This is a genomic window from Pseudoduganella albidiflava, from assembly GCF_004322755.1.
Classification (GTDB): Bacteria; Pseudomonadota; Gammaproteobacteria; order Burkholderiales; family Burkholderiaceae_D; genus Rugamonas; species Rugamonas albidiflava.
In genome coordinates this window covers 5680827-5795214 of sequence record NZ_CP036401.1, presented here as the reverse complement: position 1 = coordinate 5795214, position 114388 = coordinate 5680827, and the positions used below count along the sequence as shown (strand labels likewise).

At 65.7% G+C, this 114388-nt stretch carries 101 protein-coding genes, 1 other RNA gene and 1 pseudogene (2 of these 103 only partly in view); 64 read left to right on the top strand and 39 right to left on the bottom strand.

Annotated features, from left to right (window positions below):
* From ctaD to EYF70_RS24015, 5 genes are all read left to right on the top strand, one after another.
* Nucleotides 1–1367, top strand: the 3' portion of a protein-coding gene (gene ctaD / locus EYF70_RS24030) for a cytochrome c oxidase subunit I (RefSeq protein ID WP_131147646.1). 259 nt of this gene lie to the left of the window's left edge; only the last 1367 of its 1626 coding nucleotides appear in the window; its start codon lies off the left edge, out of view; it ends in the stop codon at nucleotides 1365–1367.
* 14 nt (nucleotides 1368–1381) lie between these two features.
* Complete coding sequence (locus EYF70_RS31415) at nucleotides 1382–1483, top strand: cytochrome oxidase small assembly protein (RefSeq protein ID WP_218943719.1); 102 nt, start codon at nucleotides 1382–1384, stop codon at nucleotides 1481–1483.
* A gap of 4 nt (nucleotides 1484–1487) precedes the next feature.
* A complete protein-coding gene (locus tag EYF70_RS24025; RefSeq protein ID WP_131147645.1) occupies nucleotides 1488–2063 on the top strand; it encodes a cytochrome c oxidase assembly protein in 576 nt (191 codons plus the stop codon).
* On the top strand, nucleotides 2060–2260 hold the full coding sequence (locus tag EYF70_RS24020; RefSeq protein ID WP_131147644.1) for a DUF2970 domain-containing protein: 201 nt from the start codon (nucleotides 2060–2062) through the stop codon (nucleotides 2258–2260). Before EYF70_RS24025 ends, EYF70_RS24020 begins: the two co-directional genes overlap by 4 nt.
* Nucleotides 2261–2413: 153 nt before the next feature.
* Nucleotides 2414–3274, top strand: a complete 861-nt coding sequence (locus EYF70_RS24015) for a cytochrome c oxidase subunit 3 (RefSeq protein WP_131147643.1) — start codon at nucleotides 2414–2416, stop codon at nucleotides 3272–3274.
* Nucleotides 3275–3376: 102 nt separating this feature from the next.
* On the opposite strand, the gene EYF70_RS24010 is transcribed toward EYF70_RS24015, so the two are convergent.
* Complete coding sequence (locus EYF70_RS24010; protein ID WP_131147642.1) at nucleotides 3377–3577, bottom strand: twin transmembrane helix small protein; 201 nt, start codon at nucleotides 3575–3577, stop codon at nucleotides 3377–3379.
* A 36-nt stretch (nucleotides 3578–3613) separates the two neighbouring features.
* On the opposite strand from EYF70_RS24010, the gene EYF70_RS24005 reads away from it, so the two are divergent.
* From EYF70_RS24005 to EYF70_RS23980, 6 genes are all read left to right on the top strand, one after another.
* Nucleotides 3614–4405, top strand: a complete 792-nt coding sequence (locus EYF70_RS24005) for an SURF1 family protein (RefSeq protein WP_131147641.1) — start codon at nucleotides 3614–3616, stop codon at nucleotides 4403–4405.
* Complete coding sequence (locus EYF70_RS24000; RefSeq protein ID WP_131147640.1) at nucleotides 4353–4976, top strand: SCO family protein; 624 nt, start codon at nucleotides 4353–4355, stop codon at nucleotides 4974–4976. Before EYF70_RS24005 ends, EYF70_RS24000 begins: the two co-directional genes overlap by 53 nt.
* A gap of 25 nt (nucleotides 4977–5001) precedes the next feature.
* Complete coding sequence (locus EYF70_RS23995) at nucleotides 5002–6111, top strand: COX15/CtaA family protein (RefSeq protein WP_229420536.1); 1110 nt, start codon at nucleotides 5002–5004, stop codon at nucleotides 6109–6111.
* Nucleotides 6108–7004, top strand: coding sequence for a heme o synthase (gene cyoE, locus EYF70_RS23990; protein ID WP_131147639.1), 897 nt, complete (start codon nucleotides 6108–6110; stop codon nucleotides 7002–7004). Before EYF70_RS23995 ends, cyoE begins: the two co-directional genes overlap by 4 nt.
* Before the next feature lies 1 nt (nucleotide 7005).
* Nucleotides 7006–7581: an SCO family protein gene (locus EYF70_RS23985; RefSeq protein ID WP_131147638.1), complete on the top strand. Its 576-nt coding sequence runs from the start codon at nucleotides 7006–7008 to the stop codon at nucleotides 7579–7581.
* Between the two features lie 232 nt (nucleotides 7582–7813).
* Nucleotides 7814–8896, top strand: a complete 1083-nt coding sequence (locus EYF70_RS23980; RefSeq protein WP_131147637.1) for an AI-2E family transporter — start codon at nucleotides 7814–7816, stop codon at nucleotides 8894–8896.
* Between the two features lie 424 nt (nucleotides 8897–9320).
* On the opposite strand, the gene EYF70_RS23975 is transcribed toward EYF70_RS23980, so the two are convergent.
* The 7 genes from EYF70_RS23975 to EYF70_RS23945 all read right to left on the bottom strand — a co-directional run bounded on the left by EYF70_RS23975 (nucleotide 9321) and on the right by EYF70_RS23945 (nucleotide 18285).
* A complete protein-coding gene (locus EYF70_RS23975) occupies nucleotides 9321–10070 on the bottom strand; it encodes a DUF3108 domain-containing protein (protein ID WP_131147636.1) in 750 nt (249 codons plus the stop codon).
* A 133-nt stretch (nucleotides 10071–10203) separates the two neighbouring features.
* Nucleotides 10204–11538 carry a hemolysin family protein gene (locus EYF70_RS23970; RefSeq protein WP_131147635.1) on the bottom strand — a complete coding sequence of 445 codons (1335 nt, stop codon included), beginning with the start codon at nucleotides 11536–11538 and terminating at the stop codon, nucleotides 10204–10206.
* 189 nt (nucleotides 11539–11727) lie between these two features.
* On the bottom strand, nucleotides 11728–13188 hold the full coding sequence (locus tag EYF70_RS23965) for an efflux transporter outer membrane subunit (RefSeq protein ID WP_131147634.1): 1461 nt from the start codon (nucleotides 13186–13188) through the stop codon (nucleotides 11728–11730).
* 7 nt (nucleotides 13189–13195) lie between these two features.
* Entirely contained in the window at nucleotides 13196–14326 is a 1131-nt protein-coding gene (locus EYF70_RS23960; protein ID WP_131147633.1) for an ABC transporter permease, read from the bottom strand.
* Between the two features lie 4 nt (nucleotides 14327–14330).
* Nucleotides 14331–15500 (bottom strand): ABC transporter permease, encoded by a 1170-nt coding sequence (locus tag EYF70_RS23955; RefSeq protein WP_229420535.1) that lies wholly within the window; start codon nucleotides 15498–15500, stop codon nucleotides 14331–14333.
* Entirely contained in the window at nucleotides 15488–17236 is a 1749-nt protein-coding gene (locus EYF70_RS23950; protein ID WP_131147632.1) for an ATP-binding cassette domain-containing protein, read from the bottom strand. The genes EYF70_RS23955 and EYF70_RS23950 overlap by 13 nt, the downstream gene beginning before the upstream one ends.
* A 2-nt stretch (nucleotides 17237–17238) precedes the next feature.
* Complete coding sequence (locus EYF70_RS23945; protein WP_131149315.1) at nucleotides 17239–18285, bottom strand: HlyD family secretion protein; 1047 nt, start codon at nucleotides 18283–18285, stop codon at nucleotides 17239–17241.
* A gap of 87 nt (nucleotides 18286–18372) precedes the next feature.
* Here EYF70_RS23945 and EYF70_RS23940 point away from each other — a divergent pair, with 87 nt between their 5' ends.
* The gene (locus tag EYF70_RS23940) at nucleotides 18373–19143 is read left to right on the top strand and encodes a TetR/AcrR family transcriptional regulator (RefSeq protein WP_131147631.1); all 771 of its coding nucleotides are present in this window, start codon (nucleotides 18373–18375) and stop codon (nucleotides 19141–19143) included.
* Here EYF70_RS23940 and EYF70_RS23935 read toward each other — a convergent pair.
* Nucleotides 19133–20035 carry a LysR family transcriptional regulator gene (locus EYF70_RS23935; protein WP_131147630.1) on the bottom strand — a complete coding sequence of 301 codons (903 nt, stop codon included), beginning with the start codon at nucleotides 20033–20035 and terminating at the stop codon, nucleotides 19133–19135. The genes EYF70_RS23940 and EYF70_RS23935 overlap by 11 nt on opposite strands.
* A gap of 208 nt (nucleotides 20036–20243) precedes the next feature.
* On the opposite strand from EYF70_RS23935, the gene EYF70_RS23930 reads away from it, so the two are divergent.
* The 12 genes and pseudogenes from EYF70_RS23930 (at nucleotide 20244) to EYF70_RS23875 (ending at nucleotide 30775) form a co-directional block, all read left to right on the top strand.
* Nucleotides 20244–20819: a TerD family protein gene (locus tag EYF70_RS23930; RefSeq protein ID WP_131147629.1), complete on the top strand. Its 576-nt coding sequence runs from the start codon at nucleotides 20244–20246 to the stop codon at nucleotides 20817–20819.
* 98 nt (nucleotides 20820–20917) lie between these two features.
* Nucleotides 20918–21499: a TerD family protein gene (locus EYF70_RS23925; protein WP_131147628.1), complete on the top strand. Its 582-nt coding sequence runs from the start codon at nucleotides 20918–20920 to the stop codon at nucleotides 21497–21499.
* Between the two features lie 278 nt (nucleotides 21500–21777).
* The gene (locus EYF70_RS23920) at nucleotides 21778–22800 is read left to right on the top strand and encodes an ATP-grasp domain-containing protein (RefSeq protein WP_131147627.1); all 1023 of its coding nucleotides are present in this window, start codon (nucleotides 21778–21780) and stop codon (nucleotides 22798–22800) included.
* 10 nt (nucleotides 22801–22810) lie between these two features.
* Nucleotides 22811–24001: a phosphoribosyltransferase domain-containing protein gene (locus EYF70_RS23915; RefSeq protein WP_229420533.1), complete on the top strand. Its 1191-nt coding sequence runs from the start codon at nucleotides 22811–22813 to the stop codon at nucleotides 23999–24001.
* A complete protein-coding gene (locus tag EYF70_RS23910) occupies nucleotides 23998–24750 on the top strand; it encodes an HAD family hydrolase (protein ID WP_131147626.1) in 753 nt (250 codons plus the stop codon). Before EYF70_RS23915 ends, EYF70_RS23910 begins: the two co-directional genes overlap by 4 nt.
* The gene (locus tag EYF70_RS23905) at nucleotides 24747–25883 is read left to right on the top strand and encodes a cysteine protease StiP family protein (RefSeq protein WP_229420532.1); all 1137 of its coding nucleotides are present in this window, start codon (nucleotides 24747–24749) and stop codon (nucleotides 25881–25883) included. Before EYF70_RS23910 ends, EYF70_RS23905 begins: the two co-directional genes overlap by 4 nt.
* Nucleotides 25876–26871 (top strand): HpcH/HpaI aldolase/citrate lyase family protein, encoded by a 996-nt coding sequence (locus tag EYF70_RS23900; protein ID WP_131147625.1) that lies wholly within the window; start codon nucleotides 25876–25878, stop codon nucleotides 26869–26871. The genes EYF70_RS23905 and EYF70_RS23900 overlap by 8 nt, the downstream gene beginning before the upstream one ends.
* A gap of 92 nt (nucleotides 26872–26963) precedes the next feature.
* Nucleotides 26964–27935 (top strand): annotated as a pseudogene (locus EYF70_RS23895) (DUF475 domain-containing protein); the annotation flags it as partial.
* Between the two features lie 249 nt (nucleotides 27936–28184).
* Nucleotides 28185–28760, top strand: a complete 576-nt coding sequence (locus EYF70_RS23890; RefSeq protein WP_131147623.1) for a TerD family protein — start codon at nucleotides 28185–28187, stop codon at nucleotides 28758–28760.
* A gap of 3 nt (nucleotides 28761–28763) precedes the next feature.
* A complete protein-coding gene (locus tag EYF70_RS23885) occupies nucleotides 28764–29462 on the top strand; it encodes a TIGR00266 family protein (protein ID WP_131147622.1) in 699 nt (232 codons plus the stop codon).
* 65 nt (nucleotides 29463–29527) lie between these two features.
* Entirely contained in the window at nucleotides 29528–30109 is a 582-nt protein-coding gene (locus EYF70_RS23880) for a TerD family protein (protein ID WP_131147621.1), read from the top strand.
* Between the two features lie 372 nt (nucleotides 30110–30481).
* Nucleotides 30482–30775 carry a hypothetical protein gene (locus EYF70_RS23875; protein WP_131147620.1) on the top strand — a complete coding sequence of 98 codons (294 nt, stop codon included), beginning with the start codon at nucleotides 30482–30484 and terminating at the stop codon, nucleotides 30773–30775.
* 18 nt (nucleotides 30776–30793) lie between these two features.
* On the opposite strand, the gene EYF70_RS23870 is transcribed toward EYF70_RS23875, so the two are convergent.
* From EYF70_RS23870 to EYF70_RS23850, 6 genes are all read right to left on the bottom strand, one after another.
* Entirely contained in the window at nucleotides 30794–31726 is a 933-nt protein-coding gene (locus EYF70_RS23870) for an alpha/beta hydrolase (protein WP_229420531.1), read from the bottom strand.
* Between the two features lie 36 nt (nucleotides 31727–31762).
* Nucleotides 31763–31882: a hypothetical protein gene (locus EYF70_RS31185; RefSeq protein ID WP_371861745.1), complete on the bottom strand. Its 120-nt coding sequence runs from the start codon at nucleotides 31880–31882 to the stop codon at nucleotides 31763–31765.
* A 28-nt stretch (nucleotides 31883–31910) separates the two neighbouring features.
* The gene (locus tag EYF70_RS23865; protein ID WP_229420530.1) at nucleotides 31911–34238 is read right to left on the bottom strand and encodes a CPBP family intramembrane glutamic endopeptidase; all 2328 of its coding nucleotides are present in this window, start codon (nucleotides 34236–34238) and stop codon (nucleotides 31911–31913) included.
* The gene (locus EYF70_RS23860) at nucleotides 34235–34966 is read right to left on the bottom strand and encodes an ABC transporter ATP-binding protein (RefSeq protein ID WP_131147619.1); all 732 of its coding nucleotides are present in this window, start codon (nucleotides 34964–34966) and stop codon (nucleotides 34235–34237) included. The genes EYF70_RS23865 and EYF70_RS23860 overlap by 4 nt, the downstream gene beginning before the upstream one ends.
* Before the next feature lie 43 nt (nucleotides 34967–35009).
* Nucleotides 35010–35684: a signal peptidase I gene (lepB, locus tag EYF70_RS23855; RefSeq protein ID WP_131147618.1), complete on the bottom strand. Its 675-nt coding sequence runs from the start codon at nucleotides 35682–35684 to the stop codon at nucleotides 35010–35012.
* A gap of 74 nt (nucleotides 35685–35758) precedes the next feature.
* Nucleotides 35759–36505, bottom strand: coding sequence for a helix-turn-helix domain-containing protein (locus EYF70_RS23850; RefSeq protein ID WP_131147617.1), 747 nt, complete (start codon nucleotides 36503–36505; stop codon nucleotides 35759–35761).
* A 74-nt stretch (nucleotides 36506–36579) separates the two neighbouring features.
* Here EYF70_RS23850 and EYF70_RS23845 point away from each other — a divergent pair, with 74 nt between their 5' ends.
* Nucleotides 36580–37644 (top strand): cytochrome P450 family protein, encoded by a 1065-nt coding sequence (locus EYF70_RS23845; protein WP_131147616.1) that lies wholly within the window; start codon nucleotides 36580–36582, stop codon nucleotides 37642–37644.
* The gene (locus EYF70_RS23840) at nucleotides 37641–37985 is read left to right on the top strand and encodes an antibiotic biosynthesis monooxygenase family protein (protein ID WP_131147615.1); all 345 of its coding nucleotides are present in this window, start codon (nucleotides 37641–37643) and stop codon (nucleotides 37983–37985) included. Before EYF70_RS23845 ends, EYF70_RS23840 begins: the two co-directional genes overlap by 4 nt.
* Nucleotides 37986–38018: 33 nt before the next feature.
* On the opposite strand, the gene EYF70_RS23835 is transcribed toward EYF70_RS23840, so the two are convergent.
* The 10 genes from EYF70_RS23835 to EYF70_RS23790 form a co-directional block, all read right to left on the bottom strand.
* Nucleotides 38019–40133: a TonB-dependent siderophore receptor gene (locus tag EYF70_RS23835; protein ID WP_131147614.1), complete on the bottom strand. Its 2115-nt coding sequence runs from the start codon at nucleotides 40131–40133 to the stop codon at nucleotides 38019–38021.
* 141 nt (nucleotides 40134–40274) lie between these two features.
* Nucleotides 40275–42020, bottom strand: coding sequence for a gamma-glutamyltransferase (ggt, locus tag EYF70_RS23830; protein ID WP_131147613.1), 1746 nt, complete (start codon nucleotides 42018–42020; stop codon nucleotides 40275–40277).
* Nucleotides 42017–42499, bottom strand: coding sequence for a hypothetical protein (locus EYF70_RS23825; RefSeq protein ID WP_131147612.1), 483 nt, complete (start codon nucleotides 42497–42499; stop codon nucleotides 42017–42019). Before EYF70_RS23825 ends, ggt begins: the two co-directional genes overlap by 4 nt.
* Before the next feature lie 276 nt (nucleotides 42500–42775).
* Nucleotides 42776–43675: an RNA polymerase sigma factor RpoH gene (rpoH, locus tag EYF70_RS23820; RefSeq protein ID WP_131147611.1), complete on the bottom strand. Its 900-nt coding sequence runs from the start codon at nucleotides 43673–43675 to the stop codon at nucleotides 42776–42778.
* A gap of 483 nt (nucleotides 43676–44158) precedes the next feature.
* Nucleotides 44159–45073 (bottom strand): permease-like cell division protein FtsX, encoded by a 915-nt coding sequence (gene ftsX, locus EYF70_RS23815; RefSeq protein WP_131147610.1) that lies wholly within the window; start codon nucleotides 45071–45073, stop codon nucleotides 44159–44161.
* On the bottom strand, nucleotides 45070–45729 hold the full coding sequence (locus EYF70_RS23810) for a cell division ATP-binding protein FtsE (protein WP_131147609.1): 660 nt from the start codon (nucleotides 45727–45729) through the stop codon (nucleotides 45070–45072). The genes ftsX and EYF70_RS23810 overlap by 4 nt, the downstream gene beginning before the upstream one ends.
* 25 nt (nucleotides 45730–45754) lie before the next feature.
* Nucleotides 45755–46825: a signal recognition particle-docking protein FtsY gene (gene ftsY / locus EYF70_RS23805; protein ID WP_131147608.1), complete on the bottom strand. Its 1071-nt coding sequence runs from the start codon at nucleotides 46823–46825 to the stop codon at nucleotides 45755–45757.
* Nucleotides 46826–47033: 208 nt separating this feature from the next.
* Entirely contained in the window at nucleotides 47034–47972 is a 939-nt protein-coding gene (locus EYF70_RS23800; RefSeq protein WP_165497782.1) for a MerR family transcriptional regulator, read from the bottom strand.
* A gap of 224 nt (nucleotides 47973–48196) precedes the next feature.
* A complete protein-coding gene (locus tag EYF70_RS23795) occupies nucleotides 48197–49114 on the bottom strand; it encodes an AEC family transporter (protein ID WP_131147606.1) in 918 nt (305 codons plus the stop codon).
* A gap of 42 nt (nucleotides 49115–49156) precedes the next feature.
* Nucleotides 49157–50131: a TauD/TfdA family dioxygenase gene (locus tag EYF70_RS23790; protein WP_131147605.1), complete on the bottom strand. Its 975-nt coding sequence runs from the start codon at nucleotides 50129–50131 to the stop codon at nucleotides 49157–49159.
* 333 nt (nucleotides 50132–50464) lie between these two features.
* On the opposite strand from EYF70_RS23790, the gene EYF70_RS31945 reads away from it, so the two are divergent.
* From EYF70_RS31945 to EYF70_RS23775, 3 genes are all read left to right on the top strand, one after another.
* The gene (locus EYF70_RS31945) at nucleotides 50465–52105 is read left to right on the top strand and encodes a methyl-accepting chemotaxis protein (RefSeq protein WP_131149310.1); all 1641 of its coding nucleotides are present in this window, start codon (nucleotides 50465–50467) and stop codon (nucleotides 52103–52105) included.
* A 157-nt stretch (nucleotides 52106–52262) separates the two neighbouring features.
* Nucleotides 52263–53378: a porin gene (locus EYF70_RS23780; RefSeq protein WP_131147604.1), complete on the top strand. Its 1116-nt coding sequence runs from the start codon at nucleotides 52263–52265 to the stop codon at nucleotides 53376–53378.
* Between the two features lie 94 nt (nucleotides 53379–53472).
* Nucleotides 53473–54009: a hypothetical protein gene (locus tag EYF70_RS23775; protein WP_131147603.1), complete on the top strand. Its 537-nt coding sequence runs from the start codon at nucleotides 53473–53475 to the stop codon at nucleotides 54007–54009.
* 64 nt (nucleotides 54010–54073) lie between these two features.
* On the opposite strand, the gene EYF70_RS23770 is transcribed toward EYF70_RS23775, so the two are convergent.
* Entirely contained in the window at nucleotides 54074–55774 is a 1701-nt protein-coding gene (locus EYF70_RS23770) for a thiamine pyrophosphate-binding protein (protein WP_131147602.1), read from the bottom strand.
* A 130-nt stretch (nucleotides 55775–55904) separates the two neighbouring features.
* Between EYF70_RS23770 and rnpB the strand changes: the two genes are divergently transcribed.
* An RNA gene (gene rnpB, locus EYF70_RS23765) (RNase P RNA component class A) lies at nucleotides 55905–56240 on the top strand.
* 9 nt (nucleotides 56241–56249) lie between these two features.
* Nucleotides 56250–57749: a glycerol kinase GlpK gene (glpK, locus tag EYF70_RS23760; protein ID WP_131147601.1), complete on the top strand. Its 1500-nt coding sequence runs from the start codon at nucleotides 56250–56252 to the stop codon at nucleotides 57747–57749.
* A 76-nt stretch (nucleotides 57750–57825) separates the two neighbouring features.
* Here the strand turns inward: glpK and EYF70_RS23755 are convergent, their stop codons facing one another.
* Complete coding sequence (locus tag EYF70_RS23755; protein ID WP_229420529.1) at nucleotides 57826–59169, bottom strand: hypothetical protein; 1344 nt, start codon at nucleotides 59167–59169, stop codon at nucleotides 57826–57828.
* A 1052-nt stretch (nucleotides 59170–60221) separates the two neighbouring features.
* Between EYF70_RS23755 and mraZ the strand changes: the two genes are divergently transcribed.
* The 16 genes from mraZ (at nucleotide 60222) to EYF70_RS23675 (ending at nucleotide 78340) form a co-directional block, all read left to right on the top strand.
* Nucleotides 60222–60650: a division/cell wall cluster transcriptional repressor MraZ gene (gene mraZ / locus EYF70_RS23750; RefSeq protein WP_131147600.1), complete on the top strand. Its 429-nt coding sequence runs from the start codon at nucleotides 60222–60224 to the stop codon at nucleotides 60648–60650.
* 11 nt (nucleotides 60651–60661) lie between these two features.
* Nucleotides 60662–61639 (top strand): 16S rRNA (cytosine(1402)-N(4))-methyltransferase RsmH, encoded by a 978-nt coding sequence (gene rsmH / locus EYF70_RS23745; RefSeq protein WP_131147599.1) that lies wholly within the window; start codon nucleotides 60662–60664, stop codon nucleotides 61637–61639.
* Nucleotides 61636–61908, top strand: a complete 273-nt coding sequence (gene ftsL, locus EYF70_RS23740; protein WP_131147598.1) for a cell division protein FtsL — start codon at nucleotides 61636–61638, stop codon at nucleotides 61906–61908. The genes rsmH and ftsL overlap by 4 nt, the downstream gene beginning before the upstream one ends.
* Nucleotides 61905–63683, top strand: a complete 1779-nt coding sequence (locus EYF70_RS23735; protein ID WP_131147597.1) for a peptidoglycan D,D-transpeptidase FtsI family protein — start codon at nucleotides 61905–61907, stop codon at nucleotides 63681–63683. Before ftsL ends, EYF70_RS23735 begins: the two co-directional genes overlap by 4 nt.
* Nucleotides 63683–65248 (top strand): UDP-N-acetylmuramoyl-L-alanyl-D-glutamate--2,6-diaminopimelate ligase, encoded by a 1566-nt coding sequence (locus EYF70_RS23730; protein WP_131147596.1) that lies wholly within the window; start codon nucleotides 63683–63685, stop codon nucleotides 65246–65248. Before EYF70_RS23735 ends, EYF70_RS23730 begins: the two co-directional genes overlap by 1 nt.
* Nucleotides 65248–66669, top strand: a complete 1422-nt coding sequence (locus tag EYF70_RS23725) for a UDP-N-acetylmuramoyl-tripeptide--D-alanyl-D-alanine ligase (RefSeq protein ID WP_131147595.1) — start codon at nucleotides 65248–65250, stop codon at nucleotides 66667–66669. The genes EYF70_RS23730 and EYF70_RS23725 overlap by 1 nt, the downstream gene beginning before the upstream one ends.
* A gap of 2 nt (nucleotides 66670–66671) precedes the next feature.
* A complete protein-coding gene (gene mraY, locus EYF70_RS23720; protein ID WP_131147594.1) occupies nucleotides 66672–67841 on the top strand; it encodes a phospho-N-acetylmuramoyl-pentapeptide-transferase in 1170 nt (389 codons plus the stop codon).
* Between the two features lie 38 nt (nucleotides 67842–67879).
* On the top strand, nucleotides 67880–69421 hold the full coding sequence (gene murD, locus EYF70_RS23715; RefSeq protein WP_131147593.1) for a UDP-N-acetylmuramoyl-L-alanine--D-glutamate ligase: 1542 nt from the start codon (nucleotides 67880–67882) through the stop codon (nucleotides 69419–69421).
* Nucleotides 69421–70632: a putative lipid II flippase FtsW gene (ftsW, locus tag EYF70_RS23710; protein WP_131147592.1), complete on the top strand. Its 1212-nt coding sequence runs from the start codon at nucleotides 69421–69423 to the stop codon at nucleotides 70630–70632. The genes murD and ftsW overlap by 1 nt, the downstream gene beginning before the upstream one ends.
* On the top strand, nucleotides 70629–71708 hold the full coding sequence (gene murG / locus EYF70_RS23705) for an undecaprenyldiphospho-muramoylpentapeptide beta-N-acetylglucosaminyltransferase (protein WP_131147591.1): 1080 nt from the start codon (nucleotides 70629–70631) through the stop codon (nucleotides 71706–71708). The genes ftsW and murG overlap by 4 nt, the downstream gene beginning before the upstream one ends.
* A gap of 15 nt (nucleotides 71709–71723) precedes the next feature.
* A complete protein-coding gene (gene murC / locus EYF70_RS23700) occupies nucleotides 71724–73112 on the top strand; it encodes a UDP-N-acetylmuramate--L-alanine ligase (RefSeq protein ID WP_131147590.1) in 1389 nt (462 codons plus the stop codon).
* A gap of 34 nt (nucleotides 73113–73146) precedes the next feature.
* Entirely contained in the window at nucleotides 73147–74103 is a 957-nt protein-coding gene (locus EYF70_RS23695; protein WP_371861667.1) for a D-alanine--D-alanine ligase, read from the top strand.
* A gap of 6 nt (nucleotides 74104–74109) precedes the next feature.
* Nucleotides 74110–74874 carry a cell division protein FtsQ/DivIB gene (locus EYF70_RS23690; protein WP_131147588.1) on the top strand — a complete coding sequence of 255 codons (765 nt, stop codon included), beginning with the start codon at nucleotides 74110–74112 and terminating at the stop codon, nucleotides 74872–74874.
* Between the two features lie 88 nt (nucleotides 74875–74962).
* On the top strand, nucleotides 74963–76195 hold the full coding sequence (ftsA, locus tag EYF70_RS23685; protein ID WP_131147587.1) for a cell division protein FtsA: 1233 nt from the start codon (nucleotides 74963–74965) through the stop codon (nucleotides 76193–76195).
* Between the two features lie 160 nt (nucleotides 76196–76355).
* Entirely contained in the window at nucleotides 76356–77564 is a 1209-nt protein-coding gene (gene ftsZ, locus EYF70_RS23680; RefSeq protein ID WP_131147586.1) for a cell division protein FtsZ, read from the top strand.
* 272 nt (nucleotides 77565–77836) lie between these two features.
* Complete coding sequence (locus tag EYF70_RS23675; protein ID WP_131147585.1) at nucleotides 77837–78340, top strand: peroxiredoxin; 504 nt, start codon at nucleotides 77837–77839, stop codon at nucleotides 78338–78340.
* Nucleotides 78341–78421: 81 nt separating this feature from the next.
* On the opposite strand, the gene EYF70_RS23670 is transcribed toward EYF70_RS23675, so the two are convergent.
* Nucleotides 78422–78802, bottom strand: coding sequence for a hypothetical protein (locus tag EYF70_RS23670; protein WP_131147584.1), 381 nt, complete (start codon nucleotides 78800–78802; stop codon nucleotides 78422–78424).
* A gap of 469 nt (nucleotides 78803–79271) precedes the next feature.
* On the opposite strand from EYF70_RS23670, the gene EYF70_RS23665 reads away from it, so the two are divergent.
* Nucleotides 79272–80162, top strand: coding sequence for a hypothetical protein (locus EYF70_RS23665; RefSeq protein WP_131147583.1), 891 nt, complete (start codon nucleotides 79272–79274; stop codon nucleotides 80160–80162).
* A 198-nt stretch (nucleotides 80163–80360) separates the two neighbouring features.
* Here EYF70_RS23665 and EYF70_RS23660 read toward each other — a convergent pair whose 3' ends face one another.
* The gene (locus EYF70_RS23660) at nucleotides 80361–80861 is read right to left on the bottom strand and encodes an SET domain-containing protein (RefSeq protein WP_131147582.1); all 501 of its coding nucleotides are present in this window, start codon (nucleotides 80859–80861) and stop codon (nucleotides 80361–80363) included.
* 149 nt (nucleotides 80862–81010) lie between these two features.
* On the opposite strand from EYF70_RS23660, the gene EYF70_RS23655 reads away from it, so the two are divergent.
* Nucleotides 81011–81853, top strand: coding sequence for a DMT family transporter (locus EYF70_RS23655; RefSeq protein ID WP_131149308.1), 843 nt, complete (start codon nucleotides 81011–81013; stop codon nucleotides 81851–81853).
* Between the two features lie 99 nt (nucleotides 81854–81952).
* Entirely contained in the window at nucleotides 81953–82885 is a 933-nt protein-coding gene (gene lpxC, locus EYF70_RS23650) for a UDP-3-O-acyl-N-acetylglucosamine deacetylase (protein WP_131147581.1), read from the top strand.
* Nucleotides 82886–82945: 60 nt separating this feature from the next.
* On the opposite strand, the gene EYF70_RS23645 is transcribed toward lpxC, so the two are convergent.
* Nucleotides 82946–83431 (bottom strand): DciA family protein, encoded by a 486-nt coding sequence (locus EYF70_RS23645; RefSeq protein WP_131147580.1) that lies wholly within the window; start codon nucleotides 83429–83431, stop codon nucleotides 82946–82948.
* A 265-nt stretch (nucleotides 83432–83696) separates the two neighbouring features.
* Between EYF70_RS23645 and secA the strand changes: the two genes are divergently transcribed.
* Together secA and EYF70_RS23635 are read left to right on the top strand one after the other, a co-directional pair.
* The gene (gene secA, locus EYF70_RS23640) at nucleotides 83697–86465 is read left to right on the top strand and encodes a preprotein translocase subunit SecA (protein WP_131147579.1); all 2769 of its coding nucleotides are present in this window, start codon (nucleotides 83697–83699) and stop codon (nucleotides 86463–86465) included.
* A gap of 113 nt (nucleotides 86466–86578) precedes the next feature.
* Complete coding sequence (locus tag EYF70_RS23635; RefSeq protein WP_131147578.1) at nucleotides 86579–86941, top strand: lysozyme inhibitor LprI family protein; 363 nt, start codon at nucleotides 86579–86581, stop codon at nucleotides 86939–86941.
* A gap of 63 nt (nucleotides 86942–87004) precedes the next feature.
* Here the strand turns inward: EYF70_RS23635 and EYF70_RS23630 are convergent, their stop codons facing one another.
* Together EYF70_RS23630 and EYF70_RS23625 are read right to left on the bottom strand one after the other, a co-directional pair.
* The gene (locus tag EYF70_RS23630) at nucleotides 87005–87424 is read right to left on the bottom strand and encodes a type 2 periplasmic-binding domain-containing protein (protein ID WP_131147577.1); all 420 of its coding nucleotides are present in this window, start codon (nucleotides 87422–87424) and stop codon (nucleotides 87005–87007) included.
* A 9-nt stretch (nucleotides 87425–87433) separates the two neighbouring features.
* The gene (locus tag EYF70_RS23625; RefSeq protein ID WP_229420528.1) at nucleotides 87434–88657 is read right to left on the bottom strand and encodes a porin; all 1224 of its coding nucleotides are present in this window, start codon (nucleotides 88655–88657) and stop codon (nucleotides 87434–87436) included.
* Between the two features lie 331 nt (nucleotides 88658–88988).
* Between EYF70_RS23625 and argJ the strand changes: the two genes are divergently transcribed.
* From argJ to EYF70_RS23610, 3 genes are read left to right on the top strand one after another with little or no spacing between them, the layout of a single operon-like run.
* Nucleotides 88989–90224, top strand: coding sequence for a bifunctional glutamate N-acetyltransferase/amino-acid acetyltransferase ArgJ (gene argJ, locus EYF70_RS23620; RefSeq protein ID WP_131147576.1), 1236 nt, complete (start codon nucleotides 88989–88991; stop codon nucleotides 90222–90224).
* A gap of 56 nt (nucleotides 90225–90280) precedes the next feature.
* Nucleotides 90281–91168, top strand: a complete 888-nt coding sequence (locus tag EYF70_RS23615; protein WP_371861665.1) for an ATP-binding protein — start codon at nucleotides 90281–90283, stop codon at nucleotides 91166–91168.
* Nucleotides 91165–91563 carry an NUDIX domain-containing protein gene (locus tag EYF70_RS23610; protein WP_131147574.1) on the top strand — a complete coding sequence of 133 codons (399 nt, stop codon included), beginning with the start codon at nucleotides 91165–91167 and terminating at the stop codon, nucleotides 91561–91563. Before EYF70_RS23615 ends, EYF70_RS23610 begins: the two co-directional genes overlap by 4 nt.
* 173 nt (nucleotides 91564–91736) lie before the next feature.
* On the opposite strand, the gene yacG is transcribed toward EYF70_RS23610, so the two are convergent.
* The 4 genes from yacG to EYF70_RS23590 form a co-directional block, all read right to left on the bottom strand.
* Nucleotides 91737–91916: a DNA gyrase inhibitor YacG gene (gene yacG / locus EYF70_RS23605; RefSeq protein WP_131147573.1), complete on the bottom strand. Its 180-nt coding sequence runs from the start codon at nucleotides 91914–91916 to the stop codon at nucleotides 91737–91739.
* A 12-nt stretch (nucleotides 91917–91928) separates the two neighbouring features.
* On the bottom strand, nucleotides 91929–92684 hold the full coding sequence (gene zapD, locus EYF70_RS23600; protein WP_131147572.1) for a cell division protein ZapD: 756 nt from the start codon (nucleotides 92682–92684) through the stop codon (nucleotides 91929–91931).
* Nucleotides 92685–92757: 73 nt separating this feature from the next.
* A complete protein-coding gene (gene coaE / locus EYF70_RS23595) occupies nucleotides 92758–93417 on the bottom strand; it encodes a dephospho-CoA kinase (RefSeq protein ID WP_131147571.1) in 660 nt (219 codons plus the stop codon).
* A complete protein-coding gene (locus EYF70_RS23590) occupies nucleotides 93414–94289 on the bottom strand; it encodes a prepilin peptidase (protein WP_131147570.1) in 876 nt (291 codons plus the stop codon). The genes coaE and EYF70_RS23590 overlap by 4 nt, the downstream gene beginning before the upstream one ends.
* Nucleotides 94290–94499: 210 nt before the next feature.
* Here EYF70_RS23590 and EYF70_RS23585 point away from each other — a divergent pair, with 210 nt between their 5' ends.
* From EYF70_RS23585 to EYF70_RS23565, 5 genes are all read left to right on the top strand, one after another.
* Entirely contained in the window at nucleotides 94500–95570 is a 1071-nt protein-coding gene (locus tag EYF70_RS23585; protein WP_131147569.1) for a LacI family DNA-binding transcriptional regulator, read from the top strand.
* Between the two features lie 266 nt (nucleotides 95571–95836).
* Entirely contained in the window at nucleotides 95837–98110 is a 2274-nt protein-coding gene (locus tag EYF70_RS23580; protein ID WP_131147568.1) for a TonB-dependent siderophore receptor, read from the top strand.
* 11 nt (nucleotides 98111–98121) lie between these two features.
* Nucleotides 98122–99993, top strand: coding sequence for an alpha-amylase family glycosyl hydrolase (locus EYF70_RS23575; protein WP_229420527.1), 1872 nt, complete (start codon nucleotides 98122–98124; stop codon nucleotides 99991–99993).
* A gap of 115 nt (nucleotides 99994–100108) precedes the next feature.
* Nucleotides 100109–101458, top strand: a complete 1350-nt coding sequence (locus EYF70_RS23570) for an MFS transporter (protein ID WP_218943718.1) — start codon at nucleotides 100109–100111, stop codon at nucleotides 101456–101458.
* A 97-nt stretch (nucleotides 101459–101555) separates the two neighbouring features.
* Nucleotides 101556–103250 carry an SEC-C metal-binding domain-containing protein gene (locus tag EYF70_RS23565; RefSeq protein WP_131147566.1) on the top strand — a complete coding sequence of 565 codons (1695 nt, stop codon included), beginning with the start codon at nucleotides 101556–101558 and terminating at the stop codon, nucleotides 103248–103250.
* Between the two features lie 35 nt (nucleotides 103251–103285).
* Here EYF70_RS23565 and EYF70_RS23560 read toward each other — a convergent pair whose 3' ends face one another.
* The 3 genes from EYF70_RS23560 to EYF70_RS23550 all read right to left on the bottom strand — a co-directional run bounded on the left by EYF70_RS23560 (nucleotide 103286) and on the right by EYF70_RS23550 (nucleotide 107653).
* Complete coding sequence (locus EYF70_RS23560; RefSeq protein ID WP_131147565.1) at nucleotides 103286–104497, bottom strand: type II secretion system F family protein; 1212 nt, start codon at nucleotides 104495–104497, stop codon at nucleotides 103286–103288.
* Between the two features lie 22 nt (nucleotides 104498–104519).
* Complete coding sequence (gene pilB, locus EYF70_RS23555) at nucleotides 104520–106205, bottom strand: type IV-A pilus assembly ATPase PilB (RefSeq protein WP_174800425.1); 1686 nt, start codon at nucleotides 106203–106205, stop codon at nucleotides 104520–104522.
* Between the two features lie 176 nt (nucleotides 106206–106381).
* Complete coding sequence (locus EYF70_RS23550; RefSeq protein WP_131147563.1) at nucleotides 106382–107653, bottom strand: HlyC/CorC family transporter; 1272 nt, start codon at nucleotides 107651–107653, stop codon at nucleotides 106382–106384.
* A 341-nt stretch (nucleotides 107654–107994) separates the two neighbouring features.
* On the opposite strand from EYF70_RS23550, the gene EYF70_RS23545 reads away from it, so the two are divergent.
* From EYF70_RS23545 to xdhC, 4 genes are all read left to right on the top strand, one after another.
* Entirely contained in the window at nucleotides 107995–109536 is a 1542-nt protein-coding gene (locus tag EYF70_RS23545; protein ID WP_131147562.1) for a carboxylesterase/lipase family protein, read from the top strand.
* Between the two features lie 125 nt (nucleotides 109537–109661).
* Nucleotides 109662–111140, top strand: coding sequence for a xanthine dehydrogenase small subunit (xdhA, locus tag EYF70_RS23540; RefSeq protein WP_131147561.1), 1479 nt, complete (start codon nucleotides 109662–109664; stop codon nucleotides 111138–111140).
* A 10-nt stretch (nucleotides 111141–111150) separates the two neighbouring features.
* Complete coding sequence (xdhB, locus tag EYF70_RS23535; protein ID WP_131147560.1) at nucleotides 111151–113505, top strand: xanthine dehydrogenase molybdopterin binding subunit; 2355 nt, start codon at nucleotides 111151–111153, stop codon at nucleotides 113503–113505.
* 132 nt (nucleotides 113506–113637) lie between these two features.
* A protein-coding gene (gene xdhC, locus EYF70_RS23530) for a xanthine dehydrogenase accessory protein XdhC (RefSeq protein ID WP_131147559.1) crosses the window boundary here: on the top strand, nucleotides 113638–114388 show its 5' portion. 254 nt of this gene lie beyond the right edge of the window; only the first 751 of its 1005 coding nucleotides appear in the window; it begins with the start codon at nucleotides 113638–113640; its stop codon lies off the right edge, out of view.

The window sequence follows — 114388 nt, the reverse complement described above, 5'->3', positions numbered from 1 at the left end:
AGCTGACCACGATGCACGGCCTGGTGATGGTGTTCGGCGCCATCATGCCGGCCTTCGTGGGCTTTGCGAACTGGATGATCCCGCTGCAGATCGGCGCGTCGGACATGGCGTTCGCCCGCATGAACAACTTCAGCTTCTGGCTGCTGCCGCCCGCCGCGCTGCTGCTGGCCGGCTCGTTCCTGGCACCGGGCGGCGCCACCGCCGCCGGCTGGACGCTGTATGCGCCGCTGTCCACCCAGATGGGCCCGGGCATGGACATGGCGATCTTCGCGATGCACATCATGGGCGCCTCGTCGATCATGGGTTCCATCAACATCATCGTCACCATCCTGAACATGCGCGCACCCGGCATGACCCTGATGAAGATGCCGATGTTCTGCTGGACCTGGCTGATCACCGCCTACCTGCTGATCGCCGTGATGCCCGTGCTGGCCGGCGCCATCACCATGACGCTGACCGACCGCCACTTCGGCACCTCGTTCTTCAACGCCGCCGGCGGCGGCGACCCGGTCATGTACCAGCACATCTTCTGGTTCTTCGGCCACCCCGAGGTGTACATCATGATCCTGCCGGCCTTCGGCATCGTCTCGCAGATCATCCCGGCCTTCGCCCGCAAGCCGCTGTTCGGCTATGCATCGATGGTGTACGCCACCGCGTCGATCGCGATCCTGTCGTTCATCGTGTGGGCGCACCACATGTTCACCACCGGCATGCCGGTCACGTCGCAGCTGTTCTTCATGTACGCCACGATGCTGATCGCGGTGCCGACCGGCGTGAAGGTGTTCAACTGGATCGCCACGATGTGGAAGGGCTCGATGACGTTCGAGACGCCGATGCTGTTCGCGGTGGGCTTCATCTTCGTGTTCACGATCGGCGGCTTCACCGGCCTGATCCTGGCCGTGACGCCGATCGACATCCAGGTGCACGACACCTATTACGTGGTGGCGCACTTCCACTACGTGCTGGTGGCCGGTTCCCTGTTCGCGCTGTTCGCCGGCTTCTACTACTGGGCGCCGAAGTGGACGGGCCACATGTACAGCGAAGCGATGGGCAAGATCCACTTCTGGGGCTCGCTGATCACGTTCAACATCACGTTCTTCCCGATGCACTTCCTGGGCCTGGCCGGCATGCCGCGCCGCTATGCGGATTATCCGGCGCAGTTCACCGACTTCAACGCCATCGTGTCGGTCGGCGCATTCGGCTTCGGCCTGATGCAGGCGTTCTTCCTGTTCTTCGTGGTGCTGCCGACGATCCGTGGCGGCAAGGCCGCGCCGGCCAAGCCATGGGAAGGCGCCGAGGGCCTGGAGTGGACCGTGCCGTCGCCGGCGCCGTTCCATACCTTTGAAACGCCGCCGACCGTCAAGTAAAGCGGGAACGTGCCATGTCGAACCGGAAAAAAAGCAACCTGCGGCTGGCGCTGATCCTGGGTTCGATCGCGCTGGTGTTCTTCATCTCCGTGATCGCCAAGCGGCTGATGGGCTGAGCCGATGAACAGCGAAAACCGCAAGCTGTTGCGCAAGCTGGTCGTGATCGCGGTGGCGATGTTCGGCTTCGGCTACGCGCTGATCCCGGTCTACAAGCACATCTGCGAAGTGCTCGGCATTAACGTGCTGACGCAGAAGGATGGCACGGTGGCGCCGCCGGAAAACACCCAGGTCGACCGGTCGCGCAGCATCACCGTGGAGCTGGACAGCAACGTGCAGGGCACGCTGCGCTTCCGCCCCACGCAAAGCAGCGTGACCGTGCACCCTGGCGAAATGGTGACGGTGGTGTATGAAGTGGTCAATTCGCAAGGCCGCGTGGTGAATGCGCAAGCGGTGCCGAGCTATGCGCCGCAAAGCGCCACGCCGCACTTCAAGAAGGTGGAATGCTTCTGCTTCAAGCAGCAGACCCTGCAGGCGCACGAGGCCAGGCAGATGCCGGTGATGTTCTACCTGGATCCGCAACTGCCGAAGGAAGTGAAGACGATCACGCTGTCGTACACGTTCATCGAGATCGGCGGGCTGGCGCAGTCGCCGCAGCCGGCCGGTGCCGCTGCCGCTGGCGGGACAGCAAGGCTGTGAACGGGCGCAAGCCGTCCTTCCTGTATTCGCTGAAGGCGGTGCTGTGGTCGTTCGTGGGTTTGCGCCGCAAGAGCGATTTCGACCAGGACACGGGCAAGCTGAACCCGATCCACGTGATCGTGGCCGGATTGATCGCGGTGGCGCTGTTCATCGGCATCCTGGTCGCCATCGTCAAGGTCGTGGTGGCGCAGCAGTAGGTTCGGTAACGAGCGGGCAATGAGTGGGCAATGAGCGGCCCATGAGCGGCCCATGAGCGGGACAGGAAGCACCGCATCAAGCCAGACACGGCCGCAACAAAGAATCGCATTAGAAATATTAAACAAGATATTCGATCGTAAGTTCGCGAGGAGATGAAGATGAATTCGAAGCAAGCACCGTATTACTTCGTGCCCGGCCCGTCCCGCTGGCCCATGCTGGCCGGGATTTCGATGCTGGTGACGATGATCGGCGCGTCGGCCTGGGTCAACGACAGCGCGTGGGGCAAGCTGGTCTGCCTGGTCGGCATCGCCGCGATGCTGGCCGTGCTGTACGGCTGGTTCGGCGATGCGATCCACGAATCCGAGGGTGGCCTGTACAGCAAGCGCATCGACCATTCCTACCGCTGGTCGATGGCCTGGTTCATCTTCTCGGAAGTGATGTTCTTCGGTGCGTTCTTCGGCGCGCTGTTCTATGCGCGCGTGATCTCGATGCCGTGGCTGGCGGACCTGGACCACAAGGTGCTCTGGCCCGACTTCTCGCCGCAGTGGGGCAACGCCGGCCCGGCGGGCGTGGTCGACACGTTCAACACGATGGGCCCGTTCCCGATCCCGACCATCAACACCGCGCTGCTGCTGGCCTCCGGCGTCACGCTGACGATCTCGCACCATGCGATCCAGGCCGGCAAGCGCAGCAAGTGCGCCATCTGGCTGGCCGCCACGATCCTGCTGGGCGCCGTCTTCATGGGCTTCCAGGTGTATGAATACATGCACGCCTACCAGGACCTGAACCTGAAGCTCACGTCCGGCATCTACGGTTCCACGTTCTTCATGCTGACCGGCTTCCACGGTTTCCACGTGACGATGGGTGCGATCATGCTGATGATCGTGCTGTTCCGGGTACTGAAGGGGCACTTCACGCCGGAGAACCACTTCGCGTTCGAAGGCGCGGCCTGGTACTGGCACTTCGTCGACGTCGTATGGCTGGGACTTTATGTCGTAGTGTACTGGCTGTAGGCGCGGGCTATAATCGGCTGTTGACAGCAAAGCCGCAGTGGCGTGGTCACTGCGGCTTTTTGTTTGGGTTTGTTCTTTGATACTTGTGAGTGCGCTTGCTTCCTACCGGATTCCCGTCGGCTGGATATAACCCATCCGGTTCAGCACGAGGATGATGATGAACAGCGCGATCGAGAAGCCCACGCGCAGCGCGAGGGCGCGTACGGTGCGGGGATTGCCGCCCTTGCCGCGCATCACGTAGAACAAGGCGGAGCCCAGGCTGCCGATTATCAGGATGAAGGCGATGGCAACGAAAATTTTCATGGTGGCTGCGGGCCGGAAGGGTGGAGCTTCATTGTAATGCGTATCGCTTTCCGCTTTAAGACCGTGCCGTTCATCGCAACGCTGCTGCTCGTGGTGCTGGGCATCGCGCTGGGCCGCTGGCAGGATGGCCGCGCCGAGGAAAAACTGGCCGTGGCCGCCGAACTGGCGGGCGGCAGCACCGCCGCGACCCTGGTGATCGGCGCGGCGCCGCTGGCCCCCGAGCAGGCGCAATTTCGCCGCGTCTCCGCCACCGGCACCTTCGTCGCCGACTGGCCCGTGTACCTGGACAATCGGCCCCACGATGGCCGCGCCGGCTTCTACGTGCTGATGCCGTTCCGTATCCAGGGCACGGCCATGCACGTGCTGGTGGCGCGCGGCTGGCTGCCGCGCGACGCGGTGGACCGCCAGCGCATTGCCACGTATCGGACGCCGACCGGCACCGTCACCATCGAAGGCGTGGCCAAGCCGAACGCCGGGCACGTGATGGAGCTGGGCGAGGCGCCGCCGCTGGCCGCCGGCGCGATCGTGCAGAATGCCGACGTGGCGCGGGTGGCGGCCGCCAGCGGCCTGCCGTTGCAGCCCTTCGTGCTCGAGCAGACCTCCGCCGACGGCAGCGAGGGCATGCTGCTGCGCGACTGGCCACGGCCCGACCTCGGCGTCGACAAGCACCGTGGCTACGCGTTCCAGTGGTATGCGCTGGCGCTGACGGCCTTCCTGTTCTTTATCATCAGCGGAACAATCAGTGGACAACGCAGTGGAAACAGCAGTGGAAAAAATGGTGGAGAAAGCAGTGGGACCGAACGCAGTGGAACAAAAGACAATCAGTAAGGCGCGTGGGCGCTGGAAGCTGTTCGCCGTGCTGGCCGTGTGCGCCTCGCCGCTCCTGGCCTCCTATTTCACCTACTATGTGCTCAAGCCATCGGCGCGCAACAACTACGGCACGCTGATCGACCCGCGCACCGTGCCGATGCCGGCAATGGCCACGCGCACGCTGGCCGGCGATCCCGTCACGCTGGAATCGCTGAGCGGCAAGTGGATCATGCTGAAGGCCGGCGGCTCCGATTGCCGGCAGGCGTGCCAGGACCAGCTGTTCACCATGCGCCAGCTGCGCACGATGCAGGGCCGGGAACGCGAACGCATCGAGCGGGTGTGGCTGATCACGGACGAAGAGCCGCTGGAAACCATGCTGCTGCGCGTGAACGACGGTACCCGCATGCTGCGCGCACCGAAGGACATCGTCTACAAGTGGCTGCCGGTGGAGGCGGGCGGCAACGCGCAGGAGCACATCTACATCATCGACCCGCGCGGCAACCTGATGATGCGCTTCCCGAAGAATCCGGACCCCGCGAAGATGAAGAAGGATATCGGCAAGCTGCTGAAGGCATCGGCGATCGGATAAGCGGCCGGCCGGACAAAGGAACATCATGCATCACACCACGCTGGCCCAGATGGCCATCACCGCCCTGATCGTCGCGCTGCTGCCGCTGTCGATCGTGTTCATTTCAAGGGATGTCAACAAGTACCGCAAGCTGGTGTGGATCAGCGTGTTCATCACCTTCGACCTGATCGTGTTCGGCGCGTTTACCCGGCTGACCGACTCGGGCCTGGGCTGCCCGGACTGGCCGGGCTGCTACGGCCTGGCCAACCCGTTCCTGGCGCACGAGGAAATCCGCGCCGCCGAGGCGTTGATGCCGACCGGCCCGGTGACGATGTTCAAGGCCTGGGTCGAGATGATCCACCGCTATTTCGCGATGGCCATCGGCGTGCTGATCATGGCGATGATGGCGGTGGCCTGGTACCGCTGGCGCCGCGAGCGCAAGGCCGGCTACCATCCGGGCTATCCCACCTTGCTGTTCTTCTTCGTCTGCCTGCAGGGCGCGTTCGGCGCCTGGACCGTCACGCTGAAGCTGCAGCCGGTCATCGTCACCATCCACCTGCTGCTGGGCATGGGCCTGCTGGCGCTGCTGGCCTGGTTCGGCGGCCGGCAGGACCATGCGATGACGCCGTTCGGTCCGGCCGGCGTGCCGGCCCCCACGCTGCGCACCATCCGCCGCCTGGCCGTATTGTCCGGCATGGTGGTATTCGTGCAGCTGTTCCTGGGCGGCTGGGTCAGCACCAATTACGCGACGCTGGCGTGCATGGAGTTTCCGCTGTGTGGCGGCGGCAAGGTAATTCCCGAGATGGATTTCCAGCACGGCTTCCACCTGTGGCGCGAACTGGGCAAGACCAAGGCCGGCCATTACCTGCCGTTCTCCGCGCTGACGGCGATCCACTGGGTACACCGCAATTTCGCGCTGGTGGTCTTCCTGGTGCTGGGCTATACGTGCTGGCGGGCGTGGCGCGTGCCGGCGTTGCGCAAGCCGGCGCTCGGCATCGCCATCGTGCTGGTGCTGCAATTCCTGACCGGCGTGGCGACGATCTACCTGAACTTCCCGCTGACGATCGCCGTGCTGCATAACGCCGGCGCCGCTCTCCTCGTGCTTTTCCTGACCATGGTAAACTATCGGGCCAGTTTTTCGACCCCCACTCCATGACCGCCCAAGCCGCAGCCCACCGCCAGACCAGCCGCATCGCCCAGTACTGGGCGCTGACGAAGCCCCGCGTCACGCAGTTGGCCGTGTTCTGCGCGGTGATCGGCATGTTCCTCGCCACCGACGGCTTGCCGGACTGGCGCGTGGTGGTGGCCGGCACGATCGGCATCTGGCTGCTGGCCGGCGCGGCGTTCGCCGTCAACTGCCTGGCCGAGCGCGAGATCGACGCGCGCATGGCGCGTACCGCGCGCCGCCCGATGGCGCGCGGCGAAATCACGCCGACGCAGACGATGGTCTTCTCCAGCATCATCGGCGGCGCCGGCATGTGGATCCTGTATGCGCTGGTGAATCCGCTGACGATGTGGCTGACCTTCGTCACCTTCGTCGGCTATGCCGTCATCTACACGATGATCCTGAAGCCGGCGACGCCGCAGAACATCGTCATCGGCGGCCTGTCCGGCGCGATGCCGCCGGCGCTGGGCTGGGCCGCCATCGCCAACGAGGTGCCGATGCAGGCCTGGCTGCTGGTGCTGATCATCTTCCTGTGGACGCCGCCGCATTTCTGGGCGCTCGCGCTGTACCGCCGCGACGATTACGCGAAATCGGGCCTGCCCATGCTGCCGGTCACGCACGGCATGGCATTCGCGCAGTTCCACGTCTTCCTGTACTCGATCGCGCTCGCCGCGACGACGCTGCTGCCGTTCGCGGTCGGCATGAGCGGCCTGATCTACCTGGCCAGCGCCATCGTGCTCGATGCCGTCTTTCTGTGGTATGGCTGGCGCATCTGGCGCAACTACAGCGACCTGCTGGCGCGCAAGGCCTTCGCGTTCTCGATCCTCTACCTGGCGCTGCTGTTCGGCGCGCTGCTGCTCGATCACTATATCCGGATCACCTGACATGAAAAAACTGCTCGCGGTGCTGTTCCTCCTGGCCACCCTGGTCGCCTGTTCCGAGAAGCGTGCCAGCTTCGTGAATACCGACATCACGGGCATCGACTACGCCAAGGGCTTCTCGCTGAAGGACCACGACGGCAAGCCGGTCACGCTGGAAAGCTACAAGGGCAAGGTGGTGGTGATGTTCTTCGGCTTCACGCAGTGCCCGGACGTGTGCCCGACCACGATGGCGGAAATGGCCGCGGTGATGAAGGAGCTGGGCCCGCAGGCGAAGGATGTGCAGGTGCTGTTCGTGACGCTGGACCCGGAGCGCGACACGCCCGAACTGCTCAAGCAGTACGTGCCGGCGTTCGACCCGGGCTTCGTGGGCCTGTACGGCACGCCGGCCGAGATCGCGCAGACCGCCAAGGAATTCAAGGTGTTCTACAAGAAGGTGCCGGGCAAGGACCCGGCCCAGTACTCGATCGATCACACCGCCGGCAGCTACGTGTTCGACAAGCAGGGCAGGGTGCGCCTGTTCCTGCGGCACGCGCAGGGCGCCCAGCCGGTGGTGCACGACCTGAAGCAGCTGCTGTCCTGATTCCCGCCGCGGTACACGAAGGGGGGCGCGGTGCCGTCCTCCTGATGCCGCTCTCCTTGTGCCGCTCTCCTTATGCCGCTCTCCTTGTGCCGCTCTCCTTTTGCCGCTCTCCTTGTCCCGCTCTCCTTATGCTGCCCTCCTGAAGCGGCTTTCCTGATGCTGCCTTCCTGCTAACCTTGCATCCTTTGCAGGGCGCCCCCATCTGCCGGGCAACCCTGGAGGATGCCGCCGCATGGAAAAGCGCTTTCAACCCTATACCCGCCTCGCGGCGATCGTGTTCCTCGTGGTCGGCTGCCTGTGGGTGCTGCGGCCTTTCCTGCCGGCCGTGCTGTTCGCCTGCGCGATCACGATCTCCAGCTGGCAGCTGTACCTGCGCCTCCTGAACCGCATGAACGGCCACCGCACGCTGGCCGCCACCGTGATGACGGTATCGCTGGTCCTCGTGATCATCCTGCCGCTGGCCCTCGTGACATGGAACGTGGCCGACAATGCCGGCAACGTCTACCGCGCGCTGCGCGATGCGCTGGCTTCCGGCACCATGGTGGCGCCGGACTGGCTGCGCGGCATCCCCATCGTCGGCGAGACCGTCTACAACTACCTGCAGAACCTGATCAGCAGCCGCGAGCAGCTGATCGACACGGCCAAGCGCCTGGTGGAGCCGGCCCGGCACTTCCTGCTGGGCGGCGGCCTCGTGCTGGGCAGCGGCGTGGCGCAGGTGAGCCTGGCGGCCTTCGTCAGCTTCTTCCTGTACCGCGACGGCCATACGCTGCTGAAGGCCCTGTCGATCGGCATGGACAAGATCATGGGCGAGCACGCGCTCGAGGTGGCCGATACCGTCAGCCGCACCGTGCGCGGCGTGATGTACGGCTTGCTGGGTACCGCGCTGGCGCAGGCCTTCGTTGCCGCCGTCGGCTTCATGATCGCCGGCGTGCCGGCCGTCGCGCTGCTGGCCGTGGCCACGTTCCTGTTTTCGCTGATCCCCGTGGGACCGCCGCTGATCTGGGGCGGTGCCGCGATCTGGCTGTTCTACCAGGGCAGCACCGGCTGGGCCATCTTCATGGCCGTGTGGGGCGTGTTCCTGATCAGCGGCGTCGACAATGTCGTCAAGCCCGTGCTGATCAGCCGCGGCTCCAGCCTGCCCTTCCTGCTCGTGCTGCTGGGCGTGCTGGGCGGCGTGATCGCCTTCGGCTTCGTCGGCCTGTTCATCGGCCCGACCCTGCTCGCCGTGGCCCTGGGACTGCTGCGCAACTGGACCAACGTCAACCCCGTCACCCCGCACCGCCCCGGCCACGAGCACGGCGAAGCCGCCCCCTGAAACGTTGCAAAAAAAACGGTGACAGTCACCATTTAAAACGAAACGTTGCAAGAAAAACGGTGACAGGCTCCGATTAAAAAAAACCGGTGACAGTGCTCCCATTTCGCGAAAACTTTCGAAACGGTTTCGAAAATAATCGGAGCCTGTCCCCGGTTTTCGAATTCAGCCCAATAGCGGATGCCTGGGGCGGACCCGTCGGGCCTGGCCCAGGTTGCGCCTTGGGTGAGATCATGCCTCCGCTACCGGGGAAAAACCGGTGACAGGCTCCAATTTCGGAAAAAACCGGTGACAGGCTCCGATTTCGAGAATGTTTCGGAACGGTTTCGAAATTAATCGGAGCCTGTCACCGGTTTCGAAAATAATCGGAGCCTGTCCCCGGTTTTGAGGGTCACGCCTTGGGTGACATCGCGTCTGCGCTACCGGGTCAGTTCAGCAGGGTCTTCACCAGCGTGCGGCCGTCGGGCAGGGTGCTTTCCTGCCGGACCATCAGCTGCGTGCCCTTGGCGTACCAGAACTTCGACACGCTGCCCGGCTGGTTGTAGTCGGTGGTGACGATCCAGCAGTCGACGGGGCCGGCGGGGCCGGCGATGGCTTCGCTGCCGGCGACCCGGAAGGTGTAGCGCGCGGGGGCGGCGGAGCCGCCGGCGTGGTAGAACACCAGCTGCGCCTCGTAGCCTTCGGCCAGCGGCAGCGCCTGCAGCAGTTCCATGTCGGTTTCGAAGTTGAACGCCGGCTCCTTCGATTCCACCGCCAGGTTTTTCTGCGCATTGTCCTGCAGCTCCGCCATGCCGGTGATCCGGTCGGCCGCGAACGTGAAGCCCTCGACGGTCTTCCTGCCATCCTTCTCGGTGATGCGCACATGTGTCAGCGGCCGGAACGTGGCGGTCTCGAAGGTGGATTCGAGCCGCTTCACGGAATGCGCCTTGCCCACCGCATCCCAGCGCTGGCGGATCTGCATTCGCTTGCCGTCGAAATGGATGTCGCGCTGCCAGATGTCGACCGCCATGTTGCCCTCGGCGGAACGCAGGTAGCGCAGGTAGCGGTGGCTGCCTTCCTTCAGCAGGTGGAAGCGGGGCAGCGCGGTGCCGACTTCAACGTATTGAGGCGCGGCGCCGGCCAGCGTGGTGGCGGCCAGCAGCACGGCGGCGAGCAGGGTCGATCGGAAACGCGGCATTCGGGTCCTCCACGGGTGTGAAAGACCTGATTATAAGGAAGTTATTACGGAAGATAACAAGAAGATAACAGGAGGATAGCAGGAGGCCGGCAGGAGAGAGGGGCCGGCGAAGGCGCCGCCGGCCGCTCCGGCGTCAGTCCTGTTCGTCCTCGGCGGTGCGCGGCACGCGCGGGATCACCTTTACCAGCAGGATGCGCGGGCCGTTCATCTTGCGCACCACGATGTCGAACGCATTGAAGCTGACCCGCTGGCCCTGTTTCGGGATGTCGCCCAGCTTCAGCATGATCAGGCCACCCACGGATTCCACCTCGTCCAGGCCCAGTTCCTCGTTCTCGATGTCGATGCCCAGCACCCGTTCCAGCGAGAAGATCGGCAGGCTGGCCTTGCCGATCAGCGAACCGTCGTCGCCGCGCAGCCAGTCGTTTTCGTTCAGGCGGAACTCGTCGTGGATTTCGCCGACCATCGCGCCCAGCAGGTTGTCCAGCGTCAGGAAGCCCACCGGCCGCTTGCCTTTTTCGCCGATCAGCGCGAAGTGCGGCGCTCCTTCACGGAAGCGGCGGAACAGGTCGATCGCCAGCGTGCGCGCGGAAATCGTCTCGACCGGCCGCAGGAAGGGCGTGAACGACTTGATCGGCTTGCCGCTCTGCTGCGCGAAGAACAGGTCCTTCAGGTGCACGATGCCGAGCACCGATTCGTCGTCGTCGAAATACGGGTAGCGCGAAAAACGGTTGCGCACCACGGTTTCCAGGTTCGCCTCCAGCGTGCGCGAAGCGTGCAGCGCGATCACCTCGTTGATGGGGCGCATCAGGTCCGACACGCGCAGCTGCGAGAAATCCAGCGTGTTGGCGAGGATGTTGCGCTCGTCCTTGTCGAACTGCTCGCCCGGTTTGCTGGTGCGCAGGATCAGCTTCAGCTCTTCGGTCGAGTAATGCGATTCATGGCCGCCCGTGCCGCGCAGGCCGGCCAGGTGCAGCACCATGTTGGCGCTCTTGTTCAGCAGCCAGATGGCCGGGTACATCATCCAGTAGAAGCCGTACAGCGGCACCGCGCACCATACCGCCACCGCTTCGGGCACGCGGATCGCCAGCGATTTCGGCGCCAGTTCGCCGACCACGATGTGCAGGAACGAGATCGTGACGAAGGCGAACACGAACGAGATGCCGTGCAGGATTTCGGGAGAAGTGACGCCGACGGCGGTCAGCAGCGGTTCCAGCAGGCCGGCGAAGGCGGGTTCGCCGATCCAGCCCAGGCCCAGCGAGGCCAGCGTGATGCCCAGCTGGCAGGCCGACAGGTAGGCATCGAGCTGGCCATGGACTTTTTCAAGGATGCGGCCCCGCAGGCCCTGCGTTTTCGCGATGGCGCGCACGCGGGTGCGGCGCAAGGTCACGATACCGAATTCGGCGGCAACGAAAAAACCGTTCAGTGCAACGAGGAGCAGTGCGAACAGGACCAGCAATAGATTATGCATAGGGCACACTTCGAGGTGCTTTCGTCACGGCGCGGCGTGGCGCGGCGGTGGTGCGAAATGCTTCGAAGCGGGTAGTTAAAACGCACATCTTAGCCGACCCGCCGCTACCCCAGCGCAATTTTCAGTCCAGCGGCCCCCGGCAATGGCCGCGATGCGCACAGAAGCCCTCCCAGTCCCGCTGCACTCCGCTCAGGCTTGCGGCATCACTCCGGTCGCCTTGCAGATCGCCAGCAGCCGCACGGCCAGCGCCGCTTCGCTGCGCACCCGGTCGCGCCGCGCCGCCAGCAGCGTGCGCTGGGCATCCAGCAGCGGCAAGGCATCCGACAGGCCCTGGCGATAGCGCACCGAGGCCAGCTCCAGGGCGGTGCGCGCGGCCTGCTCGCGTTGGCCTGCCGATTCGCGCCGCGCGCGTTCGGCCGCGTAGGCCGACAACGCATCGTCCGCCTCGTGCCAGGCGCGCAGCACGGCCTGCTGCCATGCGACGGCCGCTTCCTGCTGGCCCAGTTCGCGCAGCGTGACCGTGGCGCGCCGCACGCCGCCGTCGAACAATGGCAGCGACAGGCCGGGGCCGACCGACCACTGCCGGCTGCCCCATTCGCCGAATCGGCCCGCCGCCACCGATTCGGCGCCGAACGACAGGCCCAGCGTGATGCGCGGATACAGCCCGGCCCGCGCGATGCCGATCCGCGCCGTGGCGGCACGCAACGCGGCTTCGGCGGCGGCGATATCCGGACGCCGCGCCAGCAGTTCGCCGGGCACGCCCAGCGCGAGGTCGGGCGCCGGGCCGAGCGGTGCATCGTCGCCAGGCATCGGTACCATGTCGCGCACGGCGCCAGGGGGACTGTCGAGCAGCAGCGTCAGGCGGTTCTCGGCCTGCGCCTCCTGTTCCAGCAGGCCGGGGAGGGTGCCGCGCTGTTCGGCCAGCTGCGCTTCCTGGCGCGCGACATCGAGGTCCGTGGCCAGGCCGTTGCCGCTGCGCAGCCGGGCCAGCTGCAGCAGTTCCTCGCCGGCCGCCAGGTCCGCGCGGGCCAGCTGCAACTGGACCCGCGCGGCGCGCACCTCGTAGTAGTTGCGCGCCACTTCCACGGCCATGGCGAGCCGCACCTGTCTCTGCAGCGCCGCGGCTTGCGCGGCATCCGCCTCCGCGGCCTCCACCGAGTGGCGCACCCGTCCCCACAGGTCGGGCTCCCAGCTGGCATCGAAGCCCGCCTGCCACAGGCCGAACGGGCCGGCCAGGATACCGGTGAGACGGTCGCGCTCCGCTGCCGGCGCCAGTGCGTCGAGCATCCTGGTCGCCGCGCCGGTCTCGCTCTGGCGCTGGCGTGCCACGCCAGCCTGCGCGTCCAGACGCGGCCTGCCCGCCGCCGCCACCACATCGCGCTGCACGCGGCTTTGCGCGAACCGAAGTGCCGCCGCGCGAATGTCGTGGTTGGCCTGCGCGGCCCGGTTGAGCAACTGGCGCAGGACCGGATCGTCGAAGCGGGCGTAGGCCTGGCCGGCGGCGATGCCGGTCTCGCGCAACTGCGCGCTGCCGCCGTGCCAGTGCTGCCAGTCATCCGGCACGGCGGTGGCGGGAGGCGTGAACCGCGGCCCGACGCCGGCGCAGCCGGCCAGCAGCACCGCTGAAAGGAGGATCGATGGTGTCTTCATGGTGGTCTCACACGAGGCGGTGCCGGAACAGCCAGGCGGCGTACGGCAGCGTGATGGCGGCAATGACGAGCAAGGGCACCATGTCGTGCCGCACTGCGGCCAGCCCCGCTCCTTCCAGGTAGATGCGCTGCACCATGTCGATCGCGAAGCGCAGGGGATTGGCCCATGTCAGCGTCTGCATCAGGGGCGGCATGTTGCGCACCGGCGTCGTCAGGCCGGACAGCAGCATCAGCGGCATGACCAGTACGAAGGTGTACAGCATGGCTTGCTGCATGCTCGCGGCGACGGCCGAAATGGCCAGCCCGATGCCCACGCAGGCAACCGTGAACAGCGCCAGCGCGGCGTACAGCGACACCACCGAGCCGGCCATGGGCACCTGGAACCAGAAGCGCGTGACGAGCAGGATCAGCGTCGATTGCAGCAGGCCGATGCAGACCGGCGGCAGCGCCTTGCCGAGCATGATCTCGGCCGGCGTCATCGGCGTCACCAGCAGCTGGTCGAACGTACCCTGCTCGCGCTCGCGGGCCACGGACAGCGCCGTCAGCAGCAGCGTCTGCAGCATGCTGAGCGAGGCGATCAGGCCGGGCATCAGGTTCCAGCGGGTTTCCAGGTTCGGGTTGAACCAGGCGCGCACCGCCACCTCGAGCGGCGCACCGCGGCCGCCATGCCGCTCGCGCCACTGGCGGTTGAAGTCGGCGACCACCGCGGCGACATGGCTGGCGGCCGATCCGGCCGTGTTGGAATTGCGGCCGTCGAGGATCAGCTGCACCGGCACCTGTTCGCCCGCATACAGGCGCCGCTCGAAGTCGCGCGGGATATGCAGCACCAGCAGCACCTGCTGCGTGTCGACCAGGTGGCGCTCGGCCGCCGGCGTATTCGCGGTGGCAACCCGCCGGAACACGCCCGTGCCATCGAGCTTGGCGGCCAGTTGCGCGGAGGCGGCGCTGCGGCTGTCGTCCACCAGCGCATAGGGCACGTCGTTCAGGTCGTAGGTGGCGGCGTAGCCGAACAGGAGGCTCTGTACCAGCGCCGGCATGACCAGGATGGTCCTGCTCTTCGGGTCCTTCAGCACCGCCAGGAACTCCTTGCGGCACAGGTTCAGCAAGCGGAACCACAGGTCGGCAAGCGTGTCGTGCATGGCGTCAGTCCAGCCGCTTGCGGGTCACCAGGCGGGCGGCACCCAGCAGCAGTACCGCGTAGCCGGCCAGCACGGCGCAGTCGCGCACGATCAGGGGCCACACATCGCCGGCCAGGAACAGCGTCTTGAGCAGTTCCATGAAGTAGGTGGCGGGCAGGGCGTTGCCGATCCAGCGCACCACGGCGGGCACGTTGCGCAGGTCGAACAGGAAGCCGGACAGCATCAGCGACGGCATGAAGCTGGCCAGCAGCGCCACCTGGCTGGCGATGAACTGGTTCTTCGCCACCGACGAGATCAGCAGGCCCATGCCCACCGCCACGAACAGGTACAGCATCGATGCCAGCAGGATGATCCACAGCGAGCCCTGCATCGGCACCGCGAACAGCCAGCGCGCCGCGGCCAGGCACAGGGCCAGGCCGACCATGCCGACCGTGAAGTACGGGATGATCTTGGCCAGCAGGATTTCCACCGGCCGCACCGGCGTGACGAACAGCGCCTCCAGCGTGCCGCGCTCCCATTCGCGCGCCATCACCAGCGCCGTCAGGAAGGCGCCGACCAGCGTCATGATCAGCACGATCAGGCCCGGCACCAGGTACCAGGTGCTGGTATTGGCCGCGTTGAACCACATGCGCTGCTCGATGGTGACGGCACCGTTGGACGATATGACGGGCAATACTTCGGCAGCCAGCGCCGGGCCGCCTTCGCGGTCGAGCCGCCGCTGCGGCCACTGCGCCAGCGCGCCCGTGATGTAGTTGGCGATGATGGCCGCGCGGCTGGCTTCCGCGCCGTGGACGATCAGCTGGATGGCTGCGCCACCGGCACCCAGACGCGCGGAGAAATCGGCCGGCACGCGCACGATCGCATCCGCTTCGCGCCGTTCCAGCAAGGCCACGGCGTCGTGCATCGATGCGACGAACACGGGGCGGAACGCGCCGGACAGCCGCAGTCCCGCCACCGCGTCGTAGGCGGCGGGGGAGGCGTCGTCGAGCACCACCGCGACCGGCGCATCCTTCACGTCCAGCGACATGCCGTAGCCGAAGATCAGGATCAGCACGATGGGCAGGGCGATGCCGATCGCCAAGTTGCTGGCGTCGCGCAGCAACTGGCGGAATTCCTTGCGGGTCAGCGCCGCCAGGCGGCGGACGAAACCCCGGCTGCCGTTCATGTCGTGCATGCGCGGCTCCTTTCGACAATGGCGATGAAGGCCTGTTCCATCGTGGCGGCGCCGCCGGCCTGTTCGCGCACTTCGCCGGGCGTGCCCAATGCCAGCAGCCTGCCGGCATCCTGGATGGCGACGCGGTCGCAGTATTCCGCTTCTTCCATGAAGTGCGTGGTGACGATGGTGGTGACGCCGGCCAGCGCCAGCGCCGTGATGCGGCGCCAGAAGGCGCGCCGGGCCAGCGGATCGGCACCGCTGGTGGGTTCGTCGAGGAACAGGATGGCCGGTTCATGCAGCAGGGCGGCCGCCATCGCCAGCCGCTGGCGGAAGCCACCCGGCAGGCTGCCGGCCGGTGCGGCGGCCTGGCCGTGCAGGCCGAACTCGTCCAGCATCCGGGCCGTGCGCTGCCTGAGGCGCTCGCCCCGCAAGCCATACGCGCCGCCGAAGAAGGCCAGGTTCTCGGCCACGGTCAGGTTGCCGTACAGCGCGAATTTCTGCGCCACGTAGCCGATATTGCGCCGCGCCTGCGCACGGGCGGCGCGCAGGTCCACCCCGGCCACGCGGAGGGTGCCGCCGCTGGCCGGCAGCAGGCCGCACAGCATCCGGAACGTGGTGGTCTTGCCGGCGCCGTTCGGTCCCAGCAAGCCGAAGATCTCGCCGCGGCGCACGTCGAAGCTGGTCTTGTCGACCGCGGTGAAGTCGCCGAAGCGGCGCTCCAGGTCGCGCACTTCGATCACCGGGGCATGCCCGCCGTTGCTGTCGCTATCGCCGTGACTGCTGGTGCCCGCGACAGGCGCGGCAAGCGTGGCCGTGTCCGCGGCCGGCGACGCTTCCCCGCCGCCGCCGCGCAGCAGCAGCATGAAGCCATCCTCCAGCCGGGGCGGTACCGGCACGGCACCGGCGCCGCCGAGCAGTCGCTCGAGCGAGCCCGGAGGAGCATCCTCACGCAGGATCATGCGCACCTGCCCGCCCTGCGGCACCGCGTCCACCACGGTCGCCCGCGCATCGAGCAGGCGCGCCTGGAGCGCGCGGGCGCCGCCATCGGCCGGCGTGGCAAGGAAGGTGCGCCCGTCCGCCCGGCTGCGCAGTTCCCGGGGCGTGCCGGAAGCCAGCAGGCGGCCTTCATGCAACACGTGCACGGTGGCGCAGCGCTCCGCTTCGTCCAGGTAGGCAGTGCTGGCGATGACGGTCAGCGCTTCGTTGTCGACCAGTTCCTGCACGATGCGCCACAGTTCCCGGCGCGACAGGGGATCGACCCCCACGGTGGGCTCGTCCAGCAGCAGCAGCTCGGGCGAGCGCACCAGCGTGCAGGCCAGCCCCAGCTTCTGCTTCATGCCGCCGGACAGCTTGCCGGCCGGGCGTGCCGTGAAGCGCCGCAGGTCCATCATGTCCAGCAGGCGCTCGAAGCGTTCGCGGCGCGCCCGGGCCGGCACACCGTGCAGGTCGGCATACAGGTCGAGGTTTTCCTGCACGGACAAGTCTTCGTACAGGCCGAAACGCTGCGGCATGTAGCTGATCCTGTCCTGCACGCGTTGCGGCTGGGCGGCGACGTCGATGCCCAGCACGGTCACCGTGCCCGCATCGGGCGCCAGCAAGCCCGCGACGATGCGCAGCAGCGTCGTCTTGCCGGCGCCATCGGGGCCCACCAGGGCGGTCAGCGCACCGCGCGGCACCGCGAGGGAAATGTCGCGCAGCGCGGCGGTGGCGCCGAAGCGCTTTTGCAGGCCGCTGATTGCCAGCACGGGGTCCATGGTCAGCGGCGCGCGTCGATGTGCACGGTGGCGGGCATGCCCAGGCGCAGCCGGTCGGCCCGGTCGTCCGCCAGCACGCGCACTTCGTAGACCAGCGCGGTGCGCAGTTCTTCGGTCTGCACCGTCTTCGGCGTGAATTCCGCCACGGAAGAGATGTAGCCCACGCGGCCCGGCAGCGGCTGGCCCGGCTGGCTGTCGATCGCGATGCTGGCGGCCATGCCCGGGCGGATGCGGCCCAGGTCCGCTTCGGCGATCCAGGCACGCACCCATTTCGGATCGGCGATGGCCAGCGTGTACACCGGGCGCTGGGGCGAGGCCATGTCGCCCGGTTCCATCAGCCGTGACCGCACGATCGCATCCACCGGGGCGGTGAGCCGCGCTTCGGCCATTTGCCGCTCCATCAGGGCAATGTCGGCCCGCGCCGCATTCAACTGCGCCTGTGCCTCCGCCACCTCTTCCTCGCGGGCGCCGGCCTGCACCAGCTGCTGTGCCTTGCGCATGCTTTCCAGGCGGGCCGCGGCCGTGCGGGCACTGGCCTGGGCGGCGTCGAGATCCTGCTGGCTGACGGCGCGCCCATTGGACTCGCGCCACGTGGCGCGCAGGCGCTCCAGCTGGCGTTGCGCCAGGTCGGCGTCGGCCTGTACCGCGGCGGTGTTGGCGCGCGCCTGGGCCACTTCCTCCGGGCGGCTGCCGGCCCGCAGGCGGCGCAGCACCTGCTGCCGGGCTTCGGCCTGGGCGCGCGCCGCGTCGAGCCGCAGCGCCAGCGTGCGGGTATCGAGTTCCCCCAGCATCTGGCCCGCGACCACGCGCTGGCCTTCGTCGACCGCCAGGCGGGCAATGCGCTCGCTGGCATTGAACGCCAGCGATACCTGGCGCAACTCCACGTTGCCATGCAAGACGATCGCATCCGGGTTGCGCGGCGGGTGGCTGGCATGCCACCAGTACCAGCCGCCCGCCGCCAGCGCAACGGCAAGCGCGGCGATGCCGATCTTCCTTCGTTTCGATGGCGTGGCGGGGGCGGCGGCTTGTTGTGGAGAGGGCGCGGTCATCATCGGCTCCAGAGGTGTGACGTCTTTATATCAAATTGAAATTTGAATTTCAATCAGATTCGTCGCGGGCTGTCGTACAATTGCCGCATGTTGAGTTCGACCCGTCACCCCGCCGCCCGTTCCGGCAGTGCCCACGGCAATGCCACCCGCCAGCAATTGCTCGCTGTCGCGGGGCAAGTGTTTGCCGAGCGTGGCTATGCCGACGCCACCAGCAAGGAAATCTGCGCGCGCGCCGGCGCCAACGCGGCGGCCGTCAACTATCACTTCGGCGGCCGCGAGCAGCTCTACGAGGCGGTGCTGATCGAGGCGCACCAGCACCTGGTAACTTTGGAAGCCATGCAGCAGGCGGCGGCGATGGATTGCGCGCCGCGCGACAAGCTGCGCGCCGTGCTGGCCGGGATCGTGCAGCGCGCCGTCGCTCCCGACGCCCACTGGGCCACGCGCGTGCTGGTGCGCGAACTGCTGTCGCCCACGGCCGGCATTTCCGCGCTGGCACAGAAAGCCGTCGCGCCGAAGGTGCGCGTGATGATGGGGGTGGTGTCCGACATCCTGGGCTTGCCGCCGGAAAGCCCGGGGCTGCAGCGCAGCCTGTTCCTGCTGATGGGGCCGTGCATGGCCCTGCTGCTGGCGCCGCCCGCGCTGCGCAGCGAAGTATTGCCGGCGCTGGCGAACGAGCCGGCCGGCCTGGTCGACGACATGATGTGCTACGCCGAAGCGGGGCTGGCCGCGATCGCGCGGCGCTACCGGCCGACCGGCGGCGCGCCTGCACCCGCTTCTACATCCGCTCCTACATCCGCTCCTGCCCCCGCCTCTAAACCGGCTTCTACATCCGCTTCTAAACTCGTTTCTAAACCGTAAACAGCCCCGTATTGGCGGCCATGATCGCTTCCACCGCCGGGTGCTTGATGCGCCGCTCGCTCGAGATCGCGTAGAACTGTTCGCGCAGTTCGGTGGCGGCGCCGGCGGGCACCGCGCCGTACTGCGCCTGGATATCCGGTTCCAGGCCGGCCGGGGCGAAGAACAGGCCCAGGCCGTCGCGGGCGAAGGTGGTCAGCATGGCGTTGTCCTCGAATTCGCCCACCACTTCCGGCCGCACGTCGTGCTTCAGCAGCCACTCGTCGATGCGCCCGCGCAGCGCGTTGTTCCGCGTCGGCAGCAGCATCGGCGCCTGATTCAGGTTGCGCGGGAAGTTGCCGCCCAGCCGGTGCACCAGCTCCTTGGTGCCGAAGACCAGCATTTCACTTTCCCCCAGCAGGTGGTTATAGACGCGCAGGCTGGCCGAGGCGCGCACCGAGCGGTCGGTCAGCACCACGTCGAGCTTGTGCAGCGCCAGGTCGGCCAGCAGCGATTCGAATTCGCGCTCCACGCACACCAGTTTCACGGGTACCTTCATGTTGAACGCCGCCCGCAGCAGGCGGTACGCGATCAGCTTCGGCAGCGAGTCCGAGATGCCGACGGTCAGGCGGGTGCGCCCGGCGTCGGCTTCGTTGAGCGCTTCCTGCATGCGGTCGCCCAGTTCGAAGATCTGCTCGGCATAGGTCAGCGCCACGCGGCCGGCCTCGGTGGGCACCAGGCGCCGGCCCTGCTGTGTCAGCAGCTGCTTGCCGACCGACTGCTCGAGTGCCGCGAGCTGCGCGCTGATGGTCTGGATGGCCAGGCCCAGCCGCTCGGCCGCGCGTGTGACACTGCCTTCCGCGGCCACCACGCGGAAGAAATACAGGTGGCGAAAATTGATGCCGCTGGTTTTCATGGTTTCGATTTTTGCGCAGTAATGTTCATATTATCTTCTATTTTTATATTCAAATGTTTCCTCTACACTGCTTGACATTGATCAAGCAACAAGTGATCGGCAGAACCAGGCGGGCGGCATCGCCCGCGATGAATCGCGGCGCGCTACAGACACCAGTCGCGCCGGATAAGCAACAAGGGTGTCCTACTAACTGAAGGAGTATTCGATCATGGCAATCAGTCTGCAAAAAGGCGGCAACGTCAACCTGAGCAAGGAAGCTCCCGGCCTGTCGCAATTGACGATCGGCCTGGGCTGGGACGTGCGCACCACCGATGGCGCGGCATTCGACATCGACAGCTCGGCATTCATCCTGAAAGCGGATGGCAAGGTGCGCAGCGACTCCGACTTCATCTTCTACAACAACCTGAAATCGACCGACGGCGCCGTGCAGCACTCGGGCGACAACCGCACCGGCGAGGGCACGGGCGACGACGAGACCGTGCAGGTCGACCTGTCGAAAGTGCCGGCCGACGTGGACAAGATCGCCGTCTGCGTGACGATCCACGATGCCGACACCCGCCGCCAGAACTTCGGCCAGGTGCAGAAGGCCTTCGTGCGCTGCGTGAACACCGCCAACAACCAGGAAGTGGCGCGCTACGACCTGTCCGAGGACAGCTCGACGGAAACCGCAATGGTGTTCGGTGAACTGTACCGCAGCGGCAGCGACTGGAAGTTCCGCGCCGTGGGCCAGGGCTTCGCGGGCGGCCTCGCCTCGCTGGCCACCAGCTACGGCGTAGCGGTCTAAGCGTGCCTTGCCGGCGGTCGGCCGCCGGCAGGGTTCAATGAGCAGAGAACGAGCAGCACTACGAACAGCACTACGAGCAGCACACCAAGGAGTCAGACATGTCAGTGAATTTGAGTAAGGGCCAGAAGATCTCTCTGGACAAGGAAGCCGGCGGCGCGCTGTCGCACGTGACGATGGGCCTGGGCTGGGATTCCGTGAAGAGCAAGGGTTTCCTCGGTTTCGGCAGCAAGAGCGCCGACGTCGACCTGGATGCTTCCTGCCTGCTGTTCGACGAGGCCAACAAGCCGGTCGACACGGTATGGTTCCGCCAGCTGAAGAGCCGCGACGGCAGCGTCGTGCACTCGGGCGACAACCGCACCGGCGCCGGCGATGGCGACGACGAGCAGATCAGCGTCAGCCTGCAGCAGGTGCCGGCCAACGTGAAGAGCATCGTGTTCACCGTAAACAGCTTCACCGGCCAGAGCTTCGCGCAGGTGCAGAACGCCTATTGCCGCCTGCTGAATGCGAACAACGGCAAGGAAGTGGCACGCTTCGACCTGTCCGTGCAGGGTTCGCACAGCGCCCAGATCATGGCCAAGCTGTATCGCCACAACGGCGAATGGAAGATGCACGCGATCGGCGAGAACGGCACCGGCCGCACGTTTGACGAGCTGCTGCCGCAAGTCGCGCAGCACCTGTAATACCCTGCGGCCCGATGGGCCGCGCAGGCATGGCGCATGCCATGCCCCAAGCCGCGGTGGCCCGGTGCCGCCGCGCGAAGACATGCAGTCGGATGACAGCAAACGCCGCAGCGAAGACGCCGCGGCACGTACCGTGTTTCACCTGCGCCTGCCCCATGGCGCGCTTCCCTTTGCGGTGGTCCGGTCAACCGGCCACCGCTTTTTTTTCGGTTTTCAGTTTATTCTCGTGGTCTCGTGCACCGCGCCCCGGCAGCCGATCATTCCAACAAAGAGGACATATGCGAGTCTGGTACAACCGAACGTTTTCATCGATCTACAACGCGATGACGCTGATCCGGCAGCATGACCGCGCCGGCCGGTATCACCTGCTGTACACGGCGGGCAGCCGGACCGTGGCGGCGGGCGCGGCCCACGCGTTCGAACCGGAACCGCCCCTGAAGGGCGACGAATACCTGGAATGGTGCCTGGACTTCTGCCAGCGCCGCGACATCGGCATCTTCGTGCCGCATCGCGAGGCGGCCCTGGTCAGTGCCGCGCGCGAGCGCTTCGCCGCCGTCGGCACGCGCGTGATGGCGGTGGCCAGCGCCGACGTGCTGGCACTGCTGCACGACAAGGAACGTTTCTACGCGACGGTGGACCTGCCCATGGCGCCGCCGCCGGAAACGGTGCCGTTCACCACGGCCGCGCAGTTCGATGCCGGCCATGCCAGCTTGCGCGCGAAGTACCCGCAGCTGTGCGTCAAGCCGTCGAAATCCGTGTACGGGCTGGGCTTCGCCCTGCTCGATGAAGAGCGCAGCAGCGCGCAGATCCTGATGGCGGGCGACCAGTACCAGATCGGGCTGGACGACTTCCGCAATGGCCTGCAAGGCCTCGGCGAATTCCGCACCATGCTGCTGATGGAATTCCTCGAAGGCCTGGAATACAGTGTCGACTGCCTGGCCGACAATGGCCGCCTGGTCTGCGCGGTGCCGCGCCGCAAGCTGCTCAAGCCGGGCGCCGGGCAGGTGATCGATCCCCAGCCGGTGATCCTGGAGGCCGTGACGCGACTGGCCGCCGCGTATGGCCTGAACGCCGTATTCAACGTACAGTTCCGCGTGAGCAGCGGCCGCATGCGGCTGCTGGAAATCAATCCGCGCATGTCGGGCGGGGTCGGCATGGCCTGCATGGCGGGGCCGGCGCTGCCCTGGCTGGCGCTGGCGGGCTTCGACCGGGGCTATGAACACCTGGAGATCCCCGAAGTACGGGCCGGCATGCGTGTCGGCGAATGGCAGCATGCCGTGGAACTGGAGGGGGCACAATGAAGGGGATCGAATGAATGACCGTGCCATGAATGGCTGGGCCGCGCCCGGCCATCGCGAGATCGCGATGCCGACCGGCGTGCTCACCGTGCGCACCGACGCGGGGGCATACCCGCTGGACAGCCTGCTGGGTTTCGGCGCGCGCGCCAATGCTAGGCGGGGTTTCCTGTTCGTCAGCAAGGTACTGGGCAAGCACTGGCCATCGCGCCCCGCCATGATGCGCGAGCTGCACGATGCGCTGGCGGGCCAGCTGCCGGCCGCGCTGCCTGGTCCCGTGGTGTTCATCGCGCTGGCCGAAACGGCGATCGGGCTGGGGCAGGGCGTGTTCGAGTCGCACCTGCGGCGCCACCCGGAAGCGGAGGCGCTGTTCCTGCATACCACGCGCTACCGCATCGATGGCGTGCCGACCGTCGAATTCGCCGAACCGCACAGCCACGCGCCGCGGCAGTTCCTGCACCTGCCGGCCGATCCCGCGCTGCACCAGCTGTTCATGCGCGCGCGCTCGCTCGTGCTGGTCGATGACGAAGCGAGCACCGGCACCACCTTCCGCAACCTGGCCGCGGCCTGCCGCTCGCTCAATCCGGCGCTGGCCCACGTCCACCTGGCTACGCTGACCGATTTCATGGGCGCGCAGGCGGGCGAGGCGCTGTCGGCCGGTATCGGCCTGCCCGTCACGCAGGGCGCGGCGCTGCATGGCAGTTTCACCTTCGCTGCCGGCGCGAGCTTCCCGGAAACCGCGCCGGCGCAGGTGGTCGGTGCGGCCGGCGGCGTCGCGGTGGGCGGTGCCTTCGGCCGCGCGGGCCTGGCACGGCCCCTGGCCATCCCGGCAGCCGTGGTCGACGCGCTGGCGGCAGGCATCGCTCCCGGCGAGACCGTTCTGGTGCTGGGCACCGGCGAATTCATGCATCCGCCGTTCCTGCTGGCGCATGCGCTGGCCGGCGCCGGCATCGATGCCGTGGTGCAGTCGACCACGCGCTCGCCGATCCTCGAATGGGGCGCGATCGGCAGCCGCCTGGCATTCGCCGACAACTATGGCGAGGGCATCGCGAATTACCTCTACAACGTGCGGCCCGGCCAGTACGCGCATGTGCTGATCTGCCATGAAACCCCGGCCGACGATGCGCTGCGCGACCTGGCCCGCCAGCTTGGCGGCCGGCTGCTGCATTTCCGCTCGGAGGACACGATCGAGGGAGCCCTGCCTTGAAGAAGTTCCTTTTTGTGGACCTGGACGACACGCTGTTCCACTCGCTGGCGAAGTGCGACCCGGCCGACGTGCTGCAGCCGATCGCCTTCCTCAAGGACGGCTCGGCGAACTCGTACACCAACGCCCGCCAGCGCGCCTTCCTCGACTTGGTCGGCGAAGGCATGACGCTGATCCCCACCACCGCGCGCGACCGCGATGCGCTGGCGCGGGTCGATTATCCGTTCGCGCACTACCGGATCATCGACTTCGGCGGGATCATCCTGGCGCCGGACGGCACGCCCGACCGGGTCTGGCTGGCGCGCATGGGTGACGACATGGCCACCGCCCTGCCGGGCCTGCGCCAGGTGCGGGCCGTGATCGAGGACTACGCGCAGCGCGCGGGTTTCCCGGCCCGCATCCGGCTGGTGGAAGATCTCGGCCTGCCGTTCTACGTGAACGTCAAGGATGCGGACAAGGACCTGGCGCGGCTCGACGCGATCGAACGCGAGGCGGTGGAACCGTGGCTGGCCACGGCGGGGCAGGACTTCTGCCTGCACCGCAACGGCAACAACCTGGCGGTATTGCCGAAGCGGCTGAACAAGGCCCGCGCCGTCGACTACCTGCAGGCCCGGCTGCGCGACGAACATGGCCCGATCATGACCTTCGGCATGGGCGACAGCCGCTCCGACGCGCGTTTCATGGCGGCCTGCGATTACGCCATCATCCCGCGCGGCACGCAGCTGTCGGCGCTGGCCCTGGGGGCGCTATGAGTGGCGGAAACAGCGCGGCGAACAGCGCATCGAATGCCGGCGCCTTCATGCCGTTTTCCGGCAGCTACCGGCAGGGCGACGTGCAGTTCCTGCTGCGGCGCCTGCCCGGCCACGCCTTCGTGTCGGTCGAGGAAAAGGAAGCGCTGATCCAGTCCGGCCAGCGGCACTACAGCGAGATGCTGTCGGCCGAGCGGCTGCCGTCGGCGCGGCACCTGGCGCTGTTCGACGAGGCCTGCCAGGCCAACCGTGGCCGCATGGCGGCGGATTGCCTGCGCCTGGCGCACCTGGTCGCGGCACGGCGCTCGGGCCAGATCACGCTGGTCTCGCTGGCCCGCGCCGGCACGCCGGTGGGCGTGGTCGTGCGGCACCTGCTGGAACGGGTGCTGCACCGCGACGCCGTGCACTATTCGGTGTCGATCGTGCGCGACCGGGGCATCGACGAGGCGGCGCTGCGCACGATCCTGGCGGGCCACGTGCCCGCATCGATCGTGTTCATCGATGGCTGGACCGGCAAGGGCGTCATCGCCCGCGAGCTGGAACGTTCCGTCGAACGTTTCAACCTGCAGCATCGCGTGCGCATCGACGCGGGGCTGTTCGTGCTGTCCGACCTGGCCGGTGCCGCGGCCTGCGCCAGCTCGGATGCCGACTACCTGATCCCGTCGAGCATCCTGAATGCCACCGTCTCGGGGCTGGTCAGCCGCACCGTCGTCAATGGCGGCACCGGGCAGGGCGATTACCACGGCTGCGTGTACTACAAGGAATTCGCCGCGCACGACCGGTCGCAGGCCTTTGCCGACGATATCGTGGCGGCGGCCCTGGAAATCGCCGAGGCCGGCGAGCTGGCCCCGGTGCCGGTCGATCGGGCGCGCGCGGCGGCCACGTCGCGCGCCTGCCTGCGCGACCTGGCCGAGCGCCATGGCGTGGCGGACGTCAACCTGATCAAGCCGGGCATCGGCGAGGCCACCCGGGTACTGCTGCGGCGCGTGCCGCGGCTGCTGATCCTGCGCGATCCCGATGCCGCCGACGTGGCGCACCTGAAGCTGCTGGCGCAGGAAAAGGAAGTGCCGGTCGTGGTCGACCGGGCGTTGCCCTACCAGGGCGTTTCACTGATCAGGAGAGAAGGCGATGCATGACAAACCGATAGGTGCTTCGCTGTACGTACCCACGACACACCGGCACCTGCTCGAGATCGCCAATGGAGAACGGATCGCGGCGCTGCGCTCGGTCATCTTCTGCACCGAGGACGCGGTGGCGGAACGCGAGCTGGAGGCGGCGCTGGCCAACCTGGCCGCAACGCTGCGGGCGATGCGTGCGGAAGCGCGGATCGACCGCTTCGTGCGCGTGCGGAACACGGGCGTGCTGGCGCGCGTGCTGGCGATGGACGGGGTGGAAAAACTGGCCGGCTTCGTGATCCCGAAGGCCACGCGCGACAACCTGGACGAGTACATCGGCCTGTTGAGCGGCACCAGGCACCTGCTGATGCCGACGCTGGAAACGGCCGAGGTGTTCGACCCGGCGGAAATGCGCGCGCTGCGCGTCCGGCTGTCGATGCCGGACATCGCGCCCCGCATCCTGGCGCTGCGCATCGGCGGCAACGACCTGCTGGCGCTGCTGGGATTGCGCCGGCCCCGCGACATGACGATCTACCAGTCGCCGCTGGGCCCCGTGATCGCCAGCCTGGTGACGACGTTCCGGCCGTACGGCTTCCGCCTGACGTCCCCGGTATTCGAGCACCTGGACTGCCCGGCGCTGATGGCCCAGGAAGTGCAGCAGGACATCGCCTACGGCATGGTGGGCAAGACCGCGATCCACCCGTCGCAGATCGAGCCGATCGAACAGCACTTCCGCGTGCAGCCGAAGGAAGTGGCGATGGCGCTGCGCATCCTGGACCGCGACGCGCCGGCCGTGTTCAAGCTCGACGATTCGATGTGCGAAGTGGCCACCCACCGCAACTGGGCCAACGCCGTGATCGCGCGCGCCAGCCGGTTCGGCACGCACGCCGTGGCCGCCGGCACCGCCGGCAACGACGAGCCGGAGGCTCCCGTCAATCCCGTGGCGCATCCGTCGCCCGGGTGGACGGACGGCGACAAGCGTGTCAATGGTTCGGCTTTTGCGAAGTGAAGTTCACAATATCTACCATTTTCTGATTGACGTGTTTTCTCTACACTCCACCCTGTAAATCTATAACCGCATAAATATAGGGGAAATATCATATGAAGCACTTCAGGATCTCATTCCTGGTCACGGCCGTCTGCCTGGCGATTGCCGGGTGGTGGGGCTACCGGACCGCGGGTATCACCGGGGCGCTGTCGGCGCTCGGCATCGCCATGATTCTCGGCGTGATGGAAGTCTCGCTGTCGTTCGACAACGCGGTGGTCAACGCCTCCGTGCTGAAGACGTGGAACGACTTCTGGCGCAAGCTGTTCCTCGGCGTGGGCATCATCATCGCCGTGTTCGGCATGCGGCTGCTGTTCCCGCTGGTGATCGTGGCCGTTGCCGCGGACATCGGACTGACCGACGTGTGGACGCTGGCATTGAACAATCCGGACGAGTATTCGCGCCACCTGACCGAGCACCACGCGGAAGTGGCGGCGTTCGGCGGCATCTTCCTGCTGATGGTGTTCCTGAACTTCATCCTGGATCCGGAAAAGGAAACCCACTGGCTGGGTAACTTCGAGCAGAAACTGGGTTCGCTGGGCAAGGTGTCCTCGATTTCGATCATGGTGGCGCTGGCCACGCTGCTGGGCTGCATGACGCTGGTCGGCGAAGGCCAGAAGCTGGCGGTGCTGCTGTCCGGCCTGTGGGGCCTGCTGATCTACGTGGCGGTCGACGCCTTGTCGAACTACCTCGAGGCCGGCGAAGAAGGCGACTCCGGCGTGGGCGAGATGGTCAAGCGCGGCGGTATCGGCGGCTTCCTGTACCTGGAAGTGCTCGATGCGTCGTTCTCGTTCGACGGCGTGATCGGCGCGTTCGCCATCACCAAGGACGTGGTCATCATCATGGTGGGCCTGGCGATCGGCGCGATGTTCGTGCGTTCGATGACGGTGTACCTGGTGGAAAAAGGCACGCTGGACGCTTACGTCTACCTGGAACATGGGGCACACTATGCGATCGGCATCCTGGCGGCGATCATGCTGGCAAGCATGAAGTTCCATGTGCCCGAGATCTTCACCGGCCTGATCGGCGTGGCCTTCATCGCCGCCTCGGTATGGTCGTCGGTACGGTACCGCAAGCAGCAGGAAACCCTGGCCCCGGCATGACGGCCCGCAGGGCATCATCAGGGAACATAAGGGTGGCATAAGGACCGTCGGTTAAGGTCCCTCACAAGAATGGACGGGCAGCGAGCCCGTCCCGAACAACGCGGCGCGCCATCCGACACCAGTCGCGCCGCGCCGGAAGCAAGGTGTCTCAAACAATCGAAGGAGAAATCGATCATGGCAATCAGTCTGCAAAAAGGCGGTAACGTCAACCTGAGCAAGGAAGCTCCCGGCCTGTCGCAACTGACGATCGGCCTGGGCTGGGATGTGCGCGCCACCGATGGCGCGGCATTCGACATCGACAGCTCGGCCTTCCTGCTGAAGGCGGATGGCAAGGTACGCAGCGACTCCGACTTTATCTTCTACAACAACCTGAAATCCACCGACGGCTCGATCGTGCACTCGGGCGACAACCGCACCGGCGAAGGCTCGGGCGACGACGAGACCGTGCAGGTCGACCTGTCGAAAGTGCCGGCCGACGTCGACAAGATCGCCGTCTGCGTGACGATCCACGATGCCGAGGCGCGCCGCCAGAGCTTTGGCCAGGTGCAGAAAGCCTTCGTGCGCTGCGTGAATACCGCCAACAGCCAGGAAGTGGCGCGCTACGACCTGTCCGAGGACAGCTCGACGGAAACCGCGATGGTGTTCGGCGAACTGTATCGCAACGGCAGCGACTGGAAATTCCGCGCCGTGGGCCAGGGTTATGCGGGCGGCCTGGCGGCACTGGCCCGGAACTACGGCGTGGCGGTGTAAGTCATGCCCGTATTTACGATCACCGGCGAAGAGGATCCGTTCCTGCACGTGACCCTTCGCCACGGCGAGAAGATCTATTGCGAAGCCAACGCGATGGTCATGATGGAGGCGAACCTCGAGCTGAAAGGCAAGATGAACGGCGGGCTGGGGGCGGCGCTGATGCGCACCTTCGCCAACGGCGAATCGTTCTTCCAGCAGCACATCGAAGCCGTCAAGGGCGATGGCGACTGCCTGCTGTCGCCCACGCTGCCGGGCGCCATGCAGGTGCTGGACGTGGGCCAGCGCCAGTACATGATCAGCGACGGCGCCTTCGTGGCGGCGTCGTCGAGCGTGAACCTGAACGTGCGGACCCAGAACGTGGGCACCGCGCTGTTCGGCCAGACGGGCGGCTTCTTCATCACGGAAACCTCGGGCAGCGGGCAGCTGGTGGTCTCGGGCTTCGGCTCGGTGGCCACGCTGGACGTGGAAGCCGGCAAGGATATCGTGATCGACAACTCGCACGTGGTGTGCTGGGACAGCTCGCTGCGCTACGAGATGTCGGTGTCGACCAGCCGCAGCAGCGGCTTCCTCGGCAACCTGGTCAACAGCGTGACGAGCGGCGAAGGGATGGTGCTGCGCTTCTCGGGAACCGGCAAGGTGGTGGTGTGCTCGCGCAGCCGGGCGGCGTTCCTGTCGTGGCTGTCGAGCACCAAGCCTCAGTAAGCGCGCCCGCGAGCGTGGGCGGCAGCTGAGCATATCGATTCGAGTGCAGTGACGAGGAGGATGTCATGTCAGTCAATTTGACGAAGGGCCAGAAGATTTCCCTGGACAAGGAAGCCGGCGGCGCGCTGTCGCAGGTGACCATGGGCCTGGGATGGGACGCCGTGAAGAGCAAGGGTTTCCTCGGTTTCGGCAGCAAGAGCGCCGACGTCGACCTGGACGCTTCCTGCCTGCTGTTCGACGAGGCCAACAAGCCGGTCGACGCGGTATGGTTCCGCCAGCTGAAGAGCCGCGATGGCAGCATCGTGCACTCCGGCGACAACCGCACCGGGGCCGGCGATGGCGACGACGAGCAGATCAGCGTGAGCCTGCAGCAGGTGCCGGCCAACGTGAAGAGCATCGTGTTCACCGTGAACAGCTTCACGGGCCAGAGCTTCGCGCAGGTGCAGAACGCCTACTGCCGGCTCCTGAACGCCAGGGACGGCAAGGAAGTGGCGCGCTTCGACCTGTCCGTGCAGGGCTCGCACAGCGCCCAGATCATGGCCAAGCTGTACCGCCACAACGGCGAATGGAAGATGCACGCGATCGGCGAGAACGGCACCGGCCGCACGTTCGAGGAATTGATGCCGCAAGTCGCGCAGCACCTGTAGGCAACGATCACGGCGGCCACGGCCCTGCCGTGCCGCCACGCACCGTGTTTCACCTGCGCCAGCCCCATGGCGCGCTTCCCTTCGCGGTGGCCCGTACGAGCCACCGCTTTTTTTCGCGCAATGTTTCCTCAAACCGGGGTCAGACCCCGATTTCGGGAAACATTTCTTCAAACTGGGGTCTGACCCCGGTTTGAGGAAAAAGATTCGGGGACAGGAAGGAATACAGGCTTGCAGGCCTGTATCGTTACGCAGGCGCGAAGCATGCTTCGCAAAACCCCAGCTACACCCCCGAATTTGGGCAATACTTTTTGTGGTGGAGGCACAACAGTGCGGCGCCTTGCGCTATGCTGGCGGCCTTTGCCGAGGAAACGAATGCGCATCCTGCAAATGATTTTGTTTGTCGCTGTTTTCCTTGCCGTGCTGTGCGGGCCGGTGGTGCTCGCGGCGCGCAAGCTCGAGCGGCGCGGCTTTCCGGGTGCGCGGCGCTGGCTGCGCGTGATCGTGCCGGCGCAGCTGGTGGTGGCGCTGAGCACGATCGTGCTGGCCGATGAACTGGGCGAGCATGCGCTGCCCCTGTTGATCGTGGTGACGACGATCGCCACCAGCGTGCTCGGTGCGGCCGCGCTGTGGCTGATGCGCGCCCTGTGTCCGGCGCGCCTGCTGTAGCGCGCGCGGCACAGGCAATTACGCCAGGAAGAACTCCATCCCCCGCGCCATGGCGGGGAACGCCGCGGAGCCGTGGTTTTCCCGCGCGAAGAGCATGAATTCCGCTCGCGCTACGGTGCCGTTCATGGCGCCAAGCTTCACCGACAACGCCCGCGCCTCATCGATCATGCGCCGCTCGGCCGCGATCGCGTCGCGCGAGCCGGGAGCACCGCCGGCGGCCGGCTGTTCCAGCTCGCCGGCGCACAGCAGCACGGACGGCTTCACCGCCAGCGCTGCCACGCGCTTGTCGAAGCCTTCCAGCCCCGCCAGCACGGCGCGCTCGCGGTACCAGATCGACGGACTGGCGGCCAGATAAGTCTGGAACATCGCCGGCCGCGTGAACAGCGCGTGCAGCGTGCACAGGCCGCCGTACGAATGCCCGTACAAGGCCTGCCGCTGCGGATCGATCGGCGCCAGCGTGCGCACCAGCGGCTTCAGTTCCTGTTCGATGAAATCGAGGAAGCGCCCTGCGCCGCCTTCCGTAGCCGGGGCACCGGGCGTGGGCGGCGTGTAGTCGCGCCCGCGGTCCGGGTGGTAATCGTCGCCGGTCGGATAACCGATGCCAACCACCACCGGCGCCGCCTGCCCGGTGGCCTTGGCGCGCCGCGCGGCGGTGCGCGCCATCTGTGCCAGCATCGGGAACGAGGCGTTGCCGTCCAGCGCGTACAGCACCGGGTGGCCGGCCGCCGGTGCCGGCGTATCGGGCACGCTGATGAAGATGCGGTAACGCCCGCCGGTAATGGATGAAACCAGGTCGCGCTGGCGCGCCTGCGGCAGCACGACGTCTTGCCAGGCATCGCCGGCGCGCGCCACGCCGGGCAGCAGGGTGGCACCCAGCATGGCGCCGCCGGCCGACAGCAGGCGCCGGCGCGAAGGAGAGGGGAAAGAACTGGGGGAAGAAACAGCCGTCATTGCACGCAATTGGATGAGAATAATTCTCATTCTAACTCAGCAGGGATGAACTCGGCAGGCATGAATTCGGCAGGCATGAATTCGGCAGGCATGAATTCGGCAGGCATGAACTCGGCAGGCATGAACCCGGCAGGCATGAACCCGGCAGGCATGAATTCGGCAGGCACGAATTCGACATGCACTTTCAAGCCTGGATCGCGATGATCGCCCCGTTGTACACCGCGTGCGTGGCCACCGCCGCCAGCAGGCTGCCGTTGCGCCCGTACGCCAGCGCCGTGCACAGGCCCAGCACGAACACCGGCAGCATCGACGGCGGCGGATGCACGACGGCGAACAGCGCCGCGCTGACGATGGTCGCCGCCGCGAACGGCAGCGAGCGGCGCAGCCCGCCGAACAGCAGGCCCCGGAAGATGAATTCCTCGGACAGCGGCGCCGCCACGCAGGCAATGGCCAGCAGCAGCGGCAGCGCGATGGCGCCCTCCGGCCGCGGCAGTGGGATACCGAAGTGCCGCGCCGCCACCAGGTACAGCGCCGCAGCGGCGATCGCCGGGATCGCCCACGCCGCCCCGGCCAGCAGGGCGGGCAGCACCGGCCCGTGCCGGAACCTGGGCACGCCGGTTGTGCCCATGCGCCAGTACACGAAGCGCACCAGCGCCCACACCACGGCGCCGCCGATCGCCAGCGCAAGCGCCAGGTCCGGCAGCGCGGGCGGTCCGGCCGTACGGTGGATGACGGCCAGCGCGATCGCCTGCACGGCAAGGAACAGCAGCGCGGCGACCATGCCGTCGGCGGCGGACACGCGGGGCGGCGGCGCCGCGGCCGGGTCGAGCAGGTAGGGCAGGTGGTCGCGCGCCTTCTGCCACAGCGCCAGTGCCAGCGCGACCAGCAGCACGACCACGGCCACCCGGTGCGGCAGCGTGGTGGTGTACAGCGCAAAGCCGTACAGCCCCGCCAGCAGCGAATACAGGTACACGTAGGTCGGGCGGATGCGCGCGGTGGCTTCCTGCGCCAGCGGGTCGGAAGCCCACACGCCGAGCGCCACCGCGATCAGCGCGAACACGGGAATGCCGAGCGCCACGAGCGCCATCCTTGTCACCAGCCCGGCATCGATGCCCGGCGCGTAGCCGATGCCGATCGCGAACACGGCGGCCGGGTACACCAGTGCCAGCACCGCCCACAGCCGCGCCTTCTGCAGCAGCATGCGTTCCAGTGTGCCGGGGAAGGTGTACAGCATCCACAGCGCCTGGCCTTCCGTATTGATGGTCTGGAACGCGGACAGCAGCAGCACATAGCTGCCCAGCCCGAACGCGATGGAAGCCAGCAGCGCCTGGTCGGTTCCCAGCTGCGCCATCGCCTCCATGCGCCCGGTGAAGAACAGCTGGCTGCCGATGATCACCAGCGGCACGACCAGGCTTTGCACGAGGAAGGTGCGGTCGCGGCCCAGCAGGCGCAGCTCGCGCCGCTGCAGCGCGGTGCCCGGCAAGGCGCGCAACGATGCCGGCGGCGGCCGCTGCGCGCGTGCGGCTTCGCGCGAGCTGGCGGCCACCACGCCGGCGGACAACTGGCGCGCCAGCAGCGCGATGCCGGCCCACAGCAGCAGGCCGGCCTGCAGCGCCAGCAATGCGGCATGGCCGAGCGCGGCCGGCAGCGACCGCGCATCGAGCAGCTGGACGGCGAGGCCGGGCGGCGTCCACAGCGTCCAGCCGGGCCAGGCGCGGGCCCAGTCCATCGTGATGCCGCCGCGGCCCGTCGACAGGGCGATGACGAGGTAGATCAGCGGCAGCGAGACCACCGAGATGGCGGCCTGCAGGTTGCGCAATTGCGATGGCGGCAGCGTGAGGCGCAAACCGGTATCGACCAGCGTGCGCACCATCGCGGCAAGCGCGAGCAGGGCCACGGCGGCGGCCGTTGCCGCCAGCGGCGCGCTCCAGCGCAGGCCGGCATGCCAGCCGATCATCAGCATCGTCGGCCACAGCACCAGCCAGCCGGTGGGATTGGTGACGGTGCGTTCCAGCACCCGGGCCCACAGCAGGCCCTTGCGGCGTACCGGCAAGGTCACCAGCCATTCCAGGTCCCAGTCCGGCTGCGCCAGCTCGCGGCTGCCGAGCGGCACCAGCAGCGCCACCAGCCACAGCAGCCAGAGTTCCATGGCCAGCGCGCGCTGCAAGGGGGCGCTGAACGGCGCCTCGCGCAGCTGCGCCGAGACCGCGCGCCGCAGGTCTTCCGGCGTGGCCTGGCTGCCGCAGGCGCTGTGCGGCGTCAGCTCGCAATGCAGGTTCGTCAGGATCGTCTGCGACTGGAGCGCAAAGGCCAGCACCATCAGCAGCGCCAGCACGAGCGGCAGGATCCAGCGGCCGCGGCGCTTGCCCGCGGTGGCGGTGCGGCCCATGGCGGTGCCGGCAGCGGGCTTGCGCCGCATCGACACGGTGGCGAGGTTCAGCAGGCGTTGCAGGCGCAGCCGCGCCAGCAGCCAGGCCGCGCGCGCCGTACCGACGGGCAGTTCGCCGTTCACTGCGGCGCCGCTTCCGTTTCGTCCGTCAGGCGCAGGAACACTTCCTCGAGCGACGTGGCGCGGTCGTCGCGCAGCTCGTCCAATGCGCCGGTGGCCACCAGCGTGCCGCGATGGATGATGCCCACGCGGTCGCACATGCGCTGCGCCATGTCCAGCAGGTGGGTGGAGAGAAAGATCGTCTTGCCGGCGGCGGCGCGGCCCACCAGCAGGTCCTGCACGTCACGCGCCGCGCGGGGATCGAGGCCGTTGATCGGTTCGTCGAGGATCAGCACGGCCGGGTCGTGCACCAGCGCGCACGCCAGGCCCAGCTTCTTCTTCATGCCCATCGAGTAATTGACGGCGAATTCCTCGGCCACTTCGCCGAGGCCGAATTCGGCCAGCAACTCCGCGGCCCGGGTGGCGGCGGCGCGCCGCGGCAGGCCGTGCATCTCGCCGACGAACTGCAGGATTTCACGCCCGCGCAGGTAGTCGTAGAAGATCGGGTTGTCGGGCAGGTAGCCCACGTGGCGCTTCACGCTGGCGCCATCGGCATGGCAATCGAGGCCGTCGACCAGCACGCGGCCCCCGCTGGGCACGAGGATGCCCATCATCATGCGGATCGTGGTGGTCTTGCCGGCGCCGTTCGGCCCGAGGAAGCCGAACACTTCGCCGCGCCGCACGGCAAGGGTCAGCGGCCGCACCGCTTCGTAGTCGCCATAGCGCTTGGCCAGGCCATCGAACTCGATCATGTCGCTCCCGCGTGGATGGAGAGCGCCGATCTTATCATCGCGGCTACTGGCTGCGCAGGCTCATGCCGATGCGTTCCGTGCGCGGCGCCCAGTTGCCCTGGATGTCGGCGGAGACCAGGATGCCCTCGGCGCGGCCGATCAGCAGCGCGCGCGGCACGGTGCCGAACACGCGCGAGTCGCCGCTGTTGTCGCGGTTATCGCCCAGCATCAGGTAGCTGTCGCGCGGTACCGTCACCGGGCCGAAGTCGCGCATGGCCGTCACCTGCGGCAGGACCTGGATGCGGTAGCTGGCCTCGTTGCTGTGTTCGCGCAAGTGCAGCGCCGCCAGCTCGCCCAGTGCATCGATACGTTCGGTGCTGTTGCCCAGCACCGTGTAGCTGGCCTGGTGGCCGTTGATCAGCAGGCGCTCGCCGCGCATCTCGACAGTGTCGCCGGGCAGCGCGGCAATGCGCTTGATCAGCCGCGTGCCATCCTTCGGCGACGAGAACGTGACGACGTCGCCGCGGCGCGGTTCGCCGGTGCGCGCCAGCGAGATATCGGTGAGGGGGATCTTCACGTCGTAGGCCAGGCGGTTGACGAATACCACGTCGCCTTCGAGCAGGTTGGGCCGCATCGACGCCGACGGAATCGGGTTCCAGTCCGCCACGGCGGTGCGGAAGATCCCGAACAGCAGCAGGAAGGCAATGAACCCCTTGTTGGCGCGGATGGCTTCTTTCATGTGAATCTCCCTTGGATGGTGGTGGATCCTCATCATCGGGCGGCCATCTTAATCGATGCTTATTTAATCAACGCTTATGCAGGGGCAGCCCCGGGCGCTTGCGCGGGCATGCCCAGGGCCGCCAGCATGCGCCGCCGGCCCTGCGGGGCGACACCCAGTGCCCGGCTGTCGAGATCCTGCTCGACCCAGCCTTTCTGCAGGGCGAGCCGCAGCAGCGCGGCACCGAGCGCGCCGCCCAGGTGCGGCCGGCGTTCGCTCCAGTCCAGGCAAGGGCAGGCGAAGCGGCGGCGCTGGGCGCGCAGCGCGGCCATGTCCAGCCCCAGCTCGCCGAAGCGCGTCTCGCCTTCCGCCGACAGCACATACGCGCCATCCTCCTCGGCAAGCCAGCCCGCCGCCAGGAAATGATCGTTGAGCATGACGGCCAGCGCGCCCGCCATGTGGTCGTAGCAGGTGCGTGCCTCGCGCAGCCGGTCCGGCGTGTTCGGCACGAAGGGGGCGCGCTGCACGCCGGCCACGACGAGCAGCGCTTCCAGCGCGGCCGCCACCTCGCCGCCGGCCAGGCTGTAGTAGCGGTGCCGGCCCTGCGCGAGCTGGCGCAGCAGGCTATCTTCCTGCAGCCTTGCCAGGTGCGCGCTGGCGGTCGACGCACCGATCCCGGCCACCACGGAGAGCTCGGTGCTGGTGCGCGCATGGCCGTCCAGCAGGCTGCACAGCATGCGTGCGCGGGCCGGTTCGGCGATGGCGGCGGCGATGCGCGCCAGGCGGTCGTCGGCATTCGCCGTTGCCGCAGTCGTGATGTTCCTGGCGCGTGCTGCATCCATGATTCGGTCTCCAGCGAAGTATCGAGGTGGGCTTTTCAGGATACTGCATCCATTCGATCACGCAAAGGAACAGCATGGAACCCGATCACCCACCCGCCGACGCGGTGGCAGCCGTCACCCACCCGGACCCTTATCCGTACTACGCCATGCTGGCGGCGGACCCCGCGCCCCGCTACGACGAACGCCTGCGGCTATGGGTCGCCGCGCATCCCGCCACGGTGCGCCAATTGCTGGCGGATCCCGCCTGCCGCGTGCGGCCCGTGCAGGAACCGGTGCCGGCGGCATTGGCGGGACCGGCGGGCGACCTGTTCGGCGCCCTGGTACGGATGAACGACGGCCCGCGCCATGCCACGCCGAAGGCGGTGCTGCTGCACGCGCTGGCGGCGCTGCCGCAGTCCCTGGCGGCGGACCACGCGGCGAGCGTTGCGACGGCGATGGCGGCGGAGGTATGCGATGCCGCGACGCTGAACGCCTTTGTCCAGGGCGTGCCGGTGCGGGCAGTGGCCAGCCTGCTGGGCTTTGCGGACGGGGAGCTGCCGCGTGTCGCGGCGCTGGTCGCGCGGTACGTGGCGTGCCTGTCGCCGCTGGCGTGTCCCGGCGAGATCGCGGCGGGGCACGAAGCGGCGCAAGCGCTGCTGGATGCGTTGCGCCAGCTGGTCCGGCGCGCGCCCGGCACGGCCTTGCTGGCCGGCGTCACGCGGGAGCCATGGCCGGACGAGCATGCGCTGCTGGCCAACCTGGCAGGCCTGATGACGCAGACGCATGACGCCACCACCGGCTTGCTGGGCAATTGCATCGTGGCCCGCTTGCGCGGCGATGCCAGCGGCCCCGCCGCGCTGGTGCCGGCCGTGATGGAACACGATCCCGCCATCCATAACACGCGCCGGTTCACCGCCGCCGGCCTCGATGTCGCCGGCGTGGGCGTGCCGGCCGGCCAGGCGCTGTTGCTGGTGCTGGCGGGAACAGCGGGGTTTGGCGACGGCCACCACGCCTGTCCCGGCCAGACACTGGCGCGCAGCATCGTCACGCAGGCATTGCGGGCCTTGCGCGCGGCCGGGCCGTTGCCCCGCGCGGCATGGCGCTACCGGCCTTCGGTAAATGCCCGCATGCCCGTCTTCGTCGGGGAGGGCGGAGCATGATCGCCGTGATCTTCGAAGTCCTTCCGCATCCCGACGGGAAACAGGCGTACCTGGACCGCGCGGCGGCGCTGCGGCCGCTGCTGGAAGAGATCGACGGCTTCATCTCCATCGAGCGCTTCCAGAGCCTGGCCGATCCCGGCAAGCTGCTGTCGCTGTCGTTCTTCCGCGACGAGGCGGCGCTGGCACAGTGGCGCAACCTGGAGGAACACCGTGCCGCGCAGCAGGCCGGGCGCGGTGGACTGTTCGCCGGTTACCGCCTGCGCATCGCCGGCGTGATGCGCGACTATGGGCTGCACGACCGCGCGCAGGCGCCGGCCGATTGCCGCGCCCGCAATGGCTGAGGCCTTGTCCCGGGCGCCGCAGGGCTGGCGCCGTCAGTATTTCCAGTTCAGCGTCACGCTTGCGTTGCGCGGAGCCGCGTAATAGCTCTGGCTCCAGTACAGGCTCGTGAGGTAGCGCTTGTCCGTCACGTTGTTGACGTTGACGGCGACCGACAGTTGCCGGTCGATGTCGTAGCGCCCCATCAGGCCCAGCGTGGCGTACGACGGCTGGCGAATCACGCCGCTGGCTTCGTTGCGGTAGATGTCGTCCTGCCAGTTGGCAGTGGCACCCACGCGCAGCTGCGGCAGCGATGGTATCTGGTACGTGGCGGACAGGCGCAGCAGGCGGCGCGGCATGTAGGTCTTGACGGTGTTGCCGTCCGGGTCTTCCAGGTTCATCACCGTGAAGCCGGCGCTCGCCTGCAAGCCCTTTGCAAGCTCGCCCGACAGGTCGAATTCGACACCCTTCGATTCGGCATCGATGCCGCGGTAATACGATTTGCCGGCGCTGGTGACGCCGGCCTGCTCGGCGGTGTTCAGCTGCTTGGTCCGGTAGAGCGCGGCGGCGGCATTGAGTTTGCCGCCGAACCATTCGCCCTTGATGCCCGCCTCGGTGGTCCTGCCTTCCATGGGATCGAGCGTGACGCCGTTCGCATCGGTCTCGCTTTGCGGATTGAAGATCTCCGTGTAGCTGGTGTAGGCGGTCAGTGCCGGCGTCAACTCATAGGTCAGGCCGACGTAGGGCGTGGTCTTCGTGTTCGACTTGAACTTCGTCACGCCGTACGCGGTGCCGCTGCTGTCCGCCTTCGTGTGCGTGATGCCGGTGATCAGCTTCAGGGGATCGGTGAGATTGAAGCGTGCCGCGACGTAGGCGGACTTGCGCCTGTCGACATAGGAACTGCCGTCGGTCGACGCATCGAACGCGGGTTCCGGATAGTTGCCGGTCCACTGGTCCAGTGCCGGCAGCGCGGTGCCGATGCCCTGGCCGTAGTGCGAGATGTCCTCCAGCGTGGCGTGTGACCAGTTGGCGCCGAACGACAGGTCGTGTTGGCGGCCGCCCAGCGTGAACCGGCCGGTGGCGGAAGCATCGAGCAGGTTTTGCGCAAGCTCCGAAGCATACAGCGACGGGTAGGACACCAGGCCCAGGCCAGTCGCCGCATCCACCTCGCCATACGTGTAGAACAGCTTCCCGTTCGTGTTGGTGGTGCTTCGCGTGGCGGTGAGCTGGGCGCGCCAGCCGTTGCCGAACCGGTGGACCAGTTCGGCGAAAGTGCGCTGGTCGCTGACGTGGTTGCGGGTCCAGTCCGGCGCGGTCGAATAACTGGTCGGCAGGTCGGTCGGCGTGCCGTCCGAATGGATCAGCGGCAGCGCGCCCCACATGCCGCCCCTGGTATCGTTGATCTGGCTGGAGTGGCCGACGGTCAGCGTGGTGTCGTCCGCCAGCTTTGCTTCCACCACGCCATAAAACACCTTCTTTTTCGCCGAGTAGCGGTCCAGCCAGGAATCGCCATCCTCGTAGGCGCCGACGATGCGGGCCGACAGCGTGCCTTCCACGTTCAGCGCGCCGGAGATATCGGTCTCGACCCGCCTGGTGTCCCATGAACCCAGCGTGACGCTGGCCGAGGCCTGGAACGGGACCGTGGGGCGCTTGCGCAGGAAGTTGACGGTGGCGGACGGGTTGCCGGTGCCCGACATCAGCCCGTTGGCGCCGCGCACGACATCGACGCGGTCATAGATCGCCGTGTCCAGGTCGCCCATCACGAGGCCGAAGACGAATGGCGTACCGACGCCGTCGTACTGGAAATTGGTGATGTCGAAGCCCCGCGCCGTGTAGTACGTGCGGTCGTTTTCCACGCGCTCGACGGTGACGCCGGTGGCGGTTTCCAGCATGTCGTTGACGGAGTCGAGCTGGAAATCGTCCAGCCTGGCACGCGTGATCACGGAGACCGATTGGGGCGTTTCGCGCAGCGGCAGGTCCAGGCGTGCCGCACCGGTGCTGCTTTTCGCGGTATAGCTGTCCGCCTCCGCGCTGGCTTGCACGACGACGGTCTGCATCTGCTGCTCGGCGTCTTCGGCTTTCTCGGGAATCGGGTCGGCGTGGGCAACTCCGCAGAAGAGCGCGGCAAGGGCGAATGGCGTGGGGCGTGGCAAGCGGGTGGAGCGCGGCATGGTGTCCTGTCAACGTGAATGAGAATGATTCTCATACTAGCGACAGCGTCGACGCATGCCCAGCGCATGGCCCGGCAAAACGGGTAAAACTGCGTTAAGAAATGTGACCCGAGATGTGACCCGAGATGTGACCGGACAACATCAATGCCCTTTCTTTTGCACCAGCGCGCTGCCCACCCCGTGGCGGTGCCCTTCGCTGACGGCGGTCACGGTGCCGTCGGGGTTGAACACGAGCGCGTTGGCCGCACCGATCTCTTCGGGCTCGCTGGCCCAGCGCTGGCCAAGGCGCACCAGCGCATCGGCCTGGGCGGCCTCGTCGAAGCCGGGCTCGATGTCCGTGGTGGGGCCGTTGCGCTGCGACAGGCGGGGCGCATCGATGGCCTGGTCCATGCGCATGCCGAAGTCGACGTGGTTGACGATGGTCTGCAGGACCGTGGTGATGATCGTGGCGCCGCCCGGGCTGCCGATCGTGAACGCCGGCTTGCCGTCCTTCAGCGCGATGGTCGGCGCCATGCTGCTGCGCGGTCGCTTGCCGGCTTCGGGCACGTTCGGCCCCGGGCCGGAAAATTCGAAGTCGGTCATTTCGTTATTGAGCAGGAAGCCATGGCCGGGTACCACGATGCCGCTGCCGCCCCACGATTCGATGGTGAACGTGTAGGAGACGACGTTGCCGGCCTTGTCCGACACGGTCAGGTGGGTGGTGTGGGCGCTTTCCTGCCGCAGCCGTGCCGTGGGCGCCGGGCGCTGCGGCACGCTGGCATCCTGCTGGAACGGATAGGGATCGCCGGCGACGACCGGGCCGGTAGCCGCGCGGCCGGCGTCGATGAGCTTCCTGCGCTGCGCCGCGTACTCCTTGCTGAGCAGGCCGGCCACGGGGGCATCGACATATTCGGGATCGGCCAGGTAGGCATTGCGGTCGGCGAACGCCAGGCGGCTCGCTTCCAGGTACAGGTGCTCGGCCTGCGCGCGCGGCAGCGCCTTCAGGTCCCAGCCTTCGAGAAGGTTCAGCGCCACCAGCACGGTCACGCCGCCGCTGCTGGGCAGCGGCATGCCATACAGCTCATAGCCGCGGTAGGTGCTGCGCACCGGCTGGCGGATGCGCGCTTCGTAGTTGGCCAGGTCGGCCAGCGTGAGTTTGCCACCGCGGACGCTGACGCCAGGCGCCGTGGCGGGGCGGTTCACGGCGTCGACGATCGCGCGAGCCACCGGCCCTTCGTAGAACGCCTTCACGCCGCCTTGCGCCAGTGCGCGGTAGGTGCTTGCCAGGCCGGGATTCTTCAGCAGGGTGCCGGGCGGCGGCGCCATGCCATCCTTCAGGTACAGCGCGGCGGTGGCCGGGAAACGCCGGAACTTGTCGGCGTTTTCATCGACCAGCCGGGAAAAGTTGGCGTTCACCGTGAAGCCCTTGGCCGCCACGTCGATGGCCGGGGCCAGCACCTGCTTGAACGACATCGTGCCATAGCGGCGCAGCGCTTCATCCCAGCCGCGCACCGTGCCGGGCACGCCGACCGACTGGCCGCTGGCGACGACGGTGTCGAAATCCATTTCCTTGCCGTTGTCGAGGAAGGTGGCCGGGCTGAATGCGGCGGGTGCCGTTTCGCGGTGGTCGATCGTGACCACGCGCTGTTCCCTGGCCAGGTACACCACCATGAAGCCGCCGCCCCCGATGCCGCAGCTGAACGGGTCCGTCACGCCCAGCGTGGCCGCCGCGGCGATGGCCGCATCGATCGCGTTGCCACCCTTGTCCAGGATCGCCAGCGCCGATTGCGACGCCTGCTCGCTGATCGTGGCGACCGCGCCGCCGGTACCGGTCGCGACCGGCGTTTTTGCAATGGCGACCGTGCCGATGGCGGTCAGGACGATGGCGGCGACGAGGTGTCTGGTCATGAGCTGGTGGCTTGCCTGGTGGGTGGGCGGGCTGTCTGGGCTATGCGGGCGATCGTTACGCGCAAGCTTACCCGATAATCCGGTGGCGGCGCATCCACGGCGGGCGGTTCGGGCGGTTCCAGTTTTTCCAGCGCGAACGTCAGCCCATCCTGCGTGATGGCGGGTTTCGCGTTCGGCATGTTCTCGGCCAGCACGAAGTTGCGCGTTCCACGCGGGCTCGTCAGCATGAACGTGTAGCTGATGTAGCCGGCCCAGACGCACACCGCGCCCTGCCTGCAGCGGCTGTCGTTGATACGTTCGAGTTTCAGGTGGGTGCCCGGCGCCAGCATCACGCTTTCCCCCTGGCGCAGCGCGTAGCTGGCGCTGGTCTTGCGGGGTTTGTCGGCCACCGCTTCCGCCTGCGTGCTGTCGATCGAGCACGCGGCCACCACGCCAGCCGTCAGCGCGCAGCCGATAATTCCGATGAGCCTGGCTTGCATAGGTCCTCCATCCGGCAAGGACGTTCAGGTTATCAAATTGCTATGAAAATGGTCGCACTGCTGAGCTATAGCTGCCAGGAAAACATCGATTCGAGAACAAAAGTTGCAAAAAAACCCGTGACAGGCTCCGATTTTCCGCAGCCTGTCACGGGCCTTCAAGAAACATTGCAAAAGAATCGGAGCCTGTCACCGTTTTTCGGTCACCGTTTTTCGTCACCGATCTTCAGACAATAAAAAACCCGGCACGAGGCCGGGTTCTGCAGGGAGCGGGGCGCCTTACACGTAGGCGGCCAGCGCGCCTTTCATCTTCTTCAGCGCGGCCGATTCGATCTGGCGGATGCGCTCGGCGGAGACGCCGAATTCGTCGGCCAGCGTGTGCAGCGTGGCGCCGGAGCCGTCGTCGTTGGCCAGCCAGCGCGCTTCGACGATGCGGCGCGAGCGCGGATCGAGTTTGCCCAGGGCCGTTTCCAGGCCTTCCGACTGCAGGCGCGTCACCTGTTCCGCTTCGAGCACCTTGGTCGGCTCCGACAGGTCGGACGACAGGTAGGCGATCGGCGAGAACTTGTCGTCTTCATCGTCGGTCGGTGCTTCCAGCGCGATATCGCGGCCGGACAGGCGCGTTTCCATCTCGATCACTTCCTCGCGCTTGACGTCCAGCGTTTTGGCCAGCGCATCGATCTGGTCCGGCGTCATCGCGTCCAGGCCGGTCTTGTGGCTGCGCAGGTTGAAGAACAGCTTGCGCTGTGCCTTCGTCGTGGCCACTTTCACCAGGCGCCAGTTCTTCAGGATGTACTCGTGCATCTCGGCCTTGATCCAGTGCATGGCGTACGACACGAGGCGCACGTTCTGGTCCGGGTCGAAGCGCTTCACGGCCTTCATCAGGCCGATATTGCCTTCCTGGATCAGGTCGGCGTGCGGCAAGCCATAGCCGAGGTAGCCGCGGGCGATCGATACCACCAGGCGCAGGTGCGACAGCACGAGCTTTTCCGCTGCCTTCAGGTCATTGTTTTCCTTCAGGCGGCGGCCCAGCGAGACTTCTTCCTCGTGCGTCAGCATCGGCAGGCGGTTTACAGCGGAAATGTAGGCATCCAGGTTCCCCAGGTTGCCACTGAACCCGAGTCCCAGTGCACTACTGCCGGCTGGAACCAGGGCGGAAGGTGCGGACATGGTAGTCATTTTCATTCCTCGCTTGAAGGTCTTGCATGGTCCTGCTGCGGGATTGCAGCGCGACATTTGCGTACAGCATGCAACGTTGAGCTTAATTCGGTCTTAACCACCGGCAAGCACTTGCTGTCAAGACTTGCCGGCACTTTATCGTGTTCAACGTTGCGTTTGAACATATATTAGCACTCTCCACCGAGGAGTGCCAATCTCACTAATTCTATGGCCTCGATAGCCTCTTTGCTATGGCTCAATACTAATCGGTAGGGCTGGGGCGCGGCTCGGCGCGCCAATGTTACTGGGCAGAATTTGAGCTGGATCAAAGGTTGTAAGACAAGATTATCGACGCGGCGCGGCGGACTCTGTGCGTGAACGCACGATCATCCGGGGGCGGATGTAGGAGTGCAGCCAACGAGTTTGTACGTCGGCAGGAGGGGGTGGACAAAGAGATAAGGGCGGCCCGCCCGATTGCAAGAGCAGGCCGCCGGGAAAATTGCGTCAGGCAAGCCGGGCCAGTTGCCGGCGCACGGACAGCGCCGCGCCGACCAGCCCCAGACCAGCCGACAGTGCCAGCAGCAGCGCCATCGCCAGCGGTTCGAGCGGGGCCAGCTGGAATTCGGATGCGTACAGCCGGGCAAACTCGGCGATCGCCGCGTTCAGCGGATGCAGCGACAACGCCACCGCACCCAGCGCGACGGCGCCGGCGAACAGGCCCAGCAGCGCACCCGTGTAATAGAACGGGCGCTGGATATACGTATCGGTCGCGCCGATCAGCCGCGACACGAGGATTTCCTCGCGCTGCGTCAGCACCTGCAGCCGGATCGTGTTGAACACCACCGCGACGACCACGGTACCGAGCGTGGCCGCCAGCAGCAGCAGGCCCACGCGCAGCACGCCCAGCAGGGCGGCCAGCCGCTTGACCCATTCGGAATCGACCTGCACCGACTCGACGCCGGGAATGGCGCGGATGCTGTCCGCGATATCGTCCACGTGCGCGCTTTCCGCCGCGCTCTGGAAGGCATTGAGCCGCACGATATAACTGTCGGGCAGCGGATTCTCGCCCAGCGTGTCGATCACGCCGGCCACGCCGTTTTTCTCCTGCAGTTCCTCCAGCGCCTTTTCGCGCGGCACGAACACGATCCGCGCGTCCTTCGCCACCGCGCGCAGCGAACCGGCCATGCCTTGCGTATGCTCGCGCGGCAGGTCCTGCTTCAGGAATACCGACAGTTCGGGGTCGACGGCCAGCTGTTCGGACATCGGCCGGATATTGTCCAGCACCGTCACGCCGGCGAACGGCAGCGCCAGCGCGATCGCCACCACGAGAATGTTGAAGAAGAACGAGCCCGGCGAGCGGCGCAGGTGCCCCACCGCGGCGCCCAGCGCGAAGCCATGTTGACGCAGCCACACGCTCATGCGGCCTCCTTCAGCAGTTCACCCTGCTTCAGGTGGATCACGCGGCTGGCGCTGTCCAGCACCAGTTCGTCGTGGGTCGAGATCAGGCACGTGACGCCGGCCTTGTTGAAGGCGCGCAGCGCATCGAACACCTTGTTGGCGCTGGCGCGGTCCAGGTTTGCCGTGGGTTCGTCGGCCAGGATGATCTGCGGCCGGTTGACGATGGCGCGGGCAATCGATACGCGCTGCTGCTCGCCACCGGACAGGGCCAGCGGGCTGGCGGTGGCGCGGCTCAGCAGGCCCACCTTGTCCAGCGCGGCGCGGGCGCGTTCTTCCGCCTGGCTACGGGGCAAGCCGGTGACCAGCATCGGCATCATCACATTGGCCAGCACGGAACGGTCGGTCAGCAGCCGCTGCTGCTGGAAGATCAGGCCCAGGTTGCGGCGCAGGAAGGGCACGCCGGCGCTTTTCAGCCGGCCGATGTCGGTACCATTCACGGTCACCTGGCCCGACGTGGGGCGCTCCATGGCCGCGATCAGCTTCAGCAGCGTGGACTTGCCCGCCCCGGACGGGCCCGCCAGGTAGACGAGCTCGCCCTTGGCGACCGTCAGCGTGACGTCGCGCAGCGCGGTGGTGTCGGCGGTGTATTGCTTGGTGACGTTGACGAATTCGATCATGGCCGGTTTTTCCGTTCCCCAGCCATCAACCGAGCAGGGCTTCGACGAATTCTTCGGCGTCGAACGGCTGCAGGTCCTCGATCTTCTCGCCGATGCCGATGAAATACACGGGCACCGGGCGCACCCGCGCGATCGCGGCCAGCACGCCGCCCTTGGCGGTGCCGTCCAGCTTGGTGATGATCAGGCCGGTAAGCTGCAGCGCATCGTCGAACGCCTTCACCTGGGTCAGCGCGTTCTGGCCCGTGTTGCCGTCGATGACGAGCAGCGTTTCGTGCGGCGCCTGGTCCATGCCCTTGCCGATCACGCGCTTGATCTTCTGCAGCTCGTTCATCAGGTGCAGCTGCGTCGGCAGGCGGCCAGCCGTGTCGATCATGACGACATTGGTGCCCTTCGCCTTGCCGGACTGTACCGCGTCGTACGACACGGCGGCCGGGTCGCCCGATTCCTGCGACACCACCGTCACGTTGTTGCGCTGGCCCCAGATCATCAGCTGCTCGCGGGCCGCGGCGCGGAACGTGTCGCCGGCGGCCAGCAGCACGGACTGGCCGTGCGCCTGCATGTGCTTGGCGAGCTTGCCGATCGTGGTGGTCTTGCCGGCGCCGTTGACGCCGGAAATCATCATCACGGTCGGCTGGTGCCGGCCCAGCACGAAGGGTTTTTCAAGGGGCCGCAGCAGGTCGACCATCAAGGCCTTCAGCGCCACCTTGACGGCGGCCGCATCGGTCAGTTTGTCGTCCTTGACCTTGCGCTTGAGCGCATCGAGCAGGTATTCGGTGGCGTCGATGCCGGCATCGGACATCAGCAGCGCCGCCTCCAGTTCGTCATACAGGTCGTCGTCGATGCGGGCGCCGACGAACAGCAGCGACAGGTTGGCGGAGGTTTTCGACAGGCCGGCCTTGAGCCGGTTCATCCAGGATTGTTTCGATTCGGGGCGCGGCGCGGTTTCAACGTCGAAAGCCAGAGGAACCGCATCGGCAACGGCGGCCGGCGCGGGATTCGAAGCAGGGGCAGCGGGAGCCGGGATCGGCGCCAGGTCCGCAGGTGCGACCGGCGGCACGTCGGGCGTGACGGTTTTTTTCTTGAAGAAGCTGAACATGTGTGTGGGGGCTGCGGCCGCGGTGGCCGGTAACACGCTGGGAATGGTTTCTTGCGCCGGCTATTCTACCAGAGCGCCCCGGAAAACCTTGCTGAAAGGGTATTTCCAGTATTTCCCCCGGGCTCGGCCGGCCTTGGGAAGCGCTGGCGCGCGATCCCGCAGCCGTTCCCCCTTGCATTACGACGTGCGCCGGCTCGGGGCTTCGGGCTCAGGCAGCGGCGTGCCTGCGCTGTTCGTGGCGCCAGTCGGCCAGCGCCGCGGCCACGTCGGGCAAGGTCAGCACCTGCACGTAGGCCGGGGCGCGCCGGCGCAGCGCGGCATTGCCTCCACCGGCCCACAGGGCCACCGGTTCCGGCAGGCGGGCCCGCAATTCCTTCAGCGCGTCCAGCACGTGGCGGGTATTCATCGACGTCGAGAACGACAGCGTCACCACGTCCACCTGCAGGGCGCGGGCCGCTTCGACGATATCGGGCAATGGCGTTTGCGGCCCCAGCGAATAACAGCCGGCACCCTCGGCCACCATCAGCGCTTCGGACATCAGTAGGCCCAGGCCATGCCTTTCCTGCGGCGTGGTGGTCAGCAGGATGCGCGGGCGCGGCGCGCCGCCCAGCGGATTGGTGGGCGGCATCGAGAAGATCGCGCTGCGCAAGACCATTTGCAGCGTTTCCGTGAGCAAGTGTTCCTGCCATACGCCGAGGTCGCCGCATGCCCAGGCGTCGCCGATGGCGCCCGTCAGCGGGGCCATCAGGTCGATGACGAAATTGCGCAGTCCCATCACCAGCAACGCCTGCGACAGCTTGCGGCGCAGCCCGTCGCTGTCGTGGCTGCGGCAAAGGTCCAGGTAAGGAGTCAGCTCGGTGGCGTCGGGAAGGCGCGGACGGTTGCCGGAGGTGGTTTTTTCCGCCAGTGCCTGCAACTCCTGCGCCGTATAGCCGATCACCTTGCCGGGCCGGAAGCCCAGGTCGATCAGGCGCTTGACGAGGCGCAGCTTGTGCACTTGTTCGACTGGATACAGGCGCTCGCCGAACGGGTCGCGTTCCGGCCGTGGAAACGCGTACCGCCGTTCCCATACGCGCAGCGTTTCCTTGGCCACGCCGGTATCGCGCTCGACGTCGCTGATCGTGCACGGCATGGGCGAGAAAGGCATCGGGTTATTCATCTGCGCGGGCTACTCCTGCGTTGGGCGTGCAGCATTTTAATGCCTTTTCCCGGGGAAAAATGACAGCCCATCCTTGCGGGAAGGGCCGGCCACGCGTCCTGTGTGACTTGTCCATGACATGCACAGGCAGGATGCATAGATGCATTTTATTTATGGGCTTTCACGGTTCATGTCGTGGACAAATAACGTGAAAAAAATTGTGGCCCGCACCGTCATGCGCCAAGCCAGGGCATGAACTGCCGGCTCAACGGCACGGTAATCACGGCCAGCAGGGTTTGCAACGTGATCAGCGAGGCCATCAGGCGGGCATCGCCCCCCAGCTGCTTTGCCATGATATAGGCGTTCGGGGCGGCCGGCAGCGCGCAATAGAAACAGGCTGCCAGCGCCACCTGCGGCGACACCTCCAGCCACAGGCAGGCCTGGGCCGCCAGCAATGGCATCACCAGCAGTTTCAGCACGGAGCTGACGGCAAGCGCTGCGGGGCGCGCGCCTTCCAGGGAAAACACCAGGCCGCCGCCCACGCACAGCAGGCCCAGCGCGGTGGCTGCCTTGCCGAGGATGTCCAGCGTATTCATCAGCTCTTTCGGCAGCGCGATGCCGAGCACGCTGACGAGCACGCCGGCCAGCGTGGCCTGGATGATCGGGTTGCGCGCCAGTGTCTTCGCCACGGTCCCCAGGTTCGGCGTGGCGCCGCTCCACCACGCCAGCGCGATCACCGCCAGCGCATTCACCACCGGCAGGCACAGCGCCAGCGCCAGCATGACGCGCGATGCCGTTTCGGCCGGGAAGAACAATGCCGCCACGGCCAGGCCAAAATACGTGTTCGGACGCATCGCGCCCTGCATGACGGACGAGCGGCTGGCGCCCGGCAGCGCGGGCAGCAGCAGCAGCGCGCCCAGCGTCAGCACCACCACGGCGAACGTGGGGACCAGGGTGGCCAGCGCCAGTTCGCCGACTTCGCCGCCCTCGAACGACAGCCGGGCCGTGCCCGCGAACAGCATCGCCGGAAACGCGACGTTGTACGAGAACTTCTCGATGGAGGGGAAGAACTCGGCCGGCATCCAGCCGAAGCGGCGGATCGCCACGCCCAGCAGGATGATCAGGAAGACGGGAATGATGGAAGCGAGCATGGTGCGATTCTAATCGTTGCCTGGGTACGGATTCGTGCCCGCTCAGTCCGCCGAAATACCGGACGGGCCGATGCGGTGCGCATTCGGCGTGCTGGAAATGCGGATGCGGATCAGGTGGCGGCCCGGGTCCGTATACATGGCACGGCCGTGCAGCGTGCGGTGATTGTCCGCCCACAGCAGCGTATCGTCCGGCAACTGGCGCACGAAACGGGGCGCACGCTCTTCGACGATCTCGTTGAGCAGGCGCAGCGCGGCTATCAGTTCGGGAGTGGCCAAGTCGGGCCTGGCTGCAAGTCCTTTTTCAATCGAATCGTAGCGCCACCGCATCGCCCGGCCATCGGCATGAAAAACGGGTGCGTAGAATAATTCGATCCGGTCGTCGCCTGCGGCATAGACCGACGGCACGCGGAAAGGTACCTGGGTATCGCACAGCAGTGCATAGGCGTCGCGGCCCGCCGCGGTTTTCTGCAGCTCGGCAACGATGTCTTCCACGTCGATCAGCAGCGATTCGCCGCCATTGCAGCGCGCCGAGGCGACCACGTACAGCAGGAACTGCTCTTCCGGCATCGGGTAGAACGACGAATCGGTGTGCATGTCGGCGTTGCCGGTGCGTTCGGAGAAGGTGACGAACTTCGACTGGCTGCCGGGGCGGGCGCGCACATCCCATGCCACGCGCCTGGTGCGCTGGTCGGTCGACGTGGGGAAGCCCTGCGTCAGCGCGATCGCATACAGCACGGCGTTGCGGTGCGCTTCGGACAGGCCGGCCAGGCCCAGGCCGGTGATGGCCAGGCCGCGTGCCTTGCGGCTGGCCATGTGGGCGGCGAAGTCGCGCAGCGTGGGCACGGCGAGCAGTTCGCGCTGCAGCGCTTCCTCGTCGGGGTGCGGATAAAAGCCATTGCCGTTGAAATCGTCGAAGTGGCGTTCAACGATGGCGATTATGCGGGGCAAGTCGTCGCCCCAGGAAAAATTGGTCTGGACAACAGCGATGTTGCCGGATTGCTCAATGGACGAAAACACGAAGACTCCTGGACTTGTAATTGCCGCACGGCAACAAAGATGGCATTTTGAGGTAGTTAGGATTTTTCTTCAAGGCATTGTTGGTGCAATGCAGCAACCGGATATTGTTTAGACCTGAAATATTTGCTGCTGAAACCCTGCAACGGCGGGGAAGTTTGCCCACTCCGCACCGAATTTCCATGGCGCATCATTGTTTCTTCAAGCAGACGCAAAAACGACACATTCGGATTTGTTCTGGACATTTCAACAAGGGAACGACACGTCGCGTGCTGCAATGCGCTAAAATTTTGCCGTGCGGCAATTTGCCATCCATTACAGACAAGAGGGAATCACATGAAGTGGCTAACCGGGCGCAAGCTCTCAACCAAGCTGGGCCTTGCCTTTGCGGCGGTCCTGTTGCTGACGGCGGTCGTCGGCATTTTTTCGATCAACCAGCTGGCCAAGGTCAACGACACGGCAAGGGGGCTGTCGACGCGCTGGATGCCGGCCATGCGCGTCATCCAGGACATCAAGTCGCAGATCGCCCGCGTTCGTACCCGTGAACTGCAATACATCATTTCCGACCAGGTTGCCGACCTGGACAAATACGACAAGGTGATCGCCAACGACCTCGTCGACCTGAAGAAGATGCAGGATGAATACGTGGCCTTGATCAAGACGCCGGAAGAGCAGGCGCTGTACAGCGAATTCCTGGCATTGTGGGATCGCTACATGGCCGAGGACGCGAAACTGCGCGCCGCCGTGCGCGCCGGTGACCTGCCGCTGGCCAAGCAGCTGATCCGTGGCGAATCCAATAAATTGATCGTTGCCTTGCGCGGCCAGGTTGACAAGTTGGTTAAATACTACGGCGAAGGTGGCAACGCGGCGGCAGAATTTGGTGATCAGGTATACAATGCGTCGCGCGCCTGGATCGCCGCCCTGCTGGCCATCTCGGTGGTACTTGGCACACTGGCGGCTTTGCTGATCACCCGCTGGCTCGTGAAGACGCTGGGCGGTGAACCGCAATACGCGGTGGAACTGGCCGGGCGGATCGCGGCAGGCGAGTTGAACGTGGACGTGCGTACCCGTGCGGGCGATGACAGCAGCCTGCTGTTCGCGATGAAGTCGATGCGCGACAGCCTGGCCAACATCGTCGGCCAGGTCCGGCATTCCACCGAAACGATCGCCAGCGCGGCACAGCAGGTGGTGGCCGGCAACGTGGACCTGTCGTCCCGTACCGAAGCGCAAGCCAGCTCGCTGGAAGAAACCGCGGCGTCGATGGAAGAACTGACGTCGACCGTTCGCCACAATTCCGACAGTGCGCGCCAGGCCAATGAACTGGCCGTGAACGCATCGGCGATTGCCGAGCAGGGCGGGCAGGTGGTGTCGCAGGTGGTCGAGCGGATGGGCTCGATCAACGAGTCGGCGAAGAAGATTTCGGACATCACCGGTGTGATCGATGGCATCGCCTTCCAGACCAATATCCTGGCGTTGAACGCGGCAGTGGAAGCTGCGCGTGCAGGCGAACAGGGCCGCGGCTTCGCCGTGGTGGCATCGGAAGTGCGCAACCTGGCCCAGCGCTCGGCTGCGGCGGCGCGCGAAATCAAGGAATTGATCGGCGATTCGGTCGACCAGGTCGAGGCCGGTACCAAGCTGGTCAACCAGGCCGGCAGCACGATGGAAGAGGTGGTGGTCAGCGTGCGCCGCGTGACCGACATCATGGGCGAAATCACGGTCGCGGGCCAGCAGCAAAGCGCCGGCATCGTGCAGGTGAATGAAGCGATCGCGCAGATGGACGCGGTCACGCAACAGAACGCGGCGCTGGTGGAAGAAGCCACCGCGGCGTCGCACAGCATGCAGGATCAGGCCTCCAGCCTGGCCCGGCTGGTAAGTATTTTTACTCTTGATGGAATAGCAAACCATCAGTATAGTGCCGCCTCCAGTGCCCAGCGCACTGATAACAAGACGGCGCGATTGAATCGGCCGCGACAATAAGTGAGCGCCGCGCCTTTACCGAAGGCTCGCGGCACAGTGGCAAATCGGGGTTTGCCGTCACACATAAGCGGTCCGGAGCATTGGATTCCCGGCACCGCAAGACCGAATTTAGCCGTTGCTTTACTTTTTTAGATGCAACACAACTGAAGGAAATGTAATGAAAAAAACTCTAATCTCCGTTGCAGTTCTGGGCGCAATGAGCAGCGCCGCCTTTGCACAGTCGAATGTAACGATCTACGGTATCGTTGACGCTGGTATCGTCGCCGAGCGCGGCGGTAAAGACGGCAACGTGACCAAGGTTTCCTCGGGCGTCGCCAATGCATCGCGCATCGGCTTCCGTGGCACGGAAGACCTGGGTGGCGGCCTGTCCGCGATCTTCACCCTGGAAACCGGCTACAAGACCGACGACGGCCAGCTGGACAACACCAGCAACACGCTGTTCAACCGCCAGGCATTCGTCGGCCTGCGTTCCACCACCGCCGGCACGCTGACGGTCGGTCGCCAGTACACCCCGTGGTACAACGCGCTGGTGCAAGTGGGTGACCCGTTCGCCGCCGGCCTGGCTGGCTCGGCCAAGAACCTGTTCCCGGCCAGCGGCATCAACGTACGTAACAGCAATGCTGTCGTGTACCAGACCCCGTTGTTCAACGGTTTCGCCGGTGAAGTGTTCTACGGCTTCGGCGAACAGTCCGAATCGTCGGCCGGCCGCCAGCTGAGCGCCGCCGTGTCGTACACCAACGGCCCGCTGAACGCCCGCGTTGCCTACAACAACCGCAACAACGACACCGCTTCGACCGCTACCACGGCAGCAGTCGAGCGCGGCATCGGCCACAACAGCCTGCTGGCAGTGAACTATGACTTCCAGGTTGCCAAGGCCTACTTCATGTTCAACCGCAGCAAGGGCCTGAACAGCATCGCCTACCCGAACCAGGGCACCCTGGGCGGCGTGACCGGCGGCATCGCCTACACGACCACCACCGCGATCGCCGCATCGCGCGACAGCCGCGACGGCCTGGTCGGCGTGCAAGTGCCAGTGGCTGGCGCCGGCAAGGTCATCGCTTCGTTCATCTACAAGGATGACCGCGAAGCCGTGAACCGCGATGCCAAGCAGTGGGCCATCGGCTACATGCACGACATCTCGAAGCGCACCACCGGCTATGTGTCGTACGCCAAGATCGACAACAAGAACAACGCAGCGTTCACCGTCGGCGGCAACACCGAAGTCGGTTCGGGCGACAGCGCGTTCAACGTGGGCGTGCGTCACTCGTTCTAAGCGAGCCGCTTCACCCTGCATGCAAACCGGCCCTCGCGGGCCGGTTTTTTTTCGTGCGTTAGAATGACGCCAGATTGACTTTGCCGGCCTGCCAATGAAAACAAACTCGAGCATCGCGATTGCACTGCTGCTGACCTGTACCGCCGCCATGGCCGCGCCGCAGGGTGTGAAAAAAACCGCAGCGGAGAAGGGGGGCTTGCCGCGCTACGGCATGGCCGTGTACTCGGACCTGTGCGTGCAGCCCGGCGGCGAATTCGGCGGCCAGCGCATCACGGTGCAGCGCTTTGCCGAGGTGGACACGGTGATCTACGAATACACGGCGGGCGGCCTGTCGTGGCCCGTGGTGGCGAACGACGTCAACATCGACCCGCGCGGCCGGATGATGTATTTCACGGTGCAGCCGCCGGACGAGCCGGAGCGCACGCTCAGCGGCAAGTTTTCAAACGACGGCAACACGCTGACGCTCGATGGCGGCTATTGCGCCGACGAGTCGCAACCGATGACGCTGCAGAAGGTGCGCGACTACGCGCAAAAGCCGAAGGCTTGCCGCGCCTGCCCGGCCGGCAAGAAGGCGCCGGCCGGTGACCCGGCGGCACCGAAGTGGGAAGCCGTGCCGCCGTCGCAGGGGTGACGCTCCGTGGGATGATTCTCCCTGGGGTGACACCGCCCTGGGGTATTGCTTCTTGAGATGACGCTTACTTTGCTTTTTCCTTCGCCGCGTTGGCGCGGATGGTGTCCAGCGTGGCGCCCGGCGTGATCAGGTTGCCGTCGTAGCGCAGCTCGATCACGGCGGGCAGGTTGTTCTCGCGCGTGAAGGAGAGCGCGCGCTGCAGCGCCGGCGCGAACTGCGCGGTGCGCTCGACGATTTCGCCCTGGCCCCCATACGCTTGCGCCAGCGCGGCGAAATCCGGATTTTCCAGGTCGGTCCCCGACACCCGGCCCGGGTATTCGCGCTCCTGGTGCATGCGGATCGTGCCGAACATGCGGTTGTTGAAGACGATGACGATCACCCCCGCCCCATACTGCACGGCCGTGGCCAGCTCCTGGCCGTTCATCATGAATTCGCCGTCGCCGGCAAACGTGATCACGGTCCGCTGCGGATCGATGACCTTCGCCGCCACACCGGCCGGCACGCTGTAGCCCATCGCGCCGCTGGTCGGCGCCAGCTGCGTGCGCATGCCGCCGTAGCGGTGGAAACGGTGTGCCCAGGTGGCGTAGTTGCCGGCGCCGTTCGTGATGATCGTGTCGTGCGGTGCCAGCGCGTCGATGTGCTGCACCACCTGCCACAGGTCCAGCGGCGCCTGGCCATCCTGGAAGATGGCGGGGCGCGCCTGCCATGCGCGCAGCTCTTCCTTTGCCTGCGTCACGCTGCCCGCCCAGGCCGGCGCCTCCACCGGCGCCATCGCCGCCAGCATCGCCGCGGCCTGCGGCATGCCGCTGGCGATCATCAACTCGGCCTGGTAGACGCTGCCCAGTTCCTCCATGCTGGCGTGGATGTGCACCAGCCGCTGGCGCGGCAGCGGCGCCTCGATGACGCTGTAGCCGCTGGTGGTCATTTCACCCAGGCGCGGGCCCAGCGCGATCAGCACGTCGGCATCCCTGACGCGCGCGGCGAGCTTCGGATTGATGCCGATGCCCACGTCGCCGATATAGTGGGGATGGTCGTTGTCCAGCAGGTCCTGGTAGCGGAAGGCGCACGCCACCGGCAGCTGGTTCGCTTCGGCGAAGCGGGCGATGTCGGCGCAGGCCTGGCCGGTCCAGCCGCTGCCGCCCAGCAGCAGTAGCGGGCGCCGCGCCCCGGCCAGCATGGCGCGCAGCGTATCGACCTGCGCCTGCGACGGGCTGGCCTGCACCGGCTGGTAGCGGCGGGTGTCGGCCACGGCGGCCTGCCTGACCAGCATGTCTTCCGGCAGGGCCAGCACCACGGGGCCCTGGCGCCCGCTGGTGGCCACCTGGAAGGCGCGCGCGAGGTACTCGGGAATGCGCTCGGCGCGGTCGATCTGCGCCACCCATTTCGCCATCTGGCCGTACATGCGGCGATAGTCCACTTCCTGGAACGCTTCGCGGTCGATGAAGTCGCCGCCCACCTGGCCGATGAACAGGATCATCGGCGTGGAATCCTGGTAGGCCGTGTGCACGCCGATCGATGCGTTGGTGGCGCCCGGCCCGCGCGTGACGAAGCAGATGCCCGGCTTGCCCGTCATCTTGCCGTAGGCGTCGGCCATGAACGCCGCGCCGCCTTCCTGGCGGTTGATCACGAAGCGGATGTCCGATTCGTGCAGCGCGTCGAGCACGTCCAGGTAGCTTTCGCCGGGCACGCCGAACGCGGTGTCGACACCGTGGATCTTCAATGCATCGACCAGGATCTGGCCGCCGGAACGGGATGGATGGGTCATGTGGGCCTCTTTGGATGATGCGGCATTCTAGAGCGCGGGTCGGCCGCGGGCTTTTGAAATGGCGACATCGATTTCCGTTTTGCGGCGAACGTGTTCTGGCCCCGGCGGGCGATCGGGTACAATAGCGCCCGAAGCAAGCCAGACAGCCGCTGGCCGGCGCAGCAATGCGTTGGCGGGAGGAAGGTCCGGACTCCACAGAGCGGGGTGACGGTTAACGGCCGTCCGCTGAAAGCCTTTCGGGGTATAAGGCGAGGAATAGGGCCACAGAGACGAGCGTATTAAGTTACGGTGAAACGCGGTAACCTCCACCTGGTGCAATTTCAAATAGGCACGCGATGATGTTGCTCGCGGAGCGTGCGGGTAGAAAGCTTGAGCGGCGGAGTAATCCGTCGCCTAGAGGAATGGCTGTCATAGCACCGGCTTGCCGGTGCCGTAACAGAATCCGGCCTATCGGCTTGCTTCACTTGATTCGGTCATGAAGAACTACATCCTCGCCCTCGACCAGGGCACCACCAGTTCGCGCGCCATCCTGTTCGACCACGAAGGCCGCATCGGCGGCTGCGCCGCGCAGGAATTCCCCCAGCATTTCCCCCGGCCCGGCTGGGTCGAGCACCACGCCGACGACATCTGGACCAGCCAGCTCGCCGTGGCGCGCCAGGTGCTGCGCGAAGCCAGCGTGCGCCCCGCCCAGGTGCGCGCGATCGGCATCGCCAACCAGCGCGAAACCACCGTGCTGTGGGAGCGTGAGACCGGGCGCCCGGTGGGACCCGCCATCGTATGGCAGGACCGCCGCACTGCCGACCAGTGCGACGCCATGCGCGCGGCCGGCAAGGCGGCATTGATCCGCGACCGCACCGGCCTGGAGCTGGACGCCTACTTCTCCGCCACCAAGCTGGCCTGGCTGCTCGACCATGTGCCCGATGCCCGTGCCCGCGCGGAGCGCGGCGAACTGTGCTTCGGCACCGTCGACAGCTGGCTCGTGTTCAACCTGTGCGGCGCCCACGTGACGGACGTCAGCAACGCCTCCCGCACGATGCTGTTCAACATCCACCTGATGCGCTGGGACGCCGACCTGCTGGCGCTGTTCGATATCCCCGAAGCGGTGCTGCCGGAAGTCGTGTCGTCCAGCGCGGAGATCGGCGCCACGCACGCCGACCTGTTCGGCAGCCCGATCCCCGTGGCCGGCATCGCCGGCGACCAGCAGGCCGCCACCTTCGGCCAGGCATGCCACGTGCCCGGCATGGTCAAGAATACCTATGGCACCGGCTGCTTCATGCTGATGCATGCCGGCGCCCGCCCGGCCGTGTCGCACGAGCGGCTGCTGTCCACGGTGGGCTGGCGCCTGCACAGCAGTGACGACATGCGCCCCTGCTACCTGCTGGAAGGCAGCGTGTTCATGGGCGGCGCCACCGTGCAATGGCTGCGCGACGGCCTGGGCATCATCCGCCAGTCGGGCGACGTGGAAGCGCTGGCCGCATCCGTGCCGGACAGCGGCGGCGTAATGCTCGTGCCGGCCTTCGTCGGCCTCGGCGCGCCGCACTGGGACCAGTACGCGCGCGGCACCATCGTCGGCCTCACGCGTGGCAGCACCGCCGCCCACATCGCCCGGGCCGCCGTGGAGGCGATCGCCTATCAAAGCGCGGAACTGCTGGCCGCCATGCAGCGCGATGCCGCCCAGCCGGTGCTGGAAGTGCGCGCCGATGGCGGCGCCGCCCGCAACGACCTGCTGATGCAATTCCAGGCCGACCTGCTCGGCGTGCCCGTGTTGCGCCCGCGCGTGACGGAAACCACCGCGCTCGGCGCGGCGTACCTGGCCGGCCTGGCGGTGCACTTCTGGTCGTCGATGGAGGAAATCGCCGCGCAGTGGCAATGCGAGCGGCGTTTCGAGCCGGCCATGCCGGAGGACCGCCGCGCCGCCTTGCTGGCGCGCTGGGGCAGGGCGGTGGAGCGCTCGCGCGGCTGGGAAGTGGATTGAACGTTGCCGGGGGGTTGGTCGATGTTCAGCCGCGAAAGAGCGTGCAGGCGGATGGCTCCTTCATGGGGCTCCCTCGTTACCGGGAATATCCCTGCGTATAAGGTCCGTGATCGTGGCGCAGCCCCCACCACATCAGGTGGGCGGTGTTTTCGCTGCGGGCACGAAACCAGGGTTTATCGTGATCGATTGGCCGCGCTTTCGCCGGTGGGATGACAACCACCGCGGTCGGCCTTGCCGGGTCGGACGTTCCCGCCACCAGTACGTTTGCGCCGATATGGTTGGCGTAGGCGATGCCCAGGGCGACATTCGTCAGCGCCGTGCCGGCACCCATCTCGCCCAGCAGGGCTGGCGTGTTGAAAGACTTCCCGACAAAATCGAACCCCGCGACTTCGTGGGAGACGGCGTTGGCGAGATTGACGATGCGTTCCGGTGAGCCGGCGGTGAGGTAGTTGGCGTCGTGGATGACGTAGCCGATGTCGGCAGCCCGCTTGCTCGCGTTATCAATGGCCTTCGCTATCGTGGCCTGCCACACGTGGCCGACCTGCGCTGGCGGGCCCGGCTTCCTTTCCAGGCCTTCAGTGTGGTGACTCGCCGGATAAGCTATCCAGGCGAGCGGGTCGCGGTCGGTCTTGAAGGTGGGCCCGGCCAGGACGAGCAACACCATGTTTTCGTTCAACTGCTCGTCCTTGGGGCGGCTTGGCGCGTCCCAATTCATGGCCCAGACGGTTTTGTCGGGATGCGCCTTGAGGTAGTCCAGTGCGGCGGACAAGGAAGTGAAACCCGCATTGGCCCCGCCGGTTGTTACGCGCACCTCCGGCGGAGTCGCTCGCGACCAGGCGGTGGGAAAGTTCTTGTTTCCGATACTGAAAGTACTGATGATTCGATCGCGAGTATAGTTGGCGGCCTCGACAGGATCCAGGTTTTGCGCCGGAAGCGCATATTCGATATGAATCCCGGCCAGCTCGCGCCAGGTGGTCCGGTCTTTCAATGAATGGGCATTATAAAAATACCGGGAGCTCGAGAAGTAGATGTCATGGAACGGTACGATGAGCTCATCTATATATCCGGCATGGTAAGCGCTGAATGTTTCCTTGCCGTCGTCCCCGAAGGCTATGGAGCCAATGACTTGCAGCGTCGTGTATTTCTTCGGGTTTCCCCTGACCTGGTCATCGTTGACATTAGGCCGCGCGAGACCGAGCGTCCACAGTAATTGCCATTCGGTTGAATAGTCGCGACGTTGCAACGGGCTCAGCCATTGCACACCCACCACCTGGGCCTTGAACTGCCTGGCTGCTTCAGCATCGCTTCCGGTCGTGTCCACAGGGGGTCGGGAGACTGGTGATGAAATGCCTGCACATCCGGCAAATGCGATCATCGACATAATGCTGAGCAGGGCAACAAGTCCCTGGGAACTTTTCATATGTCCTCCGTTGCGTTATTGAACAGCTGTGGATGCCCGGCCCAGCTTTGTCGTACGCCGGCACACGCCAACCGGACCAGCACGCCAGGTTGCCATCGACCGTCGCGGACCGGGACTGGTCGCGTAATGGCCCGCTTGTGCTGCTCGAGAGTCAGCAGCGAAGGCGTCGAAGGTACGGTCAGGCGCTCCCACACGCTGGGGATGAAGGTGGCGTCGGTTTGTCTCATTGATTTCCTCTCGGAAAGTCCAGAGAGGTGATTCTCTGATCCCGAGAAGAAATACGAATTGCGTCAACGCAACGGTTTGCATCGTTCGATCGAAAACGCCGCGACGCTCTTCAGACCGGGCGTCACGAACTTGTCTAATGGGCATGAGAAGAAGTACTCACTTCCCATATGGGGCGCATATTGCCCGGGAGCGCGAGATGACATTGCTTTCCTCATGAAAGCAGCGGAAAATGCGGCGCCCTGCCGCTGAGAACACCTTTAAGCATGCAAAGTTGTCTATACATGTTATTTCCACAAGGAATTTTCAGCAATTATTAATCCCTTGGAGTCATTGCATTATTAATAATTTGGCCCCGTGTTTCTGGTAGTACTTACTGCGCCGAAAACCCTGCCTGTATGCGGATACAGTGTCGGGAAACGGCGACAGCCAGGCGGCTTTTATGGCTGAGAAAACCGTTGTCGGGCCGCTACTCAGCCGTTGTTTCATGGCAACATTATATTTTTCTCAAATTTTGTTCTTTGCCACTCGGCAGCGATTCATGCTGCGCTGTAGATGAGGTAGCACATGCACTAAATAGCCTAGGTACCTGATTTGTCGACGTTTTCTGTGTTGAGACTGCTTGAACGATACGCGCTAAGTCCTTAATTTCATTAGTAAAAATCGACTTTTACCAATTGGAAATCGCTTGACCACTGTCGTGCCGACCTTTAAAGTGGGCACCTGTGTGAAAAAGTGCAGTTTTGTGGGATAGCGGGGCGGAAACGGCGCCACCCAAAACCAACAACAGATTTATCCAAACCAGGTTCTGAAGAGAAAGTACAGCCGTGTTCCAGGGCGCTTCCGCGATCACTCTCGATGCGAAAGGCAGGATGTCCATTCCCGCCAAGCATCGTGACGCACTGTCAATACAGTGCGAAGGTCGCCTCACGCTGACCAAGCACCCGGACGGCTGCCTGCTGATGTATCCGCGCCCCGTCTGGGAAGCCAAGCGCGACCAGATCGCCGCCTGGCCGATGTCGGCCCGTGGCTGGCAGCGCATCTTGCTGGGCAATGCCAGCGACGTGGAAATGGATGCTACCGGGCGCATTCTGGTGGCGCCGGAGCTGCGTGCCGCCGTCGGCCTGGGCCGCGAGGTGATCCTGTCCGGCATGCTGACGCACTTTGAAATCTGGGATCCGGCCAAACGCGCCGAAAACGAACAAGCCACGATCGACGTCGGCATGCCGGACACGCTGTCCGATTTCTCATTCTAAAGGCCCGCCACATGACGAACACAGCGGTGCCAGAATTCCAGCATCGTACGGTGCTGTTAGACGAAGCGGTCGATGCGCTGGCCATTGCCGGCGCGCGTGCCGACGGTATCTACGTCGACGGCACCTTCGGCCGCGGCGGTCACAGCCGCCTGTTGCTGTCACGCCTGGGCCCGAACGGGCGCCTGGTCGCGTTCGACAAGGATCCGCAGGCGATCGCCACCGCGCAAACCATCGAAGATCCGCGTTTTACCATCGTGCACGACAGTTTCGCCACGATGGCTTCCGCATTTGCCGAGCGCGGCATCGGCCAGGTCGACGGCGTGTTGCTCGACCTGGGTATTTCATCGCCACAGGTCGATGACGCCGCGCGCGGCTTTTCATTCCGCAATGACGGGCCGCTCGACATGCGGATGGACACGACACGCGGCATCTCCGCGGCCGAATGGCTGGCCACGGAATCGGAACAGACTCTTGAAAAGGTGATCAGGGATTATGGGGAAGAACGGTTTGCTTTTCAGATTGCAAAGGCGATTGTTGCTCGCCGGGCAGTCGAACCAATTTCAAGCACACGACAGCTTGCCGGCATCGTGGCAGGCGCGGTCAAAACCCGGGAGAAGGGCAAGGATCCGGCCACAAGGACCTTTCAGGCTATCCGGATTTACATCAATCAAGAGCTTGAGGACCTCCAGGCAGGATTGAAGCAGGCCTACGACGCGCTGGCATCGGGCGGCATCATGGCCGTCATCAGCTTCCATTCGCTGGAAGACCGCATCGTCAAGCGTTTCCTTGCCGAGCGCGCCAATGTGCCGCAGCCGGACCGCCGGCTGCCGATCCGCGCCGCCGACCTGCCGCAGCCGGAAGTGAAGCTGCTCGCCAAGATCAAGCCATCGGCGCGCGAAGTGGACGAGAACCCGCGCGCCCGCTCGGCGGTGATGCGGGTCGCAGTTCGCTTACCTGTGCGTCTCCCTGAACAAAAGAGGCCGGCATGAGCGGCAAGCTCGCCGCCGTCCTGGCCGCGCTGCTGGTGGGCTGCGCGCTGTCGCTCGTTAACGCGCAATACCAGGCGCGCCATCTGTTCATCGAGCTGGAACGCGCGCAGGCCAAGGCGCGCCAGCTCGACATCGAATGGGCGCAGCTGCAGCTGGACCAGTCCACGCTGGGCAAGCACGCCCGCATCGAGGAAATCGCGCACGGCGACCTGGGCATGACCCAGTTGACGCCCGCGCGCACGCAATACCTGACGGAGGGCGAGGAATGAGCCGTCCCAACGCCGCAAGCTCCCGCGTGGCCGCCTCGAAAGGCGTGTCGTTCTCCAAGAGCCCCGTGCTGGCGGTGCGCCTGCCCACCTGGCGCTCGCGCGTGGTGCTGTTCGTGCTGTTCGCCGCGTTCGCCGCGCTGGCGGTGCGCGCGCTGTGGCTGCAGGGCCTGTCCACCCAGTTCCTGCAGAAGCAGGGCGAGATCCGCTACGCGCGCACGATCGAACTGCCGGCCACGCGCGGCAAGATCATGGACCGCAATGGCCAGGTGCTGGCATCGTCGGTGCCCGTCAAGGCCATCTGGGCAATCCCGGACGACGTGCTGCTGGCGCCGCCGGAAAAGATCCGCGCGCTGGCCAGCCTGCTCGACATGAGCGAGGCCGAGTTGCGCAAGAAGCTCGATTCGGACCGCAACTTTGTTTACCTGAAGCGGCAGGTCGAGCAGGACGTGGCCGACCGGATCGCCAAGCTGAAGATCGACGGCATCGACACGCGCAAGGAATACAAGCGCTTCTACCCGCAAGGTGAAGTGATGACCCACGTGGTGGGCTTCACCAACGTGGAAGACGTGGGCCAGGAATCGATGGAGCTGGCGCACCAGAAAACGCTGGTGGGCCAGCCCGGCACGCGCCGCGTGATCAAGGACCGCCTGGGCCACATCGTCGAGGATATCGGCGCCAAGCACGAACCGCACGACGGCAAGGACCTGGTGCTGTCGGTCGATTCGAAGATCCAGTACATCGCCTTCACGCAGCTGAAGGCGGCTGTCGAGAAATTCGCCGCCAAGGCCGGCGCTGCCGTGGTGCTGGACGTGCACACCGGCGAAGTGCTGGCGCTGGCGAACTATCCCAGCTACGACCCGAACGACCGCCGCAAGCTGACCGGCGCGCAGTTGCGCAACCGCGTGATGACGGACTCGTTCGAACCGGGTTCCACGCTGAAGGCGATCACCGTGGCGCTGGCGCTGGACAAGGGCGTGGTCACGCCGTACACCAGCATCGACACCGGCAACGGCCGCCTCACCATCAAGGACCGCACCATCAGCGATACCAAGCCGCACCACGTGATCAGCGTGCAGCAGGTGATGGAGATGTCGTCCAACATCGGTACCTCGAAGATCGCGCTGTCGATGCCACCGCAGGATATGTGGGAAATGTTCACCAAGGTCGGCTTCGGCCAGCAGCCGAAGTGGGGTTTCCCCGGCGCCGTTGCCGGCCGCGTGCGTCCCTACAAGAACTGGCGGCCGATCGAGCAGGCCACGATGAGCTACGGGAACGGCATCTCGGTGTCGCTGATCCAGCTGGCCCGCTCGTACCTGATGTTCGCCCGCGATGGCGACCTGATTCCGCTCACCTTCCAGAAAAGCCACGACCTGCCGCAGGGCCAGCAGATCATCAAGCCGCAGACGGCGCGCCAGATGCGCGAGATGCTCGAGATGGTCGTCACCGGCAAGGACGGCACGGCCAAGCAGGCCCAGATCCCCGGCTACCGCGTGGGCGGCAAGACAGGCACCGCCTACAAGGTGGAAAACGGCCGCTACCCGATTCCGCGCAAGTACATCGGCTCCTTCGTGGGCATCGTGCCGCTGTCGGCGCCGCGCTTCGTGATCGCCGTGATGATCGACGAGCCGACCCAGGGCGGCCGTTTCGGCGGCCAGGTGGCGGCGCCGACGTTTGCCAAGGTCGCGGAAAACGCGCTGCGCGCCATGAACGTGCCTCCCGATTCCACCGTGACGGAAATCGTGGCTCCGGCGAGCAACGAAGGGGAGGCCATGTAATGACGAACATGAATAACAACGACGACATCCAACAGATCGGCGACTGGATCAGGCAGGCCGCACCAGACGGCCAGCTGACCTCCGACTCGCGCCGCATCGCACCGGGCGACGTATTCTTCGCCTATCCGAACAACAGCGCCGGCGATGCCGGCGACGGCCGTACCTATATAGGACGGGCCATCGAACAGGGCGCCGCGGCCGTGCTGTACGACCCGGCCGGATTCGCCTGGAACCCGGAATGGCGCGTGGCCAGCCTGCCGGTGGCGGACCTGAAACTGCGCGCCGGTCCGATCGCGCATGCCGTGTACGGCATGCCGGACGCCGGCATGTTCACCGTCGGCATCACCGGCACCAATGGCAAGACCTCGTCGGCCGTGTGGCTGGGCCATGCGCTCTCGCGCGCCGGCGAAACCGCCGCCGTCATCGGCACGCTGGGTGTCGGCCTGTTCCACGGCCAGGGCAATGGCCGCGGCGAAGCCGAATTCGCGGCCACCGGCTACACCACGCCGGACCAGGTACTGCTGGCCCGCACGCTGGACGAGTGCCGCGCCGCCGGCGCCCGCGCGCTGGCCATCGAGGTGTCGTCGATCGGCCTCGAACAGGGCCGCGTGGCGGGCATGCATTTCGACGTGGCGCTGTTCACCAACCTGACGCGCGACCACCTGGATTTCCACGGCTCGATGGAAGCCTATGAAGCGGCCAAGCAGAAGCTGTTCGCCTGGCCCGGCCTGAAGACCGCCGTCATCAACCTGGACGATCCGGCCGGCGTGCGCATGGCGTCGCAGGTGAAGGATGCCCAGGTGATCGGCTATACGCTCAAGGGCGAAGCCGAGATGGCTGCACTGCCTGCGCAGTTGGCCGGGATTGCCGTGCTGCGCGCCAGCCAGGTCAGGAGCCGCAGCGCCGGCACCGAGTTCCACCTCGAGTCGCCTTATGGCGCCGCGCAAGTGAAGACCCGGCTGGTGGGCGCGTTCAACGTCAGCAACGCGCTCGGCGTGCTGGGCGCGCTGCTGGCGAAGGGCCTGCCGCTGCGCGCTGCCGTCGAGGCGATCGAGGCATTGACGCCGGCGCCGGGCCGCATGCAGCTGGTCGGCGGCAACGATGCGCCGATGGTCGTCATCGACTACGCGCACACGCCCGACGCGCTGGAAAAAACCCTGGAAGCGCTGCGTCCCGTGGCGGCGGACCGCGGCGGCCAGCTGTGGTGCGTGTTCGGCTGCGGCGGCGACCGCGACCCGGGCAAGCGCCCGCAGATGGGCCGCATCGCGCAGGCGGCGGACCATGTGCTGGTCACCAGCGATAACCCGCGCAGCGAAGATCCGCACGCGATCATCGCGCAGATCGTGGCCGGCATGGATGCCACCCGTCCCGCGCAGGCCATCGAGGACCGCGCGGCCGCGATCCTTTCCGCCGTCAAGCACGCGGCCAGGAACGACGTGATCCTGGTGGCCGGCAAGGGCCATGAACCCTACCAGGAAATCAAGGGCAAGAAACTGCCGTTCTCCGATGCCGAGCATGCCCAGCTGGCACTGACCGCCCGACTGACGATGATGAGGACGAACTGATGCGCGCCACGCTGGACCAGATCCTGGCTGCGCTGGATGGCGCGCGCCTCGTTGGCGAAGCCTCCACGGGCACGGCCTTCGATGGCGTGTCGACCGACAGCCGCACCGTGGCGCCGGGCGCCCTGTTCGTCGCGCTGCGCGGCGAGAACTTCGATGCGCACGACTTCCTGACGCAAGTGGCGCAGAAAGCGGCCGCCGTCGTGGTTGAACGGCTGCCCGATGGCTGGACCGCGCCGGAGGCGCTGCCCGTCATCCTCGTGCGGGACACGCTGGCCGCGCTTGGCCAGATCGGCCGCTGGTGGCGCAGCCAGTTCGACCTGCCCGTGATCGGTGTCACCGGCAGCAACGGCAAGACGACGGTCAAGGAAATGATCGCCGCCATCCTGGCCGCCGCCCATGGCGAGGAAGACCGGCTGGCGACGCGCGGAAACCTCAACAACGAGATCGGCGTGCCGCTCACGCTGTTCCGCCTGGCGCCGCACCATTCCTCCGCCGTGATCGAACTGGGCATGAACCACCCGGGCGAGATCGGCCGGCTGGCCCGCATCGCCATGCCGACCATCGCCCTGGTGAACAATGCCCAGCGCGAGCACCAGGAATTCATGCACACGGTGGAAGCCGTGGCGCGCGAGAACGGTTCCGTGCTGGCCGCCCTGCCAGGCGACGGTACGGCGGTGTTCCCGTCGCACGACGAATTCACGCCCATCTGGCGCGAGCTCGCCGGCAGCCGCCGCACGATCACCTTCGGCCTGACCAAGGAGGCCGATGTGAGCTGCACGTTCCGCCCGGCCGATTTCGGCAACCAGATGTTCGTGTCGATCCGCTGCAGCGATGGTGAACTGGTCCAGTTCTATGTCGCCCTGCAGGCAGCCGGCGAGCACAACGTGCGCAACGCGCTGGCCGCCATCGCCTGCACGGCGGCAGCCGGCATTTCGTTCGACCGCGTCAAGGCGGGGCTGGACACCTTCGCGCCGGTCAGTGGCCGGCTGCAGCGCAAGCAGGCCGCCAAGGGCGCCGTCGTCATCGACGATACGTACAACGCGAACCCGGATTCGGTGCGCGCTGCGATCGACGTGCTGGCGGGCAGCCCGGCGCCGCGCGTGCTGGTGCTGGGCGACATGGGCGAAGTGGGCACCAAGGGGAAGGAATTCCACGAAGAGATCGCCGCCTACGCGGCACAGAAGGGCATCGAACAGGTGCTCGTGACGGGAACGCTGGCCCGGCACATGCAGGATGCAGGTGCGGGTTCAGGTTCGACGAATGTCCGTCATTTCGAACAGTTCGACGCATTGCTCGCGGCAGTCGACGCGGCAGTGACGCCGGACACCACGGTGTTGATCAAGGGCTCCCGTTTCATGAAGATGGAGCGGGTCGTGCAGCATTTGATTGGATCGCAACAAGCTAACAAGGAAACCCACTGATCATGCTGCTTTGGCTCGCACAGTACCTGCAGGACGATATCGGCGCCTTCCGCGTCTTTAACTTCATTACTTTCCGCGCCGTGTTCGCCACGATCACGGCGCTGGTGATCGGCCTCGTCGCCGGCCCCGCCGTCATCCGCAAGCTCACCGCCATGAAGTATGGCCAGGCCGTGCGCACCGACGGTCCGCAGACGCACCTGAAAAAACATGGCACGCCGACGATGGGCGGTGTGCTGATCCTGATCGCGATCGGCGTTTCCACCCTGCTGTGGTGCGACTGGTCGAACCGGCTGATCTGGCCGGTGATCGTGGTCACGCTGGGCTTCGGCGCCGTGGGCTGGGTGGACGACTACAGGAAAGTCGTAAGGCAAGACCCGGAAGGCATGCGCTCGGCCGAAAAATATTTCTGGCAATCGCTGGTGGGCGTGGCCGCCGCGCTGTACCTGGCATTCTCCGTGTCGGCGCCCACGCCGGCCGAAGTGTTCAAGCTGTTCTTCCAGTGGGTGCAGTCGGGCTTCTCGATGGACCTGCCGCCGAAGGCCGACCTGATCGTGCCGTTCTTCAAGACCATCAGCTATCCGCTGGGCGTGTGGGGCTTCATCGCGCTGACCTATTGCGTGATCGTGGGTTCGTCGAACGCCGTCAACTTCACCGATGGCCTGGATGGTCTGGCCATCATGCCGACCGTGATGGTCGGTTCCGCCCTGGGCCTGTTCGCCTACCTCACCGGCAGCGCCACCTATTCGAAATACCTGTTCATCCCGCACATCCCCGGCGCGGGCGAGTTGATCATCTTCGTCGGCGCGATGGCCGGCGCCGGCCTGGCCTTCCTCTGGTATAACACGCACCCCGCGCAAGTGTTCATGGGCGACGTCGGCGCACTGGCGCTGGGCGGCGCGCTGGGCACCATCGCCGTCATCGTGCGCCAGGAAATCGTGCTGTTCATTATGGGCGGCATCTTCGTCGCCGAAACGGTCTCCGTGATCATCCAGGTGGGCTGGTTCAAGTACACGAAAAAGCGTTATGGACAGGGCCGCCGGGTATTCCTGATGGCGCCGCTGCACCACCATTTCGAGCAGAAGGGCTGGAAGGAAACCCAGGTCGTGGTGCGCTTCTGGATCGTCACGATGATGCTGGTGCTGGTGGGCCTTTCCACGCTCAAGCTGCGGTAATCAACGGTAATCAATGGCAGGAAGAACGGTAGAACACGATGATCTATAACGGCAAAATCGCGCTGGTGCTGGGCCTTGGCGAATCGGGCCTGGCCATGGCGCAGTGGCTCGCCCGCTGCGGCGCGCTGCTGCGCGTGGCCGATACGCGCGCCGTGCCGGATCGCCTGCCGGCGCTGCGCGAAGCGGTGCCGGGCACGCAGTTCATCGCCGGCCCGTTCAACGCCGCGCTGCTCGACGGCGTGGACTTCGTCGCCGTCAGCCCCGGGCTGGCGCCGAACCGCGAGCTGGCCGGCCTGCTGCCGGCCGCGCAGGAAAAGAACATCCCGGTCTGGGGCGAGATCGAACTCTTCGCCCAGGCGCTGGCCTGGCTGAAGACCGAGCGCGCCTATGCGCCGAAGGTCATCGCGATCACCGGCACCAACGGCAAGACCACCGTCACCACGATCACCGGCCAGCTGTGCGAGCGCGCCGGCCTGTCGGTGAAAGTGGCCGGCAACATCAGCCCGGCCGCACTGGACGTGCTGCGCGAGGCGATGGATGCCGCGCCGGCGGACGCCGGGCCGACGGATGCAGAGCCGATGGCTGCACTGCCGCAGGCCTGGGTGCTGGAACTGTCCAGCTTCCAGCTGCACACCACGTATTCGCTGCAGGCCGATGCCGCCACGGTACTGAACCTGACCCAGGATCACCTGGACTGGCACGGCAGCATGGAAGCCTATGCGGCCGACAAGGCGCGCATCTTCGGCGCGCAGACCGTGCGCGTGCTCAATCGCGACGATGCCTGGACGATGCGCATGGCCAATCCGCTCGGCGGCAATGCCACCTTCGGCACTGACGCGCCGGGCACGCCGGACAGCTTCGGCCTCGTCAACGAACGGGGCGTGTGGTGGCTGGCGGCGGCCGAGCCGCTCGACGATGCCGAACCGGCGAAGAAACGCCGCAAGAACGAGCCGGCGCCCGCCATCGAGACTGGCGTGAAGAAGCTGATGCCGGCCGACGCGCTGCAGATCCGCGGCACGCACAACGCGACCAACGCGCTGGCCGCGCTGGCGCTGTGCCGCGCGATCGGCCTGCCGTTCGCACCGCTGCTGCACGGCCTGCGCGACTACAAGGGCCAGCCGCACCGCGTGGAACTGGTCGCGGCGATCAACGGCGTCGAGTTCTACGACGACAGCAAGGGCACCAACGTGGGCGCCACCGTGGCCGCCATCGATGGCCTGGGCAAGAGCTTCGGCGGCGACAGCCAGCGCATCGTGCTGGTCGCCGGCGGCGACGGCAAGGGCCAGGAATTCGATCCGCTGGCCGGACCGGTGTCGCGCTACGTGCGCGCCGTGGTGCTGATCGGCCGCGATGCGCCGGGCATCCGCGCCGCGCTGGCCGGCAGCGGCGTGCCGCTGCACGATTTCGCCACGCTGGAAGAGGCGACCATGGCCGCCGCGCGCATGGCGCTCAGCGGTGATGCCGTGCTGCTGTCGCCCGCCTGCGCCAGCCTGGACATGTTCAAGAACTACGCGCACCGCGCCCAGGTGTTCATCGACACCGTGCGCGAGATCGCGCTCGATGCGGGACAGGAGATCTGATGGCCTTCCAGCTGCCATTCAAGTTCTCCGGAGGCGGATCGGTCACGCCGATCGATATCCGCGCGCGCCAGTCGCGCATGATGGAGTACGACAAGCCGCTGCTGTGGGTGATCATCCTGCTGCTGCTGCTCGGCATGGTCATGGTGTATTCCGCGTCGATCGCGCTGCCCGATTCGCCGAAGTACGCGGCGTACAAGAACTCGTACTTCCTGACGCGCCAGGCCACCTTCATCGCCATCTCCGGCATGGTGGCGCTGGTGGCGTTCCGCATTCCGATCGCCACCTGGCAGCGCTGGGCACCCTACCTGTTCCTCGGCACCATGTTCCTGTTGCTGCTGGTGCTGATCCCCGGCGTGGGCGTGGTGGTCAACGGCGGCCGGCGCTGGCTGTCCCTGAAGATCTACAACCTGCAGCCTTCCGAGCTGATGAAGCTGTTCATCGTGCTGTACGCGGCCGACTACACGGTGCGCAAGCAGGAATACATGCACAAGCTGACCAAGGGTTTCCTGCCGATGGCCCTGGCGGTCAGCGTGGTCGGCCTGCTGCTGCTGCTCGAACCCGACCTGGGCGCGTTCGGCGTGATCGTCTGCATCGCGATGGGCATCCTGTTCCTGGGCGGCGTGAACGCGGTCTGGTTCGGCGGCATCGCCGGCATGCTGGTGACGGTGTTCGTATCGATCATCGCGCTGTCGAAATTCCGGCGCGAGCGCTTCTTCGCCTACCTGAACCCGTGGGACGAAGCCAATGCGCTGGACAAGGGCTACCAGCTGACCCACTCGCTGATCGCTTTCGGCCGCGGCGAGATCTTCGGCGTGGGCCTGGGCGGCAGCGTGGAGAAGCTGCATTACCTGCCGGAGGCGCATACCGACTTCCTGCTGGCCGTGATCGGCGAGGAACTGGGCCTGATCGGCGTGCTCGCTGTCATCGGAATGTTCTACTGGATCGTTAAACGCGCTTTCGAGATCGGCCGCCAGGCGATCGCCATCGACCAGACCTTCGCGGGCCTGGTCGCCAAGGGCATCGGCATCTGGATCGGCATTCAGACATTCATCAATATGGGCGTGAACCTCGGGCTGCTGCCCACCAAGGGATTGACCTTGCCGCTGATGAGCTACGGCGGCACGGGCGTGCTCGTGAACTGCCTCGGCCTGGCGATCCTGCTGCGGATCGACTACGAGAACCGCGTGCTGATGCGGGGCGGGCGAACATGAGCACACCTGTGAAGAAGCTCGTGATCATGGCGGCCGGCACCGGCGGCCATATCTTCCCCGGCCTGGCGATCGCCCAGACGATGCGCGCGCGCGGCTGGGAAGTGAGCTGGCTCGGCACGTCGCACGGCATGGAGGGCGACCTGGTGCCGAAGGCCGGCGTGGCGATGGACGTCATCCACTTTTCCGGCATGCGCGGCAAGGGGCTGGGCCATACGCTGTCGGGCGCGGTGAAGATGCTGAAGGCATTCTGGGATTGCTACGGCATCATCGGCCGCCGCAAGCCCGCCGTGGTGCTGGGCATGGGCGGTTACGTGACCGTGCCGGGCGGGATGATGACGAAGCTGCGCAATGTGCCGCTGGTGCTCGTCAACGCCGATGCGGCGCTGCTGCTGTCGAACAAGACGCTGGCGCCGGTGGCGTCGAAGGTGTGCTTCGGCTTCCCGGCCGACTTCGGCCGCGCGGCGGGCAAGGCGGTCGTCACCGGCAACCCGGTGCGCAGGGAAATCCTCGACCTGCCGGCGCCCGCGCAGCGCTTCGCCGGCCGCGAGGGCGCCTTGCGCATCCTGGTGGTCGGCGGCAGCCTCGGGGCCAGGGCGCTCAACGATGCGCTGCCGGCCGCGCTGGCCCTGCTGCCGGAAGGCGAACGCCCGCTGGTCACCCACCAGTCGGGCAAGAAGAACATCGATGCGCTGCGCGCCGGCTATGCGCAGGCGGGCGTGCAGGCCACCGTGGTCGACTTCATCGACGACATGGCCAGCGCCTATGCGCAGGCCGACGTGGTGATCTGCCGCGCCGGCGCCATCACCGTGTCCGAGCTGACGGCGGCCGGCGTGGCCAGCGTGCTGGTGCCGCTGGTGGCGTCGACCACCAGCCACCAGCGCGACAACGCCCGCTGGATGGCGCAACAGAACGCGGCGATCCACATGCCGCAGACCGAACTGACCGCGCAGGGCCTGGCAACCCTGCTGCAGACGCTGACGCGCAACGCCTGCCGCGGCATGGCCGAAGCGGCGCACGCGGTCGGCAAGCGCGACGCGAACGACGCGATCGCAAACGTACTCGAACAACTGGCATAAGACGACACAGACACCATGCAACACAAGGTCAAGAACATTCACTTCGTCGGCATCGGCGGCAGCGGCATGAGCGGCATCGCCGAGGTGCTGGTCACGCTCGGCTACAACGTCAGCGGCTCGGACCTGGGCAGCAACGCCGTCACCCAGCGCCTGGCCGACATGGGTGCCAAGGTGTTCCAGGGTCACGCGGCCGAGTACATCGGCGCCGCAGACGCGGTCGTCACGTCCACCGCCGTGGCGGCGGATAACCCGGAAGTGGTCGCGGCCCGCGCGAAGAAAATCCCGATCGTGCCGCGCGCCGTGATGCTGGGCGAACTGATGCGCCTGAAACGGGGCATCGCCATCGCCGGCACGCACGGCAAGACCACGACCACGTCGCTGGTCGCTTCGGTGCTGTACCAGGGCGGCCTGGACCCCACGTTCGTGATCGGCGGCCGGCTCACGGCGGCCGGTGCCAACGCCAAGCTGGGTTCCGGCGAATACCTGGTGGCCGAGGCGGACGAATCGGATGCGTCGTTCCTGAACCTGGCGCCGATGATCGAGGTGATCACGAACATCGACGCCGACCACATGGAGACGTACGAGCACGATTTCGAGAAGCTCAAGCAGGCTTTCGTGCACTTCACGCACCGCCTGCCGTTCTATGGCCGCGCGATGATGTGCATCGATGATGCGCACGTGCGCAGCATCCTGCCGCAAGTAACGAAACCGGTGACCACGTACGGCTTCGCCGAGGATGCCGAAGTGCGCGCCGTGAACGCCCGCGCGGTCGGCACGCAGATGCATTTCACGGTGTTGCAGGAAGGCTTCCCGGATCTCGATATCGTGCTGAACCAGCCCGGCCTGCACAACGTGCAGAACGCCTGCTCGGCCGTGGCCATCGCCCGCGAGATCGGCATCGACGACAGCGCCACGCAGGCCGGCCTGGCCGGTTTCGCCGGCGTGGGCCGCCGCTTCACGAAGTACGGCGAGGTCGCGATTCCGGGCGGCGGTACCTTCACCCTGGTCGACGATTTCGGCCACCACCCCGTGGAAACGGAAGTCACGCTGGCCGCCGCGCGCGCCGCGTACCCGGGCCGCCGCCTGGTACTGGTGTTCCAGCCGCACCGCTACACCCGCACGCGCGACCTGTTCGAGGACTTCGCCCGCGTGCTGTCGGTAGTGGACCTGCTGGTGCTGGTCGAAGTCTACCCGGCCGGCGAAGCGCCGATCGTGGGCGCCGACGGCCGCTCGCTGGTGCGCGCGATCCGCGCGCGTGGCAAGACCGAGCCGGTGTTCGTCGAAACCATCGCCGAGGTACCGGAAACCATCATGGGACTGGTGCGGGACGGCGACGTGGTCCTGACGATGGGCGCCGGTGCGATCAGCGGCGTGCCGGGAAAACTGGTGAACTACAAAGATTGAACGCAATGTTGAACAATCAAGCACAGGCATGAACATGGCAATTTCAAAAGAAGAAGCGCAATCGTTCGGCAAGGTCGGCGTGCTGTTCGGCGGCCGGTCCGCCGAGCGTGACGTGTCGCTGATGTCCGGCGGCGGCGTGCTCGAAGCGCTGCGCAGCCAGGGTATCGATGCCCATCCGTTCGATCCGGGCCAGCGCTCGCTGGCCGAGCTGGCGGCCGAGAAGTTCGACCGCGTGTTCATCGCGCTGCACGGCCGCTATGGCGAAGACGGCACGCTGCAGGGCGCGCTGGAATTGCTGGGCATTCCGTACACGGGCAGCGGCGTGATGGCCAGTTCGGTGGCGATGGACAAGATCACGACCAAGATCCTGTGGCTGAAGGCCGGCCTGCCGACGCCCGACTTCGCGGTGCTGGACGATGGTGCCGACCTGGCGGCCGTGGCCGCGCAACTGGGCCTGCCGCTGATCGTCAAGCCGCCGCACGAAGGTTCGTCGATCGGCTTCTCGAAAGTCGATGCGGTCGGGCAGTTCCAGGCGGCCTACGACAAGTGCGCGCCGCTGGATGACTCGGTGCTGGCCGAATCGTTCGTGTCCGGCCGCGAATTCACCGTGGCGGTGCTCGGCGCCGGTGCCGGCGCGCGCGCGCTGCCGGTGGTGGAAATCGTGGCGCCGAAAGGCAACTACGATTACCAGAACAAGTATTTCACGGACGACGTGCAGTATTTCTGCCCGCCGCAGCTCGATGAATCGATCCAGGCCGAGATGCGGCGCATCGCCGTCGAAGCCTACCGCACGCTCGGCTGCGAGGGCTGGGCGCGCGTCGATGTGCTGCTGCGCGACAGCGACAACCAGCCATACCTGCTGGAAGCGAATACCTCGCCCGGCATGACGAGCCATTCGCTGGTGCCGATGGCGGCACGCGCCGAAGGCATGTCGTACGAAGCGCTGTGCGTGGAAATCCTGCGCACCGCGCGCCTGAAGATCAAGGGATAAAGAGCAATGTGGCACGACGCGAAAGCCTTGAACGCAACCGCCAGCGGCATCGTCGCGCTGGTGTTTGCCGTTTGCGTCGCCGCCGGTATCTGGTGGATCGCGCACCGGCCGATCTTCGACCTGCGCACGATCCGTGTCGAGGCGATGGAACGGGCCGAACTGCGCCACGTGAACCTGCTGACGCTGAAGAACGGCACGCAGGGCCGCATCCCCGGCAACTTCTTCACGGCCAACCTGGAACAGGTGCGCCAGGTGTTCGAGGCGGTGCCCTGGGTGCGGCGCGCCACGGTGCGGCGCGAATGGCCGAACCAGCTGATCGTGGAAGTGGAAGAGCACGAGGCGCTGGGTACCTGGGGCGAGGATGGCCGGCTGCTGTCGGTGAAGGGCGATGTATTCACGGCCAACCTGGCCGAGGCGGAAGAGGATCACGAACTGCCGCAGTTCTCCGGACCGGACGGCAGCGAGAAGGAAGTGCTGTCGCGCTACGCCGAGCTGCGCAAGTGGTTCGCGCCGGCCAGGCTGGTGCCGGCCGGCCTGTCGCTGTCGAGCCGTTACGCGTGGACGGTGACGCTGGACAACGGCGCCAGCGTGGCGCTGGGCCGCGAGCAGACGCCGACGATGCTGAAGGACCGCGTGGCGCGGCTGGTATCGGTGTGGCCGCAGCTGGCCGCGCGCGTGCCGGACATCGAGACGATCGACATGCGCTACCAGAACGGGCTGGCGCTGTCGGCGGCGGGGCTGAAGATCCCGGCCGAAAAAGTGAAGAAATAACGAATAAAAAACGACAAAAAAACGAATAAAAGACGAACAACAGGCCGCGGAAGGCCCGGTAGAGCGAAACGAATTTAACGAGCAAATAATGACAAAAGACGCGAAAAACCTGATCGTCGGCCTCGACATCGGCACCTCGAAGGTGGTGGCCGTGGTGGCCGAGGTGATGGGCGATGGCCGCCATGAAGTGATCGGGCTGGGGCAGCACGAATCGAAGGGCCTGAAGAAGGGCGTGGTGGTCAACATCGAAGCGACCGTGGAATCCATCCAGCGCGCCCTCGAGGAGGCCGAGCTGATGGCCGACTGCAAGATCCGCAACGTGTACGCGGGTATCGCGGGCAGCCATATCCGCAGCTTCAATTCGAGCGGCATGGTGGCGATCAAGGAAAAGGAAGTCACGGCCACCGACGTGGCGCGCGTCATTGAAACGGCGAAGGCCGTTAACATTCCTACCGATCAGCAGCTGCTGCACACGGTGCCGCAGGAATTCATCGTCGACAGCCAGGAAGACGTGCGCGAGCCGATCGGCATGAGCGGCATCCGGCTGGAAGTCAAGGTACATATCGTCACGGGCGCGGTGAGCGCCGTGCAGAATATCGTCAAGTGCGTGCGGCGTTGCGGACTCGAGGTCTCGGACCTGATCCTGCAGCCGATGGCATCCGCGGATGCCGTGCTCACGCCGGACGAAAAAGAATTAGGTGTAGTGCTGATCGATATCGGCGGCGGCACCACCGACGTTGCAGTGTTCTCGGACGGCGCGATCCGCCATACGGCAGTGATCCCGATCGCCGGTGACCAGATCACCAACGACATAGCGATGGCCTTGCGAACCCCCACCTCCGAAGCGGAAGAAATCAAGATCCGCTACGGGGTGGCAAAACAGGTGCTGGCGGATCCGGGGGAACACCTGGAAGTGCCGGGCCTGGGCGACCGCGGCCCCCGCAATCTGTCCCGCCAGGCGCTGGCTGCAGTCATCGAGCCGCGCGTGGAGGAATTGTTCGCCATGGTGCACCAGGTCGTGCGCGAGTCCGGATACGAGGGCGTGCTCTCGTCCGGCATCGTGCTGACCGGCGGCTCCTCGATCATGCCCGGCATGGTTGAAATGGCGGAGGACATCTTCCTGAAACCGGCACGCCTCGGCACGCCGGATTATCGCGGCCAGCTGGCCGACGTGGTGCGCAGCCCCCGCTACGCCACCGTGCTCGGACTTCTGCTGGAAGCGAAGAAGCAGTATTTGCGCGGGCATATCGTGACGCGCCAGGACGGGTCCGTGAAGGCGGTCTGGCAACGCATGAAGGAATGGTTCCTCGGTAATTTCTGAGGGTGGGTGCCGGGTACGCAGGCCACCGCTTGATGGCCTGCGATGCACCCAAAACGGTAACAACAGGGTAAACTATTTTTATATATACGCGGTCTTCACCCCCAGCTTCTACCGATATGAAGGCTGGCGCTTGAAGGGCGCTCTCAACTAGGAGCACATCATGGAGTTCGATATGGTCGATAACGCATCACTGGGAACGGTGATCAAGGTGGTCGGTGTTGGCGGCGCGGGCGGTAACGCGGTGCAGCACATGATCAACAAGGGCATGAGCGGCGTGGAATTCATCGCCGCCAATACCGATGCCCAGGCGTTGTCGGCTTCCAAGGCCGACAACATCATCCAGATCGGCGAGACCGGCCTGGGTGCGGGCATGAAGCCCGACGTCGGCCGCAAGCTGGCCGAGGAATCGCGCGCACGCATCGAGGATGCGCTGCGCGGTGCGCACATGGTGTTCATCGCCGCGGGCATGGGCGGCGGCACCGGCACCGGCGCCGCGCCGATCGTCGCGGAAGTGGCGAAATCGCTGGGCGCGCTGACGGTGGCGGTGGTGTCGAAGCCGTTCTCGCACGAAGGCCAGAAGTGCATGGAAATCGCCGATGAAGGCCTGGAGCAGCTGTCGCAGAACGTCGACTCGCTGATCGTGATCCTGAACGAGAAACTCGAAGAGATCTACGAAGACGAGTCGCTGATCGAATGGCTGCAGCATGCCGACGACGTGCTGAACAACGCGGTGGCCGGCATCGCCGAGATCATCAACGTGCCGGGCCACATCAACGTCGACTTCAACGACGTGAAGACGATCATGGGCGAGCAGGGCAAGGCGATGATGGGTACCGCCACCGCCGCCGGCGTGGACCGCGCTCGCATCGCCGCCGAACAGGCCGTGGCATCGCCGCTGCTGGATGGCATCGACCTGTCCGGCGCGCGCGGCGTGCTGGTCAACGTGACCGCCAGCCGCAGCCTGAAGGGCAAGGAAATCAAGGAAGTGATGGCCGCGGTGCGCGCCTTCGCCGCGCCGGACGCATCGATCGCACAGGGCATCGCCTATGACGATTCGATGGGCGATTCGATCCGCGTGACCGTGGTGGCAACGGGCCTGGGCAAGAACAAGAAGCACGTGCAGCTGGTACCGCAGCAGATGCTGCGCACGGGCACCCACAACAACCCGCTGAACCCGCAGGCCGGCCTGGCCGGCGCCGCAGCATCGGTGTCGATGGGCATCGGTGCCGCCGGTGGCCACAGCTTCGAAGGCAAGCGCGAGCCGGCCGTGTGGCGCCGCGAATCGGCTTCCGAGCAGGTGCGCGCGATGGAAAAGAACGGCATGGAAACCTACGATATCCCGGCATTCCTGCGCAAGCAGGCCGACTGACGTTGTGATCCGGCGGCGTGCCCGCAAGGGCGCCGCCGTGCCGGCCTACGTGAGAGGGGCCGGCGCTTTCGAGCGGCTTCGCTCGCGCTCTGGCATACTTGCCGGAGCTGCCGCCTGGTGCAGTGCACCTTGGGCGGCTTTTTTTTGCCTGCGCGGCTTTTTGCCTGTGCGGCTTTTTTGTTTGCGTGGCTGGGTTCCGCTGTAACCCCAACTGCAAATGTTGGGGTACTGCTGACGAGCCCCTGCGCGCAACGGTTTACAAGGAGATCACCATGACCATCAAGATCGGCGACAAACTGCCGGAAGGCACCCTGTCCGAATTCATCGAAGTCGAAACCGAAGGCTGCTCGCTGGGCCCGAACACGTTCAACGTGCAGGAACTGGCTGCCGGCAAGAAGATCGCCATCTTCGGCCTGCCGGGCGCCTACACGCCGACCTGCTCGGCCAAGCACGTTCCCGGCTTCGTCCAGCACGCCGAGGCCTTCAAGGCCAAGGGCGTGGACGAGATCTGGTGCGTCTCGGTCAACGACGCCTTCGTGATGGGCGCCTGGGGCCGCGAACAGAAAGCCACCGGCATCGTACGCATGATGGCCGACGGTAACGCCGCGTTCGCGAAGGCACTGGGCCTGGACGCCGACTTCTCGAAGTTCGGCATGGGCACCCGCTCGCAGCGCTACTCGATGCTGGTCGAAGACGGCGTCGTCACGCAGCTGAACATCGAGCAGGGCGGCAAGTTCGAAGTGTCGAACGCGGAGACGCTGCTGGGTCAGCTGTAATCGACTGCGGATAGCGGGCGATCATCGTCGCTCCGCCATGACGGGCGCGCTCCGCGGCGCGCCCGCAGCACTGGAATGGTGTCAGCAAATCGACGCGCCAATGCTTTTGCCAGTCCTGAGGTTGAAACCGAAATCGCATTGGTATCCATCGGTGGGCCTGTAGAGGCAAGCCAGGTTGTCTCGCTCCCGGATGCGCACCCCTTTTTCCACGCCGCACGCGGCCTTCCTGTCCGGCCCCATCGCCTCGAACATATCCTTGGCGGCTCGTCCTCGAACGTAGAATGCCACGCGGGCGTTGTCGGGCGTGGGCGCGATCGTATCTCCCAGCTCGCCGCCATAGATGACGTACCTGGTCTCGGCAGGGCGCAGCAGCCATTCCCACGCTTGAGTGCCTTGTGAAAAAGCGGCCGAAGCCGCAATCGCAAGAAGAACAAGAAAAGAGCGTTTCACCTCGGCCCTCATGCAAGTATCGTTACGTGAAAGTGGTTGTCGTGGTGACTGCGTGGGACGACCCTCGGAATCTTCTTGTCGTTGAAATAGATGACTTTGATCGCACCACATTCGAAGAACAGCTTGATCAGCTTCGCAGTGGCATCGTGATCATAGTACCTCGTGTCTTTCCAGGTCACTGGAAGTTCTAGCCCGTCGAGCCGAAGAGGGCGGATATCGATATCCAATCCGCTCTGATGTCCCACCCAGCCTGGCAATGTCTGCATAGTGTTCAGTCCGAAAATAATACTTGAGTTAGATACGTCTAACCTTTAGTCGAAAATCAGATTTTAAACAATAATTTCTTTCACGGAATTTCCTCGTCATTCTTGTCGCCACAATGATACAGGAAGCAGTGAATCGGGATATTGAATAGACATCGGCTTTATTTGGGTACACCATTAGTAGTAGCTTCGACCGCCCGCTTGTTCTGGAGGACCTCATGCACCACGCTATCTCCCTCGCGAGTCTTATTGTCCTTCTTTGCACAGCATCAGCGCAAGCCACGACCGTCACCTCTACGTTTGTGACCGCCGGGAGATATGCGGGAGGGCAGACGACATACTCTGATGCTCACCCGACGAGTTCGAATCTTTCAGTGATTAAAGAAGCACCGGAGGGCGGAACAGGAGCGGGCATTGCCGAGGCGTCAGCATCATACGGAGTACTTCGGGCAGATGCCGGAGCAGCTGGTGGGCAATATGCTAGTGGAGGCGCACGCGCTCAGGCATCATTTAACGATATTATCGTTTTCAATGCCGATGGGATGACGGGCAGGCGTGGCTCAACGACAATGAATTTGTGGTTCCACTGGGACTTGGACTCAATAGCTGCTGGGAATAGCTTTGCCCAAACGCATGGTCAGATTAATTTCTATTCCGGTCGTTCCAGTTCCAGCAGGGTTACTCTGAATCGTGCCAATGGTTACAACAGTGAGCACATCAATTACAACAGCGCTTTCAATAATGGTGTGGAGGTCCCTTTTTCTTTCACGATACCATTAGTAGTCGATTTTATATTCGGCCGAGAATTTTCTATTAATGCATCGTTGTCAGTAAACGCTGCCGCTGCAGGTATGGGGCCGGATCGGTTCGGGAATGTGAATGGCTCGGCCGTTGCACAGGCGAACGCTGGTCGGTCTGTGTATTGGGCAGGATTTTCTGATACAGAAGTAGGAGGAGTTGCCTTAGGTGACTTTATGGTAACCTCGCGTTCCGGTACTGACTGGTCGCTTTCTCAAGTTCCTCCAGTGCCAGAACCAAGATCGGTCGTTCTTTTAGTCACGGGATTTTTGGTATTGTGTATCGTCCGAGCGCGCAATCAAAAATTTTGATGCAAAAGATTTACGAGTTCTGTGGCGGAATGCACAAGCGGTCCATTTGTGCGTGCTAGAGTTTTCGACCTGTAACGCAATAGGACGACCGGCCGGGTTATCCCGGCCATAGGCTCATGCGGCAATTGCCGCGATCACGCGGTGGTCGTGCGATTCCTCGCTATTGAAGCCAGCCCAGCAGGTAAATCCTGCAGTTAATCAGCCAGCCGCCTTCTTGCCCCGGCTGCGCTTCTTCGGCGCCAGCATGATGCCGGTGCAGTTCGGCGCGCCGCAGTGGCAGGCGAAGGCCTTCTTCACGGCGGGGGTATGGCGCTCGTCGTAGATGAGGCCATAGTTGTAGCGCAGCTCCTCGCCTTTTTCGATGTCGCACAGTGCGTGGATGAATACGCGGTCGTCTTCTTCCATGGCCTCGCAGTTCGGATCGCACGAGTGATTGATGAAGCGCGACTCGTTGCCGCCGGCGCCGCCGTCGATCAGCAGGCCGTTATTGAGCGTGAAGAAGAACGTATGGTTGATCGGGCCGCCCTTCTCGGCGGTGCGCCGGCAGGTCTCGTCCCAATCCACGATCTCGCCGGTATATTCGATGATCCGGGTACCGGCCGGGATCGCGCGGCGGGCGAAGACGCCCTTGCCGTGGATCGGCGAATCGTGCACTTCGAACAGGGCGGAAGTTTTCGGTTTGGCAGTGGACGTGGTCATTCGAATATCATACCGCGTTGATAGTGTGCTTGCTCGTGCCGCGCGCTTCCGTAGCGGGGCGTGCTGCGGCGGCTACAATGAGCGCCCCAATCCCCACGGAACGTCCCTTGAAACAGAACGCCAAGGAAAACCTGCACAGCATTTACGCGATGGTCACGGCCGTCGCGATGTTCTCCATCATGGATACGGCGATGAAGCTGCTCGCCGCCCGTTACCCGGCCATGCAGGTGACGGTGCTGCGCGCGTTTTCATCGATGCCGCTGGTGTGCGCGTACGTGGCATATCGGGGCGGGTTCCACGGCATCTTCAAGGTGAACTGGCCGTTGCAGCTGCTGCGCGGCGCGCTCGGTATCGCCATGCTGACACTGTTCGCCTATGGCCTGAAGTCGCTGCCGCTGTCGGAAACGTATTCCGTGTTCTTCATCGCGCCCGCGCTGATCACGGCGCTGTCGGTGTTCATCCTGAAGGAGCGGGTGGACGGCATGCAGTGGCTGGCCATCGGCGTGGGCCTGGTCGGCGTGCTGGTGGTGCTGCGGCCCGAGGGCACCAGCTTCATTTCCGTCGCCGGGCTGGCGATCCTCGGCTCGGCGGCCTGCTATGCGGTATCGGCGATCGCCAGCCGGATGCTGTCGCGCACCGATTCGAACGAGAAGATCATGTTCTGGCTGCTGGTGATGATCGGTGCCGGCTCGCTGCCGCTGGCGTTGCCGTCCTGGGTGGCGCTGCGCTGGGACGACTGGCCGGTGATCGCCACGCTGGCCTTGTCCGGCTTTTTCGGCCAGCTGGCGATCACCAAGGCATTCAGCATGGGCAAGGCATCGATCGTGGCGCCCTTCGAATACACGGCGCTGGCCTGGGGCGTGGCGATCGACTGGGCGTTGTGGAGCACGCTGCCGGATGGCTGGACCCTGGTGGGCGCGGCGATCATCATCGGCAGCGGCATCTACCTGGTGCGGCGCGAGGCGGTGCACAGCGAGGCCGAGCACCCCTGAAAGCCGCATGTTGTCACGGTTTTATCCCTGGTCCTATGCCTGGTCTTATGTCTTTTGGCATAGGGAACGCGGGCCTCGGAAAGCCGATATAATCGTGAAATGAAACAACGTACGATCAAAGAACAAGTCCGCACCACCGGTGTCGGCGTGCACTCCGGGACCAAGGTCGAACTGACCCTGCGCCCGGCCCCGCCCGACACGGGCATCGTCTTCGCCCGCGTGGACCTGGTGCCGCCCGTGGTATTCCCGGTCGGCCCGCTGGAAATCGGCGATACGCGCATGGCGACCGTGATGATTCGCGATGGCGCCCGTGTGTCGACGATCGAGCACCTGATGTCGGCCTGCGCGGGCCTGGGCATCGACAACCTCTATATCGACGTGACCGCCGAGGAAATCCCCATCATGGATGGCTCGGCGTCGTCGTTCGTCTACCTGCTGCAGCAGGCCGGCCTCGCCGAGCAGGAAGCGCCGAAGAAATTCATCCGCATCACGAAGCCGATCGAGGTGCGCGAAGGGCAGGGCGCCAGCGAGAAGTGGGCGCGGCTGGTGCCGCACAACGGCTTCAAGCTGGACTTCTTCATCGAATTCAACCACCCGGCCGTCGATGGCACGGCGCAGCGCGCGCAGATCGACTTCGGCAGCCAGTCGTATATCCAGGCGGTGGCGCGGGCGCGCACGTTCGGCTTCATGCAGGACGTGGAAATGCTGCGCGGGATCGGCCTGGCGCGCGGTGGTTCGCTGGAGAACGCGATCGTGATGGATGAGTACCGCATCCTGAATCCGGACGGCCTGCGCTACGACGATGAATTCGTGCGCCACAAGATCCTCGATGCGATCGGCGACCTGTACGTGATCGGCCACCCGCTGATCTGCGCATACGAGGCGCACAAGTCCGGCCACGCGCTGAACAACAAGCTGCTGCGCGAACTGCTGGCCAATCCGGATGCGTATGAATTCGTCAGCTACGATTCGGCCGACCAGGCGCCGCCGTCGTATGCGCGGCAGCTCGAGCAGGAATGGGCATATAACTAAGTAAGTAGCCAGGCACTTAGCGAAGCAACCAGGCCGGCATCGGCCGCGAAGGCTTCGCTGCTACCGGCGATGCGCCACCAGGTTCTTCAGCGCCGCGATCAGCGTGGCGTTCTGCTTGGTCGGCTCCAGCGTCTCGGACAGCCGGGCGAACGAATCCACCCCCACTTCGGGAATGACGAGCTGGCGCCGCTCCACGGGCGGCGTCGCCATGGCCTTCATCATCTGCACCTTGAGGCGGATGTTGTCGATCTGCCACCCCTTGGCCGACAGCGCTTCTTGCAGTTTTGGCAATTGCTGTTTAAGCTTGGCGGCAACCGATGCGTTCGGTGTCGACAGCACCAGCTGGCCGGCCTCGAACGACAGGATGTCGCAGAAATTGAAGGCGGCCGGCAGGACTTTCGCGCAGTCCTGCTGCAACTTCGCCATGCGCTGCACGGCCGGCAGCAACGCCGCGAGGCGGTCGTCGCGGCGCAGGAAGTCGGTGGCTTCGACCGCCGTCCGGTTCCGGCGGGTCTGGTCGAAGGCATTGAAGGAGTTGAATCGCATGCGCGAAACATAGCATAGCCGCGCCGTGCATGCAGCAACGGCGGCGTGGCGGCGGGTGCATGCGATGCCGGACAGGAGTCGGGCGCACTGCACGGGAAGCTGCAGGGTGAGCTGTAAAGCGAACGGCAAGTTCCCCTGAGGCTATTGTCTTTCCGGCAGCCATCCCCATGTACCCCCGTGCTAAAATCATGGTCTTTTGCCACAGGCTTTGGGCGAGGTCGCGAAGCGAGCTTTTTTTAAACGGCGTTTATTCAAGAATTCAAGCATGTCCTTACTGACCGCGATTTTCGGCAGCCGTAACCAGCGGCTGCTCAAGCAGTACCAAAAAACCGTCAAAGCAATCAACGCTCTCGAACCCGAGTACGAAAAGCTGTCGGACGCCGAATTGCAGGCCAAGACGCCCGCCTTCAAGGAACGCGTGGCAGCCGGCGAGGCGCTGGACGACTTGCTGGTGGAAGCCTTTGCCGTATGCCGCGAAGCGTCCAAGCGCGTCTTCAAGATGCGCCACTTCGACGTGCAGCTGCTCGGCGGCATGGTGCTGCATTACGGGAAAATCGCCGAGATGCGCACCGGTGAAGGCAAAACGCTGACGGCAACCCTGCCGGCCTACCTGAACGCGTTGTCCGGCAAGGGCGTGCACATCGTGACCGTCAACGATTACCTGGCCCAGCGCGACGCCGAAACCATGGGCAAGCTGTATCGCTGGCTGGGCCTGACCACGGGTGTCAACCTGGGGCAGATGGAACACTCGGTCAAGCAGCAGGCCTATGCGTCGGACATCACGTATGGCACCAACAACGAATTCGGTTTCGACTACCTGCGCGACAACATGGTGTTCGACATCCGCGACCGGGTGCAGCGCGGCCTGAATTACGCGATCGTCGACGAAGTCGACTCGATCCTGATCGACGAGGCCCGCACGCCGCTGATCATTTCCGGCCAGGCCGAGAACCACACGGACCTGTACCACAAGATCAACGAAGTGCCGAAGCTGCTGACCCTGCAGATCGGCGAGGAAAAGCCGGACGGCAAGGGCAATGTCGAAGTGCCGGGCGACTATACGAAGGACGAGAAAGCGCACCAGGTGCTGCTGACCGAAGCCGGCCACGAGAAGGCCGAGGCGATCCTGACGAAAATGGGCCTGCTGCCGGAAGGCGCCTCGCTGTACGACTCCGCCAACATCACGCTGGTGCACCACCTGTATGCCGCGCTGCGCGCGCATGCGCTGTACCACAAGGACCAGCACTACGTGGTGCAGAACGGCGAAGTGGTGATCGTCGATGAATTCACCGGCCGCATGATGACGGGCCGCCGCTGGTCCGACGGCCTGCACCAGGCGGTCGAGGCGAAGGAAGGCGTGAAGATCCAGAACGAGAACCAGACGCTGGCCTCGATCACGTTCCAGAACTACTTCCGCATGTACACCAAGCTGTCCGGCATGACCGGTACCGCCGATACGGAAGCATTCGAATTCCAGGACATCTACGGCCTGGAAACCGTGGTGATCCCGCCGAACCGCCCGTCCGCCCGCAAGGACAAGCAGGACCAGGTATACAAGTCGGCCCAGGAAAAATACCAGGCCATGGTGACCGACATCCGCGATTGCTACGAGCGCGGCCAGCCGGTGCTGGTGGGTACCACGTCGATCGAGAATTCCGAGCTGCTGGCGTCGATCCTCGACAAGGCCAAGCTGCCGCACAACGTGCTGAACGCGAAACAGCACGCCCGCGAAGCGGAGATCATCGCGCAGGCCGGCTCGCCGAAGGCGATCACGATCGCCACCAACATGGCCGGCCGCGGTACCGACATCGTCCTGGGCGGCAATGTCGAGAACCAGATCAAGTTCCTGGAAGCCGATCCGAACCTGTCGGACGCCGAGAAGCAAGCGCGCGCGCAAAAGCTGCGCGATGGCTGGCAGGCGCTGCACGAGCAGGTGGTGGCGGCCGGCGGCCTGCACATCATCGGCACCGAGCGCCACGAATCGCGCCGGGTGGACAACCAGCTGCGCGGCCGTTCCGGCCGCCAGGGCGACCCGGGCTCCTCGCGCTTTTACCTGTCGCTGGACGATCCGCTCCTGCGCATCTTCGCCGGCGACCGCGTGCGCGCCATCATGGAACGCCTGAAGATGCCGGAAGGCGAGCCGATCGAAGCCGGTATCGTCACGCGCTCGATCGAATCGGCGCAGCGCAAGGTCGAGGCCCGCAACTTCGACATCCGCAAGCAGCTGCTCGAATACGACGACGTCTCCAACGACCAGCGCAAGGTGATCTACCAGCAGCGTAACGAGCTGCTGGAAGCCACCGAGATCGCCGAAATGATCCAGAACCTGCGCCACGGCGTGTTCACCGACCTGGTGCGCCAGTACGTGCCGGAAGAATCGGTCGAAGAGCAGTGGGACGTGCCGGCCCTGCAGGCCGCGCTGGCTGCCGAATGGCGCATCGACGTGCCGCTGACGGAAATGCTGGAGAAGGAATCGAACCTGACCGACGAAGACCTCGTCGAGCGCGTGGTCGCCGCCGCGGACGAGCAGTACAACGCCAAGATCGCCATCGTCGGCAAGGAAGCGTTCGGCGGCTTCGAGCGCAGCGTGATGCTGCAGGCAGTGGACAGCCACTGGCGCGAACACCTGGCGGCGCTGGACCACCTGCGCCAGGGTATCCACCTGCGCGGCTATGCGCAGAAGAACCCGAAGCAGGAGTACAAGCGCGAAGCGTTCGAACTGTTCGCCCAGATGCTGGACCTGATCAAGAACGAAGTGGTGCGCCAGGTGATGACGGTGCGGATCCAGTCGCGCGAGGAAGTCGAAGCGGCCGAGGCGGCCCTTGCTGCCACGCACCTGGAAAACGTGAGTTTCCAGCACGCCGACTTCGATCCGAACGCGGCGCCGGAAGAACTGCTGGCGCCGACCGCCCATCCGGCTCCCGGCGGCATGCAGGAGGCCACGGTGCAGGTCGGGCCGAAGGTCGGCCGCAACGACCCCTGCCCATGCGGCAGCGGCAAGAAGTACAAGGCTTGCCACGGCAAGCTGGCTTGATGAAGAAACCGGGGCGTGCCCCGGTTTTTTTTTGCCTGTACCTGATCCCGGTTGTTCACATCTCGACAGGCGCTTGCATTACCATCGCCGTTTTACTCCCGCGCCGCCCGCCCATGAAAACCAGCACCATCATTCTTGCCCTCGCCACCTGCCTCGGCACCGCGCTGCCCGTGGCGGCGCACGCGGCCAGTTTCGATTGCAAGAAAGCGGCGACGCCCGTGGAGGCCATCATTTGTGCCGATCCCGCGCTGTCGAAGGCGGATGAAGAGGTAGCCGTGCTGTACCGGCGCCTGCTCAAGCTGGACCCTGGCGCGAGGCAGGGGCAGCGGGAGTGGCTGCGCACGGTCCGCAACCGGTGCAGGGACGTCGCATGCCTGCGCGCGGCATACGAGGAACACGACACCCAGCTGCGGCTTTCGCTGGAGGCGGACAACGAGGAAGCAACGCCCGGTGCCGCGCCACCGGCGCTGCGCTGAAAGCGGGCGCCAATGCAAAAAGCCCGGCACATGGCCGGGCTTTTCATTGCGCGATGAAGCAGCTTACTGCAGCGTCAGGATGACCTTGACGGTATCGTCCACGGCCGACTTGTCGATGTAGCCGATGGCTTTCGGATCGTCCGCCACGGCTTTCTTCACTTCGGCGTTCGACTTGAACTCCTTCGGCGCCTGGGCCTTGCCGGTGAAGACCAGCTTCGACCAGATGGCTTTCACCTGGGCGGCGTCCTTGTCGGTCACCTTCTTGTAGAACTCGTTGCGGATCGCCGAGCCGTCGGCCTGGTCGACCGGCGTGAACATCGTCGATTTACCCAGGAAGAACTGGGCCGCCTGCTCGGAGAACATGCGGGTGGCCGGGTTCTTGGCGCTGACGATGACCACGGTCTCGGCAAACGCCGAGGAAGGCAGGATGGAGGCCGTCGCGGCGAGGGCGGCGATGACCAGGGTGATAGTGATCTTTTTCATGTGCATTCCTTAGAAAACGAAGTCCACGCCGGCAGCGATCACGGTGACCTTCTTGCCGACGCCGGCCGGCGTCACGTCGCTCAGGAAGCCGTTCTTGGCGCCCGGCTTGATGCGGTCGACCTGCACCTTCAGCGCGGCCGACTGGGCGAAGTCCCAGCGCACGCCGATCAGGTCGGACGACTGGCTGCCAGGAGCCAGCAGGTTCTTCACGCCGGCGTTCAGCGTCGGGATGCGTGCCAGCGCGGCCGGCACGGAAACGTTCGAGCCCTTGCCGTCGTACTTGGCGTGCGCGTAGTACGGCAGCACCTTGCCGAAGCGGTAGCCGGCCATCAGGTACCAGGCGTTGCTGTCGGCCAGGTAGACCGGATCCTTGGCGCGGCGCATGCCGAATTCGGACTGCACGACGATATTGTTCCAGTCGGCCAGCAGGCCCACCGAGGTGAAGGCGACGCGCTTGGTCTCGGCGATCGTGATGTCGCTGGCCAGCTGGCCGAAGCCCACCGTCGTCAGCGTGTTCGTCAGCGAGTTGATCGGCTTGACGTCGGTGGCCTTCAGCTTGCCCTGCATGTGGGCGAAACGCAGCGTGACCGGGCCATGCTCGGCGCTGACCGCGAAGCCGGCAGCCGGCGCCTGGTAGCGCGGCTCGGAACGGTCGGACGACACGTACGATTTGCCGCGCGAAATGCCGACGAAGGCTTGCGCCGTCACGTTGGTGTCGCCGAAGGCGCGCTGCCAGTTGACGTCCACGCCGTCGACGCTGTCGATGATCATCTGGCCGTACATTTCCACCGGCGGGCGCATCATCGTGTTCGCGTAGCCCACGTTCTGGTAATCGGAGATCAGGAAGCCGGGCACCGCCACGCGGCCGGCGCGCAGCGCGACTTCATCGCTGACCTTGTACTTGACGAAGGCCCATGCCAGTTCGGTCGTGAAGCTGTCACCGGTCGACTTGCGCGACAGGATCTGCGTGGTGGCGGACAGCTTGTCCGAGAACGTGTACGTGGCTTGCAGGCCCAGGTTCGAGTCGAGGCCGATGGTGGTGGTGCCGGCCGTGCCTTCGCGCTGGTTGGCGCGGGTGTAGCGCGCGTCTTCCGTATTGCTCTTGGCGGCGGCCAGCGTGCCGAAGCCGCTGACGTTGAGTTTGCCGTCGCCGATGGCGATCGCGTTGGCCGCGCCGGTTTGCATCAGGCACAGCGCGCCCAGGACGAATGCTGCTGACAGTTTCAATTTCATGTTGGGGAGTCCGTTCCGATTGTTTTGTATGGGGTATTGCCTGCCATGAGGGCCGCTGCGGAGGTAGGGGAGCGGCACGCTGTTCATGACAAAGTGCATGCGGTCTCTACCTTAGGTGATATTTCCGAAAAGCACCAAATTTAATTTCCGGAAAGATACAAAACATGAAAGTTACTGTCGCTTTTTGTGAACTGATTGCGCTATCGAAGGCTGTTTACGAAACAATTTCTACTCAAAAATATAAGACTTTCCGCACTCGCCCGGAGATGGCGGCCACCTGTTGCCACAGGTATTACAATAGCGATTTCACCAACCCGCACGAGAACATCACATGGCCGTCAATTCCCCCATTCCTGTCGCTGCTGAACTGAAACCTGTCGCCGGTATCGAGATCGGCTACGCCGAGGCCGGGATCAAGAAACCGAACCGCAAGGATGTGCTGGTGATGAAGCTGGCCGAGGGGGCCACGGTGTCCGGCGTGTTCACGCTGAACCGTTTCTGCGCGGCGCCCGTGCAGATCTCGAAGGACAACCTGGCGGCGGCCAAGGCCGGCGGCAAGCCGATCCGCGCACTGCTCGTCAACACCGGTAACGCCAATGCCGGCACGGGCGAGGCGGGCATGGCCAATGCGCGCGCCACCTGCGATGCGCTGGCCGCCGAACTGGGCATCGATGCGCAGCAGGTGCTGCCGTTCTCCACCGGCGTGATCCTGGAACCGCTGCCGGTCGCGAAGATCAAGGCCGGGCTTCCCGCCGCCGTGCGGAACCTGAAGGCCGATAACTGGTTCAATGCCGCCGAAGGCATCATGACCACCGACACCCAGCCGAAGGCCGGCTCGCGCACCGTCACCGTCGCCGGCCACGCCGTCACGCTGACGGGCATCAGCAAGGGTGCCGGCATGATCAAGCCGAACATGGCCACCATGCTGGGCTACCTGGCGTTCGATGCGAAAGTGGCGCAACCCGTGCTGGACGTGCTGGTCAAGGAAGCGGCCGACCAGTCGTTCAACTGCATCACGATCGACGGCGATACGTCCACCAACGACTCGTTCATCCTGATGGCCACCGGTGCCGGCACGCTCGAAGTGAACTCGGTCGATTCGCCTGAATACCGCGAACTGGCGGCCGCGGTCACCGAACTGTCCGTGTTCCTGGCCCAGGCCATCGTGCGCGACGGCGAAGGTGCCACCAAGTTCATCACGATCACGGTGGAAGAGGGCGAATCGGTCGAGGAGTGCCGCAAGATCGCCTACTCGATCGGCCACTCGCCGCTGGTGAAGACGGCCTTCTTCGCTTCCGACCCGAACCTGGGCCGCATCCTGGCCGCCATCGGCTATGCCGGCGTGGAACTGGATGTCTCGAAAATCAACATGTGGCTGGACGACGTGTGGGTGGCCAAGGACGGCGGCCGCAATCCCGACTACAAGGAAGAAGACGGCCAGCGCGTGATGAAGCAGAGCGAGATCACGGTGCGCGTGAAACTGGCGCGCGGCGATGCCGCCGCCACCGTGTACACCTGCGACCTGTCGCACGACTACGTGTCGATCAACGCGGATTACCGTTCCTGATGGCAGGGCTGGAAGACTCACTGGCCACCTCATTGGCCACCTCATTGGCCACCTTCATGGTCCGCGCCGAAAGCGTGCTGGCGCGCGTGGAGGCGCTGCTGCCGCCAGCGCTGCCGGCGCCGGACTGGAATGCCGCGTTCGCGTTCCGCTGGCGCAAGCGCAGCGGCATCGCGGGCCAGGCCGGCTGGCTGCAGCCGGTCGCGCACGCGGCGAAGATCACGCTGGACGACCTGCACAACGTGGCGAACCAGAAGGCCGCCATCGAACAGAACACGCGTCAGTTCGTCGAAGGCCGGCCCGCCAACAACGTGCTGCTGACGGGCGCGCGCGGTACCGGCAAATCGTCGCTGATCAAGGCTTGCCTGAACGGCTTCGCCGGCCGTGGCCTGCGGCTGATCGAAGTCGACAAGGCCGATCTGGCCGACCTGCCGGACATCATCGACCTGGTAGCCGGCCGGCCCGAACGCTTCATCGTGTTCTGCGACGATTTGTCGTTCGAGGAGGGCGAGAGCGGCTACAAGGCGCTGAAGGTGGCGCTGGACGGTTCCATCACCGCGCAGTCGGACAACGTGCTGATCTACGCCACGTCGAACCGGCGGCACCTGCTGCCGGAGCGCATGTCGGACAACACGAGCTACAAGCACGACGAGGACGGCGACCTGCATCCCGGCGAAACGGTCGAGGAAAAGATTTCGCTGTCCGAGCGCTTCGGGCTGTGGCTGTCGTTCTACCCGTTCAAGCAGGACGACTACCTGGCCATCGTGGCGCACTGGCTGTCGACGTTCGGCTGCACCCCGGCGCAGATCGAGGAAGCGCGCGGCGACGCCCTGCGCTGGGCACTGCAGCGCGGCTCGCGCTCGGGCCGCGTGGCCTGGCAGTTCGCCCGCGACCATGCCGGGAAAATGGACGCCGTGGCCCCTGTGGACCCTGGGACGGCCGCATGACACAGGCGACCAGGCCGATCGATGTCGCGGTCGGCATCCTGATGAAACCGAACGGCGACGTGCTGCTGGGCCAGCGCCCGGCCGGCAAGCCCTATGCGGGCTACTGGGAATTCCCCGGCGGGAAAGTCGATCCGGGCGAAACCATCTTCGCGGCGCTGCAGCGCGAGTTCATGGAAGAACTGGGCATCGAAGTGCTGTCGGCGCAGGAATGGTGCGGCGTCGAGCACGTGTACGAACACGCCCACGTGCGGCTGCACTTCTTCATCAGCCGCGAATGGCGCGGCGAGCCGCAAAGCCTGGAAGGGCAGGCGTTCGCGTGGCAGGGGGAAGTGGGCGTGGAACCGCTGTTGCCGGCCACGATCCCGCTGCTGCAGTGGATTGACCGGGCCAGCTGAAACTAGGGACGGATGCCAATGTCGCTGAGATAACCTCACCCCAAGTGCAAATTCCGGGGTCAGACCCGGCGGGTCTGACCCCAGCCTTTCGCTGCTGGGGTGAATGCATGCGCTTTCAATGTGTCGGTAGCGCTTAGCTTAACGGCATACATATCAAGGGCAGACCCCGTTTGTTATTGCTTGTCTTCCTCGAGCGGATCGGTGGGGGCGGTGCCGGGGATGGTGTATTTTTCCTCGGCCCAGGCACCCAGGTCGATTTGCTTGCAGCGTTCGGAACAGAAGGGGCGGTACTTGTTTTTCTCGCTCCACTCCACTTTCTTGCCACAGGTGGGGCAGTCGACAACGGTTGGCATGGCAGGTAAAGATCAGAAATTGCAAAGGGTCAGTTCGAACGGCACGTCGTCTTCCAGCGGCTTCGGCTTGCAGTCGCCGCCCTGGCTGGTGAAACGTACCCACAGCATGTATTTGTTGGCCGAGATTTCCGGGATCGCGCCCAGCGATTCATCGAGCGTCAGCCGCAGCATCTGGTACACCTTCCCCTGCAGCATCTGCTGGTAGCTGCCGGCATTGGCGATCATCTTCTTCGGCGCGCCGGAATTGCGCAGCAGTCGCAGCACCAGGGCCAGCGCGTCGCACAGCGGCGCCAGCGGCGCGAACCAGGTGGCGATGTCGTGGTAGCGCTGTTCGAACGGGTGCTGCTGCCACGCGTAGTACGACGGCAGATCGAATTCGCACGCGCCGCCGGGAATGATGGTGCGGCCGCGAATGCTCATCAGCCATTCGTTGTCGCGCACGTTCTGGCCCGTCTTGCCCTGCGACGCCACCAGCGCGGTCGACACGCTGTCGAGTTCCTCGAGGATCGCGTCGAGCATCTCGGCCTGCACGGCGGGGTTGGAACGGTAGCCCATCAGCGTCTGCTTCTGGCGCTCGATTTCCTGCAGCAGGTCCGATTTCAGGTCGGCGCGGCCGGCCACTTCGAGCATGTCGAAGATGGTGGAGAGCGCCACGTGATGCTGCAACGGATGTTCCTGGTTCAGGAAAAACTTGAATTTCTCGTACAGGTCCTCCAGGCGCAACAGCGTGCGGATGCGCTCGTTGAAAGGATATTCATAGACGATCAAAGTGAATCCCTCGTGGGTGGGCCTGAAATATGCCCGTGATTCTGAGGCATGCGAGGCAAAAATACAAACGTTGTTAATTGTTTCGTACGGCTTCTTCAGCCATCGCTAAGTAAATTGCATGCAAGCGGTCGACTTGCGGCGCCAACTCCCCCAGCTCGCCGCCGTTGTCGATGACGTCGTGCGCGGCGGCCAGGCGCGCCTGCCGCGGCGCCTGGGCCGCCATGATCGCATGCACCTGCTGTTCCGGCAGCGCGTTACGGGCCATCACCCGTGCCACCTGCACCGCTTCGGGGCAATCGACCACCAGCACGCGGCCCACGCGCTCGCGCCACGTGCCCGACTCGACCAGCAAAGGAATGTCGAAGATCACGTATGGGCCGGTGCCCAGCAGGCTTTCGGCAAATACGGCATCGCGGATCATCGGGTGCAGGATGCCTTCCAGCGTGCGCCGGGCCTCCGGCCGGGAGAACGCGAGCGCGCGCATCTTCACGCGGTCCAGCGCGCCGTGGGCATCGGCGAAGTCGGCGCCGAAGGCGGCCAGCACGGCCGGCATGGCGGCGCCATGCGGCCCGGTCAGGCTGCGTGCGATCTGATCGGTATCGACGATGTCCACGCCCCGCTCGGCGAACAGCCGCGCCACCACGCTCTTGCCGCTGCCGATGCCGCCCGTCAGGCCGACGGTGAAGCGCCGGCGGACGGCATCGTTCCCGTCACTCCCCGCGCCAGCGCTCATGCCACGCCCAGGAACCGGCTGGTGGCGGCGCCGATCTGCGTGCCGAACAGCAGCGCGATCATGCCGGCGGCGGCCAGGTAGGGCCCGAACGGAATCGGATTGTCGCGGCCGCGCTTGGCGAACACCATCAGGCCGATGCCGACCACCGCGCCCACGACGGACGACAGCAGGATGATCGTCGGCAGCATCATCCAGCCCAGCCAGGCGCCCAGCGCGGCGAGCAGCTTGAAGTCGCCGTAGCCCATGCCTTCCTTCCCGGTCAGCAGCTTGAACGCCCAGTAGACGGACCACAGGCACAGGTAGCCGGCGGCGGCGCCGATCACGGCATCGCCCAGCGGCACGAAAGTGCCGTTCAGGTTCACCAGCAGGCCGGCCCACAGCAGCGGGTAGGTCAGGTCGTCCGGCAACAGCCGGGTATCGGCATCGATGAACGTCATGGCGATCAGCAGGTAGGCGAACAGCAGCGTGGCCAGGCCCGTCCAGCCGCTGCCGAACTGCCAGACCAGCGCGGCCGACAGCACGCCCGTCAGCGCCTCGATGGCGGGATAGCGCGCCGAGATCGGCGCCTTGCACTGGCTGCACTTGCCGCGCAGCGCCAGCCAGCTGATGACGGGAATGTTTTCCAGTGCCGTGATCCGGTGACCGCAATGAGGACAGGCCGAACGCGGCACCATCAGGTTGAAGCGGTCCGTATGCGGCAGCGGCAAGCCCGATTCGCTGGCCACGTAGTTGTCCGATTCGCGCTGCATCATCTTCGGTATCCGGTAGATGACGACATTGAGGAAGCTGCCGACCAGCAGGCCGAAGATGGCGGCGATGACCGCGGCGGGGAGCGTGGCGGGCGGCGAAAAGAGGAAGAGTTGCTCGAGCATGTGTGGGTTCCGTGATCCCCGGCCTGCCGGGGCGGGATGGCAAAACCAGAGCTTACACCACCGGCCGCGGTTTGCAGGAGGCGGTACCGGCCGCCGGCCGTGTCGCCGGACGTATCGCCGGCGGCCGCATGGCGGGCATGGCTTTCCACGCGGCCGCCCGGTGTCATACAATCGGCCCTCCGGCCCCGGGGCATTGCGGAAAACATCCAGATGGCGAAAGCACGGCAAGACAGTTCCAGCAGCGAGGTGGCGCAGCGGCGCCTGCAGATGGCCGATATCGCCCGGCTGGCCGGGGTTTCCACGGCCACCGTGTCGCGTGCCTTGAACAACAGCCCGCTCGTCAACGCCGAGACCCGCGGCCGCATCCTCGAACTGGCCGCGTCGCTGAAGTACTCGATCAATATCGGCGCGCAGAACCTGCGCCTGAAGCAGAACCGCTCGATCAGCGTGCTGATTCCGTTCGACCGCAAGAGCCACCAGAGCCTGACGGACCCGTTCCTGCTGGCCATGCTGGGCAGCCTGGCCGATGCGCTCACCGAGCAGGGCTTTGACATGCTGTTCTCGCGCATTCCCGTCGACGAGCTGGGTGCCGCGGCGGCGGCGACCTTCGATTCGGGCCGCGTGGTCGGCGTCATCCTCGTCGGCCAGTGGGGGCGCCATGAGGAACTCAACGAGCTGGCCGCCCGCAAGGTGCCGATCGTGGTCTGGGGCGCACAGCTGCCCCGGCAACTGTATTGCTGCATCGGCAGCGACAATGCCGGCGGCGGCCTGCTCGCCACCGAGCACCTGATCGCCCAGGGCCGCCGGCGCATCGCCTTCCTTGGCGATATCGACCTGCCCGAACCGGCCCAGCGCTATCGCGGCCATTGCGAAGCCCTGGCCAGGCATGGCATTGCCGTGGAGCCGCGCCTGCAGGTATCGACATCGTTCCTGCCCCGCGGCGGGCGGGAAGCGGTCGAGACCCTGCACGCCCGCGGCATCGACTGCGATGCCGTGTTCGCCTGCAGCGACCTGCTGGCCATGACCGCCATCGACAGCCTGCGTGCGCATGGCCGGCGCGTGCCGGACGACGTGGCCGTCGTCGGCTATGACGATATTCCCCAGGCCGCGTGGTTCCACCCCCGCCTCAGCACCGTACGGCAGCCGATCGGCGAAGCCGGCCGCGCGATGGTGGCCGCGCTGATGACGTTGATCGAAGGGGGCGCCGCCCCGTCGGTGCAGCTCGCCACGGAACTGGTCGTGCGCGCCAGCGCGGGCGAACCGTCCGCATCCCATCCCTGAATCTTTCCTGCTGGATATCTTGGTTTCCCGTGCACCTGCTTGTAATCGTTTGCATTCGAGCTGAATTCTGACCCATCCATCCGTGGCGTCGCCGTTGCTCTAAGCGGATCAGTCCAACAACAGCGGACAGACTGGCGCGTAGTGGCAAAGCAACCCCAAAAAATAAACTAATGCAATCGATTGCAATGATTTGCAAAAGTCGTGATAATTTGTCCGGCGCACCACCACGGCGGCGCGGCCACACATCAAAAACATCGGAGGAGACAATGACATTCCCTTGCACCCGCATGGGGGCGGCGGTATCGCTCGCCCTGCTGCACATGAGCGGCGCGCTGGCCCAGGAAGCACCGGCGGCGGACGACGCCTTGCAGATGAACCGCGTGGTCGTCACCGGCACGGCCGGCGGCACGTCGAAGATGAAATCGAGCGTCTCGGTCAGCACGCTCGAAGCCGACACCATCGCGCAGTCGGTGCCGACCAGCGCGGCGGACGTGCTGCGCTCGGTGCCCGGCGTGCGGTCCGAATCCTCGGGCGGCGAAGGCAATGCCAACATGACAGTGCGCGGCGTGCCGATTTCCGCGGGCGGCTCGCGCTACGTGCAGATGCAGGAAGACGGCTTGCCGATCCTGCAGTCGGGCGACTTCAACTTCACGACGCCGGATGCCTTCATGCGCATCGACGGCGGCCTGTCGCACCTGGAAGTGGTGCGCGGCGGCTCCGCCTCCACGCTGGCCACCAATGCGCCGGGCGGCATCATCAACTTCATCGGCAAGACCGGCGAGCAGCAGGGCGGCAGCATCGGCCTGACGGCGGGGCTGGACCACGATTCGAAGCGGATCGATGCCGACTACGGCGGCACGCTGGCGCCGCGCACGCGCTTCTTCATCGGCGGCTTCTACCGCAACGGCGAAGGCGTGCGCAATGCCGGCGTCACGACCGAGAAGGGTGGCCAGCTGCGCGCCAACATCACCCGTGAATTCGACAACGGCTACCTGCGCCTGTCGGTCAAGCACCTCGACGACCAGACGCCGACCGCGCTGCCGGTGCCGGTGCGCATCGCCGACGGGCGGGTGGCCGCGATCGATGGCATCGACCCGCGCACCGCCAGCTTCTACTCGCCCTACTGGGTGCCGGACGTCACGCTCGACAAGAACAACCGCCAGGTGGCGCACGACGTCAACGACGGCCTGCGCGTGCGCAGCACCGCCGTCGGCCTGGAAGCCCGGTTCGATCTCGGCAACGGCTGGACCCTGACCGAGCGGCTGCGCAAGTCGAACAACAGCGGCCGCTTCATCGGCGTCTTCGCCGGGAACAGCGGCATGGAGGGCGACTACATCTTCGCCACGGGGCCGCAGACTGGCCAGGCCTACGCGGGCCGGGCATTCTCGGCGGTCGTGTTCAATACCTCCATCGACGATGCCGGCTCGGTGATGAACGACACGAAGCTGGCGCGCACCTTCCAGCTGGCCGACGGAGCGCGCCTCACGGCCACCGGCGGCGTCTACCTCGCCAACCAGGACCTGGGCCTGACGTGGAACTTCAACGAATACCTGATGCAGGCCATCGGCGACAAGCCCGCGTTGCTGCAAACAGCCAGCGCCACCCCCGGCCTGGTCGGTCCCGCATTCGGCGCCTGCTGCTCGCGTGCCGTGGACATGCGGTACAAGTACCGCTCGCCCTATGTCAACCTGGGCTACGAGGCCGGCGCGCTGAACGTCGACGCCAGCGTGCGCCACGACCGGCAAAGCGCGAACGGCACGGCCAATATCGCCACCGGCGCGCTGCGCTACGATCCCGCCACCGTGCAGCGCGTCGACTATGACGTGAGCCACAACTCGTATTCGGTGGGGGCCAACTACCGCCTCACCGGCGGCCTGGCCCTGTTCGCCCGGACCAGCGAAGGCGTCGCCTTCAATGCCGACCGCATCCTGTTCGGCGCACCGCTCGACGGCAGCGCGCCGGTCAGCATCAATACCGTGCGCCAGCTCGAGGGCGGCGTGAAGTGGCGCAGTGGCCCGCTGAGCGCCTTCGTCACGGCCTTCCATGCGAAGACGCGCGAAAGCAACTATGAAGTGACCACGCAAACCAGCACGGCCAACAGCTACGACGCGAAAGGCGTCGAGGTCGAGGCGGCGTGGCGCAACGGCGATTTCCAGCTCAACGGCGGCCTGACGCTGACCGATGCCGAGATCAGCGCCACCGCGCCGGGCAGCGAAGCGCTGGTCGGCAACACGCCGCGCCGCCAGGCCAAGGCCGTGTACCAGCTGGCTGCCACGTACGACTTCGGCAAGGCCATGGTGGGCGCCAGCCTGGTCGGCACGGGCAGGTCGTGGGCGGATGACCAGAACACCTTCGTGCTGCCCGCTTACCGCACGGTGAGCGCCTTCGCCAACTACCGCGTCACCGACCAGGTCACGCTGTCGCTGTCGGCCAACAACCTGTTCAACGCCACCGGCTATACGGAGGCGGAGGGCGACGGCCACGCGGCCCGCTCGGTCAGCGGCCGTTCCATCAAGGCCAGCGCCAGGTACACGTTCTGAACCGCTTTCACATGTCCCGTTCCATGACCGATCTTGCCGATGTTCCATCCGCCGAGCCGCTGCTGGCGGCGCTTCCCGCCCCGCTGCGTGCCGCCGCGGCACGCCGCTACGCCGAGCATGGCCCGCTGCTGTACCAGCGCCTGGCCGGCCTGTATGGCGCATGCCCCGGCTTCGGCCAATGGTACGAAACCTTGCTGGCCACGGTGGGCGGCCTGCTGGCCGCGCGCCCGGCCGACCTGCTGGCGCTGGATGCGCGGCGCGCCGCCGAGCCGGACTGGTTCCTGCGCCAGGACATGCTGGGCTACAGCGCCTATGCGTCGCGCTTCGGCGGCGACCTGGCCGGGGTAGGGCGGCGCATCGGCCACCTGCGCGCGCTGGGCGTCACCTACCTGCACCTGCTGCCGTTCCTGCGCGCGCGGGCTGGCGAGAACGATGGCGGCTTCGCCGTGGCCAGCTTCGATGAAGTCGATCCCGCGCTGGGCAGCATGGCCGACCTGGAAACGCTGTGCGGCCAGCTGCGCGATGCGGGCATCAGCCTGTGCGCGGATTTCGTGCTGAACCACGTGGCCGACGATCACGCCTGGGCCCGTGGGGCGATGGCGGGCGACGCGCGCCTGCGCAAGTTCTTCCACGTATTCCCCGACCGCGCCATGCCGGAGCGCTACGAAAGCACGCTCGGCCAGGTGTTTCCCGAAGCGGCACCCGGCAACTTCACCCAGGTGCCGGCCATGGAAGGCTGGGTATGGACCACCTTCTACCCGTTCCAGTGGGATTTGAACTACGCCAATCCCGAGGTGCTGGCGGAAATCGCCGCGGCGCTGCTGCGGCTGGCGAACCGCGGCGTCGAAGTGTTCCGCCTCGACTCCACCGCCTTCCTGTGGAAACGCGAGGGAACCGCGTGCATGAACCAGCCGGAAGTGCACGCGCTGCTGCAGGCGCTGCGCGCCATCGTCGGCATCGCCGCGCCGGCCGTGCTGCTGAAGGCGGAGGCCATCGTGCCGACCCGCGACCTGCCGGCCTACCTGGGCGACGCCGGCAAGCCGGAATGCCACCTGGCCTATCACAGCACGCTGATGGCCGCCGGCTGGGCCGCGCTGGCCGAGCAGGATACCGAACTGCTGCGAGCCGTGATCGCGCGCACGCCGAATCCGCCACCCGGCGCGAGCTGGCTGACCTATGTGCGCTGCCACGACGATATCGGCTGGAAGATCCTGCTCGACGAAGCGGGCGGCGCCGCCGGACGCCTGGCCGCCGTCGCGCGCTTCTTCCATGGCGAGGGCGGCACCTACGCCGCCGGCGTGCCCTTCCAGAACGGTGCCGCCGCGCCATCGGACGGCACCATCACGGCCACCAACGGCATGGCGGCGGCGCTGACGGGCTTCGAGACGGCCGAAGGGCCGCTGGCACGCGAAATGGCGCTGCGGCGCCTGCTCCTGGTGCACGGGGTGGCCCTGGCATTCGGCGGCATGCCGATGCTGTACATGGGCGATGAACTGGGCATGAGCAACGACCATGCCTATCGCACCGACGCGCAGCGGGCGCACGACACGCGCTGGGTCCAGCGCCCGGTGTTCGATGACGACAGCCTGGCGCGCCGCGACGATCCGGATACCTGGTCGGGGCGGGTATTCCACGCGCTGCGCGCGCTGGTCGAGGAGCGCCGCCAGTGCCCGGCATTGGCGGCCGATGTGCCGCGCAAGCTGTTGCCGGTACCGGACGACGCGCTGCTGGCGCTGGCGCGCGGCGACGATTTCCTGGCCCTGTTCAACTTCTCCGAGCGCACCATGGTGGTCGACCTGCCTGCCCTGGGAGCGGGTACATGGCCCGGCTACTCCGGCAAGGTGGAGCTGGCGCCATGGAGCATGCTGTGGCTGCGGCGCTAGCGGGGCAGCACGTGTAACAACCGGATGTGCCCGAAAAAGCGCGGAAAACATGCGCGGGCACACGGACCACCCCTATCAGGCGCATCATGGCGCCACCATGACGGAGACAATCGCGATGGCATACCAACCCCACCTGTCGTTCCGGCAGATCGTCAACATGAACGTGGGTTTCTTCGGCATCCAGTTCAGCTTCGGGCTGCAGCAGAGCAGCATGAGCCCGATCTACAAGTACCTGGGTGCCGACGAGGCGACGCTGCCCCTGCTGTGGCTGGCCGGCCCCGTCACCGGCCTGCTGGTGCAGCCGCTGGTCGGCGCGATGAGCGACCGCACGGTCACGCGCTGGGGCCGGCGCACGCCATATTTCCTGGTCGGCGCGATCCTGTGCAGCCTGGGACTGCTGTTCATGCCGTTCAGCGCCACGCTGTGGATGGCGGCCAGCCTGCTGTGGATCCTGGACGCCGCCAACAACGTCACCATGGAACCCTACCGCGCCTTCGTCAGCGACAAGCTGGCGCCGCCCCAGCATTCGCTGGGTTTCCTCACGCAGAGCGCATTCACGGGGCTCGGCCAGACGCTGGCCTACCTGACGCCGTCGCTGCTCGTCCTGCTGGGCATGGACAAGGATGCGACCAACGGCAGCCATATCCCGCAAGTCGTGGTGGCCGCGTTCCTGATCGGCGCGTTCATGTCCATCACCAGCGTGCTGTGGTCGATCCGCACCACGCCCGAGCTGCCACCCGACGCCGCGGAACTGGCCCGCTTGCGCGCCGCCGGCCGGCCCGGGATACGCGCGGTGCTGGCCGACATCGGGCAAGCCATGCGCGAGATGCCGCCCACCATGCGCCAGCTGGCGTTCGTCAAGCTGTTCCAGTGGTATGCCATGTTCTGCTACTGGCAGTACATCATGCTGTCGCTGTCGCAGACCATGTACGGCACCACCGATCCGGCCAGCCAGGGCTTCCGGGACGCGGGCCTGCTCAACGGGCAGGTCGGCGCCTTCTACAACTTCATCGCCTTCCTGGCCGCTTTCGCCCTGGTGCCGTTTACGCGGCGCTTCGGCGCCAAGCGCATGCATGCCGCGTGCGTGGCGGTGGCCGGCGCCTGCATGCTGTCCATCCCGATGATCCGCGAACCGGCCCTGCTGTTCATCCCGATGGTCGGCATCGGCCTGGCATGGGCCAGCATGATGGGCAATCCCTACGTGATGCTGGCCGGGTGCATCCCGCCGGCGCGCACCGGCGTGTACATGGGCATCTTCAACATGTTCATCGTGATCCCGATGATCATCCAGATCTTCACGCTGCCGCTGTACTACCGGGGGCTACTGGGCGGCAACCCGGAAAACGTGATCCGGCTCGCCGGCGTGCTGATGCTGTGCGCGGCGGTGGCGGTACTGCGGGTCAGGCTGGCGCCTGCAGCGGGCGCCGCCGGTGCGCCGGTGCTGCAGCCCGCGGCCCGGCATTGAGGCGTCGGCGAACCCCGTTTCGGGCATCAGGCGTGGCCGGAAGGGAACACTGCGGTACACTGGCGGCGCGGCATTTCCGCCGCATCTACCGCGACACATGGACGATCTTGAATTTGCACGGCGCGTCTCGGCGCGCATTGGCGAGCTGTACAGCGAAGCCAAGCGCAGCCAGCACCACTTCCCCAGGCATGCCCTGATCCAGACCCGCGCGCTGGCCAGCCTGTGCTGCGACATGCTGTACCAGGGCGGCGGGCGCGAATCGCCGATGGGCCTGGATGAAAAGATCCGGGCGCTGGTCAAGGCCCGCCTGATCAACCCCGACACCCGCGCGCTGTTGCACGACCTGCGCCGCTGGGGCAACGCGGCCGCGCATCCCGAGGACAGCCTGCTGGACGAAGGGCGCTTCGCCACGCTGGCCAGGCAGGCGCTGGCCAGCTCGATTGCCCTGCTTGAAACCGTTTTTCGCCAGCAGCACGGCGGTGCGGAGGTGCCGGGCTACGCCGTGGCCGACGACGGGCGGAAGGATGAGCTGAAGGAAGTGTGCTACCGGGCGCTGCTGGAAAACATCGCGGCCGACCAGTACCAGGTCGCGATGCTGCTGCGCCAGCAATGGGTAACGAGCGTCGAGGAATCCGGGGCAGGCCCCAACGCCGTGCTTGCGTCGTTTGCCAGGCGCTTCGAGTTCGGCGCGCTGGAAGGCCGGGCGCTGGACCTGCTGCGCTACGCCAGCGACGCGAACTATCCGCCGGCCTGCTACCAATATGGCCTCGCGCTGTCGGAAGGCCGGCGCGGCGAGCAGTTCACCGCGCTCGGCGTGAGCCTCATCGCCCTGGCCAGCCGGCATGGCGATATCGATGCGCTGGCCTGGTGCGGCCGCTCCGCCCTGTACGGCCTGCACGGCGAGCCGGTGGATTTCGCACGCGCCCGCGAGCACCTGGAACGGGCCGCCGCCGAGGACCACCCGCTGGCCCTGACCCTGCTGTCGACCATGTACCGCGATGGCCTGGGCATGGCGGCCGACCCGACAGCGGCGTTCGGCCTGACCCTGCGCGCCGCGGAAGCGGGCTACCCGATCGGGCAATACCAGGCGGGGATCGCCCTGTACCGCGGCGATGGCGTCGCGCGCGACGAGCCAGCGGCGCTGGCCTATCTGAAACGGGCCAGCGATGCCGGGCTTCCCGAGGCACGGCATATCGTGGGCAACCTGATCCGGCGCGGCGCGCTGCCGGGCGACGTCGGCGAGGCGGAACAGCTCCTCAGGAGCGCCATGCTGCGGGTCAACGAGGCCTACCTCGACCTGGCCGAGCTGTACATGTCGCAGCCGCAGCCCAGGCAATGGATCGAGGCGAGCCGCCTGGTGCAGGCTGTCTACGAGAAGGCGCTGCGCGACCATGACGGGCCCATCGCCGAGCGGGCATTCCAGGCGGGGCCACCCCTCATCGCCAGGCTCGAAGCGGCGCACGGCGTGATGTCGGACGAGGAACGCAGGGATTTCGTGGCGGCGCGCTTCATGTTCGACGCGGAAGGGCGGCCCTTCCCGGATCGCGACGAGCGCCTGCGGGTATTCGTCGCCAGCACCATGGCGCTGGCACAGGTACGGGAAAATGGTTCCGGACATGAAGCGCCACCGCGCGGCAAGGCGGGCTGGATGGCCGGTACCCCGGCGATCCGCCACCCGGCCCCGCAGGCCCCGCTGGCCCCGGTGGTGCAGCGGGTGACGCATGCCAAGGTCGGCCGGAACGACCCTTGCCCGTGCGGGAGCGGGCAGAAATTCAAGGCCTGCTGCGGTTGAGGCCCGGGGGCGGATGAGCCCCGGGCCAGCGGGGCTTACACCACCGAGCCGAGCTTGAAGATCGGCAGGTACATCGCCACCACCAGGCCGCCGATCAGCACGCCCAGGATCACCATGATGGCCGGTTCCATCAGCGACGACAGCGACGCCACCGCCTCGTCGACTTCTTCCTCGAAGAAGTCGGCGACCTTGCCCAGCATGCTGTCCAGCGCGCCGGATTCCTCGCCGATCGCCACCATCTGCGTCACCATGTTGGGAAACACTTCCACGTTCTGCATCGCCACCGTCAGGCTGACCCCGGTGGACACCTCTTTCTGGATATTGCGCGTGGCTTCCAGGTAGACGGCATTCCCGGAGGCGCCGCCGACGGAATCGAGCGCTTCGACCAGCGGCACGCCGGCCGCGAACATGGTCGACAGCGTGCGCGTCCACCTTGCAATGGTGGCTTTCCTGATCACGGCGCCGAACACCGGCAGCCTCAGCAGCAGGCGGTCCATCGCCTGCTGCATGGACAGCGAGCGGCGCCAGGCCTGGAAGAAGAAATATACGGCGGCGAACAGGCCGCCGAAGATCATGTACCACCAGGCCACGAAGAATTCCGAGATCGACATCACCACCAGGGTAGGCGTCGGCAAATCCGCGCCGAAGCTGGTGAACACCTCCTTGAAGGCCGGCACCACCCAGATCATGATCACGGCCGTGACGATGAATGCCACCGCCAGGATGGCGATCGGATAGGTCAGCGCCGACTTGATCTTGGCCTTCATCGCCAGCGTCTTTTCCTTGTAGATCGCCAGGCGCGTCAGCAGGTCTTCCAGGATGCCGGCCTGTTCGCCGGCGCCCACCAGGTTGCAGAACAGCGGGTCGAAATACAGCGGGAACTTGCGGAACGCGCCATTCAGGCTGGTGCCGGTCTCGATGTCCGAGCGCAGGTCCATCACCAGTTTCGACACGGCCGGATTGGCGTGCCCCTTGCCGACGATATCGAACGATTGCAGCAGCGGCACGCCGGCCTTCATCATCGTCGCCAGCTGGCGCGTGAACAGGGTGATGTCCTTGTCGGTGACCTTCTTGCCGGAGCGGTACACCTTTTTCTTGACCTTGGTGACCATGATGCCCTGGCGGCGCAGCGTCACGTTGACGACCGCCTCGCCGCCCGCGCGCAGTTCGCCGCGCACGGTCTTGCCCGTCTTGTCCTTGCCTTCCCAGGCAAAGATGGATTCCTTGATACCGCCCGCGTGTGCCATGTCTTGATTCCTGTCCTGAGTCCTATTCGTTGGTGCAGCCCAGCACTTCTTCCAGGCTGGTCAATCCCGCCTTCACTTTCACCAGGCCGGACTGGCGCAGCGATTTCACGCCTTCGGCCTGGGCCTGGGCGGCGATCTGCATCGCGTTGCCGTGCGCCAGGATCAGCGCCTCGATGGCCGGGCTGATGGGCATGATCTGGTAGATGCCCACGCGCCCCTTGTAGCCGGAGCCGTTGCACCGTTCGCAGCCCACCGGGCCGTACGGCTTCCAGCTGCCGTCGACTTCCTCGGCGCGGAAACCGGCGCTGATGAGCTTGTCCTCGGCGATGTCCAGCGGCTGCTTGCAGCCGCACAGCCGGCGCGCCAGCCGCTGCGCCGTGATCAGGATCACCGACGAGGCGATGTTGAACGGCGCCACGCCCATGTTCATCAGGCGCGTCAGCGTGGAGGGCGCATCGTTGGTGTGCAGCGTGGAGAACACCATGTGGCCCGTCTGCGCCGCCTTGATCGCGATATCGGCCGTTTCCAGGTCGCGGATCTCGCCGACCATGATGATGTCCGGATCCTGGCGCAGGAACGATTTCAGCGCCACCGGGAAGGTCAGCCCGGCCTTGTCGTTCACGTTCACCTGGTTCACGCCGGGCAGGTTGATCTCGGCCGGATCTTCCGCCGTCGAGATATTGATGCCCGGCTTGTTCAGGATGTTCAGGCAGGTGTACAGCGACACCGTCTTGCCCGAACCGGTGGGGCCCGTGACCAGCACCATGCCGTACGGACGCTGGATCGCATCGAGCAGCAGCGCGCGCTGTTCCGGTTCGTAGCCCAGCGCATCGATGCCCATCTGCGCCTGCGTGGCGTCGAGGATACGCATCACGGTCTTCTCGCCGAACAGCGTTGGCAGCGTGGAGATACGCAGGTCGAGCGTCTTGGTGGGCGACACGATCAGCCGCATGCGGCCATCCTGCGGCACGCGCTTTTCCGAGATGTCCAGGCGGGCCAGCACCTTGATGCGCGATACCAGCTTGTCCTTGATGGCGATCGGCGGCTGCGCGTGTTCGACCAGCACGCCGTCGACGCGGAAGCGGATCCGGTAGAACTTCTCGAACGGCTCGAAGTGCAGGTCGGAGGCGCCCATGTTCACGGCATCCATCAGCATCTTGTTCAGGAAGCGCACGATCGGCGCATCCTCGATATCGGTGGCCGGCGCCTCCGTTGCCGCCGCTTCCTGGTCTTCGGCGAACTGGATCTCGCTTTCCGCGCCGGCCAGTTCGTCCATCAGCTGGGCGCTGCTCTTGCCGAGCTCGTGCAGCAGCCGCAACAGCGCATCGTGCGGCACGATCACCGGTTCCACCGCCGATTCGGTCTGGAACTTGATCTGGTCCAGCGCCTGCGTGTTGGTGGGATCGGAAATCGCCACCGACATCTTGTTGCCCCGCTTGGCCAGCGCCACCACGCGGCCGCTCTGCATCAGTTTTTCGTCGATGATCTTGTGGGGCAGCGCGGCCACGCTGATCGCGTGCAGATCCAGCATCGGGTAGGCGAACGTTTCGGAGCAGAAGGCCGCCAGGTCGCGCGCGCCGATGATGCCGCTGCCGAGCAGCACGTCGATGAAGGGCTGCTTGTCCGTGCCCGCGCGCTTTTGCAGCGCATCCGCCTGCGCGGTCGTCAGGCGGCCGGCCTGTACCAGGACCCGTGCCAGTCCCGGCATGGGCGCCGCTGACGCCGTCGTGGGTTGGACTGCTGCCATAAAAGAAACTGAATGCGGAAACTAGAGTGAGGACACTGGAATGACACCGATGAAACCGACAAGAACAGCAGGGGAACGGTGGAGATAATCAAGTGATGATGCCTGTAGGCATCACTTTTGTAAAGCGTTCCGCGCTCTCACAGGTGTGTCAATTTGGCGACTTTCACGCGCTGGTTTTGCACTTGTACAACCTCCATGATGCAATTGCCAATGCGCACGCAGATCGGCGCATCGGGAATGTCCTGCAGGTATTCAAGCAGCAAGCCGTTCAGTGTTTTCGGCCCGTCCAGCGGAAAGTTTAGTCCCAGCCGCTTGTTGATGTCGCGCAGCGCGGTACTGCCCTCGAGCAGGCAGGTGCCCGCGCTGTCCCAGCCGAACGCCTCGGGCCGCGGCGCGGAGGGTGCCGGCGTGGTGAATTCGCCAATCATTTCCTCGATGATATCGTCCAGCGTCACGAGGCCTTGCACCTCGCCGTACTCGTCGACGATGATCGCCAGCCGTTCCCGGCGGTCCTGGAAATTCTGCAGTTGCGCGAACACGGCCGTATCCTGCGGAATGAAATAAGGCGCGGACAGCAGGGCGCGGATGCGTTCCGCGGTGAGCTCGTCTTCCTCGTTCAGCAGCGAAACGGCCCGGCGCACGTGCAGGATGCCGGTGATGCCGTTGATCTCGCCATCGTGGACGGGCAGCTTGGTGTGCCGGCATGCCGTCAGCTGCCGCCGGATTTCGCTGGCGGGCAAGGCGAGGTTAAGCGCCTCGATCTGCGCGCGGGGCGTCATCACGTCCTCGACCGAGATCTTGTCCAGGTCGAACAGGTTGAGCAGGATGCTGCGGTGCTGCGGCGGCATGAAATTGCCCGCTTCCAGCAGGAGCGAGCGCAATTCGTCGGCCGAAAGTCCCGCCTCGTGGGGATTGGCGGCCGGCTTGACGCGAAACGCCCGCAGCAGCGTTGCCACGAACAGGTTGACGAACCAGATCAGCGGCCCGGCCGCGCGCAGCAGGGGGCGCAGCACGAGGCTGGCCGGCAGCACGACCTGGTCGGCATAGCGGGCGCCGATGATCTTCGGCGCGATCCCGGTCAGCACGATCAGCGCGAACACCGCCACGCCGGTCGAGACCATGATCACCTGTTCATCGAGGCCGAAGCGGTTGATGGCGATCGCCGTCACCAGCGCGATGGCCATGGCGTTCAGCAGCGTGTTGGCGATCAATACCAGCGACAGGAGGCGCTCGGTCCGTTCCAGCAGCCACAGCGTGGCCAGCGCACGGCGGCTGCCGCGTTTCGCTTCATGGCGCAAACGGAACCGGTTGGCCGCCATCAGGGCGGTTTCGGCCATCGCGAAAAAAGCCGACAGGAAGATCAGGCAGGCGAGTACAGCGAGCTGTACCCATAAGGGAATGTTGTCCAAAGCGTGGGCAAGTGTCGCGGCAGGCGCGGCCGCAGAGCTGCAAATTCTACGGGATCGATGTCTCTGGTGCAACTAGACGCATTGCAGAGCCCGTGTCATGGTGCCTGTAAGGAGTGATGCCTTGCAAGGCATCACGGCATTGCAGGCAAAGAGCGGTGCTCTTTGAAACCCCTGCAATGCCCCCCTGACACGAGCTCGACAGTTGACACGGCGTTATCGAGCCTGTGTCAGGGGGCCCGTAAGGAGTGATGCCTTGCAATGCCCCTTAGCACGAGCTCTGCTGGTGCACGAGGCGGGGATAGCGCTATCATCACGTTAACAACCACAACAGGAGACAAAACATGAAAGCAGCCTCCGCCGGCATCCTGCTGGCCGCCGCAAGCACGCTCGCCCAGGGCGCTGGGCCCGTCACCACCGTCAAGGTCGACGGCGGCCGCATCGAAGGGCGCATCGAGGATGGCGTGCGCGTCTTCAAGGGCATTCCGTTCGCTGCGCCGCCGGTCGGCGAGCTGCGCTGGCAGGCCCCGCAGCCGGTCCGGCCGTGGCAGGGCGTGCGCCAGGCAGGGGATTTCGGCAACCGCTGCATGCAGCTGCCGCTGTTTTCCGACATGGTGTTCCGCTCGCCCGGCCAGTCCGAGGACTGCCTGTACCTGAACGTGTGGGCACCGGCCAGCTCCGGCGCGGGCAAGAAGAAGGCGCTGCCGGTGCTGGTCTACATCCACGGCGGGGGCCTGGCCACGGGCGATGGATCGGAGCCCCGCTACGAGGGCGCGGCGATGGCGAAGCAGGGCATCGTGGCGCTGACGATCAATTACCGCCTCGGCGCGTTCGGCTTCCTTGCCCATCCGGAGCTGACGGCCGAGAGCAGGTACAACGCGTCCGGCAATTATGGCCTGATGGACCAGTCGGCCGCCCTGGCGTGGGTGAAGAAGAATATCGCGGCCTTTGGCGGCGATCCGGCGCAGGTGACGATCGCCGGCGAATCGGCCGGCTCGTATTCGGTCAGCGCGCAGATGATCATGCCGATGTCGAAGGGCCTGTTCGCGCGCGCCATCGGCGAAAGTGGTTCGGTGCTGGGCCGGCGCGGTGCCCCGCCGCTGGCGGAAGCGGAAAAGCAGGGCGCGGCGTTCGCGCAAGGGGCCGGCTTCGCCACGCTGAAGGAGCTGCGCGCGGCGCCGGCCGAAGCCCTGCTGGAGGCACAGGCCAAGCCGGGCGTGCCGTGGTTCGGCATCGTCACCGATGGCCACGTGTTCGACCGCGCGCCGCTGGACACCTACGCGCAGGGCCGCCAGGCGAAGGTGCCGCTGCTGGCCGGCTGGAATTCGCAGGAAATGCACGCCGGCGCGATCCTGGACAACCAGGAACCGACGCCGGAACGCTTCCAGGCGGTGTTGAAAAAGTTCTACGGTAACGATGCGGCGGCCGCGGCCCGCGTGTATGACTACGACGTGGCCGATGCCGCGCGCGACCTGTCCAGCGACCGCTGGATCGTCTACGGCACGTGGAAATGGATCGACCTGCATGCCAAAGCGGCACCGACGTGGCGCTATTACTACAGCCGCCCGCGGCCGGCCACCGTCGATGGCCAGCCGGCAGCCACCGGTGCGGCCCATTCGGCGGAGATCGAATACGCGATGGGTAACCTGGACGGCAACAAGGTGTATGCCTGGACGGACGAGGACCGCACCGTGTCGCGCACCATGCAGGGCTATTTTGCCAACTTCATCAAGCATGGCGATCCGAACGGCGCCGGCCTGCCGGCCTGGCCGAAGGCCACCCAGCCGGGTGCCAGCGTGATGCGGCTCGACGTGCAGTCCGGCGCCTACGATCCGCAAGACCGCGCGCGCTTCGAGTTCCACGACCGGCAGGCCGCGAAACCCTAACTTGCAATCGGCACGGCCGGAAAGTTGCTTCATGCTGTTTGGGTGATAAGGCTCATCAGCAATATGTTATAGGTGGGTTGGTCGCGAATGTTAGTCTTACAAACTGATACCACCGCGAGGCCAACATGTCCGAACCGATCCGCTTTTACTTCCGCGGCGCCGTGCACGAAGTGCAAGGCGCCGATACCACGCAAACCGTGCTCCAGCACCTGCGCGAAGACCTGCATTGCACCGGCACCAAGGAAGGCTGTGCCGAGGGCGATTGCGGCGCCTGTACCGTCGTGGTCGGCTCCCTTGTCGATGGCAAGGTCGAGCTGAAAGCCGTCAATTCCTGCATCCAGCTGACCCCAACGCTGGACGGCAAGGCCCTGTTCACCGTCGAAGACCTGCAGCAGCCGAACGGCGACCTGCACCCGGTGCAGCAGGCACTGGTCGAATGCCATGGTTCGCAATGCGGCTTCTGTACCCCGGGCTTCGCCATGTCGCTGTGGGGCATGTACCTGAAAGTGGAAGGCCGCACGCCCGAGCGGAAAGAGATCGACGATTGCCTGTCCGGCAACCTGTGCCGCTGCACCGGCTACCGCCCCATCATCGATGCCGCGCGCCGCATGACGGAACTGCCGGCCGTAGATTTTGATACCACCGGACTGGCCGAACAGCTGCAGGCGCTGAAGCGCGACAAGCTGTCCACGTACGCCGCCAATGGCCAGACGTTCCACGCCCCGCGCACGCTGGAAGAACTGGCGCAGCTGCGCGCCGAACATCCCGCGGCCACGCTGCTCGCCGGCTCCACCGACGTGGGCCTGTGGATCACCAAGCAGATGCGCGCGCTGACCGACATCATCTACCTGGGCCACGTCGAAGCGCTGAAGAGCGTGACGCTGGATGCTGCGTCCCACGACCGTCCAATGCTGGAAATCGGCGCCGGCGTGGCGCTGGACGAAGCCTACGGCAAGCTGTGCGAATACTACCCGGCCGAGCTGTCCGAACTGCGCCAGCGTTTCGCCTCGCTGCCGATCCGCAATGCCGGCACCCTGGGCGGCAACGTGGCCAACGGTTCGCCGATCGGCGACTCGATGCCATGGATGATCGCGCTGGGCAGCGAAGTGGTGCTGCACAGTGCCGCCGGCGACCGCACGCTGCCGATGGACGCGTTCTACCTCGACTACATGAAGAAGGACATGCGGCCGGGCGAGTTCGTGCGCGCCGTGCGCGTGCCGCTGCCGCGCGCCAATGTTGCGTTCCGCACCTATAAACTGGCCAAGCGCTTCGACCAGGACATCTCGGCCGTGTGCGCCGCCTATGCCTTCGAACTCGATGGCGGCAAGGTCGTCGATGCCCACATCTGCTACGGCGGCATGGCCGGCACGCCAAAACGCGCCGCGCAGGCTGAAGCCGTGCTGAACGGCCGCGTGTGGAGCGAGGAAGCGCTGGCCGAAGCGATCGCCGCGCTGGCGCAGGATTACGCGCCGCTGACCGACATGCGCGCCTCCAGCACCTACCGCATGCGCACCGCGCAAAACCTGCTGCGCCGCTTCTGGCTGGAAACCCGTATCGATGCGCCGCTGGCGAATGCCGACGTAAACGCCTTTGCCGCTGCCTGAGGAGACACCCATGAACCATCCCGCCATCCCCGAACTGAAGGCCGCCATCCCCGAGCTGGCAGGTGCCGCATGGTCTGGCGTCGGCCTGTCGCGCAAGCATGAATCGGCCGAGCTGCACGTGCTGGGCCAGGCCACCTACACGGACGACATCCCCGAGCTGCAAGGCACGCTGCACGCCGCGCTGGGCCTGTCGACCAAGGCGCACGCCAACATCACCGCCATGGACCTGGAGCCGGTCAAGAACTCCCCGGGCGTCGTCGCCGTGTTCACCGCCACCGATATCCCCGGCGTCAACGACATGGGTCCGATCATCCACGACGATCCGATCCTGTCGCCCGGCCTGGTGCAATACGTGGGCCAGCCGATCTTCATCGTCGTCGCCGACACGCACACCAACGCGCGCCGCGCCGCCCGCAAGGCCGTGATCACGTACGACGAACTGCCGGCCATTTTCACGCCGCAGCAGGCGAAAGCCGCGGGCTCGTACGTGCTGCCGCCGATGAAGCTGCTGAAGGGCGATGCGCAGGCCGCGTTCGAGCGCGCCCCGCGCAAGGTCAAGGGCGAACTGTTCGTCGGCGGCCAGGAGCAGTTCTACCTGGAAGGCCAGATCTCGTACGCGATCCCGAAGGAAAACCGCGGCATGTTCGTGCAGTGCTCCACCCAGCACCCGAGCGAGATGCTGCACCTGGTCGCGCATGCGCTGGGCCTGAATTCGCACAACGTGACGGTCGAGTGCCGCCGCATGGGCGGCGGCTTCGGCGGCAAGGAATCGCAGTCCGCGCTGTGGGCGATCTGCGCCTCGCTGGCCGCGTTCAAGCTGAAAGTGCCGGTCAAGCTGCGCGCCGACCGCGACGACGACATGATCGTCACCGGCAAGCGCCACTGCTTCTTCTATGAGTACGAAGTGGGTTACGACGACGCGGGGCGCATCGTTGCCGCCAAGGTGGACATGACGTCGCGCGCCGGCTACTCGGCCGACCTGTCCGGCCCCGTGGCGACCCGGGCGATCTGCCACTTCGACAATTGCTACTACCTGTCCGATGCCGACATCCGTGCCGGCGCCGGCAAGACCAACACGCAGTCGAACACCGCGTTCCGCGGCTTCGGCGGGCCGCAGGGCGCGATCGCGATGGAATACATCATCGACGAGATCGCCCGCGAACTGGGCAAGGATGCGCTGGATATCCGCCGCCTGAATTTCTACGGCACCGACGAGCGCAATGTCACCCCGTACGGCCAGCTCGTCGAAGGCAACGTGCTGCCGGAACTGACCGCGCGGCTGGAAGCCACCAGCGAATACCGCGCGCGCCGCGAAGCCATCGAGAAATTCAACGCCACCAGCCCGGTGCTGAAGAAGGGCCTGGCCTTCACGCCGCTGAAATTCGGCATCGCGTTCAACGTCACGCACCTGAACCAGGCCGGCGCGCTGGTGCACGTGTATGTCGACGGCTCGGTGCTGGTCAACCATGGCGGCACCGAGATGGGGCAGGGCGTCAACACCAAGGTGATGCAGGTGGTGGCCCACGAACTGGGGCTGGACATGTGCCACGTGCGCATCACCGCCACCGATACCAGCAAGGTCGCCAACACGTCGGCCACCGCGGCATCGACCGGCGCGGACCTGAACGGCAAGGCGGCGCAGGATGCGGCCCGGCAGATCAAGGAGCGTCTTGCAAAGTTCGCCGTCGAACAGCATGGCGGCGACGTCGCTTCTGTGCGCTTCGAGGACGATCACGTGCATGTCAACGGCCAGGCTATCCGCTGGCACGTGCTGGTAGGCCAGGCCTACCTGAAGCGCGTGCAGCTGTGGTCGGACGGTTTCTACGCCACGCCGCACCTGTCGTGGGATCCGAAGTCGATGAACGGCCATCCGTTCTCGTACTACGCGTTCGGCGCGGCGGTCTCCGAAGTGATCGTCGACACGCTGACCGGCGAATGGCGCCTGCTGCGCGCCGATGCGCTGTACGACGCCGGCAAGTCGCTGAACCCGGCCATCGATATCGGCCAGGTCGAAGGCGCGTTCATCCAGGGCATGGGCTGGCTGACCACCGAGCAGCTGTGGTGGAACGCGAACGGCAAGCTGATGACGCATGCGCCATCCACGTACAAGATCCCCGGCATTTCCGACTGCCCGCAGGACTTCCGCGTGAACCTGTTCGAGCAACCGAACGTGGCCGACAGCATCCACCGCTCGAAAGCGGTCGGCGAACCGCCGCTGCTGCTGCCGTTCTCGGTGTTCTTCGCCATCCGCGACGCCATCTCCGCCGTGGGCAACCACCAGGTGAACCCGCCGCTGAACGCCCCCGCCACCAGCGAGGAAATCCTGCGCGCGATCGATGCCGTGACCGCGAAAGTTGCAAATTAATCTGTGCTTGTCACCGTTTTCACCCCAAAGCAAAACCCGGGGTCAGACCCGGCGGGTCTGACCCCAGACTCTGCACTTGGGGTGCTGGTAAGTGAATCAGGGCATTTGACTACCCTGATTGAGGATTGAATCATGAACGAATGGCTGACGACAACCACCGCACCGGCGGTGCTGGTAACGGTGGCGCGGGTCGAGGGATCGGCGCCGCGCGAGCCGGGCGCGAAGTTTCTCGTGACGAAAAACACGCTGCACGACACGATCGGCGGCGGCCACCTGGAACTGCGCGCGGTGGAGATCGCCCGCGAGATGCTGGCCGCCGGTGCCACCGAGGTGCGCCATGAGCGCTTCGGCCTCGGCCCCAGCCTGGGCCAGTGCTGCGGCGGCGTCGTCTGGCTGCTGTTCGAACCGGTGACGGACTCCGTCGCCGAGATGCTCACTGTATTGCGTGGCGACAGGACCAGCGACTTCTGGCGCGTCGCGTCGATCGCCGGCCGGCCACGCAACGCGGTGTTCGATGCGGAAGGCACGCTGGTCGCGGGCGAACTGGATGTGCCGCGTCACTTCCCGCGCACCTCCAGCGCCATCGTGCTGCCCGAGGGCTGGCTGGTCGACCCGGTCGCGGCCCCGGCGGCGCACCTGGTGCTGTTCGGCGCCGGCCACGTGGGTGCCGCGATCGTGCGGGCACTGGCGGAGCTGCCGTGCACCGTCACGTGGGTGGACGAGCGCGACGACATGTTCCCGGCGCAGGTGCCCGCCAACGTGATCGTCGAAGCGACCGATACCCCGGAAGCCGTGGTAGCATCGGCCCCACCTGGCGCCAGCTACCTCGTGCTGACCCACAGCCATGCGCTGGACGAACGCCTGTCCGCCGCCATCCTGGCGC

Coding starts and splice junctions, on each gene's coding strand:
- EYF70_RS31415 (WP_218943719.1), top strand. CDS start 1,382: ATGTCGAACCGGAAAAAAAGCAACCTGCGGCTGGCGCTGATCCTGGGT.
- EYF70_RS24025 (WP_131147645.1), top strand. CDS start 1,488: ATGAACAGCGAAAACCGCAAGCTGTTGCGCAAGCTGGTCGTGATCGCG.
- EYF70_RS24015 (WP_131147643.1), top strand. CDS start 2,414: ATGAAGATGAATTCGAAGCAAGCACCGTATTACTTCGTGCCCGGCCCG.
- EYF70_RS24010 (WP_131147642.1), bottom strand. CDS start 3,577: ATGAAAATTTTCGTTGCCATCGCCTTCATCCTGATAATCGGCAGCCTG.
- EYF70_RS24005 (WP_131147641.1), top strand. CDS start 3,614: ATGCGTATCGCTTTCCGCTTTAAGACCGTGCCGTTCATCGCAACGCTG.
- EYF70_RS24000 (WP_131147640.1), top strand. CDS start 4,353: ATGGTGGAGAAAGCAGTGGGACCGAACGCAGTGGAACAAAAGACAATC.
- EYF70_RS23995 (WP_229420536.1), top strand. CDS start 5,002: ATGCATCACACCACGCTGGCCCAGATGGCCATCACCGCCCTGATCGTC.
- cyoE (WP_131147639.1), top strand. CDS start 6,108: ATGACCGCCCAAGCCGCAGCCCACCGCCAGACCAGCCGCATCGCCCAG.
- EYF70_RS23985 (WP_131147638.1), top strand. CDS start 7,006: ATGAAAAAACTGCTCGCGGTGCTGTTCCTCCTGGCCACCCTGGTCGCC.
- EYF70_RS23980 (WP_131147637.1), top strand. CDS start 7,814: ATGGAAAAGCGCTTTCAACCCTATACCCGCCTCGCGGCGATCGTGTTC.
- EYF70_RS23975 (WP_131147636.1), bottom strand. CDS start 10,070: ATGCCGCGTTTCCGATCGACCCTGCTCGCCGCCGTGCTGCTGGCCGCC.
- EYF70_RS23970 (WP_131147635.1), bottom strand. CDS start 11,538: ATGCATAATCTATTGCTGGTCCTGTTCGCACTGCTCCTCGTTGCACTG.
- EYF70_RS23965 (WP_131147634.1), bottom strand. CDS start 13,188: ATGAAGACACCATCGATCCTCCTTTCAGCGGTGCTGCTGGCCGGCTGC.
- EYF70_RS23960 (WP_131147633.1), bottom strand. CDS start 14,326: ATGCACGACACGCTTGCCGACCTGTGGTTCCGCTTGCTGAACCTGTGC.
- EYF70_RS23955 (WP_229420535.1), bottom strand. CDS start 15,500: ATGCACGACATGAACGGCAGCCGGGGTTTCGTCCGCCGCCTGGCGGCG.
- EYF70_RS23950 (WP_131147632.1), bottom strand. CDS start 17,236: ATGGACCCCGTGCTGGCAATCAGCGGCCTGCAAAAGCGCTTCGGCGCC.
- EYF70_RS23945 (WP_131149315.1), bottom strand. CDS start 18,285: ATGACCGCGCCCTCTCCACAACAAGCCGCCGCCCCCGCCACGCCATCG.
- EYF70_RS23940 (WP_131147631.1), top strand. CDS start 18,373: ATGTTGAGTTCGACCCGTCACCCCGCCGCCCGTTCCGGCAGTGCCCAC.
- EYF70_RS23935 (WP_131147630.1), bottom strand. CDS start 20,035: ATGAAAACCAGCGGCATCAATTTTCGCCACCTGTATTTCTTCCGCGTG.
- EYF70_RS23930 (WP_131147629.1), top strand. CDS start 20,244: ATGGCAATCAGTCTGCAAAAAGGCGGCAACGTCAACCTGAGCAAGGAA.
- EYF70_RS23925 (WP_131147628.1), top strand. CDS start 20,918: ATGTCAGTGAATTTGAGTAAGGGCCAGAAGATCTCTCTGGACAAGGAA.
- EYF70_RS23920 (WP_131147627.1), top strand. CDS start 21,778: ATGCGAGTCTGGTACAACCGAACGTTTTCATCGATCTACAACGCGATG.
- EYF70_RS23915 (WP_229420533.1), top strand. CDS start 22,811: ATGAATGACCGTGCCATGAATGGCTGGGCCGCGCCCGGCCATCGCGAG.
- EYF70_RS23905 (WP_229420532.1), top strand. CDS start 24,747: ATGAGTGGCGGAAACAGCGCGGCGAACAGCGCATCGAATGCCGGCGCC.
- EYF70_RS23900 (WP_131147625.1), top strand. CDS start 25,876: ATGCATGACAAACCGATAGGTGCTTCGCTGTACGTACCCACGACACAC.
- EYF70_RS23890 (WP_131147623.1), top strand. CDS start 28,185: ATGGCAATCAGTCTGCAAAAAGGCGGTAACGTCAACCTGAGCAAGGAA.
- EYF70_RS23885 (WP_131147622.1), top strand. CDS start 28,764: ATGCCCGTATTTACGATCACCGGCGAAGAGGATCCGTTCCTGCACGTG.
- EYF70_RS23880 (WP_131147621.1), top strand. CDS start 29,528: ATGTCAGTCAATTTGACGAAGGGCCAGAAGATTTCCCTGGACAAGGAA.
- EYF70_RS23875 (WP_131147620.1), top strand. CDS start 30,482: ATGCGCATCCTGCAAATGATTTTGTTTGTCGCTGTTTTCCTTGCCGTG.
- EYF70_RS23870 (WP_229420531.1), bottom strand. CDS start 31,726: ATGACGGCTGTTTCTTCCCCCAGTTCTTTCCCCTCTCCTTCGCGCCGG.
- EYF70_RS23860 (WP_131147619.1), bottom strand. CDS start 34,966: ATGATCGAGTTCGATGGCCTGGCCAAGCGCTATGGCGACTACGAAGCG.
- lepB (WP_131147618.1), bottom strand. CDS start 35,684: ATGAAAGAAGCCATCCGCGCCAACAAGGGGTTCATTGCCTTCCTGCTG.
- EYF70_RS23850 (WP_131147617.1), bottom strand. CDS start 36,505: ATGGATGCAGCACGCGCCAGGAACATCACGACTGCGGCAACGGCGAAT.
- EYF70_RS23845 (WP_131147616.1), top strand. CDS start 36,580: ATGGAACCCGATCACCCACCCGCCGACGCGGTGGCAGCCGTCACCCAC.
- EYF70_RS23840 (WP_131147615.1), top strand. CDS start 37,641: ATGATCGCCGTGATCTTCGAAGTCCTTCCGCATCCCGACGGGAAACAG.
- EYF70_RS23835 (WP_131147614.1), bottom strand. CDS start 40,133: ATGCCGCGCTCCACCCGCTTGCCACGCCCCACGCCATTCGCCCTTGCC.
- ggt (WP_131147613.1), bottom strand. CDS start 42,020: ATGACCAGACACCTCGTCGCCGCCATCGTCCTGACCGCCATCGGCACG.
- EYF70_RS23825 (WP_131147612.1), bottom strand. CDS start 42,499: ATGCAAGCCAGGCTCATCGGAATTATCGGCTGCGCGCTGACGGCTGGC.
- rpoH (WP_131147611.1), bottom strand. CDS start 43,675: ATGACTACCATGTCCGCACCTTCCGCCCTGGTTCCAGCCGGCAGTAGT.
- ftsX (WP_131147610.1), bottom strand. CDS start 45,073: ATGAGCGTGTGGCTGCGTCAACATGGCTTCGCGCTGGGCGCCGCGGTG.
- EYF70_RS23810 (WP_131147609.1), bottom strand. CDS start 45,729: ATGATCGAATTCGTCAACGTCACCAAGCAATACACCGCCGACACCACC.
- ftsY (WP_131147608.1), bottom strand. CDS start 46,825: ATGTTCAGCTTCTTCAAGAAAAAAACCGTCACGCCCGACGTGCCGCCG.
- EYF70_RS23800 (WP_165497782.1), bottom strand. CDS start 47,972: ATGCCTTTCTCGCCCATGCCGTGCACGATCAGCGACGTCGAGCGCGAT.
- EYF70_RS23795 (WP_131147606.1), bottom strand. CDS start 49,114: ATGCTCGCTTCCATCATTCCCGTCTTCCTGATCATCCTGCTGGGCGTG.
- EYF70_RS31945 (WP_131149310.1), top strand. CDS start 50,465: ATGAAGTGGCTAACCGGGCGCAAGCTCTCAACCAAGCTGGGCCTTGCC.
- EYF70_RS23780 (WP_131147604.1), top strand. CDS start 52,263: ATGAAAAAAACTCTAATCTCCGTTGCAGTTCTGGGCGCAATGAGCAGC.
- EYF70_RS23775 (WP_131147603.1), top strand. CDS start 53,473: ATGAAAACAAACTCGAGCATCGCGATTGCACTGCTGCTGACCTGTACC.
- EYF70_RS23770 (WP_131147602.1), bottom strand. CDS start 55,774: ATGACCCATCCATCCCGTTCCGGCGGCCAGATCCTGGTCGATGCATTG.
- glpK (WP_131147601.1), top strand. CDS start 56,250: ATGAAGAACTACATCCTCGCCCTCGACCAGGGCACCACCAGTTCGCGC.
- EYF70_RS23755 (WP_229420529.1), bottom strand. CDS start 59,169: ATGAAAAGTTCCCAGGGACTTGTTGCCCTGCTCAGCATTATGTCGATG.
- rsmH (WP_131147599.1), top strand. CDS start 60,662: ATGACGAACACAGCGGTGCCAGAATTCCAGCATCGTACGGTGCTGTTA.
- ftsL (WP_131147598.1), top strand. CDS start 61,636: ATGAGCGGCAAGCTCGCCGCCGTCCTGGCCGCGCTGCTGGTGGGCTGC.
- EYF70_RS23735 (WP_131147597.1), top strand. CDS start 61,905: ATGAGCCGTCCCAACGCCGCAAGCTCCCGCGTGGCCGCCTCGAAAGGC.
- EYF70_RS23730 (WP_131147596.1), top strand. CDS start 63,683: ATGACGAACATGAATAACAACGACGACATCCAACAGATCGGCGACTGG.
- EYF70_RS23725 (WP_131147595.1), top strand. CDS start 65,248: ATGCGCGCCACGCTGGACCAGATCCTGGCTGCGCTGGATGGCGCGCGC.
- mraY (WP_131147594.1), top strand. CDS start 66,672: ATGCTGCTTTGGCTCGCACAGTACCTGCAGGACGATATCGGCGCCTTC.
- murD (WP_131147593.1), top strand. CDS start 67,880: ATGATCTATAACGGCAAAATCGCGCTGGTGCTGGGCCTTGGCGAATCG.
- ftsW (WP_131147592.1), top strand. CDS start 69,421: ATGGCCTTCCAGCTGCCATTCAAGTTCTCCGGAGGCGGATCGGTCACG.
- murG (WP_131147591.1), top strand. CDS start 70,629: ATGAGCACACCTGTGAAGAAGCTCGTGATCATGGCGGCCGGCACCGGC.
- murC (WP_131147590.1), top strand. CDS start 71,724: ATGCAACACAAGGTCAAGAACATTCACTTCGTCGGCATCGGCGGCAGC.
- EYF70_RS23695 (WP_371861667.1), top strand. CDS start 73,147: ATGGCAATTTCAAAAGAAGAAGCGCAATCGTTCGGCAAGGTCGGCGTG.
- EYF70_RS23690 (WP_131147588.1), top strand. CDS start 74,110: ATGTGGCACGACGCGAAAGCCTTGAACGCAACCGCCAGCGGCATCGTC.
- ftsA (WP_131147587.1), top strand. CDS start 74,963: ATGACAAAAGACGCGAAAAACCTGATCGTCGGCCTCGACATCGGCACC.
- ftsZ (WP_131147586.1), top strand. CDS start 76,356: ATGGAGTTCGATATGGTCGATAACGCATCACTGGGAACGGTGATCAAG.
- EYF70_RS23675 (WP_131147585.1), top strand. CDS start 77,837: ATGACCATCAAGATCGGCGACAAACTGCCGGAAGGCACCCTGTCCGAA.
- EYF70_RS23670 (WP_131147584.1), bottom strand. CDS start 78,802: ATGAGGGCCGAGGTGAAACGCTCTTTTCTTGTTCTTCTTGCGATTGCG.
- EYF70_RS23665 (WP_131147583.1), top strand. CDS start 79,272: ATGCACCACGCTATCTCCCTCGCGAGTCTTATTGTCCTTCTTTGCACA.
- EYF70_RS23660 (WP_131147582.1), bottom strand. CDS start 80,861: ATGACCACGTCCACTGCCAAACCGAAAACTTCCGCCCTGTTCGAAGTG.
- EYF70_RS23655 (WP_131149308.1), top strand. CDS start 81,011: ATGGTCACGGCCGTCGCGATGTTCTCCATCATGGATACGGCGATGAAG.
- lpxC (WP_131147581.1), top strand. CDS start 81,953: ATGAAACAACGTACGATCAAAGAACAAGTCCGCACCACCGGTGTCGGC.
- EYF70_RS23645 (WP_131147580.1), bottom strand. CDS start 83,431: ATGCGATTCAACTCCTTCAATGCCTTCGACCAGACCCGCCGGAACCGG.
- secA (WP_131147579.1), top strand. CDS start 83,697: ATGTCCTTACTGACCGCGATTTTCGGCAGCCGTAACCAGCGGCTGCTC.
- EYF70_RS23635 (WP_131147578.1), top strand. CDS start 86,579: ATGAAAACCAGCACCATCATTCTTGCCCTCGCCACCTGCCTCGGCACC.
- EYF70_RS23630 (WP_131147577.1), bottom strand. CDS start 87,424: ATGAAAAAGATCACTATCACCCTGGTCATCGCCGCCCTCGCCGCGACG.
- EYF70_RS23625 (WP_229420528.1), bottom strand. CDS start 88,657: ATGAAATTGAAACTGTCAGCAGCATTCGTCCTGGGCGCGCTGTGCCTG.
- argJ (WP_131147576.1), top strand. CDS start 88,989: ATGGCCGTCAATTCCCCCATTCCTGTCGCTGCTGAACTGAAACCTGTC.
- EYF70_RS23615 (WP_371861665.1), top strand. CDS start 90,281: ATGGTCCGCGCCGAAAGCGTGCTGGCGCGCGTGGAGGCGCTGCTGCCG.
- EYF70_RS23610 (WP_131147574.1), top strand. CDS start 91,165: ATGACACAGGCGACCAGGCCGATCGATGTCGCGGTCGGCATCCTGATG.
- yacG (WP_131147573.1), bottom strand. CDS start 91,916: ATGCCAACCGTTGTCGACTGCCCCACCTGTGGCAAGAAAGTGGAGTGG.
- coaE (WP_131147571.1), bottom strand. CDS start 93,417: ATGAGCGCTGGCGCGGGGAGTGACGGGAACGATGCCGTCCGCCGGCGC.
- EYF70_RS23590 (WP_131147570.1), bottom strand. CDS start 94,289: ATGCTCGAGCAACTCTTCCTCTTTTCGCCGCCCGCCACGCTCCCCGCC.
- EYF70_RS23585 (WP_131147569.1), top strand. CDS start 94,500: ATGGCGAAAGCACGGCAAGACAGTTCCAGCAGCGAGGTGGCGCAGCGG.
- EYF70_RS23580 (WP_131147568.1), top strand. CDS start 95,837: ATGACATTCCCTTGCACCCGCATGGGGGCGGCGGTATCGCTCGCCCTG.
- EYF70_RS23575 (WP_229420527.1), top strand. CDS start 98,122: ATGTCCCGTTCCATGACCGATCTTGCCGATGTTCCATCCGCCGAGCCG.
- EYF70_RS23570 (WP_218943718.1), top strand. CDS start 100,109: ATGGCATACCAACCCCACCTGTCGTTCCGGCAGATCGTCAACATGAAC.
- EYF70_RS23565 (WP_131147566.1), top strand. CDS start 101,556: ATGGACGATCTTGAATTTGCACGGCGCGTCTCGGCGCGCATTGGCGAG.
- EYF70_RS23560 (WP_131147565.1), bottom strand. CDS start 104,497: ATGGCACACGCGGGCGGTATCAAGGAATCCATCTTTGCCTGGGAAGGC.
- pilB (WP_174800425.1), bottom strand. CDS start 106,205: ATGCCGGGACTGGCACGGGTCCTGGTACAGGCCGGCCGCCTGACGACC.
- EYF70_RS23545 (WP_131147562.1), top strand. CDS start 107,995: ATGAAAGCAGCCTCCGCCGGCATCCTGCTGGCCGCCGCAAGCACGCTC.
- xdhA (WP_131147561.1), top strand. CDS start 109,662: ATGTCCGAACCGATCCGCTTTTACTTCCGCGGCGCCGTGCACGAAGTG.
- xdhB (WP_131147560.1), top strand. CDS start 111,151: ATGAACCATCCCGCCATCCCCGAACTGAAGGCCGCCATCCCCGAGCTG.